Source organism: Azoarcus sp. DN11, from assembly GCF_003628555.1.
GTDB lineage: Bacteria > Pseudomonadota > Gammaproteobacteria > Burkholderiales > Rhodocyclaceae > Aromatoleum.
Window position 1 is genome coordinate 4252826 of the sequence record NZ_CP021731.1, and the last position, 113127, is coordinate 4365952.

101 protein-coding genes and 2 riboswitches (2 of these 103 only partly in view) are annotated in these 113127 nt (G+C 68.0%); of the genes, 63 read left to right on the top strand and 38 right to left on the bottom strand.

The genetic code is table 11. The features are described from left to right. Positions 1-1669 carry the 5' portion of a PAS domain S-box protein gene (locus CDA09_RS19795; protein WP_121430210.1) on the bottom strand. 353 nt of this gene lie to the left of the window's left edge, so 1669 of the gene's 2022 nt are visible here — the first part of the coding sequence; it begins with the start codon at positions 1667-1669; its stop codon lies beyond the left edge, outside the window. Positions 1670-1937: 268 nt separating this feature from the next. Between CDA09_RS19795 and CDA09_RS19800 the strand changes: the two genes are divergently transcribed. Beyond that, complete coding sequence (locus tag CDA09_RS19800; protein ID WP_121430211.1) at positions 1938-2579, top strand: DedA family protein; 642 nt, start codon at positions 1938-1940, stop codon at positions 2577-2579. Positions 2580-2702: 123 nt separating this feature from the next. Next, the gene (locus CDA09_RS19805; protein ID WP_121430212.1) at positions 2703-4592 is read left to right on the top strand and encodes a putative bifunctional diguanylate cyclase/phosphodiesterase; all 1890 of its coding nucleotides are present in this window, start codon (positions 2703-2705) and stop codon (positions 4590-4592) included. 52 nt (positions 4593-4644) lie between these two features. Here CDA09_RS19805 and gdhA read toward each other — a convergent pair whose 3' ends face one another. Together gdhA and icmF are read right to left on the bottom strand one after the other, a co-directional pair. Then, positions 4645-5988, bottom strand: coding sequence for an NADP-specific glutamate dehydrogenase (gdhA, locus tag CDA09_RS19810; RefSeq protein ID WP_121430213.1), 1344 nt, complete (start codon positions 5986-5988; stop codon positions 4645-4647). 207 nt (positions 5989-6195) lie between these two features. Continuing rightward, a complete protein-coding gene (gene icmF / locus CDA09_RS19815; RefSeq protein ID WP_121430952.1) occupies positions 6196-9474 on the bottom strand; it encodes a fused isobutyryl-CoA mutase/GTPase IcmF in 3279 nt (1092 codons plus the stop codon). A 151-nt stretch (positions 9475-9625) separates the two neighbouring features. On the opposite strand from icmF, the gene CDA09_RS19820 reads away from it, so the two are divergent. The 3 genes from CDA09_RS19820 (at position 9626) to CDA09_RS19830 (ending at position 13645) form a co-directional block, all read left to right on the top strand. Next, complete coding sequence (locus tag CDA09_RS19820; protein WP_121430214.1) at positions 9626-10717, top strand: AraC family transcriptional regulator; 1092 nt, start codon at positions 9626-9628, stop codon at positions 10715-10717. An 82-nt stretch (positions 10718-10799) separates the two neighbouring features. Continuing rightward, positions 10800-12911, top strand: a complete 2112-nt coding sequence (locus CDA09_RS19825; RefSeq protein WP_502697077.1) for a PAS-domain containing protein — start codon at positions 10800-10802, stop codon at positions 12909-12911. Next, a complete protein-coding gene (locus tag CDA09_RS19830; RefSeq protein ID WP_121430216.1) occupies positions 12908-13645 on the top strand; it encodes a response regulator transcription factor in 738 nt (245 codons plus the stop codon). Before CDA09_RS19825 ends, CDA09_RS19830 begins: the two co-directional genes overlap by 4 nt. On the opposite strand, the gene CDA09_RS19835 is transcribed toward CDA09_RS19830, so the two are convergent. The 7 genes from CDA09_RS19835 to CDA09_RS19865 form a co-directional block, all read right to left on the bottom strand. Then, positions 13632-14420, bottom strand: coding sequence for a metal ABC transporter permease (locus CDA09_RS19835; protein WP_121430217.1), 789 nt, complete (start codon positions 14418-14420; stop codon positions 13632-13634). The genes CDA09_RS19830 and CDA09_RS19835 overlap by 14 nt on opposite strands. After that, on the bottom strand, positions 14417-15331 hold the full coding sequence (locus CDA09_RS19840) for a metal ABC transporter substrate-binding protein (protein WP_164844444.1): 915 nt from the start codon (positions 15329-15331) through the stop codon (positions 14417-14419). The genes CDA09_RS19835 and CDA09_RS19840 overlap by 4 nt, the downstream gene beginning before the upstream one ends. Before the next feature lie 29 nt (positions 15332-15360). Beyond that, the gene (locus CDA09_RS19845; RefSeq protein WP_121430219.1) at positions 15361-16749 is read right to left on the bottom strand and encodes a putative porin; all 1389 of its coding nucleotides are present in this window, start codon (positions 16747-16749) and stop codon (positions 15361-15363) included. 73 nt (positions 16750-16822) lie between these two features. Then, entirely contained in the window at positions 16823-17182 is a 360-nt protein-coding gene (locus CDA09_RS19850) for a hypothetical protein (RefSeq protein WP_121430220.1), read from the bottom strand. A gap of 121 nt (positions 17183-17303) precedes the next feature. Beyond that, complete coding sequence (locus CDA09_RS19855) at positions 17304-19181, bottom strand: potassium transporter Kup (RefSeq protein ID WP_121430221.1); 1878 nt, start codon at positions 19179-19181, stop codon at positions 17304-17306. Between the two features lie 34 nt (positions 19182-19215). Next, a complete protein-coding gene (locus CDA09_RS19860) occupies positions 19216-19908 on the bottom strand; it encodes a response regulator (protein WP_121430222.1) in 693 nt (230 codons plus the stop codon). Further along, on the bottom strand, positions 19905-21452 hold the full coding sequence (locus tag CDA09_RS19865; RefSeq protein ID WP_121430223.1) for a DUF4118 domain-containing protein: 1548 nt from the start codon (positions 21450-21452) through the stop codon (positions 19905-19907). The genes CDA09_RS19860 and CDA09_RS19865 overlap by 4 nt, the downstream gene beginning before the upstream one ends. A 248-nt stretch (positions 21453-21700) precedes the next feature. On the opposite strand from CDA09_RS19865, the gene CDA09_RS19870 reads away from it, so the two are divergent. Then, positions 21701-22177 (top strand): VOC family protein, encoded by a 477-nt coding sequence (locus CDA09_RS19870; protein ID WP_121430224.1) that lies wholly within the window; start codon positions 21701-21703, stop codon positions 22175-22177. A gap of 25 nt (positions 22178-22202) precedes the next feature. Here the strand turns inward: CDA09_RS19870 and ypfJ are convergent, their stop codons facing one another. Further along, entirely contained in the window at positions 22203-23078 is an 876-nt protein-coding gene (ypfJ, locus tag CDA09_RS19875) for a KPN_02809 family neutral zinc metallopeptidase (protein WP_121430225.1), read from the bottom strand. 144 nt (positions 23079-23222) lie between these two features. Continuing rightward, the gene (locus CDA09_RS19880) at positions 23223-23972 is read right to left on the bottom strand and encodes a heme oxygenase-like domain-containing protein (protein WP_121430226.1); all 750 of its coding nucleotides are present in this window, start codon (positions 23970-23972) and stop codon (positions 23223-23225) included. Positions 23973-24108: 136 nt separating this feature from the next. On the opposite strand from CDA09_RS19880, the gene CDA09_RS19885 reads away from it, so the two are divergent. From CDA09_RS19885 to CDA09_RS19905, 5 genes are all read left to right on the top strand, one after another. After that, complete coding sequence (locus CDA09_RS19885; protein WP_121430227.1) at positions 24109-26205, top strand: PAS domain S-box protein; 2097 nt, start codon at positions 24109-24111, stop codon at positions 26203-26205. Positions 26206-26300: 95 nt separating this feature from the next. Next, positions 26301-26945 (top strand): response regulator, encoded by a 645-nt coding sequence (locus CDA09_RS19890; protein ID WP_121430228.1) that lies wholly within the window; start codon positions 26301-26303, stop codon positions 26943-26945. 320 nt (positions 26946-27265) lie between these two features. Then, complete coding sequence (locus CDA09_RS19895) at positions 27266-29413, top strand: multicopper oxidase family protein (RefSeq protein ID WP_121430229.1); 2148 nt, start codon at positions 27266-27268, stop codon at positions 29411-29413. Positions 29414-29428: 15 nt separating this feature from the next. Next, on the top strand, positions 29429-30508 hold the full coding sequence (locus CDA09_RS19900) for an SCO family protein (protein WP_121430230.1): 1080 nt from the start codon (positions 29429-29431) through the stop codon (positions 30506-30508). Between the two features lie 2 nt (positions 30509-30510). After that, a complete protein-coding gene (locus CDA09_RS19905) occupies positions 30511-31164 on the top strand; it encodes a response regulator transcription factor (protein ID WP_121430231.1) in 654 nt (217 codons plus the stop codon). A gap of 13 nt (positions 31165-31177) precedes the next feature. Here the strand turns inward: CDA09_RS19905 and CDA09_RS19910 are convergent, their stop codons facing one another. Together CDA09_RS19910 and CDA09_RS23415 are read right to left on the bottom strand one after the other, a co-directional pair. Further along, positions 31178-32338: a S1C family serine protease gene (locus tag CDA09_RS19910; protein WP_286164257.1), complete on the bottom strand. Its 1161-nt coding sequence runs from the start codon at positions 32336-32338 to the stop codon at positions 31178-31180. 40 nt (positions 32339-32378) lie between these two features. After that, positions 32379-32537 (bottom strand): hypothetical protein, encoded by a 159-nt coding sequence (locus CDA09_RS23415; RefSeq protein WP_164844445.1) that lies wholly within the window; start codon positions 32535-32537, stop codon positions 32379-32381. Between the two features lie 135 nt (positions 32538-32672). Here CDA09_RS23415 and CDA09_RS19915 point away from each other — a divergent pair, with 135 nt between their 5' ends. Next, the gene (locus tag CDA09_RS19915) at positions 32673-33068 is read left to right on the top strand and encodes a VOC family protein (RefSeq protein ID WP_121430233.1); all 396 of its coding nucleotides are present in this window, start codon (positions 32673-32675) and stop codon (positions 33066-33068) included. On the opposite strand, the gene CDA09_RS19920 is transcribed toward CDA09_RS19915, so the two are convergent. From CDA09_RS19920 to scpA, 5 genes are all read right to left on the bottom strand, one after another. Further along, positions 33062-33538 (bottom strand): glycine zipper 2TM domain-containing protein, encoded by a 477-nt coding sequence (locus CDA09_RS19920; RefSeq protein WP_121430234.1) that lies wholly within the window; start codon positions 33536-33538, stop codon positions 33062-33064. The genes CDA09_RS19915 and CDA09_RS19920 overlap by 7 nt on opposite strands. Before the next feature lie 225 nt (positions 33539-33763). Further along, positions 33764-35758, bottom strand: a complete 1995-nt coding sequence (gene accC / locus CDA09_RS19925) for an acetyl-CoA carboxylase biotin carboxylase subunit (protein ID WP_121430235.1) — start codon at positions 35756-35758, stop codon at positions 33764-33766. 142 nt (positions 35759-35900) lie between these two features. Beyond that, entirely contained in the window at positions 35901-37433 is a 1533-nt protein-coding gene (locus CDA09_RS19930; RefSeq protein WP_121430236.1) for an acyl-CoA carboxylase subunit beta, read from the bottom strand. Positions 37434-37521: 88 nt separating this feature from the next. After that, complete coding sequence (gene meaB, locus CDA09_RS19935) at positions 37522-38538, bottom strand: methylmalonyl Co-A mutase-associated GTPase MeaB (protein ID WP_121430237.1); 1017 nt, start codon at positions 38536-38538, stop codon at positions 37522-37524. A 58-nt stretch (positions 38539-38596) separates the two neighbouring features. Further along, on the bottom strand, positions 38597-40759 hold the full coding sequence (gene scpA / locus CDA09_RS19940) for a methylmalonyl-CoA mutase (RefSeq protein WP_121430238.1): 2163 nt from the start codon (positions 40757-40759) through the stop codon (positions 38597-38599). Positions 40760-41160: 401 nt separating this feature from the next. Between scpA and CDA09_RS19945 the strand changes: the two genes are divergently transcribed. Then, complete coding sequence (locus CDA09_RS19945) at positions 41161-41832, top strand: GntR family transcriptional regulator (protein ID WP_121430239.1); 672 nt, start codon at positions 41161-41163, stop codon at positions 41830-41832. Positions 41833-41954: 122 nt separating this feature from the next. Here CDA09_RS19945 and fumC read toward each other — a convergent pair whose 3' ends face one another. Further along, positions 41955-43355: a class II fumarate hydratase gene (gene fumC / locus CDA09_RS19950; RefSeq protein WP_121430240.1), complete on the bottom strand. Its 1401-nt coding sequence runs from the start codon at positions 43353-43355 to the stop codon at positions 41955-41957. 189 nt (positions 43356-43544) lie between these two features. Between fumC and CDA09_RS19955 the strand changes: the two genes are divergently transcribed. The 21 genes from CDA09_RS19955 (at position 43545) to CDA09_RS20055 (ending at position 62684) form a co-directional block, all read left to right on the top strand. Further along, the gene (locus CDA09_RS19955; protein ID WP_121430241.1) at positions 43545-45248 is read left to right on the top strand and encodes a sensor histidine kinase; all 1704 of its coding nucleotides are present in this window, start codon (positions 43545-43547) and stop codon (positions 45246-45248) included. Between the two features lie 12 nt (positions 45249-45260). After that, complete coding sequence (locus tag CDA09_RS19960) at positions 45261-45941, top strand: response regulator transcription factor (protein ID WP_121430242.1); 681 nt, start codon at positions 45261-45263, stop codon at positions 45939-45941. Positions 45942-46250: 309 nt separating this feature from the next. Beyond that, complete coding sequence (locus CDA09_RS19965; RefSeq protein ID WP_286164260.1) at positions 46251-46679, top strand: response regulator; 429 nt, start codon at positions 46251-46253, stop codon at positions 46677-46679. A 211-nt stretch (positions 46680-46890) separates the two neighbouring features. Beyond that, positions 46891-47826 (top strand): phosphatase PAP2 family protein, encoded by a 936-nt coding sequence (locus tag CDA09_RS19970; protein ID WP_121430243.1) that lies wholly within the window; start codon positions 46891-46893, stop codon positions 47824-47826. Positions 47827-48083: 257 nt separating this feature from the next. Continuing rightward, the gene (locus CDA09_RS19975) at positions 48084-48704 is read left to right on the top strand and encodes a methyltransferase family protein (RefSeq protein WP_121430244.1); all 621 of its coding nucleotides are present in this window, start codon (positions 48084-48086) and stop codon (positions 48702-48704) included. 144 nt (positions 48705-48848) lie between these two features. Next, positions 48849-49028 carry a Flp family type IVb pilin gene (locus tag CDA09_RS19980; RefSeq protein WP_121430245.1) on the top strand — a complete coding sequence of 60 codons (180 nt, stop codon included), beginning with the start codon at positions 48849-48851 and terminating at the stop codon, positions 49026-49028. A gap of 123 nt (positions 49029-49151) precedes the next feature. After that, positions 49152-49325, top strand: a complete 174-nt coding sequence (locus tag CDA09_RS19985; protein WP_121430246.1) for a Flp family type IVb pilin — start codon at positions 49152-49154, stop codon at positions 49323-49325. A gap of 86 nt (positions 49326-49411) precedes the next feature. Continuing rightward, complete coding sequence (locus CDA09_RS23775; RefSeq protein ID WP_353616623.1) at positions 49412-49504, top strand: Flp family type IVb pilin; 93 nt, start codon at positions 49412-49414, stop codon at positions 49502-49504. Between the two features lie 104 nt (positions 49505-49608). Continuing rightward, positions 49609-50178 (top strand): A24 family peptidase, encoded by a 570-nt coding sequence (locus CDA09_RS19995; RefSeq protein ID WP_121430247.1) that lies wholly within the window; start codon positions 49609-49611, stop codon positions 50176-50178. 22 nt (positions 50179-50200) lie between these two features. Beyond that, positions 50201-51508, top strand: coding sequence for a DUF8689 domain-containing protein (locus CDA09_RS20000; RefSeq protein ID WP_121430248.1), 1308 nt, complete (start codon positions 50201-50203; stop codon positions 51506-51508). 126 nt (positions 51509-51634) lie between these two features. After that, positions 51635-52498, top strand: coding sequence for a Flp pilus assembly protein CpaB (cpaB, locus tag CDA09_RS20005; RefSeq protein ID WP_121430249.1), 864 nt, complete (start codon positions 51635-51637; stop codon positions 52496-52498). Positions 52499-52588: 90 nt separating this feature from the next. Beyond that, a complete protein-coding gene (locus tag CDA09_RS20010) occupies positions 52589-54256 on the top strand; it encodes a type II and III secretion system protein family protein (protein WP_121430250.1) in 1668 nt (555 codons plus the stop codon). A 10-nt stretch (positions 54257-54266) separates the two neighbouring features. Beyond that, entirely contained in the window at positions 54267-54548 is a 282-nt protein-coding gene (locus CDA09_RS20015) for a pilus assembly protein (RefSeq protein ID WP_121430251.1), read from the top strand. A 31-nt stretch (positions 54549-54579) separates the two neighbouring features. Next, positions 54580-55896 (top strand): pilus assembly protein TadG-related protein, encoded by a 1317-nt coding sequence (locus CDA09_RS20020; RefSeq protein WP_164844446.1) that lies wholly within the window; start codon positions 54580-54582, stop codon positions 55894-55896. An 11-nt stretch (positions 55897-55907) separates the two neighbouring features. Then, on the top strand, positions 55908-56357 hold the full coding sequence (locus CDA09_RS20025) for a TadE/TadG family type IV pilus assembly protein (protein WP_121430253.1): 450 nt from the start codon (positions 55908-55910) through the stop codon (positions 56355-56357). After that, on the top strand, positions 56354-56803 hold the full coding sequence (locus CDA09_RS20030; RefSeq protein ID WP_121430254.1) for a TadE family protein: 450 nt from the start codon (positions 56354-56356) through the stop codon (positions 56801-56803). The genes CDA09_RS20025 and CDA09_RS20030 overlap by 4 nt, the downstream gene beginning before the upstream one ends. Before the next feature lie 31 nt (positions 56804-56834). Then, positions 56835-57992, top strand: coding sequence for a CpaE/TadZ family protein (locus CDA09_RS20035; protein WP_121430255.1), 1158 nt, complete (start codon positions 56835-56837; stop codon positions 57990-57992). 36 nt (positions 57993-58028) lie between these two features. Next, the gene (locus tag CDA09_RS20040; RefSeq protein WP_121430256.1) at positions 58029-59381 is read left to right on the top strand and encodes a TadA family conjugal transfer-associated ATPase; all 1353 of its coding nucleotides are present in this window, start codon (positions 58029-58031) and stop codon (positions 59379-59381) included. 7 nt (positions 59382-59388) lie between these two features. Beyond that, positions 59389-60363: a type II secretion system F family protein gene (locus CDA09_RS20045; RefSeq protein WP_121430257.1), complete on the top strand. Its 975-nt coding sequence runs from the start codon at positions 59389-59391 to the stop codon at positions 60361-60363. Positions 60364-60390: 27 nt separating this feature from the next. Beyond that, positions 60391-61341, top strand: coding sequence for a type II secretion system F family protein (locus CDA09_RS20050; protein WP_121430258.1), 951 nt, complete (start codon positions 60391-60393; stop codon positions 61339-61341). Positions 61342-61376: 35 nt separating this feature from the next. Next, positions 61377-62684 (top strand): LytR C-terminal domain-containing protein, encoded by a 1308-nt coding sequence (locus CDA09_RS20055; RefSeq protein ID WP_286164261.1) that lies wholly within the window; start codon positions 61377-61379, stop codon positions 62682-62684. A gap of 91 nt (positions 62685-62775) precedes the next feature. Here CDA09_RS20055 and CDA09_RS20060 read toward each other — a convergent pair whose 3' ends face one another. Both CDA09_RS20060 and CDA09_RS20065 read right to left on the bottom strand, forming a co-directional pair. Next, the gene (locus tag CDA09_RS20060) at positions 62776-64452 is read right to left on the bottom strand and encodes a cation acetate symporter (RefSeq protein ID WP_121430260.1); all 1677 of its coding nucleotides are present in this window, start codon (positions 64450-64452) and stop codon (positions 62776-62778) included. Then, positions 64452-64772, bottom strand: coding sequence for a DUF485 domain-containing protein (locus CDA09_RS20065; protein ID WP_353616624.1), 321 nt, complete (start codon positions 64770-64772; stop codon positions 64452-64454). Before CDA09_RS20065 ends, CDA09_RS20060 begins: the two co-directional genes overlap by 1 nt. A 214-nt stretch (positions 64773-64986) precedes the next feature. On the opposite strand from CDA09_RS20065, the gene CDA09_RS20070 reads away from it, so the two are divergent. Next, entirely contained in the window at positions 64987-65769 is a 783-nt protein-coding gene (locus tag CDA09_RS20070; protein ID WP_121430262.1) for an enoyl-CoA hydratase/isomerase family protein, read from the top strand. Positions 65770-65824: 55 nt separating this feature from the next. Here the strand turns inward: CDA09_RS20070 and CDA09_RS20075 are convergent, their stop codons facing one another. Beyond that, complete coding sequence (locus tag CDA09_RS20075; RefSeq protein ID WP_121430263.1) at positions 65825-67291, bottom strand: cobyric acid synthase; 1467 nt, start codon at positions 67289-67291, stop codon at positions 65825-65827. 56 nt (positions 67292-67347) lie between these two features. Between CDA09_RS20075 and cbiB the strand changes: the two genes are divergently transcribed. Genes cbiB through CDA09_RS20095 form a run of 4 tightly spaced genes read left to right on the top strand, consistent with a single transcriptional unit; the run spans position 67348 to position 71147 of the window. Continuing rightward, positions 67348-68265 (top strand): adenosylcobinamide-phosphate synthase CbiB, encoded by a 918-nt coding sequence (gene cbiB / locus CDA09_RS20080; RefSeq protein WP_121430264.1) that lies wholly within the window; start codon positions 67348-67350, stop codon positions 68263-68265. Positions 68266-68283: 18 nt separating this feature from the next. Then, positions 68284-69267 carry a threonine-phosphate decarboxylase CobD gene (gene cobD, locus CDA09_RS20085; protein ID WP_121430265.1) on the top strand — a complete coding sequence of 328 codons (984 nt, stop codon included), beginning with the start codon at positions 68284-68286 and terminating at the stop codon, positions 69265-69267. Between the two features lies 1 nt (position 69268). Continuing rightward, the gene (gene mnmL, locus CDA09_RS20090) at positions 69269-70219 is read left to right on the top strand and encodes a tRNA modification radical SAM protein MnmL/YtqA (protein ID WP_121430266.1); all 951 of its coding nucleotides are present in this window, start codon (positions 69269-69271) and stop codon (positions 70217-70219) included. Between the two features lie 7 nt (positions 70220-70226). After that, on the top strand, positions 70227-71147 hold the full coding sequence (locus CDA09_RS20095; RefSeq protein WP_174718463.1) for a cobalamin-binding protein: 921 nt from the start codon (positions 70227-70229) through the stop codon (positions 71145-71147). 10 nt (positions 71148-71157) lie between these two features. Here CDA09_RS20095 and CDA09_RS20100 read toward each other — a convergent pair whose 3' ends face one another. Next, positions 71158-72291 carry a M48 family metallopeptidase gene (locus tag CDA09_RS20100; RefSeq protein WP_121430268.1) on the bottom strand — a complete coding sequence of 378 codons (1134 nt, stop codon included), beginning with the start codon at positions 72289-72291 and terminating at the stop codon, positions 71158-71160. A gap of 331 nt (positions 72292-72622) precedes the next feature. Between CDA09_RS20100 and CDA09_RS20105 the strand changes: the two genes are divergently transcribed. After that, positions 72623-74146: a DEAD/DEAH box helicase gene (locus CDA09_RS20105; protein ID WP_121430954.1), complete on the top strand. Its 1524-nt coding sequence runs from the start codon at positions 72623-72625 to the stop codon at positions 74144-74146. 23 nt (positions 74147-74169) lie between these two features. Here CDA09_RS20105 and rquA read toward each other — a convergent pair whose 3' ends face one another. Then, entirely contained in the window at positions 74170-74862 is a 693-nt protein-coding gene (rquA, locus tag CDA09_RS20110; RefSeq protein ID WP_286164262.1) for a rhodoquinone biosynthesis methyltransferase RquA, read from the bottom strand. 165 nt (positions 74863-75027) lie between these two features. Then, positions 75028-75248, top strand: a riboswitch (cobalamin riboswitch). A gap of 160 nt (positions 75249-75408) precedes the next feature. Between rquA and cobM the strand changes: the two genes are divergently transcribed. The 15 genes from cobM to dinB all read left to right on the top strand — a co-directional run bounded on the left by cobM (position 75409) and on the right by dinB (position 91205). Continuing rightward, the gene (gene cobM, locus CDA09_RS20115; RefSeq protein ID WP_121430270.1) at positions 75409-76215 is read left to right on the top strand and encodes a precorrin-4 C(11)-methyltransferase; all 807 of its coding nucleotides are present in this window, start codon (positions 75409-75411) and stop codon (positions 76213-76215) included. After that, positions 76215-77189 carry a sirohydrochlorin chelatase gene (locus CDA09_RS20120; protein WP_121430955.1) on the top strand — a complete coding sequence of 325 codons (975 nt, stop codon included), beginning with the start codon at positions 76215-76217 and terminating at the stop codon, positions 77187-77189. Before cobM ends, CDA09_RS20120 begins: the two co-directional genes overlap by 1 nt. 3 nt (positions 77190-77192) lie before the next feature. Then, complete coding sequence (locus tag CDA09_RS20125; RefSeq protein WP_121430271.1) at positions 77193-77879, top strand: precorrin-8X methylmutase; 687 nt, start codon at positions 77193-77195, stop codon at positions 77877-77879. Between the two features lie 21 nt (positions 77880-77900). Further along, positions 77901-79064, top strand: a complete 1164-nt coding sequence (locus CDA09_RS20130) for a cobalt-precorrin-5B (C(1))-methyltransferase (RefSeq protein ID WP_121430272.1) — start codon at positions 77901-77903, stop codon at positions 79062-79064. Then, positions 79043-80350: a precorrin-6y C5,15-methyltransferase (decarboxylating) subunit CbiE gene (cbiE, locus tag CDA09_RS20135; protein WP_121430273.1), complete on the top strand. Its 1308-nt coding sequence runs from the start codon at positions 79043-79045 to the stop codon at positions 80348-80350. The genes CDA09_RS20130 and cbiE overlap by 22 nt, the downstream gene beginning before the upstream one ends. Continuing rightward, complete coding sequence (gene cobI, locus CDA09_RS20140; RefSeq protein ID WP_121430274.1) at positions 80343-81131, top strand: precorrin-2 C(20)-methyltransferase; 789 nt, start codon at positions 80343-80345, stop codon at positions 81129-81131. Before cbiE ends, cobI begins: the two co-directional genes overlap by 8 nt. Beyond that, the gene (locus CDA09_RS20145; protein WP_164844447.1) at positions 81128-81901 is read left to right on the top strand and encodes a cobalamin biosynthesis central domain-containing protein; all 774 of its coding nucleotides are present in this window, start codon (positions 81128-81130) and stop codon (positions 81899-81901) included. The genes cobI and CDA09_RS20145 overlap by 4 nt, the downstream gene beginning before the upstream one ends. Next, complete coding sequence (locus CDA09_RS23420) at positions 81898-82314, top strand: cobalamin biosynthesis protein (protein ID WP_164844448.1); 417 nt, start codon at positions 81898-81900, stop codon at positions 82312-82314. Before CDA09_RS20145 ends, CDA09_RS23420 begins: the two co-directional genes overlap by 4 nt. 43 nt (positions 82315-82357) lie before the next feature. Further along, positions 82358-82543, top strand: a complete 186-nt coding sequence (locus tag CDA09_RS20150; RefSeq protein ID WP_121430275.1) for a CbtB domain-containing protein — start codon at positions 82358-82360, stop codon at positions 82541-82543. A gap of 14 nt (positions 82544-82557) precedes the next feature. Further along, complete coding sequence (locus CDA09_RS20155; protein WP_121430276.1) at positions 82558-83352, top strand: CbtA family protein; 795 nt, start codon at positions 82558-82560, stop codon at positions 83350-83352. 158 nt (positions 83353-83510) lie between these two features. After that, positions 83511-84491, top strand: coding sequence for a precorrin-3B C(17)-methyltransferase (cobJ, locus tag CDA09_RS20160; protein WP_121430277.1), 981 nt, complete (start codon positions 83511-83513; stop codon positions 84489-84491). Between the two features lie 60 nt (positions 84492-84551). Beyond that, positions 84552-84806, top strand: a riboswitch (cobalamin riboswitch). 182 nt (positions 84807-84988) lie between these two features. Further along, positions 84989-87118, top strand: coding sequence for a TonB-dependent receptor (locus CDA09_RS20165; protein WP_121430278.1), 2130 nt, complete (start codon positions 84989-84991; stop codon positions 87116-87118). Between the two features lie 8 nt (positions 87119-87126). Continuing rightward, positions 87127-88692 carry a PepSY domain-containing protein gene (locus CDA09_RS20170; protein WP_121430279.1) on the top strand — a complete coding sequence of 522 codons (1566 nt, stop codon included), beginning with the start codon at positions 87127-87129 and terminating at the stop codon, positions 88690-88692. After that, positions 88689-89984 carry an acetyl-CoA hydrolase/transferase family protein gene (locus tag CDA09_RS20175; protein WP_121430280.1) on the top strand — a complete coding sequence of 432 codons (1296 nt, stop codon included), beginning with the start codon at positions 88689-88691 and terminating at the stop codon, positions 89982-89984. Before CDA09_RS20170 ends, CDA09_RS20175 begins: the two co-directional genes overlap by 4 nt. An 81-nt stretch (positions 89985-90065) precedes the next feature. Then, positions 90066-91205: a DNA polymerase IV gene (gene dinB, locus CDA09_RS20180; protein ID WP_174718464.1), complete on the top strand. Its 1140-nt coding sequence runs from the start codon at positions 90066-90068 to the stop codon at positions 91203-91205. 15 nt (positions 91206-91220) lie between these two features. On the opposite strand, the gene CDA09_RS20185 is transcribed toward dinB, so the two are convergent. The 7 genes from CDA09_RS20185 to scpC form a co-directional block, all read right to left on the bottom strand. Beyond that, positions 91221-92447, bottom strand: a complete 1227-nt coding sequence (locus CDA09_RS20185) for a type III PLP-dependent enzyme (protein ID WP_121430282.1) — start codon at positions 92445-92447, stop codon at positions 91221-91223. Beyond that, on the bottom strand, positions 92438-94264 hold the full coding sequence (locus CDA09_RS20190) for an IucA/IucC family protein (protein WP_121430283.1): 1827 nt from the start codon (positions 94262-94264) through the stop codon (positions 92438-92440). Before CDA09_RS20190 ends, CDA09_RS20185 begins: the two co-directional genes overlap by 10 nt. Positions 94265-94325: 61 nt before the next feature. Further along, on the bottom strand, positions 94326-95495 hold the full coding sequence (locus CDA09_RS20195; RefSeq protein WP_121430284.1) for an MFS transporter: 1170 nt from the start codon (positions 95493-95495) through the stop codon (positions 94326-94328). Next, entirely contained in the window at positions 95492-97273 is a 1782-nt protein-coding gene (locus CDA09_RS20200; RefSeq protein ID WP_121430285.1) for an IucA/IucC family protein, read from the bottom strand. Before CDA09_RS20200 ends, CDA09_RS20195 begins: the two co-directional genes overlap by 4 nt. Next, positions 97270-98475, bottom strand: coding sequence for an ATP-grasp domain-containing protein (locus CDA09_RS20205; RefSeq protein WP_121430286.1), 1206 nt, complete (start codon positions 98473-98475; stop codon positions 97270-97272). The genes CDA09_RS20200 and CDA09_RS20205 overlap by 4 nt, the downstream gene beginning before the upstream one ends. A 270-nt stretch (positions 98476-98745) precedes the next feature. Next, a complete protein-coding gene (locus CDA09_RS20210; protein ID WP_121430287.1) occupies positions 98746-99282 on the bottom strand; it encodes a phage virion morphogenesis family protein in 537 nt (178 codons plus the stop codon). A gap of 369 nt (positions 99283-99651) precedes the next feature. Then, the gene (gene scpC, locus CDA09_RS20215; RefSeq protein WP_121430288.1) at positions 99652-101163 is read right to left on the bottom strand and encodes a succinyl-CoA:acetate CoA-transferase ScpC; all 1512 of its coding nucleotides are present in this window, start codon (positions 101161-101163) and stop codon (positions 99652-99654) included. A 326-nt stretch (positions 101164-101489) separates the two neighbouring features. Here scpC and gcvA point away from each other — a divergent pair, with 326 nt between their 5' ends. Further along, positions 101490-102449, top strand: coding sequence for a transcriptional regulator GcvA (gene gcvA, locus CDA09_RS20220; protein ID WP_121430289.1), 960 nt, complete (start codon positions 101490-101492; stop codon positions 102447-102449). An 18-nt stretch (positions 102450-102467) separates the two neighbouring features. Next, positions 102468-103202 carry an SDR family oxidoreductase gene (locus CDA09_RS20225; protein ID WP_121430290.1) on the top strand — a complete coding sequence of 245 codons (735 nt, stop codon included), beginning with the start codon at positions 102468-102470 and terminating at the stop codon, positions 103200-103202. A gap of 10 nt (positions 103203-103212) precedes the next feature. Here the strand turns inward: CDA09_RS20225 and CDA09_RS20230 are convergent, their stop codons facing one another. From CDA09_RS20230 to CDA09_RS20250, 5 genes are all read right to left on the bottom strand, one after another. Next, the gene (locus CDA09_RS20230) at positions 103213-103839 is read right to left on the bottom strand and encodes a LysE family translocator (protein ID WP_121430291.1); all 627 of its coding nucleotides are present in this window, start codon (positions 103837-103839) and stop codon (positions 103213-103215) included. 45 nt (positions 103840-103884) lie between these two features. After that, positions 103885-104532, bottom strand: coding sequence for a HugZ family pyridoxamine 5'-phosphate oxidase (locus CDA09_RS20235; RefSeq protein WP_121430956.1), 648 nt, complete (start codon positions 104530-104532; stop codon positions 103885-103887). Positions 104533-104611: 79 nt separating this feature from the next. Beyond that, positions 104612-105844, bottom strand: coding sequence for a hypothetical protein (locus CDA09_RS20240; RefSeq protein WP_121430292.1), 1233 nt, complete (start codon positions 105842-105844; stop codon positions 104612-104614). A 111-nt stretch (positions 105845-105955) separates the two neighbouring features. After that, complete coding sequence (locus tag CDA09_RS20245) at positions 105956-106357, bottom strand: FKBP-type peptidyl-prolyl cis-trans isomerase (protein ID WP_121430293.1); 402 nt, start codon at positions 106355-106357, stop codon at positions 105956-105958. Between the two features lie 180 nt (positions 106358-106537). Beyond that, a complete protein-coding gene (locus CDA09_RS20250; RefSeq protein ID WP_121430294.1) occupies positions 106538-106984 on the bottom strand; it encodes an SRPBCC family protein in 447 nt (148 codons plus the stop codon). Between the two features lie 268 nt (positions 106985-107252). Between CDA09_RS20250 and CDA09_RS20255 the strand changes: the two genes are divergently transcribed. Together CDA09_RS20255 and CDA09_RS20260 are read left to right on the top strand one after the other, a co-directional pair. Further along, positions 107253-108164 (top strand): MlaD family protein, encoded by a 912-nt coding sequence (locus CDA09_RS20255; RefSeq protein WP_286164264.1) that lies wholly within the window; start codon positions 107253-107255, stop codon positions 108162-108164. Further along, positions 108161-108769: an ABC-type transport auxiliary lipoprotein family protein gene (locus CDA09_RS20260; RefSeq protein ID WP_121430296.1), complete on the top strand. Its 609-nt coding sequence runs from the start codon at positions 108161-108163 to the stop codon at positions 108767-108769. The genes CDA09_RS20255 and CDA09_RS20260 overlap by 4 nt, the downstream gene beginning before the upstream one ends. On the opposite strand, the gene CDA09_RS20265 is transcribed toward CDA09_RS20260, so the two are convergent. Beyond that, positions 108714-109340, bottom strand: a complete 627-nt coding sequence (locus CDA09_RS20265; RefSeq protein WP_121430957.1) for a cytochrome b — start codon at positions 109338-109340, stop codon at positions 108714-108716. The genes CDA09_RS20260 and CDA09_RS20265 overlap by 56 nt on opposite strands. A gap of 189 nt (positions 109341-109529) precedes the next feature. Between CDA09_RS20265 and CDA09_RS20270 the strand changes: the two genes are divergently transcribed. The 4 genes from CDA09_RS20270 to CDA09_RS20285 all read left to right on the top strand — a co-directional run. Next, positions 109530-109916: a thioredoxin family protein gene (locus CDA09_RS20270; RefSeq protein ID WP_121430297.1), complete on the top strand. Its 387-nt coding sequence runs from the start codon at positions 109530-109532 to the stop codon at positions 109914-109916. Next, complete coding sequence (locus CDA09_RS20275; protein ID WP_121430298.1) at positions 109916-110644, top strand: cytochrome c biogenesis CcdA family protein; 729 nt, start codon at positions 109916-109918, stop codon at positions 110642-110644. The genes CDA09_RS20270 and CDA09_RS20275 overlap by 1 nt, the downstream gene beginning before the upstream one ends. Positions 110645-110725: 81 nt before the next feature. Next, a complete protein-coding gene (locus tag CDA09_RS20280; protein ID WP_121430299.1) occupies positions 110726-111277 on the top strand; it encodes a phosphatase PAP2 family protein in 552 nt (183 codons plus the stop codon). A 32-nt stretch (positions 111278-111309) separates the two neighbouring features. Beyond that, positions 111310-113127, top strand: the 5' portion of a protein-coding gene (locus tag CDA09_RS20285; protein WP_121430300.1) for a bifunctional DedA family/phosphatase PAP2 family protein. 333 nt of this gene lie beyond the right edge of the window; 1818 of the gene's 2151 nt are visible here — the first part of the coding sequence; it begins with the start codon at positions 111310-111312; the stop codon falls past the right edge of the window.

A 113127-nucleotide genomic window follows, 5' to 3' on the forward strand; every position in this document is an offset into this window, starting at 1 on the left:
CGTCCGTGAGCCACGAGATCGCTGCGCGCAGGCCGAGATCGTCGAGGATCAACGGGCGCAGCTCGTAGGTGATGCGCCGCACCGAGGCGATCGTCTGGTTGAGCTGCTCCTTGATGACGCCCACCTTGTCCTGCAGGTCGGCGCGCTCGCCCGGCAGGCGGCCGCCGAGCCAGGAGAGCTCGAGCTTGATCGCGGTGAGCCGCTGCCCGAGCTCGTCGTGCATCTCGCGCGCGATGCCGGCGCGCTCTTCCTCGCGCACCCGCTGCAGCGCCGTGGACAGCTCCTGCAGCTGGCGGTTGGTTTCGCGCAGGTGGGTTTCGATGCGCTTGCGCTCGGTGAGATCGCGCAGCACCACGGTGAGGAAGCGCTGCCCCCGCATCTCGGTGGACGAAAAAGTGGCGTCGGCGGGGAATTCGCGCCCGTTGGCGTGGCGGGCCGTCAGCTCGGCGCGGCCACGACGGACATGGGGCTCGCCGGAATTGCGCCGCCGGCCGACGATGGCGTGGTACGCGCTGCGCGAGTCTCCCGCCAGCAGCCGGTCGAAGGGTTTGCCGAGCGCGTCGCCGGACTGGACGCCGAACATGTGCTCGGCCGCGCGGTTGAACAGCACGACGGACAGGTCCTCGTCGATCGTGACGATCGCGTCCATCACCGATTCGACCATCCCCCGCAGGCGCTCTTCGCTGTCCTCCAGGGCTCTCGCCAGCAACTCGCGCCGGCGCATGCTCCACAGCACCCCGCAGGAAGCGGCCAGCAGCAGCACCGCGACGAAGCCTGCGCCGAACACGATGGGGCGCGCCGTCCCCGGCCAGGACACCAGCGCCGAATCCTGGCCGACCACGACGCCGATCAGGAACGGGTAGCGCGGGACAGGGTGATAGGCGACGAAGCGATTCTCGCCGTCGACGGTTTCGGTGACGACCGTTGTGCCCGTCGCATCGGCGGATCGCTCCGGGAAGGTCGGCACCCCCTTCACCGGCTGGTCGACCCGGTCCGTGTCGCTCGGAAAACTCGCGACGAGATTGCCGCGCGCGTTGATCAGCTGGATCTGCTTGCCGAAGCGCAGGTCGAGCCGGCGGTAGAAGGACTCGAAATAGTTGACGACGATCGCAGCCACGACGACGCCGCGGAAGTTGCCGCTGCCGTCGACGAGCCGCGCGGCGAGGTAGAAGGTCCATTCGCCATCGAACCTGCGGCGGTAGAGCTGGCTCACGATGATGCCCTCGTCCCGGTGCGCGAGCGTCGTGAAGTAGTCGCGGTCGGCTTCGCTGAAGCCGGGCCGCGTGCCGAGCAGGGTCGAGTTCATGACGACGCCGTTGGCGTCGAGGACGAACATCGACGAGAACTGCGGGAGTCCCTCGGCGCGCGCCTTGAGCAGCGCCATGACGGGAAAGCTGTCGAGTTGCAACTGCTGGCCGATCCCGTCGGACAGCCGGTCCTGGGCGCCGCGCAGGGCCATCGTGACGCCGTCCAGCGTGCGGGCCGTCTGCTCGGAGAGGATGCGGCTCAGGGTGGAGATCTCGCTGCGCGCGTATTCGAGTTCGCGCTGGCGCATGTCGTACACCAGGAAGGCGGTGCCGCCGGCAAGCACCGACAGCATCAGGGCGGTCAGCAGCAGCACCGCGCGCACGGGCGGCTCGAACCAGAATTTGCGCAACAGGGCTGTCATTCGGCAATTCCCGCGAGAAGATCGGCGCGGCCCGCCAGGCGCGATGGGTCCGGGTACGCCATTGCGCCGCGCAATATAGAAGGGCACGCCTTGCGCGGCAAGTTGAAAAGATCATTTCATCGTATCGTTTCCTGCGCCAAGCGGCGGCCGCAATGCGCAGTTACCGCAATGCGCGGTTACGCTCTTCGCACGTGCACTCCCCCCTGCAATCCGGGCAGCGGTGCAGGCGTCGGGTAGAATCCGCATTTTCCCGTCCCTGCGCCCGCCCATGGAATTTCTCGCCCCGCTGTTCGACATCGTCCTGCACCTCGACAAGCACCTCGAAGCGCTGGTCGCCGCCTACGGCATCTGGATCTACGCGATCCTGTTTGCAGTGATCTTCAGCGAGACCGGGTTCGTGGTGACCCCCTTCCTGCCGGGCGACTCGCTGCTCTTCATCGCCGGCGCGCTGGCGGCGCTGGGCAACATGGACCTCTCGCTGCTGATCCTCACGCTGACGGCAGCGGCGGCGATCGGCAACACCGTGAATTACTCGATCGGGCGCTATTTCGGCCCCCGGGTCTTCCATTGGGAGAACTCGCGCCTCTTCAACAAGGCGGCGCTGATGAAGACACACCTCTTCTACGAGAAACACGGCGGCAAGACGCTGGTGATCTCGCGCTTCCTGCCGCTGTTCCGCACCTTCGCCCCCTTCGTCGCGGGCATCGGCAGCATGGGTTACGCGCGCTTCACGCTCTTCAACGTCGTCGGGGCGCTCGCCTGGGTGGTATCGCTGACGCTCGCCGGCTACTGGTTCGGCAACATGCCGTGGATCAAGCAGAACCTCACGCTGGTGATCGTCGGCATCATCGTGCTGTCGCTGCTGCCGGTCGTGATCGGCGCACTGAAGGCGCGCTCGACCGCGTCCTGAACGTTGCGCCACCGCGTCATGGGCACTAGGATGAAATGCCGATGGCGCGAAACCGCGTCTCCGGCACGGCCAGCACAAGAACCGACGGAAAGCATCGGGGAATAGAACGCCGAGGAGAGCGGCATGAGCTATGCCGAACGCGCCCTGCGCACCCTGAGCGCAGGCAACCGCACGCTGCTGCGGGCACAGGACGAACAGACGCTGCTGCAGGAGATGTGCCGGGTCATCGTCGAACTCGGCGGTTACCGCATGGCATGGGTGGGCTACGCGCAGAACGACGAGGCGCGGACCATCCGGCCAATGGCTCACCTCGGTTTCGACGAGGGCTTTCTCGAACTCGGCCGCTTCACCTGGGCAGAAGGGGAATCCGAGGGGTCGCGCGGCCCCACGGCGCAGGCGATCCGCGGCGGCAAGCCGGTCGTGGTCCAGGACACGACCAAGCTCCTGGGAACCCAGCTCCCCGTCCCGCTCGCCGAGACGCTCAGGCGCGGCTATGCCTCGATCGCGGCCTTCCCGCTGATCATCGAGCGCGAGGCGATCGGCAACCTGACGATCTTCGCCGCCGAAGCGGACGCATTCGACGAGTGTGAATGCAGTCTGCTCGCCGAGATGGCGGACGACCTCGCCTTTGGCATCGCCACGCTGCGCATGCGCGAACAGCGTCGCGAGGCGGAGGAGACGATCCGCCACATGGCCTATTTCGACGCCCTGACCGACCTGCCCAACCGCGGCTCGCTGAACGCGCGGCTCGCCGAAGAGATCGCCCAGGCGCAGCAGGAAAACCAGTCCATGGCGGTGCTGCTGATGAAGGTGGGGCGCTTCCAGGAGATCAGCGACACGCTCGGCTACCTGGAGGGCGACCACCTGATCGTCGAGATGGCCAAACGCCTGCTGCACATCGCCGGCCCGAACAAGGCGGTCGCGCGCGTCGGAGAGGACGAATTCGCCATCATCATGCCGCGCGCGAGCGCCGAAGCCGCGACGCGCGTCGCGCACAACGCGATGCGCGAGGCGCGCGATCCGGTCAACTTCGCCGGCCTGGCGATGGACCCGCATGCCTACATCGGCATCTCGCTGTTTCCGGGGCACGGCAACACGCCGGAAACCCTGCTGCGGCGCGCCAAGATCGCGGCCGTGCAGGCGCGCAGGACAGCGTGCAAATACACGCTGTACAAGGGCACCGAGGACCGCGAGAGCACCCAACGGCTGGCGCTGATGAGCGAGCTGCGCAGCGCGATCGACCAGAACGAGCTGCTGCTCTACTGCCAGCCCAAGGTGGCGATCCGCAGCGGCGAGATCTGCGGTGCCGAGGCGCTGGTGCGCTGGCAGCATCCGCAGCACGGCATGATCGCGACGGGCGAATTCATCGCGCTCGCCGAGCGGGCGGGCCTCATCATGCCGCTCACACGCTGGGTGCTGGAAGCCGCCTTCCGCCAGTCCTATGCATGGTTTGAGCGCGGCATCCGGCGGCCGCTGTCGGTGAACCTGTCGGCGCAGGACCTGCGTGATCCGCGCCTCATCGACCGCATCAGCGGGCTGTTCGCGACCTGGGCGCTGCCGCCGGAGCTGATGCAGTTCGAGCTCACGGAGAGCGCGCTGATGGAGGACCCGGCCGGCGCGCTGGAGACGCTCGGCCAGCTCAAGGATCTCGGCGTCGAGCTCTACATCGACGACTTCGGCATCGGTTACTCCAGCCTGAGCTACCTGCAGAAGCTGCCGGTCGACTCCCTGAAGATCGACCACTCCTTCGTCGCCAGCATGCTGACGAATGCCGGCTCGGAGGTCATCGTGCATTCGACCGTCGAACTGGGGCACAACCTGGGGCTGGGCGTGGTCGCCGAAGGCGTGGAGAGCGAGGCGCTGTGGGATCACCTGCAGGAGCTCGGCTGCGACACCGCGCAGGGGCACTTCGTCGGCCGTCCGATCCCGACCGCGCAGTTCGACGAATGGGAAGCGCAATCGCCGTGGAGCCATCCGGCACCCGACGGCGCCAGCGCCGGCGTCCTGCACTGAAACCCGTGGACACCGGGCCGGGGCGCGAAACGTCCCCGGCCCGGCAGGTGCGTCAGATCACGCCCTGCGCCAGCATCGCGTCGGCGACCTTGACGAAACCGGCGACGTTCGCCCCATCCACGTAGCTGATCGTGCCGTCCGGGCGGCGGCCGTGCTCCACGCAGGCGTCATGGATGCTGTGCATGATGCCGTACAGGCGCGCATCGACCTCCTCGCGCGGCCACGACAGGCGCATCGCGTTCTGGCTCATCTCGAGGCCCGAGGTCGCGACGCCGCCGGCGTTGCTGGCCTTGCCCGGCGCATACAGCACGCCCGCCTGTTCGAACACGCGCACCGCATCGGCAGTCGAGGGCATGTTCGCGCCTTCGGCGACGCACTTGACGCCCGCGGCGACGAGCTTCTGCGCATCGGCGCCGTCGAGCTCGTTCTGCGTCGCGCAGGGCAGCGCCACGTCCACCGGCACGTGCCACGGCGACACGCCCGCCTGGAAGTTCGCCTTCACGCGCTGCGCGTAGTCGCTGACGCGGCCGTAGAGGTGGTTCTTCACTTCCATCAGCTCGGCGAGCTTCTCGGCGGTGAACCCGTCCTCGTCGATCACCGTGCCGCTCGAGTCGGACACCGTGACGACCTTCGCGCCGAGCGCCATCGCCTTCTCGACCGCGTACTGCGCGACGTTGCCCGAGCCGGACACGCTCACGCGCAGGCCGTCGAAGGACAGGCCTTTCTGCTTGAGCATCTCCTCGGCGAAATACACCGTGCCGTAGCCGGTCGCCTCGGGGCGAATCAGCGAACCGCCGAAGGCGAGACCCTTGCCGGTGAACACGCAGTCGGCGCGGTTCGACAGCTTCTTCATCATGCCGGCCATGAAGCCGACTTCGCGGCCGCCCACGCCGATGTCCCCCGCGGGGACGTCGGTGTCGGAGCCGACGTGGCGGAACAGTTCGCTCACGAAAGCCTGGCAGAAGCGCATGACTTCGGCGGGGCTCTTGCCCTTCGGGTCGAAGTCGGAGCCGCCCTTGCCGCCGCCCATCGGCAGTGTGGTGAGCGCGTTCTTGAAGGTCTGCTCGAAGGCGAGGAACTTGAGGATGGAGAGGTTCACCGACGGGTGGAAGCGGATGCCGCCCTTGTAGGGGCCGATCGCCGAGCTGTGCTGGATGCGGTAGCCGCGGTTGACCTGCACGTCGCCGTGGTCATCGACCCAGGAGACGCGGAACATGATCACCCGCTCGGGCTCGACGAGGCGATCGAGCAGACCCTGTTCCGCGTATCGCGGGTGGCTCGCGATGTAGGGCCACAGGCTTTCGATCACCTCGGTGACGGCCTGCAGGAATTCGGGCTGCCCCGGGTTGCGCGCCGCGACGTGTTCCAGAAAATTCTCGAGCGACTGGTATTTCATCAAACTCCCCAAAATGGTGCGGCGAAATACGCCAACAATGATTCGCCCGCCTTTATGCACCAAATTCAGGCATTCGATCAACGATTTTCTTAAACTTCCTTAACGTTTGCCCAGTTCTGGTGCATTTACTCCCCCTCGACAGGTGTAACAGGCAAAGAAAACGGCGCCGAAGCGCCGTTTTTCGATCGATTTGCGGACGAAAACCGCTTACATGCTGCGCCGGTACTGCCCGCCCACCTCGTACAGCGCGCTGGTGATCTGGCCGAGCGAGCAGTAGCGCACCGCGTCGACCAGCACCTCGAACACGTTGCCGTTCTCGATCACGGTCTGGCGCAGCTTCGCCTGCCACTTCGACGCTTCATTCTTGTTACGGGCGTGGAAGTCGGCGAGGCGCGTGAGCTGGCCCTGCTTCTCTTCCTCGGTCGAGCGGGCAAGCTCGATTTCCTGCTGCGCCTGGCCCTTGGGGTTGAGGAAGGTGTTCACGCCGATGATCGGGTAGGAGCCGTCGTGCTTCTTGTGCTCGTAGTAGAGCGACTCCTCCTGGATCTTGCCGCGCTGGTAGCCGGTTTCCATCGCGCCAAGCACGCCGCCGCGCGACGCGATCGCCTCGAACTCCTTCAGCACCGCTTCCTCGACGAGGTCGGTCAGTTCGTCGATGATGAAGGCGCCCTGGTTGGGGTTCTCGTTCTTCGCCAGGCCCCATTCGCGGTTGATGATCAGCTGGATCGCCATCGCGCGGCGCACGCTTTCTTCCGTCGGCGTCGTGATCGCCTCGTCGTAGGCGTTGGTGTGCAGCGAGTTGCAGTTGTCGTAGATCGCGATCAGCGCCTGCAGCGTCGTGCGGATGTCGTTGAAGTCCATCTCCTGCGCATGCAGCGAGCGGCCCGAGGTCTGCACGTGATATTTCAACTTTTGTGAACGCTCGTTCGCGCCGTACTTGTTCTTCATCGCCACCGCCCAGATGCGGCGGGCGACGCGGCCGATCACCGAGTACTCCGGGTCCATGCCGTTGGAGAAGAAGAAGGACAGGTTGGGCGCGAAGTCGTCGATGTGCATGCCGCGCGCCAGATACGACTCGACGTAGGTGAAGCCGTTCGACAGCGTGAAGGCGAGCTGCGAGATCGGGTTCGCGCCGGCTTCGGCGATGTGGTAGCCGGAGATCGACACCGAGTAGAAGTTCTGCACCTTGTGATGGACGAAGTATTCCTGGATGTCGCCCATCATCTTCAGCGCGAACTCGGTCGAGAAGATGCAGGTGTTCTGGCCCTGGTCTTCCTTCAGGATGTCGGCCTGCACGGTGCCGCGCACCGAGGACAGCGTCCATTCCTTGATCTTCTGGAACTCGGTCTCGGTCGGCTCGCGGCCGTTGTCGGCGCGGAATTTCGCGACCTGCTGGTCCATCGCGGTGTTGAAGAAGCACGCGAGGATGATCGGCGCCGGGCCGTTGATCGTCATCGACACCGAGGTCGAGGGCGCGCACAGGTCGAAGCCGTCGTACAGCACCTTCATGTCGTCGAGGGTCGCGATCGACACGCCCGAGTTGCCGATCTTGCCGTAGATGTCGGGCCTGAGGTCGGGGTCGCAGCCATACAGCGTCACCGAGTCGAAGGCGGTCGACAGGCGGTGCGCGGGCATGCCTTCCGAGACCTTCTTGAAGCGGCGGTTGGTGCGGAAGGCGTCGCCTTCGCCCGCGAACATGCGGGTCGGGTCCTCGCCTTCGCGCTTGAACGCGAACACGCCGGCAGTGTAGGGGAAGGAGCCGGGGACGTTTTCCTTCATCAGGAACTTGAGGGTCTCGCCCTCGTCGTCGAAGTTCGGCAGCGACACCTTGCGGATCCGGGTGCCGGACAGCGAATCGGAGGTCAGCTTGGTGCGGATCTCCTTGTCGCGGATCTTCACGACGTATTCGTCGGCAGCGTAGAGCTCCTTGGTCTTCGGCCACATGTCGAGAAGCTTCTTCGCGGTGGGCGTGAGCTCGCCGTCCTTCCAGTCGATCAGCTCGGCAAACGAACCCGCGTCCTTGCCGCACTGCTCGAACAGCGCCTTCGCGATCTTCAGCGACTGACGCTCGCGCGCGACGCGGGCTTGCTGCTGGATGTGCGTGTGGTAGTCGCGCACGGTGTCGGCGATCTCGGCGAGATAGCGCACGCGCTCGGCCGGCACGATCGCGCGGCCGCGGCTCGACGCCTTGGTCGCGACCTTGGGCAGGCTGCCGGGCTTGGCCTTGAGGCCCTTCTCGACCAGGCGCGGGAAGATCGCCTGGTACAGCGCGGTGATGCCGTCGTCGTTGAAGCGGGCGGCCATCGTGCCGAACACCGGCATGTCGTCGGTGGGCGTGGAGAAGAGCTCGCGGTTGCGCTGGTACTGCTTGCGCACATCGCGTAGCGCGTCCTCGGCGCCCTTGCGGTCGAACTTGTTGATCGCGACGAAGTCGGCGAAGTCGAGCATGTCGATCTTCTCCAGCTGGCTCGCCGCGCCGAACTCGGGGGTCATCACGTAGAGCGACAGGTCGACGAAGGGCACGATCGCGGCGTTGCCCTGGCCGATGCCGGAGGTCTCGACGATGACGAGGTCGAAGCCGGCGAGCTTGGCGGCGGCGATGACTTCGGGCAGCGCGGCGGAGATCTCGGAGCCGGTGTCGCGCGTCGCGAGCGAGCGCATGAAGATGTTCTCGTGCTCGATCGCGTTCATGCGGATGCGGTCGCCCAGCAGCGCGCCGCCGGTGCGCTTCCTCGACGGGTCGATGGAGACGATGCCGATGCGCAGCTTGTCGTTGTGGTCGAGGCGGAAGCGGCGCACCAGCTCGTCGGTGAGCGAGCTCTTGCCCGCGCCGCCCGTGCCGGTGATGCCCAGCGTCGGGGTCTTGATCTTGGCGGCAGCTTCGACGAGCGCCTTCCTGACGTCGTCGCCGTAGGCGCCGTTTTCCAGCGCGGTGATGATGCGCGACAGGTTGCGCAGCTGCGCCTTGCGCTCGCCGCCGGTGAGCTGCCGGAAGACTTCGTCGGCAGACTTCGGCGCCGCGCTGGTCAGATCCTGGTCCGACTTCGCGACGAGGTCGTTGATCATGCCCTGCAGGCCCATAATCGCGCCGTCTTCGGGCGAGTAGATGCGCGTGACGCCGTAGTCGTGCAGTTCCTTGATCTCGGACGGGACGATCACGCCGCCGCCGCCGCCGAAAACCTTGATGTTCTCGCCGCCGTTGGCTTTCAGCAGGTCGATCATGTACTTGAAGAATTCGACGTGGCCGCCCTGGTAGCTGGTGATCGCGATGCCCTGCACGTCTTCCTGCAGCGCCGCGTTGACGATCTCGCCGACCGAGCGGTTGTGGCCCAGGTGGATGACCTCGGAGCCGGTCGATTGCAGAATCCGCCGCATGATGTTGATCGACGCGTCGTGGCCGTCGAAGAGCGCCGCCGCGGTGACGAAACGCACCTTGTGCTGCGGCTTGTAGGCGACGAGCTTCTTGGCTTCGCTGAGATTGGTCATGCCTTCTTCCCTCTGGTTGGCGCCCGGGCGGCGCTCGGTCATGTTGTGGGCTTAATGGTAGAAGGCGGACGGGGCGATTTCCATTGTGCGTGCCGACGACAATCGTGCAAAATCCGCCAATCGCTCATCCACCCGCCCCGGACACGTCCGCATGCCCGTACCTCTGCCGCCCTCCGCTGCCGATGCGGCGCCGCTTCGCCCGAAGCGCGCGACCGTGGCCATGGGTTTCGTGACCGGCATGCTTGCGGGCCTGCCACGCCAGGGCCGCGACGCAGCCCCCTTCCTCGCCGCGGCGGGCATCGAGCTTGCAGACCCCGCCACGCGCGTGCCGATCGACCGCTACGCGCGGCTCTACAACGACATCACGCGCGCGCTCGACGACGAGGGCTTCGCGCTCTTTGGACAGCCGATGCGCCGCGGCAGCTTCGAGTTCCTGTGCCGCGGCATGCTCGGCGCGGCGACGCTGGGCGACGCCCTCGACCGTGCGGCGCGCTTCCTGCGCATCGTCCTGCCCGACATGGCGGTGAGCGTGCGCCGCGCGGAGGCCCCCGACGACGAGCGCGCCGAGCTGCGCATCTCCGAGACGCGCCGCCTCACCGACTGGCGCGGCGACCCCGCGCGCGTGTTCGCGTTCGAATGGCTGCTGCGGCTGATCCACGCGGTGTCGTGCTGGCTGGTCGGCCGCGGCCTCGCGCTGGACTCGGTGCATTTCCCCTACCCGCGTCCGGCGCACGCCGACGACTACGCGCTCGTCTACACCGAGCATTCCTACTTCGACGCCGGCACGCTGGTCGCCCGCCTGCGCGACAACCTGCTCGACTTGCCGGTGCGGCGCGACGAAGCGGCGCTGAGCGCCTTCCTTGACGGCGCACCGGGCAAGATCTCGATGCTTTACCGGCGTGACCGCGACATGGTGCTGCGGGTGCGCGACCTGCTGCGCGACGCGTTGCCGGAAAACCTCGCGCTGGAAGACGTCGCCGCGCGCCTGCATCTTTCGCCGCGCACGCTGCACCGCCGTCTCGACGATGAAGGCGCGACCTTCCGCTCGATCAAGGACGCGCTGCGGCGCGACATCGCGTTGTCACGCCTGACCAAGACGCAGCAGCCGGTCGCCACGATCGCGGCCGAACTGGGCTACGCCGACACCTCCGCCTTCTACCGCGCCTGCGTGTCGTGGACGGGGCTGTCGCCCGAACGCTTCCGCCAGCAGCTCCAGCATCACGTGATCAACCGCCGCCCCTAGGGGATTGTCGCGCGGGCGTGCCCGCTTCCTATCACCATGTCCTGCTCTAGAATGGTACAGACGCCGCCGAGAGACCCGCCCGATGCTCCGTAACCCGCCACCGACCGAGAGCGCCAAACCGCCGCCACGCATGTCCTCGCACGAGCTGCGGCGCTACGACCTGCTGCTCGCCGGCCTCGACCTCCTCGACCAGGCCATCGCGGTGTTCGATGCGACGCCCAAGCTCGTCACCTGGAACAAGGCGATGCTGCGCCTGCTCGATTTTCCCGAGAGCATGGTGCGCGTCGGCACCCCGTTCGAGGAGTTCGCGCGCTTCAACGCCGAGCGCGGCGAATACGGCGAAGGCGACGTCGACCGGCTCGTCGCCGAACGCCTCGCCGCCGCGCGTGCCTTCCTGCCGCACTATGCCGAGCGCGAACGGCCGAACGGCAAGATCCTCGCGATCCGCGGCGTGCCGATTCCCAACCTCGGCTTCGTCTCGCTGTGGACCGACATCACCGAGCAGCGCCGCGCCCAGGAGGTGATCCACCAGCAGAATCTGGAGCTCGAAGCCCGCGTGAGGGCACGCACGCAGGAGCTCGAGGACGCCAACGCGCGGCTCGCGCACGCCAACGCCGAGATCGACCAGATCGCCGGCGCGCTGCGCCATAGCGAGGAGAAGCTCAAGACCATCATCGACTCGATCCCCGCGTTGATCGCCTACGTCGGGCGCAACGAGGTGTACCAGTTCGCGAACCGCGGCTATGCGGAGTGGTTCGGACTGACGAAGGAGGAGATCGTCGGGCGCAGCATCGCGAGCGTGTTCGGCGCCGAGCTCTACCCGGTCGTCGTGAAGCAGCTGGCGATCGTCGACCGCGGCGAACGCGTCAGCTACGAGTACGCGCGCAAGCTCGCCAACGGCCGCATGGCGCATGCGCGCAGCGTGATCGTGCCGGAGATGTCGGCGCGGGGCGAGGTGCTGGGCTATTTCGTGCTGTCGACCGACATCACCGAGCAGAAGGCGAGCCAGGCCGCGCTGATCCAGGCGCAGAAGATGGAGGCGGTGGGCCAGCTCACCGGCGGGCTCGCGCACGACTTCAACAACCTGCTGACGATCATCATCGGCAACCTCGCGGCGCTGCAGTCACGGGTCGCGCCCGGCGCGCTCGCCGAGCACCTCGATCCGGCGCTGCGCGCCGCGCGCCGCGGGGCGGAGCTCATCAAGCGCCTGTTGACCTTCTCGCGCGGCCAGGCGCTGGAACCGCGTGCGGTCGAGGTCGGCGCGCTGGTACATGACATGGCGCAACTGCTCGCCCGCTCGCTCACCGAGAACGTGCGCCTGCACACGCAGGCGCCGCCGGCACCGCTGCACGCCTTCGTCGATGCGCACCAGCTCGAGAACGCGCTGCTGAACCTCGCGCTCAACGCGCGCGACGCGATGCCCGACGGCGGCGACCTGACGATCGCGATCGGCGAACGCCGCATCGACGAGGGCGTCGCCGCGCTCGTGGAACTGCCGGCGGGCGACTACGTGCAGATCGACGTCACCGACACCGGCAGCGGCATCGCACCGGAGCTGCTGCCACGCCTCTTCGAGCCCTTCTTCACCACCAAGCCCTTCGGGCGCGGCAGCGGGCTGGGCCTGGCGATGGTGTACGGCTTCGTGCGCCAGTCCGGCGGCAACATCCGCATCCGCAGCACGCCGGGCCAGGGCACGACCGTCACTTTCGTGCTGCCGCGCGCGCAAGCCCTGGTGACACCCGACGAGCAGAACACGGCCGTGGCGGTGACGGGCGCGGGCCGCCGCGTGGCCGGCCCCGTACTGCTGGTCGAGGACGAGCCTGAGGTGCGGCGCGTCATCCGCCTGCAGCTCACCGCGCTGGGCCACACGGTGATCGAGGCGGCCGACGGCGTCGAAGCCTGGCTGCTGCTCGAGGCGGTGTCCGACATCGCGCTCCTCGTCACCGACACCATCATGCCCGGCGGCATCGGCGGGCGCGAGCTCGCGACGCGCACGCGCGCCTTGCGTCCGGACATGCCCATCCTCATGATTACCGGCTACGCGAGCGACAACGCGCTCGCCGGCACCGCCGAGCTCGACGTGCCCGTGCTGCGCAAGCCCTTCGACCAGGCCGCGCTCGCCGCCGCGATCGAGGCGCTGCTTGAACACACCACAACGACGCCCACCCCGGGAGAGGAAGCCCCCGACCGATGACCGGCCAAGAGACTTCGCCACCGCTGATCCTCGTGCTGGAAGACGAGCCCGACATCGCCCGCATCATCTGCAGCGCGCTGTCCGGCTACGGCTTCCGCAGCGAACACCTGCGCACCGGGCGCGACCTGCTCGTGCGCGCACGCGAAACCTCGCCCGACCTCGTGATCGTCGATCTCGGCCTGCCCGACATGGACGGCATGCAGGTCGTGCGCGAGCTGCAGGACGGCAGCCCCTGCGCGGTGCTCATCCTGACCGGTCGCAACGACCTCACCGACCGCGTGCTGGGCCTTGAGCTGGGCGCCGACGACTACATCGTGAAGCCCTTCGAACCGCGCGAACTGGTCGCGCGCGTGCGCTCCATCCTGCGCCGCTACATGCGCCCCGCCGCGCCCGAGGCGCCCGGCGACACGACGCCGCCGGAGCGCAGCGTCGCTTGCTTCGGCGACTGGCGCTTCGACGCCGGGCGCCACTCGTTGGTGCACGCCGACGGCAGCGAAACCGCCCTGTCGTCGGCCGAAGCCGGCCTGCTGCTGACGCTGGTGCACCGCCCGAACAAGATCCTCAGCCGCGAACAGCTCCTCGGCGAGCGCGACGTCGATCCCTTCGACCGCAGCATCGACGTGCGCATCTCGCGCCTGCGCCGCAAGCTCGGCGACGATCCGCACAGCCCCAGGCTGATCAAGACCGTCTACGGCGCAGGTTACCTGTTCTCCGCGCAGGTCAGCTGGGAGTAGCGCCAGGCGCGCGCTCCATGCCCGGACGCGCGGCCAGCGCGCCCGCAAGCGAGCAGGCGGCGAGCGTCCACACGATCACCGCTCCCGACGGCAGGTCGAAGATCGCCGACAAGGCGAGGCCGAGCGCGTAGCCCGCCGCCCCGAGCGCGTAGGCGATGACGTAGCGCCGCGGGCCGTAATGCGCACGCGTGCCGAGCGCCGGGATGATCAGGCTCGAGAACACGAGGTACACGCCCACGAGCTGCACCGAGGCCGTGACCGCGAGCGCAAAGGCGCCGTAGAAGCCGAAGCGGCCGAGGCGCCGCACCCAGCCCAGGGCCATCGCAACGACGAGCAGCGCCGTCACGGCGGCGAGCCACGCGAGCTGCGACGTGCCAACCCACAGGATCTGCCCGACGAGCAGGTCCTTCAGGTGCTCGCCGCCGTGCGGGTTGCCCGCGAGCAACAGGATGCCGGCGCAGGCGGCGAGGATGAACATCACGCCGATCAGCGCCTCCTGCTGGCGCGGCGCGCGCCGCTCGGTCCACGTGAGGAGCAGCGCGCCGAGGAGCGCCGCCGTCACCGCGGCGACCTGCACCGCGGCGCCGCCTTCCGGCATGCCCAGCGCGTCGGCGGCGATCACGCCCAGTCCGGCGATCTGCGCGATCGCGAGGTCGATGAAGACGATGCCGCGGTCGAGCACCTGGGTGCCGAGCGGCACGTGCGTCGCGAGCACCAGCAACCCGGCGGCGAGCGCCGGCCCGAGGATGCCCCAGTCGAGCGCGCCCCAGTTCATCGCTTGCCTCCGGCGGCGAGCAGGCGGGCGACGGTGTCGTCGAAGAGGCCGAAGAGATCCTTCGCGCCGTCGGTGCCGCCCACGGTAAAGGGCAGCTTCACCGCGGGCACGCCGGCATTGGTCGTGAGCCAGTCGGAAGGGCGCGAATCCTGGTACGCGGCGTAGATCACCATGCGCGCCGGCGTGCCCTTCAGCGTCGCCATCACGCCCTGCAGGTGCGAGGCCGTCGGCTCCACGCCGGGCTTGGGTTCGAGCACCGCGACTTCCTTCAGGCCGAGCCAGTCGTACAGGTAGGTGAAGGCCTTGTGCTGCGACACCACCGGTGCGCCCTTGAGCGGCGCCGCCTGTGCGCTCCAGCGCGTCATCGCCTGCTGCCAGCGCTGCGCGAAGTCGGCCTGGCGCTTGGCGTAGTCTGCCGCGTGGGCCGGATCGACCTGTTGCAGGCGTGTGCCGAGCGCGGTCGCGACCAGGGCGATGTTGCGCGGGTCGGTCTGGATGTGGGGGTTGCCGGCGGCGTGCACGTCGCCCTGCGCGCGGTCGAGCTGGCCGGGCACGTCGAGCTTGCGCACGTAGTCGGCCGCCGCGAAATTGCCCGGCTGGCCAGACTGCACCCTGGCGTTGCCCGACTGCTGCAGCAGCACCGGCAGCCAGCCGATCTCCAGCTCGGCGCCGGTGCACACGACGAGGTCGGCATTGCGCGCACGCGCGATCAGGCTGGGCTTGGCCTGGATCTGGTGCGGGTCCTGCAGCGCGGTCGTGGCGACCGACACCTCGACCAGGTTGCCGCCGAGTTCCTCGGCGAGTGCGCCCCATTCGGGCTCGCAGGCAAAGACGCGCAGCGCCGCGCTGGCGGGATCCGCGAGCAGCGCCAGCGGCGCAACAAGCAGGGCAAAGAGGGTCTTGCGGTTCATGGTGGTTTTCTCCTGCACCGGTGCGGGCATCAGTAGCTGTGGGCGCCGTGCGCGCCGAGGCTCATCTGGTACTGGACGAAGAACTGGTTGTCGGCGACGCCGTCGCGGGAGCGGTCCCGCGCGAACTGCAGGCGCACGCGCGAGAACTCGCTCGGGCTGTAGTCGAACATCAGGCTGTTCTTGTGCGGATGGAAGGCCCGGTCGGCGAAGGCCAGCGTGCTGCCGTCGAAGCCGGGCGCGCCGGAGTCGAGCCGTTCGGTGCGCAGACCGACGCGCCAGCCCGGCATGAACTGCCAGATGCCCTGCAGATACCAGCCCGACTGGGCGACGCGGAAGCCGCCGCTGCGGTCGGCGTTACCGACATCGAACACCAGGTCGCCGTCGCGCGTGCTGTGCAGGTATTCGCCCTGCAGCTTGAAGTTGGTGCGCGTCGCGTTGCCGTTGGGCGCCCATTTCCACACGGCGTCGGCAATCCACACGCGCGTCCTGCCGGTGAAGGCGTTGGTGACCGCATTGCCGGCCGCATCGGTCGCATCGAGCGCCTGACCGTCCGCCTTCGCGTGCAGCAGCGACACGCCGGCGCGCCAGCTGTGGCTCGCACCGATGTCGCCGCCGGTGTGCGCAGTCAGCGCGACCATGCCGGCGCCGTTGCGCGAGGTGTCGGTGCCCGGAAAACTGCGGCCGCGCCCGGCTTCGGCGCCGAGTTCGAGATATTGGTCGATCGGCGCGAGCCAGGTCAGCTGCACGCCGTCGTCACCGAACTGCGTTCCGAGCATCGCCTGATAGGCGAGCGGGTTATCGACGAAATCCCAGGTGTGCGAATGCTGCGAATTGAGATAGCCGACGCCGGAGAAGAAGCGCCCGGCCTTCAGCGACATGCCGTGCCCGAGCGAAGTCGTCTGGACATAGGCCTCCTCGACCGACACCTTGTTGTCCGGATGAAGCGAAATGTTGGCCGCCCCGCGCCACCACGGGTCGATGCTGGCCGACAGGCCCAGTTCGGTTTCCGCGAGGCTGAAACCGCGGGTTCCGGGGCCGGCTTCGGCATCCCCGGGCAGCGGGAAGCCGGCGATGGCGAAGTTCTTCGGGTCCTTCGAGGTCCGCGTGTAGAGGCCCGACAGGATCAGCGAGATCGCGGGGTTGAAGGCGTTGGCGCCGCCGCCCGCACCGGCCGGTGGCGGCACGTTGGCGACCGGGGCGGGAACGGGGGGCGCCGCGGCAGCATGGGCGGCGGCTTCGGCCGCCTGCAGGCGCTGTTCCATCGCCTGCAGGCGCGCCTCGTAGGCGGCGCGCAGCGCGTCGATTTCCTGGCGCAGCGCGGCAAGGTCGGATGCCGTGCCCGGGGACGGCGGGGCGGCCAGCGCGCAGGCCGGCACGCCCAGGGCGAGCGCGAGGCTCGCCGGCAAGAGCTTGTACATGGATTTCCTTCTCCAGCAGAAATGTCGAGGCAGGCCCGTCCGCGGCGCGGCGGAAGAGCCCGAGTGACCACGATCAACACTGAACGGAGAAGGGGGGCGCGCGGCTGAGGTAGGCCCGCGCCGGCGACGGCGGACGTGCGGTATCGAGCGCCGTTTGCGGGATTTCCTGCCGGGCAGTCAGCTCCGGCAGCGGTGGCGACGCGCCACGCAGGCCGCCGGCGCCGATCGCGGCAGAAATCAGGCACAGGTCGCACGCGGCCTCGGGCAAGCCCTTGTCGCGCCCGGCCTGGCGGGTCCATTCCCCGCCCGTGTGCGATACCGCGTGACACATCGCCGCCAGCTGCCCGACGGGCAACAGCAGGGCGAGCCACAGCAGCCACGCGAAATGGCGCGGAGCGTTGCGGCGAAGCGATGCAGGATCGACGGCAAACACCGGTGATTCTCAGCCGAATTGCTTCACGAGGGGGAACCGGAATGGCGAAGCCCGGATTCTAGCGGCCATTCGCGTCGCGCGGCACACCCTCCGGCGTGATCATGCGGAACGGCGGGCACGCTCACAGCATCACCTGAGTCCCCAATTCGACGACCTGGTTCGCCGGCAGGCGGTAGTAGGTCGCAGCCCCTTCCGCCTGCCGGGTCATCCACGAGAACAGCGCACAGCGCCAGCGCGGCAGCGCGCCGGGGCCATCGACGATCACCGAGCGGGCGACGAAGTAGGTCGTCAGCATGGGCTCCAGCTTCAGTCCGAAACGATCTGCGCCCCCCAGTGCACGGGGCAGGTCCGGCTCTTCCCGGAAGCCGAAATGCACGTCGAGCTGGTAGATGTCGGGGGCGAGCCGCGTCAGGCGCAGCCGGTCGGCATCGGTGACGTACGGAATTTCCTCGTTGATCACGTGCAGGAACACCGTCTGCTCGTGCATGACCTTGTAGTGCTTGAGGTTGTGGAACAGCGCGCTCGGCACGACGCTCGTGTCGGAGGTCAGGTACACGGCCGTTCCCGCCACGCGCGGCACTTCGGGGTGCGGGCTGCGGATGAAGCCGTCCATCGGCACGTCGATCGTGCGCCGCTGCCCGGCGACGAGCGCGCTGCCGTCCTTCCAGGTCGTGAGCGCGACAAAGATGAGGGCGCCCAGCAGCATCGGGAACCAGCCGCCGGCGGCGATCTTGGTGAGGTTGGAGCCGAAGAAGGCGCACTCCAGGAGCGCGAAGAGCCCCAGCCCGGCCAGCATGGGCAGGCGGACGCGCCCGGTGATCGACAGGGAGACGAAGACGGCGAGCACGGTCGTGATGATCATCGTGCCCGACACGGCGATGCCGTACGCGGCCGCGAGCGCGTTGGAGGAGCCGAACTGGAGCACCAGCACCACCACCGAGACCAGCATCAGCCAGTTGACGCTGGGGATGTAGATCTGCCCGCGCTCGCGGTCGGAGGTGTGCAGGATGCGCACGCGCGGCAGGTAGCCCAGGCGCGAGGCCTGCAGCGTCATCGAATAGGCGCCGGTGATCGTCGCCTGCGACGCGATGACCGTCGCCACCGTCGCGAGGCCGATGAGCGGGAAGACGAACCAGTCCGGCGCGAGCAGGTAGAACGGATTCTCGACCGCGGACGCATCGCGCAGCACCAGCGCCCCCTGCCCGAAGTAGTTGATCAGCAACGCCGGGCACACCAGCCCGTACCACGCGATGCGCACCGCCTTCGCGCCGAAGTGGCCCATGTCCGCGTACAGCGCCTCGCCCCCGGTCAGCGCCAGGAACACTGCCGACAGCAGCAGGAAGGCCGCGCGCGGATACTCCATGGCAAACGCGAGCGCATGCATGGGATTGATCGCGGCGAGCACCTGCGGCGTCTGCACGATGGAATCCAGCCCCAGTACCGCCAGCGCGGCGAACCAGACCAGCGTGATGGGGCCGAAAAACGCGCCGACACGGCTGGTGCCGTGCTTCTGGATCAGGAACAGGCTCACGAGGATGCCGATCGTGATCGGCTCGACCAGATGCTCGAACTGGGGCGCGGCCACCGTGAGGCCTTCCACCGCCGAGAGCACCGAGATCGCCGGCGTGATGATCGCGTCGCCGTAGAACAGCGCCGCGGCGAAGACGCCCGCCGCGATCACCATCGCCGCGAGCCGCGGCACCTTCGCGGCGCGGCGGTGTGCCAGCGCGGTCAGCGCCAGCACGCCGCCCTCGCCGTCGTTGTCGAACTTCAGCACGATCCAGACGTACTTGAGCGAGATGATCAGCATCATCGCCCAGAAGAAGGCCGACAGCGTCGCCAGCACGCTCGCCTCGTTCACCGCCAGCGCGTGCGTACCGTGGAACGCCTCCTTGAACGCGTACAGCGGGCTGGTGCCGATATCGCCATACACGACGCCGAGCGCGGCCAGCGCGAGGCCGCCGAGACTGCTGTGTGAGTGATCCGCGGTTGCAGACATGTTTTTTTCCCGAGTTTGGCGAGTGGGTGCGCGGCTAGAGCTGGAAGCGATAGCCGACGCCGATTTCGGTGCGCAGATGCGCCGGTTGCGTGGGGTCGGCCTCGAGCTTCTGGCGCAGGTGGCCGACGTAGATGCGCAGGTAATGGGTGCTGTCGACGTAGGCCGCTCCCCACACTTCGCGCAGCAGTTGCCGGTGCGTCATGACCTTGCCGGCATTGGCAAGCAGCACGACGAGCAGGCGGTATTCGAGGGCGGTGAGATGCACCGCCTCGCCACCGCGCGTGACCGTGCGGCGTGCGAGATCGACCTCGACCTCGCCGAAGCGGACCTGCGCCGCGCCCGCACCACTGCCCGCCTCGGCCCGGCGCAGCAGCGCGCGCACGCGCGCGAGCAGCTCCCCCACCGAGAAGGGTTTCGTCAGGTAGTCGTCGGCGCCGGCGTCGAGCGCGGTGATCTTGTTCGCCTCGTCGGAGCGTGCCGACAGGATCAGCACCGGCATGCGCGACCAGTCGCGCACCGCGCGCACGAAATCGGTGCCGTCGCCGTCGGGCAGGCCCAGGTCGAGGACCACGAATTCGGGCCGCCGCGCCACCACGTCGTCGAGCGCCTGCCGCAGCGTGGCCGCCTCGAAGACGCGGTAGCCGGCGCGCTCCAGCGTCTGGCGGATGAAGCGGCGGATCTCCTGCTCGTCCTCGACCACGAGGATGCCGGTTTGATGCTCGCTCATGAGCCTGCTCCCGCCGGGTCCGCGAGTTCCGGTTCGATGCGCGGCGGCTCGCCGCAGGATGGCAGCGTGAAGCGCACACAGGCCCCGCCTTCGGGCGGATTCGACGCGACGATGTGCCCGCCGTGCGCCTCGACGATCGCGCGGCAGATCGCCAGGCCGAGCCCCGCGCCCGCTGCCGGCGACTCCGGCGCACCGCGCTCGAACAGATGGAACACGCGCGCGAGGCTCCCCGGCGGAAAACCCGGACCGGCGTTGCGCACCTCGATGACGAGCCCGCCCTCGCCGCTGGCGACGTCCACCGCGACCGGCGCACCGGCCGGCGAGTATTTCGCGGCGTTCTCGATCAGGTTGCAGAACACCCGCTCCATCAGCACCGCATCGAGGGCGACGAGCGGGAGCTCGGGCGCGACGCCGACCTTCACCGGATGCTCGCGCAAGGCCTCGCCGAGCAGGCGGATGCTGGCGCCGATCACCTCGTCGATGGCGTGCCAGTCCTTGCGCAGGCGGACCTGTCCGGCCTGCAGGCGGGCCATGTCGAGGAGGTTCTCGACCATCTGGTGCAGGCGGCCCGCCTGGTCGCGGATCGCGCCGGCCGCCTCGCGCTCCTCGTCGCCGAGACGGCTGCCGGCGAGCGCCAGCGCATCGGCGCGGCCGAACAGCACCGTCAGCGGCGTGCGGAGATCGTGCGAGATCGACGACAGGATCGATGCGCGCAGGCGCTCGGCCGCCATCTCGAGCTGGCTCGCCTGCGCGACCTCGACGAAGTGCAGGCGCTCGAGGGCGATCGCGGTGAGCGACGCGACCCCCTCGAGCATCGGCCGCAGGACCGGAAGCCGGGCGTCCTCGTCCTCCTCGGCGCGCACGACCAGGACCCCGCGACGGCGGGTGGCGCCATTCAGCGGCAGGTACAGGTCCACGCCGCCCGGGCCGGCCACGCAGCTCGACGGCTCGCCCGCCTCGGCACGGAACACTGCCTCGAGCACGAGCGATTCGTCGAGCCCGAGCGGATGTCCCGCCGCGGGAAATTCACCCAGACGTTCCCCTTCGTCGGGCAGGAAAAAGCGTGCTTCGCCACCGGCCTGTTCGCGCACGAAGACGCCGACCTGGCGGACCACCTGCGCGGCGCTCATCGCCCCGGCGAGCGCCTTCGCGAGCGCGTAGAGGGCGCGCGCAAGCTGCTCCCGCGCCAGGGCCTCGCGCGTGCTCGCCTGCAGGCGCGTCGTGAGGTGGCTGATCACCAGTGACACGACGAGCATCACGGCGAAGGTCACCAGGTATTGCACGTCGCTCACGACGAAGGACAGCCGCGGCGGGACGAAGAAGAAGTCGAAGGCCGCGACGCAGAGGAAGCTCGCGAGGATCGCCGGCGAGCGCCCCAGGAGCGCGGCGGCGAAGACGACCGTAAGCAGCATCAGCATCGCGATGTTCGCGAGATCGAGCACACCGCGCAGCGGCAGGCCGATCCCGACGATCAGGCCGCAGGCGAAGAGCGCGAGCAGATGGCTCGCGGCGCGCGGAAGATGTTCCAGGTTGTCGATGCGCATGATTGCCCCCGATGCACCGCGGCGGCGGACGCGGCAAGCACCGCCGCCGGTTGCGGGAACCCATTCTGGTACCAGCGGGGTAAAAACGGTGCAAACGGGTTCGTGCGCGGCGCGGCCGCCGACCGCTGCCTGTGGCGCCGAATCGACACAAGCCGCCAGCGCCCGCGCATCACAGCGCTCGACGCGCACGCGCCGAGTCGCCATAATTATGAATTCTTAATCCAAACCAACCCGTGGAGAGCACTTCCATGACGCAGCGCCCGTTCAAGATCCTCGGCATCCAGCAGATCGCCATCGGCGGCCCGAGCAAGGACAAGCTCAAGACCCTGTGGGTGGATATGCTCGGCCTGGAAGTGACCGGCAACTTCGTGAGCGAGCGCGAGAACGTCGACGAGGACATCTGCGCGATGGGCAAGGGCCCGTTCAAGGTCGAGGTCGACCTGATGCAGCCGCTCGATGCGGGGAAGAAGCCGGCCGTGCATGCGACGCCGCTGAACCACGTCGGCCTGTGGGTGGATGACCTGCCGAAGGCGGTCGAATGGCTGTCCGCCAACGGCGTGCGCTTCGCCCCCGGAGGCATCCGCCGCGGCGCCGCCGGCTACGACATCACCTTCCTGCACCCGAAGGGCAGCGAGGAGTTCCCGATCGGCGGCGAAGGCGTGCTGGTCGAGCTGGTGCAGGCCCCGGCGGAAGTCGTGGAGGCCTTCGCGAAGCTCGCGGGCTGATTTTCCGCCCCGCCGCCGCGAAACCTCAGAGCTTCGCGGTGTTGAAGGTATCGCAGGACTTCAACGAGCCCTCGTCCAGCCCGATGCGGAACCAGCGCACGCGCTGCGCGGAGCTGCCGTGCGTGAAGCTGTCGGGCACCACGCGCCCCTGCGACTGCTGCTGCAGACGGTCGTCGCCGATCGCGGTGGCGGCGCGGAGCGCATCCTCGACATCGCCCGCTTCCAGCACGTGCCGGGCGCGGTCGGCGTGGTGCGCCCACACCCCGGCGAGGCAGTCGGCCTGCAGCTCGAGCCGCACCGACAACTGGTTGCCCTGGCGCTCCGACACGCGCTCGCGCGCCCGCTGCACTTTTTCCGAGATGCCGAGCAGTTTCTGCACGTGGTGTCCGACCTCGTGCGCGATCACATAGGCCTGCGCAAAATCGCCCGGCGCGCGGAAACGCTCCTTCAGCTCGTTGAAGAAGGACAGGTCGAGGTAGACCTTCTGGTCCACGGGGCAGTAGAACGGCCCCATCGCCGCCTGCCCGACGCCGCAGCCGCTGCGTGTCGAGCCGGTGTAGAGCACCATGCGCGGCTGTTCGTAGCGCCCGCCCGCCTCCTTGAAGAGCGCCCCCCAGGTGTCCTCGGTGTCCGCCAGCACCATCGACGAGAAGCGCGCGAGCTCGTTTTCCGCGGCCGAGCGCGGCGCCGCACGATGCACCGCTTCGGCCGGCGGCCGCTGGTGCGCGACGCCCGCGGTGTCGAGCACGACGCGCGGGTCGATGCCGAAGTACATCGCCACCAGCGCAATGACGATCGTGCCGACGCCGATGCTGCGTCCTCCGCCGAACCCGCCTCCCTCTCCGCCTTCTTCGCGGCGGTCTTCGATGTTGTCGCTCTCGCGCCCGTTGCGGAACAGCATGTGACTCCCTCGTCGTTTCGATGGCCTGTGACGGTTGCCATTATGACCCGACGTTTGCGTTGCACCCGTAGCGGCGCGTAACGACCCCGGCTGCGCGGGCCGCAGGGTTGCGTGCGAAGCTGCGCGATGACTCGCCGGACTGGCTCAGCGACCGCCCCCGGCCTCGCTGAAGGCGCGCGCGCAAGCCACGCTGCCGGCGAAGAACCAATCCACACAGCGCTGGATGTCGGCGTGGACGGAGGCTTCGTCGAGCGGCCCTGCCGTGACCCGTTTGAACGACAGCGCCAGCCCATACGCGATGGCCTCGTGCGTCGCCGGGTTCTGGCGGTCCACCGGGTGGGCGGCAAACCAGAGCATGCCGTTGGCACCCATCGACTCGACGAAACGGGGGGCGCGGGAGAGGAATTGCGACACCTCCGCGGCGACGATCTCGACGGCGACGAAGTAGAGGAGCCGGCGGCCAAGATCCCGCTCGGCGGCCATCTGGTCCGCCAGGTGCCGGATCTCGGGAAGGACCGGCCACGCATGGAGCTGCCGTTCCGAGAGGCCGACCTGCCGCGCCGAGGCGATCCACAGCTCGCGGTGGCTCCGCTCATCCGTTTCCATGCCCTGGAGTTTCCCCGCGACGCGGCGAGCGGCCCGCATCAGGAAGCGCCGCAGGCGCTCGTCCGCCTCCAGCGCCGGCACGGCGGTATAGGTTTCCCGGATGATCCCGGGAAAGACATCCACAAAGTGCCAGAAACCGCCGAGCAGTGCGCGCGCGTAGCGGCGCTCGTCCGAGTTCTCGGCGGCGCATCCCTGCATGAGCGGCGAGTCCGCGATCTTGCCGCGGGCTTCGGCCGCGCTTCGCTCCAGCCAGTCCGGCGCTTGGGGCGGCAGTTTGAATTTGCTCACTGGAACCATTTTTCCCCCGAGACGTCCGTGCTCGAAGAATGCGGTCAGCGCACGTTTATCGAATTCCTGTCCTGTCGCCGCCGCCCGTTGCCCCCTATAGTGCATCATACGTCTCTTGTGGATCGGTTCCCAGCGTATGCGGTTCGGCCGCTCCATTCTCTCCTACCTCCATTTCCTCGTTGCCGTCACGGCCTTGCCGTTTCTGGGCGTGGTGGGCTACGGGTACTACGTCGAACTGCAGGGGGAGTCCGCCCACGCCAAGGCAGCGGCGCACGGCCTGGCGGAGATGGCGGCAGCCAACGTAGGGGAGTTCATCGTCCGGGGGCGGAATTACCTCGCGACCCTGGCGGGCAGTTCCCCGTTTGCGCTCCTTGATGAAGAGGCCTGCCGCCGCGGGCCGGGCGCCGACTTCCACGCCCTCCACCCGGAATTCGCCAGCCTCATGCTGGTCGATGCCCAGGGCAGCATTGTCTGCACCACCGCCGGCGAACATCCGCCCGCCCTGTCGATGGCCGAGCAACCCTGGTTCCGCCAGCTTCTGGACGGCGAGTCGTTTGCCGTCGGCGGGCCGATGGTCAGCCGGCTTACCGGCCGCTGGGTGGCCATGCTCGCCGCCCCCATCCGCAGCGAAGACGGTCGATTGCGGGGAAGCGTCGCCGTGGCCATGGATCTGGTGCGTTACCAGCTCATCTCGCCCCGCGTGGGCGTGCCGCAGGGCACCGCGATGACCATCCTGGCGACCGACGGAACGGTCCTGGCGAGGTCCCCGCAGGGCGACAAATGGGTGGGCAGGAACATCAGCGGGAGCGCGATGGCGGAACACGCGTTGGCGCGCAAGGAGGGCGAGCAGGAGTACGCCGACGTGGACGGCATTACCCGCCTCTGCGGGTTCAGCCCGGTAACCGGCGTGAGCTGGGTCGCGGCGGCCGGCATTCCCACCGAAGTGGCCTTTGCCACGGTCCGCAAGCACGCCATTCATGGCGGGATCGTTCTCGTGCTGGTGATCACCGTGGCCACCAGCGTGTCCCTGTTCATCGCCCGCATCGTCGCCCTCCCGGTGCGCCGGGTCGCCGACGCCGCCCGCGCCTTGCCGGACGACCAACTGGAGTCGCGCCTGACCCCGGAGGGGCCACTGGAGATGAGCGAGGTCGCCGAGAAATTCAACCGCGTACTGGCGGTCCGGGCCCGCGACGCACTGGCGCTCGACGAGAGTCAGCAGCGGCTGCAGGCCCTGTTCGACAACATCCGGGACGGCATCCTCCTGGTGGACGGCAACGCCGCCCACGTGGACGCGAACCCCGCCCTGTGCGCGATGCTGGGCTACTCGCGCGAGGAGATGCTGCACATGGCCCTGTGGGACGACGTGCCGCCGCAACTGCACGGCGAACTGGGCGAGATGTGGCGCCGCTTCCTCGTCACGGGAGCGCTGGAAGGCGAGTTCAAGTGCCAGCGCAAGGACGGAACGCTGGTGGATGTGGAGTACCGGGCCGTGGCCAACTTCATGCCGGACCTGCACCTGTGCTCCGTGCGCGAGATCACCGCGCGCCGGCAGACCGAGGAAAAGCTCACCCGCTACACGGAGCACCTGAAGCTCCTCTCCCGGCGCCTGGTGGAGGTCCAGGAGGACGAGCGCCGGCACCTCGCCGCGGAGCTGCACGACCGCACCGGACAGAACCTGACGGCGATCAACCTGCATCTGAGCATGATCCGGGAAAAGGTGCCGCCCGGCGACACCGCCGTTCGCGCCCGGGTGGACGACGCGATGGCCCTGGTCGGCGCAACCGTGGAGGCGGTGCGCGACGTGATGGCCGACCTGCGCCCGCCGGTGCTGGAAGACTACGGGCTCTCCGCCGCGCTGCGCTGGTACGCCGACGTGTTCTCGCGGCGGACCGGCATCGCCGTCACGGTGATCGGCAGCGAGCCGTCGCCCCGCCTGCCCCGGGCGGCGGAAACGGCCCTGTTCCGGGTCGCCCAGGAGTCCCTGAACAACGTCGCCAAGCACGCCCAGGCGTCGCGGGTGAATGTCGCGCTGGAGGATGGCCCCGCCGTGGCGCGACTCACCATCAGCGACGACGGAGTCGGCTTCGACTTCGACGGCGAACGCCCCCTGGGAGCCGGCTGGGGCATCGTGTCCATGGAAGAGCGGATCGAGGCGGTGGGGGGCGTGCTGCGCATCGAATCGGTCGCCGGGCAAGGCACGCGGATCGTCGTCGAGGCCCCCCATCCGGCGTGATGGCGGGGCTGGGCGGCAGGCCGCGCGTTCATATGGACAATCCCCGCGCGCCGCCCTATAGCTATGGATAGGGGAGTACTCGCTCACGCCCAACAATGACAATCAAGGTTCTGCTCGCCGATGATCACGCCGTCGTACGCGACGGGCTGGGCTTGGTGCTGCAGTCCCAGACCGACATGCAGGTGATCGGCGTGGCCGCCGACGGCCGCGAGGCGCTCCATCAGGCGGTGCAGCACGAACCCGACGTGGTGGTGATGGACATCGCCATGCCGGTGCTCAATGGCATCGAAGCGACGCAGCAGATCCGCGACCGCTGCCCCGACACCGAAGTGGTGATCCTCTCCGTGCATTCCAGCGCCGAGCACGTCTTTCGCGCCTTGCGCGCCGGGGCGCTGGGCTATGTGCTGAAGGAATCGGCGGGGGCGGAAGTGATCGACGCCGTGCGCGCCGTGCACACCGGCAAGCGCTACCTGGGCACCAAGATATCCGACACGGTCATCGAGGACTACATCCGCCAGCGCCACACGGTGAGCCCGCTGGAGGACCTCAGTCCCCGCGAACGCCAGATCCTCCAGCTGGTGGTGGAGGGGCGGACCAGCGCCGAAGTGGCGGAGATCCTCGCGATCTCGCCCAAGAGCGTGGATACCTACCGCAGCCGGATGATGCAGAAACTCGGGATCGGCGACCTGCCGTCCCTCGTCAAGTTTGCCATCCAGCACGGGCTCACTTCCCTCGATTGACCCTTCCCGCAGCATGGCGACGGCAGCCGTGGGCCGGCCACGCATGGGCGTCCCCAATCATGGGTGCATTTTGCCCAACAATGGGTGCATTTCCCCCGGTCATGGGCGAAACCCCCCAGCATGTGTCAGGAATTCCCCGCGCAAATCATCCAGTTTTCCCCACATACGCGTTGCCCCCCTCCGGCTAGGGTGAACTTACCCAATCGTGACGGAGGCGTACCGTGTACCTGCCATCCAATATCTCCGGACCGAGGCTGAGAGAGGCTGAAAACGCGCGTCGCAATCGGCTGGATCTGGCCACGGCCATTTCCCGCGGCCAAGTGACGCGACGGGATTTCCTCAAATGGGGCCTCATCACCGCCGGCGGCGTACTGGTACCCATCCAGGGCTTGAGTCCCTTCGCCGGGAGCGCGCTTGCGTCCAGCAGCAACATTCCGACCGGCCTGCCGCCGAGTCCGCTCTTCGGCGTGCGGCCCTTTACGCAACCGATGCCGCGCTTCGACGTACTGCCGCGCAAGCCGTACACGTTCGGCGCCGGCGTCATGAACCCCCTGCCGGCGTTTCCCGGCGCCCCCGGTCCCGATCCGACCCGGGAAGCCAACACCACCTTGCAGCCCGTGGCGCCCGAACTGGGGGGCGGCCTCGGCCCGATCGAGGGCCGGCCGCCGGGGCCGATCTGGGCGCACCAGCGCTGGGACGAGTTCGAGCCCGGCGTGGTCGTGGAGGTGACTCAGGAGGGCGCCAAGCCGAACACGGCTTACCACCCCGGCGTCTCTTCGCAGCACAATTCCGGGATCGATCCCGCGGTCGCGTTTCATCCGCGCTTCCATCCCGACCTGCCCGACCAGGGCCCCTTGGCCCTGTGGACCTTCAACGGCAGCCTGCCGCCCAAGCTGCTGATGGGGCGTTACCACGAGTCGATCATTCTGCGCCACCACAACCGGCTGCCCGCAGATCCCGCCCAGAATGGCGGCTTCGGCCGTCACACCCTCAGCACCCACGAGCACAACGGCCACCACGGGGCGGAAAACGACGGCTTCACCGGCGCCTTCTTCTTCCCCGGGCAGTTCTACGACTACCACTACCCGATCTGCCACGGCGGCTACTACAGCATGAACCTGGAAGGCTCGGACCCGCGCTGCGGCAGCCCGCGGGACGACGGCGGCATCCACACGCTCGCCGGCGACTACCGCGAGACCATGAGCACGCACTGGTTCCACGACCACATGTTCAGTTTCACCTCCCAGAACGTGTACAAGGGCAATGCCGGGATGTTCAACATCTACAGCAGCCTCGACCGCGGAGCGGAGGACATCGCCGACGGGGTCAACCTGCGCCTGCCCAGCGGGCGGGCCAGCGACAGCGGCAAGACCTGGGGCAATCTCGACTACGACGTGAATCTCATGTTGGCGGACAAGGCCTGGGACGCCGACGGGCAGCTGGCGATGGACATCTTCGACTTCGACGGCTTCCTCGGCGACATGATGACGGTCAATCTGGTGTACCGGCCTTACTTCGAGGTGGAACGGCGCAAGTACCGCTTCCGCATCCTCAATGCCGCGGTCTCCCGTTTCTTCAAGATCGCCCTCAGCGACGGATCGCCGATGATCCAGATCGCCAACGACGGCAACCTGCTGCCGAACCCGGTGGTACTGAGCGAACTCGACGAGCAGGGGATCGCCGAGCGTTACGACATTGTCATCGACTTCTCCCGCTATCACGTGGGCGACCGGGTCTGGATGGTCAATCTCACGGAGCACGAAAACGGCAAGAAACCGAGCCGCGACCTGTCCATCAGCGATGCCGTGGCCGGCAACTCCGCCGATCCTTGTGTCGGCAAGTTCCTGGAGTTCCGGATCGTGCGCAACCCGCCCAAGCCCGACGTCAGCCAGGTCCCGTCCACGCTGATTCCGAACCCGGATCTGTCGCAAAAACCCGTGGCCGCCTACCGGACCTTCGAGTTCGGACGGGGCGCGACGCAGACCACCAACGATCCGGTTTCGAGCTTCTTCGGCCCCTGGGGCATCAAGAGCGACGACGGGCAGACGCTTGCCGCCGACTTCGGCCGCGTCTCGGCGGCCCCGAAATTCGGCACCTGCGAGATCTGGACGCTGGTCAACGGCGGCGGCGGCTGGGACCACCCCATCCACATCCACTTCGAGGAGGGACAGATACTCGCCCGCAACGGCAGCGCGAGCAATGTGCCGCCCTGGGAGCGCGGGCGCAAGGACGTGTACCGGCTGCGGCCGGGAGGCAGCGTGACCCTCAAGATGCAGTTCCGCGACTTCGGGGGCATGTTCATGGAGCACTGTCACAACACCGTCCACGAGGACAACGCGATGCTGTTGCGCTGGGAAATCGATAACTCCGGCGGGGCCTTCCTGCGACCGCTGCCCACCCCGGTCCCGACCCCCCAGGGGGTGACCTTCGTGGATCCCACCGACGTGCTGCCGACGGCGTTCAAGTAAGGAGGATCACAGACGATGCGGAGGCATTGCCACGGTTCACGAAGCGGCACGTTCGGCCTCTGGCTGACGAAGACCACCCTCGCGGCGTTGCTCGCGGCAGCGTCGCCCGCGTGGGGCCACGATGGTGCGGAGCACGGGGCAACGGCCCCGGCCAGCGAAACCCGCCAGGCCGGCGAGGGCGCGGAGGGTCGCGCGCCGGGTGCCGCCCCCGCGCTCTCGCCGCCGCGCGGCAATCGCTGGGGAGCCGGCTATTTTCCCAACGTGCCGCTGGTCACCCAGGACGGCCGCAACGTCCGCTTCTACGACGACTTGCTCAAGGGCAAGGCGGTGGCCATCAACCTGATCTACACCCACTGCGAAGACACCTGCCCGCTGGAGACCGCACGCCTGGCGCAGGTGCAGCAACTTCTCGGCGACCGCGTGGGCCGGGACATCCATTTCTATTCCATCAGCATCGATCCGGAACGCGACACGCCGGCGGTGCTCAAGGCTTACGCCGAGAAGTTCCAGGCCGGCCGCGGCTGGCTGTTCCTCACCGGCCGGGTGGACGACATCGCGCGCATCGCCCGCAAGATGGGCCTCTCCTCCCTCACCGACAGCGCCGACCGGGACGGGCATCTGCCCAGCCTGATGATCGGCACCGCCGACGGCCAGTGGATGCGCCTCTCCGCGACGGACAACCCGCGCTTCCTCGCCACCAAGATCGACACCTTCGTCGGCGGCTGGAAGAACCGCCCCGCAGAGCCCGGCAAGAGCTACGCGGCGGTGCCGCCGATCCCGGCCTTCGATGCCGGCGGCTACCTCTTCCGCACGCGTTGCGCCGCCTGCCACACCATCGGCCGCGGCGACGCCGTGGGGCCGGACCTGCGGGGCGTTATCGGCCGCCGGGAGCGGGCGTGGCTGCACCGCTTCATCAAGACCCCCGACGCCGTGATGGCGGACAAGGATCCCGTCGCCCTGGAGCTGTTCCGCAAGTACAAGGAGGTCCGCATGCCCAACCTGCGCCTCGGGGACGGCGACGTGGACGCCCTGATCCGCTACCTCGAGGCGCAAACCGTTTCCGAGCAGGACAAGCGAGCGCGGACGGGGAGCTAGGCATGGCGATCCAGGTGCTGCTCACCGACGACCACCCTGCCGTACGCGAGGGGCTGGCGCTCCTCCTCCAGTCCCATCCCGACATCGCGGTGGTCGGCATGGCCGCCGACGGCGGCGAGGCAGTGCAACAGGCGCTGCAGCAGGGGCCGGACGTGGTGGTCATGGACATCACCATGGCGGTCCTCAACGGGATCGAGGCGACCGAGCAGATTCGCGAGCGCTGCCCGGGCACGCGGGTCGTCATCCTGTCCGTGCACGGGGATGCCGAACACGTCTTCCGCGCCTTTCGGGCCGGGGCGCTGGGCTACGTGCGCAAGGAGGCGGCGGGCAGGGAAATAACCGATGCGGTGCGCACCGTGCATGCCGGAAAGTGTTATCTCGGGGCGACGATCGTCGACACGGTGATCGAAGATTATGTGCGGCAGCGGCACGCCCCGAATCCCCTGGAAAGCCTGAGTGCCCGGGAGCAGCAGGTGCTCAGGCTGCTGCTGGAGGGGCATACGAGCGCCGAAGTGGCCGAAATGCTTGCCCTCCCGCCCGCCAGCGTGGCCGCCTGCCGCAGCCGCACGATGCAGAAGCTGGGGCTGGGGGATGCCGCCCTCCCGGTCACGCTCGCCCTCGGCAGCGAGCGAAGGTCCGGCGATCGCCCTCGCTGAGGGCGGCGGCGCCTCAGGCGCCCGGCTGCAGCGTCACAGACAGTGCCTGCTCCTTGCCGTCCCGCAGCACGCCGAGTTTCACGATGTCCCCCACGCGGTGGTCGTCCAGCCGGGCGGCCAGCTTCGCGACGGAATCGACGGGCTTGCCGTCGACCGACACGATGATGTCGCCGGGATAGACACTGCCGTTGCGGTCCCGGCGGATACCCCGCAGGCCGGCCCGTTCCGCCGCCGAACCGGGCGCCACGCGCAGCACGAAGACGCCCTCGACCTGGAGTTCCTCGCGCAGGCGCTCGTTCACGGCCTCGTCGATGTCGATGCCCAGCACCGGGCGCACATACTTGCCATCCCTGATCAACTGCGGCACGACGCGCATCACCGTATCGACGGGGACGGCGAACCCGATGCCCGCGGAGGCCCCCGACGGGCTGTAGATCGCGGTGTTGATGCCGATCAGGCGGCCGTTCGAATCGAGCAAGGGCCCCCCCGAGTTGCCGGGATTGATCGCCGCGTCGGTCTGGATCAGGTGATCGATGGTCGTGTCGTCGCCCTCGCCCGGCAGCGAACGGTCGAGCGCGGAGACGATGCCGGTCGTGAGCGTCCAGTCGAGGCCGAAGGGGTTGCCGATCGCGAACACCTTCTGCCCCACCTTGAGATCGCCGCTCGTGCCGATCGGCACCGGCGGCGGCCGCTTGAAGCCCACGCCGATACGCAGCACCGCGATGTCGTGCGCCGGGCTCGCGCCCACCAGCGTGGCCTGGTAGTCGCGCCCGTCGGCGAGCTTCACGGTCGCCTGCGAGGCGCCCTGGATCACGTGGAAGTTCGTCACCACGTGGCCCGCGTCGTCCCAGATGAAGCCCGACCCCGTGCCGCGCGGGACCTGCATCACGTTGCGCGTCCACGCGTCGCGGACGAGCTGCGCGGTGCTGATGTACACGACCGAATTGCGCGTATGCTCGAACAGCTCGATCGTGGACTTCTCGTCCGCGGCGAGATCGCCGCGCGGGGTGACCGTGCGCTCGGCCGCCTGCCTGGGGCTGAACCAGTCCTCGAACGCCGGCAGCATCCGCCACAGCGCCATCAGCGCGGCAAGGGACAGCGTCAGGACGAACACGCGCCACAGGAAACGGTCGCGCGGCGGCATGGAGGGCGGGTAGCGGCGGTCGGGCATCATGATCCGGTGGCAGCGGCAGGAAATGGCATCGACGCCCCCGTCAGCAATTGCCCTTCTTCGCCTGTCCCGGCGGGCAGAAACCGCCGCCGCGCTGGCCTCCCTGACCGGCCGGATCGACCACCACCGAGCCCGCCGGCGTATACACGGCACATGCGCCGACGAGCGACGCCACTGCGATCAGCGCAATGAACAGTTTCATGAGATCTCCATGGGATATGAGGTTACACCGCAATCATAGCCTAGTGCCGGCGTGGTTCGAACGCCGCGACGCACGCGCCGGATCGATCCCGCCGCGGCAGTGTCAAAGGAGATGTACCGGACAGGAGCCATTCACGTGCACGCGCAACTCAACCACACCATCGTCTGGTGCCGCGACAAGCAGAAATCGTCCGGCTTCCTCGTCGATCTCCTGGACTTGCCGGTCCCCATCGCGTTCGGGCCGATGCTCATCGTCGAACTCGACAACGGCGTGTCGCTCGACTTCTGTGAGCAGCCCGGCGACATTTCCCCGCAGCATTACGCCTTCCTGATCGGCGAGGATGGCTTCGACGCCGCCTTCGCCCGCATCGGTGAGTGGGGACTGCCGTATTGGGCCGATCCGGGCAGGACCCGCCCGGGGGAAAGCTACCGCTTCAACGGCGGCCGCGGAGTCTATTTCGACAACCCCGACGGCCACCTGCTGGAGCTCATGACGCGCCCGTACTTCGACGGGGCGCCGGTCGATCAGTAGGGATACTCCGCCACGCGGCCGCCCAGCACGCCGCCCAGCACCGCCCCGACCGCAGTCGCGGCAACGCGCCCGCTGCCCCGTCCCATCCGGCTGCCGAGCACGCCCCCGGCGACGGCACCGACCACCTGACCCAGCGCACGGTTGCCGTCGTTGCGACGGTAATCCGTCGGCCGCTCGTCATAGCGTTCGTCATCGCCGCGATAGCTGCGCGGCTGCTCGTAGTAACGCGTCTCCGGCTCCTGGTAATACACGGGGCGGTCGCGGTACACGATGCGCTCGCGATACTCGACCCGGCGCGGCTCCCGATAGACCACGACCGGTTCCTCATAGACGATCTGGCGCCTGACGATGGGACGGTACTCGCGCTCGTAGCGAACGCCGCCATCCTCATCACAGTCGTCGTGATCGGCGAACGCATTCGCACTGAACACTGCCGAGACCACCAGCACCGGAATCCAGAACCTTTTCATTTTTTTGCTCCTGACGGAAATCTCATGGAACGGTGTGCCCCATGAGCCCTTAACGTCGGGCCCGGAATAACGGCACACCGCAGAGTGTTCCGATTTGTAAGCGTGACGGCCGCTGGCATATACGACGCGGCCGGAGTCGCCCGCCCTGAAAGCGAAAAGCCTGCTTGCGCAGGCTTTCGGGGCTTCCGGCGGGCGCCGCCGCCATCGCAGCGGCGCGGACGGCGATCATTCGAACTCGATGATCACCTCATCCACCGACAGGCTCGCGCCCGGCTTCGCGGCGAGCTTCTTCACCTTGCCGTCCTGCTCGGCCTTGAGCACGTTCTCCATCTTCATCGCCTCGATGATCGCGAGCTTCTCGCCCGCCTTCACTTCCTGGCCTTCGGCGACGCAGATGTCACGCAGCAGGCCCGGCATCGGCGACAGCAGGAACTTCGACATGTCCGGCGGCAGCTTCTCCGGCATCATCGCGAGGAGTTCCGCGGCGCGTTCGGTCATCACGATCGGCTCGACCTGCAGGCCGAAGTGCGAGATGCGATAGCGCAGGCCGCGCCGCTCGATCTGCAGGCAGATCGGCGCGCCGTTCACGGTGCCCTGGAACAGCAGTTCGCCGAACTTCCAGTCGGAGACGATGCGGTAGGTCTTGTCGGCGTGGGTGATCTCCAGGCCGCCGCCTTCCAGGCGATGGACCGTAACCGGATACTGCTTGCCCCCCATCACCACCACCCATGCGCCGCCGACCTTGCGGCCGTGGCCGGCGAGCTGGCCGTCGATCTGCACGGCGCGGTCGATGTAGCGCAGGCGCGCGAAGGTCGCGACCGCCGCAAGTAGCGCCGGATCGTCGTGCGGCACCATCGACGCGTCGAAGCCCTGCGGATATTCCTCGGCGATGAAGCCGGTGTTGAAGTTGCCCGAGCAAAAGCGCGGATGCTGCAGCAGCGCCGCCTGGAAGGGGATGTTCGAGTTGATGCCGCGGATCACGAAGGCGTTGAGCGCGTCGCGCATGCGCTCGATCGCCTGCTCGCGGTTCGCGCCATGCACGATCAGCTTGGCGATCATCGAGTCGTAGTACATCGAGATCTCGCCGCCCTCATACACGCCGGTATCGACGCGCACCTGGCCCTCGACCTCCTGCGGCGCCTCGAACTTCACGAGGCGGCCGGTCGAGGGCAGGAAACCGCGGAACGGGTCTTCGGCGTTGATGCGGCATTCCATCGCCCAGCCGTTGATCTTCACGTCGGCCTGCGCGAGCGGCAGCTTCTCGCCGTCGGCGACGCGGATCATCTGCTCGACGAGGTCCAGCCCGGTGATGAGCTCGGTCACCGGGTGCTCGACCTGCAGGCGGGTGTTCATCTCCAGGAAGTAGAACTCCTTGGTCGCGCCGCTAACGACGAACTCGACCGTGCCGGCCGACTCGTAGTTCACCGCGCGTGCCAGCGCCACCGCCTGCTCGCCCATCGCCTTGCGCATGTCGGCGTCGAGGAAGGGACTCGGCGCCTCCTCGATGACCTTCTGGTGACGGCGCTGGATCGAGCAGTCGCGTTCGTTCAGATACACGTAGTTGCCGTGCGCATCGCCCAGCACCTGGATTTCGATGTGGCGCGGTTCGAGCACGTATTTCTCGATGAAGACGCGGTCGTCGCCGAAGGAGTTGCGCGCCTCATTCACGCACGACGAGAAGCCTTCGAAGGCTTCCTGGTCGTTGTACGCGACGCGCAGGCCCTTGCCTCCGCCGCCGGCGGAGGCCTTGATCATCACCGGGTAGCCGATCTTCTTCGCGATCTCGACCGCCTCGGCCGGACCGGCAATCGCGTCGTTGTAACCGGGGATGGTGTTCACGCCGGCTTCGATCGCGAGCTTCTTCGACTCGATCTTGTCGCCCATCTTGGCGACCGAGTAGTGCTTCGGTCCGATGAACTTGATGCCTTCCTCTTCCAGGCGGCGCGAGAACTCGGCGTTTTCCGACAGGAAGCCGTAGCCCGGGTGAACCGCCTCGGCGCCGGTCTGCTTGCACGCGGCGATGATCTTGTCCATCACGAGGTAGGACTCTTTCGACGGCGCCGGCCCGATGCACACGGCCTCGTCGGCCATCTCGACGAAGAGCGCGTCCTTGTCGGCCTCGGAATGCACGGCGACGGTGGCGATGCCCATCTTGCGGGCGGTCTTGATCACGCGGCAGGCGATTTCGCCGCGGTTTGCGATCAGGATTTTCTTGAACATTTCTTTCCTCAATTCGAAGCGACAACTGAGCGATATGGCGCACGCAGGGCAAGGCGGCGACGCAGGCTGCGACGAGACAGTACGCCAGTACGGCGAGGAGCTGACGAGGAAGCCAACGCCGCCGTGCGTGATGCCAGATCGCTCAGAGCGGGATGTTGCCGTGCTTGCGCCAGGGATTTTCGAGTTCCTTGTTCTTCAGCATCGACAGCGAGCGGCACACGCGCTTGCGCGTCTCGTGCGGCATGATCACGTCGTCGATGAAGCCGCGCGCGCCGGCGACGAACGGGTTCGCGAAGCGGGCCTTGTACTCGGCCTCGCGCTGGGCGATCTTCGCCGGATCGTCCTTCTCGCCGCGGAAGATGATCTCCACTGCGCCCTTCGGCCCCATCACCGCGATCTCGGCCGACGGCCACGCGAAGTTCACGTCGCCGCGCAGGTGCTTCGAGCTCATCACGTCATAGGCGCCGCCGTAGGCCTTGCGCGTGATGATCGTGACCTTCGGCACCGTGCATTCGGCGTAGGCGTAGAGCAGCTTGGCGCCATGCTTGATGATGCCGCCGTATTCCTGCGCGGTGCCGGGCATGAAGCCCGGGACGTCGACGAGGGTCACCACGGGAATGTTGAAGGCGTCGCAGAAGCGCACGAAGCGCGCCGCCTTGATCGAGCTCTTGATGTCGAGGCAGCCCGCGAGCACCAGCGGCTGGTTCGCGACGATGCCGACCGGTGCGCCTTCCATGCGCGCGAAGCCGATGATGATGTTCTTGGCATAGTCGGGCTGCAGTTCGAAGAAGTCGCCGTCGTCGACCATCTTGAAGATGACTTCCTTCATGTCGTACGGCTGGTTCGGGTTGCTCGGCACGAGCGTGTCGAGCGACATGTCGAGGCGCTCGGCCGGATCGACCGCCGGCACGGTCGGGGCCTTGTCGCGGTTGCTCGAGGGGATGAAGCCGATCAGGCGGCGGGTCATCATCAGCGCCTCGACGTCATTCTCGAACGCGAGGTCGGCCACGCCCGACTTGGTGTTGTGCGTGATCGCGCCGCCCAGTTCCTCGGCGGTCACTTCCTCGTGGGTCACGGTCTTCACGACTTCGGGACCGGTCACGAACATGTAGGAGGAATCCTTCACCATGAAGATGAAGTCGGTCATTGCCGGGCTATACACCGCGCCGCCGGCGCAGGGGCCCATGATCAGCGAGATCTGCGGCACGACGCCCGAGGCGATCACGTTGCGCTGGAACACGTCGGCGTAGCCGCCGAGCGAATCGACGCCTTCCTGGATGCGCGCGCCGCCCGAGTCGTTCAGCCCGATCACCGGCGCGCCGACTTTGAGCGCGTGGTCCATGACCTTGCAGATCTTCTCGGCATGCGTCTCCGACAGCGAACCGCCGAACACCGTGAAGTCCTGCGAGAACACGAACACCAGGCGGCCGTTGACGGTGCCGTAGCCGGTCACCACGCCGTCACCGGGAGTATGGTCCGCTTCCATGCCGAACTCGGTGCAGCGGTGCTCCTTGAACATGTCCCACTCTTCGAAGCTGCCTTCGTCGAGCAGCAGCTCGATACGCTCGCGCGCCGTGAGCTTGCCCTTGGAGTGCTGCGCGTCGATGCGCCGCTGACCGCCGCCGAGGCGCGCCTTCGCACGCTTGTCGTCGAGCTGGCGAATGATGTCTTGCATTGATGACCTCTCCTTGACTTGTTCTGCTGTCCCCGGCCTTGTGCCGGCCGGGCGTTCAACTTCAATTCTGTTGCCGACGGCTCACGCCCTACGAAGCGTCCTTCTCCACATATCCAAGCAATCGCAGCGCGGCGGCCGATGGCGTCGTCGTCCCCTCCTCCACCGCACGCGCCAGCCCCGGCAATTCGTGCTTCACCTGCGCGTGCCCACGGAAATGACTGCGCAGCCCGGCGTCGATCAGGTCCCACATCCACGCCAGTGCCTGGTGGCGCCGCTTGGCCGCGAACTCCCCCGACGCCGTCATCGCACGGCGATAGTCCGTCACCGTCGTCCAGAAGTCCGCGACGCCCTGCTTTCGTAGCGCCGAGAGCGTCAGCACCGGCACCGTCCAGTTCGGGCTCGCCGGGCGCAGCATGTGCAGCGCGGTCTTCATCTGCGACTTCGCGCGCATCGCCGCACCGGCATCGATGTCGGCCTTGTTGATGACGATGAGATCGGCGATCTCCATGATGCCCTTCTTGATCGCCTGCAGGTCGTCGCCGGCGTTCGGGAGCTGCAGCAGGCAGAAGATGTCGCTCATGCCGGCAACGGCCGTCTCGGACTGCCCGACGCCCACCGTCTCGATGATGATCACGTCGAAACCGGCGGCCTCGCACACCAGCATCGTCTCGCGCGTCTTCTCGGCGACGCCGCCGAGGCTTCCCGCGGACGGGCTCGGGCGGATGAAGGCGGCGGGGTTCTGCGACAGCAGCTCCATGCGCGTCTTGTCGCCGAGGATCGAGCCGCCCGTCAGCGACGACGACGGATCGACGGCGAGCACCGCGACACGCAGGCCCTGCTCGATGAGATACAGGCCCAGCGCCTCGATGAAGGTCGACTTGCCCACGCCCGGCACGCCCGAGATGCCGACCCGCATCGCACCGCCCGTGTGCGGCAGCAACGCCTCGAGCACATGACGCGCGCGCGCCTTGTGGTCCTCGCGCTGCGACTCGATCAGCGTGATCGTCTTCGCGAGCGGGCGCAGCTCGCGCGCGAGCACGCCGTCGACCAGCACGCGGTCGGCAGCATCGAGGACGGGCAGGTGTTCGGGCGTATTCATCGACATGGGTTAGATCGACAAAAAGGGCGACACGGCCGTCGACCGGTCGCCCCGTTCGATGGGATCAGGCCTTGCGCGTCGCGCGGATCTGCTTCAGCACCTCGCGCGCGGCCGCCGGAATCGGCGTGCCCGGCCCGAAGATGCCTTTTGCCCCGGCAGCATACAGCGTGTCGTAGTCCTGTGCCGGGATCACGCCGCCGACGAAGACGACGATGTCGTCCGCGCCGAGCTTCTTCAGCTCGCCGACGATCTGCGGCACCAGCGTCTTGTGGCCCGCGGCAAGGCTGGAGCAGCCGACCGCGTGCACGTCGTTCTCGACCGCGTGGCGCGCAGCCTCTTCCGGCGTCTGGAAGAGCGGGCCGATGTCGATGTCGAAGCCGAGGTCGGCGAACGCGGACGCGACCACCTTCGCGCCGCGGTCGTGGCCGTCCTGGCCGAGCTTGGCGATCATGATGCGCGGGCGGCGGCCCTCTTCGGCGACGAAGGCTTCGATCTCGGCCTTCAGGTCCTTCCAGTCGGCATCGTTTTCCACGACGGCTCCATACACGCCGGACACGGCTTGCGGGTTGGCACGGTAGCGGCCGAAGACCTTCTCCAGCGCGTCCGAGATCTCGCCGACGGTCGCACGCAGGCGCACCGCCTTCACCGCGAGGTCGAGCAGGTTGCCGTCGTTGGTCTCGGCGCACTTGGTGAGCGCTTCGAGCGCGGCCTGCACCGCGGCGGCGTCACGCGTCGCGCGGATCTTGTTCAGACGGGCGACCTGCGCCTCGCGCACCGCATGGTTGTCGATGTCGAGGATCTCGATCGGATCTTCCTTCGCCAGCTTGTACTTGTTCACGCCGACGATGACGTCCTTGCCCGAGTCGATGCGCGCCTGCTTGTCCGCCGCGCATTCCTCGACCTTCATCTTGGCCCAGCCGGACTCGACCGCCTTGGTCATGCCGCCCATCGCCTCGATTTCCTCGATCAGCGCCCAGGCTTTGTCGGCCATGTCCTGCGTGAGCTTCTCCATCATGTAGGAGCCGGCCCACGGATCGACGACGTTACAGATGTGCGTCTCTTCCTGGATGATGATCTGGGTGTTGCGCGCGATGCGGGCCGAGAACTCGGTCGGCAGCGCGATCGCTTCGTCGAGCGCGTTGGTGTGCAGCGACTGCGTGCCGCCGAAGACCGCGGCCATCGCCTCGATCGTCGTGCGCACGACGTTGTTGTACGGATCCTGCTCGGTGAGCGACCAGCCGGACGTCTGCGAGTGCGTGCGCAGCATCATCGACTTCGCGCTCTTCGGGTTGAACTGCTTCATGATCCGCCACCACAGCAGACGCGCCGCGCGCATCTTGGCGATCTCGAGGTAGAAGTTCATGCCGACTGCCCAGAAGAACGACAGGCGACCCGCGAAGGTGTCCACGTCCATCCCGCTCTTGATGCCGGTGCGCACGTACTCGAGGCCGTCGGCGAGCGTGAAGGCGAGCTCGATCGCCTGGTTCGCGCCCGCTTCCTGGATGTGGTAGCCGGAGATCGAGATGCTGTTGAACTTCGGCATGTGCGACGACGTGTACTGGAAGATGTCGGCGATGATCTTCATCGACGGCGTCGGCGGGTAGATATAGGTGTTGCGGACCATGAACTCCTTGAGAATGTCGTTCTGGATGGTCCCCGAGAGCTTGTCCTGGCTGACGCCCTGCTCCTCGGCGGCGATGATGTAGCCGGCGAGGATCGGCAGCACGGCGCCGTTCATCGTCATCGACACGGAAACCTTGTCGAGCGGGATGCCGTCGAAGAGGATCTTCATGTCTTCCACGGAATCGATCGCCACCCCCGCCTTGCCGACGTCGCCGGTCACGCGCGGATGGTCGGAGTCGTAGCCGCGGTGGGTCGCGAGGTCGAACGCGACCGACACGCCCTGGCCGCCGGCGGCGAGCGCCTTGCGGTAGAAGGCGTTGGACTCCTCGGCGGTCGAGAAGCCGGCGTACTGGCGGATGGTCCACGGCTTCACCGCGTACATCGTCGGCTGCGGGCCGCGCAGGAAGGGCTCGAAGCCGGGCAGCGTGTCGGCGTGCGCGAGGCCGGCAGTGTCGGCCTTCGTGTACAGCGGCTTCACCGCGATGCCTTCGGGCGTCACCCAGTTGAGCTTCTCCATGTCGCCACCCGGCGCCTGCTTCGCGGCGGCCTTGTTCCAGGCTTCCAGATCCGACTGCGGATAAGCCGGCATCTTGTCGTTCGGCATGACAAACCCTCTCTGATTCCAAAGTCCGCGGAAAGCGGCGTTACGGTGTCCCGTACTGATGAATAAAAACTGCCCTGGCGACGACGAGACCGCCCGCAGTCCATGGACCACGGGCGGTCGCCGGCGCTCCCGCGCGATCGACGCAGCTCCCTCTCCCTCTCGCCCCCGCAACGCATGGCGTGGCCGGCGCGATTTCCCTTTCTGCGTTCGTGCCCGGGAAGTTGACTTGTGCGAGCGGAGAAATAATACTTTATCCATAATTATGAATGCAACAGCGAAATCGACCGCGTGTCGCTGAGGTGTTTTTCGGGAAACCGCGCATGCGCCGAGCCGGCCCGCGAGAAGGTTTTCCGCAGACCCGCTAGACTCGCGGCCGCCACACCCTGACCGCCAAATTACTCATGACTGCATCCCGCATCGCCCCCCTCGCCCTGTACCAGGAGGTGGCCGAAAGACTGCGCCAGCGCATCTTCTCGCACGAACTGCCGCCCGGCACCTGGGTGGACGAACAGGCGCTGGCCGACGATTACGGGATCTCGCGCACACCGTTGCGCGAAGCGCTGAAGGTGCTTGCGTCCGAAGGCCTGGTCACGCTCAAGCCGCGCCGCGGCTGCTACGTCACCGAGATCTCCGAGCGTGACCTCGACGAGATCTTCGCCGTGATGGCACTGCTCGAAGGCCAGTGCGCGCAGACGACCGCGCAGAAGGCCACCGACGCCGATCTCGATCGCCTGCGCGGCATCCACGCCGACCTCGAAAAGGCGGCGGCGGCCGAAGACATCAACGGTTTCTTCGAGGCCAACCAGTCCTTCCACCTCGCCCTGCAGGAGATCACCGACAACCGCTGGCTGCAGCACGCGATCGAGGACCTGCGCCGCGTCATCAAGCTGTCGCGCCACCACTCGCTGTTCAGCGAGGGACGCCTCGAACAGTCGCTCTCAGAACATCGGGACCTCCTCGCCGCGCTCACCGGGCGGCGCGCCGAGGAGGCCGAACTGCTGATGCGTGCCCACATCCGCAGCGGCCGTGCCGCCCTCGGGCGCATCGCCAAGGCGCGCAACAAGGTGGCGTGAGCAACGTCGTCGAAGAATCGTAGGGCGGAAAAGCGAAGCGCCTTCCGCCGTATACGTGGGTCGATCCGGACACCTCACCCGGCGGATAACGCCTTCGGCTCATCCGCCCTACGGAGCGTCCCTCACCCGCCCGGCCGCGTCATCGCCTCCGCATCGACCCACAGGTCGAACTCTTCCGCCCGGACGTAACCGCTCGCCAGCGCCGCCTCGCGCAGCGACAAGCCTTCCCGGTGCGCCTTCTTCGCGATCTCGGCGGCACGGTCGTAGCCGATGTGGCGGTTGAGCGCCGTCACCAGCATCAGGTTCTTCTCCAGATTCGCGCGGATACGCGGCAGGTTCGGCGTGAGGCCGCGCGCGCAATGCTGCTCGAAGGCGGCGCACGCATCGGCGAGCAGAGCGATGCTCTCCAGCACGTTGTGCGCCATCACCGGCTTGTAGACGTTGAGCTGGAAATTGCCCTGCGTGCCGGCGAAGGCGACCGCAGCGTCGTTGCCGAACACCTGCACGCACACCATCGTCAGCGCCTCGCACTGCGTCGGGTTCACCTTGCCCGGCATGATCGACGAGCCCGGCTCGTTCTCCGGGATCAGCAATTCGCCGATGCCGCAGCGCGGCCCGCTCGCGAGCCAGCGCACGTCGTTCGCCATCTTCATCAGCCCCCCCGCGAGCGTGCGCAGCGCGGCCGAGCACTGCACCAGCGCATCGTGTGCCGCCAGCGCGAAGAAGCGGTCCGGCGCGCTGCGGAAAGGGTGGCCCGTCAGCTCCGCGATCGCCGCCGCCGCGCAGTCGCCGAAGCGCGGATGCGCATTCAGCCCGGTCCCGACCGCCGTGCCGCCGATCGCCAGCTCATACAGCCCGGGCAAGCTCGCCCGCACCGCGGCGAGCCCGAAATCGACCTGCGTCACCCACGCGCCGATCTCCTGCCCGAGCGTGACCGGCGTCGCATCCTGCAGGTGCGTGCGCCCGGTCTTGACGACTTCCTCGTAGGCCCTCGACTTTTCCGCCAGCGTGTTGCGCAGGCGCTGCACGGCAGGCAGGAGGCGCTCGTGCAGTTCGCCGACGATCGCGATATGCATCGCCGTCGGGAAGGTATCGTTCGACGACTGCCCGCGATTGACGTGGTCGTTCGGATGCACCGGCCGCTTCGAGCCGATCGTGCCGCCCGCGAGCTCGATGGCTCGGTTGGCGATCACCTCGTTGGCGTTCATGTTGGACTGGGTCCCGGAGCCGGTCTGGAACACGACCAGCGGAAAATGCGCGTCGAGCTCGCCGGCGATCACTTCGTCGGCCGCCCGCACGATCAGCGCCGCGACCTCCGCCGGCAGTTCGCCCAGCTCGGCATTCATCTGCGCCGCGGCCTTCTTCAGGATCCCCAGCGCACGGATCATCGGCCGCCCCCAGCGGAAGCGGTCCGTGCCGATCGGGAAATGGGCGAGCGAGCGCTCGGTCTGCGCGCCCCAGTAACGGTCCGCCGCGACCTCGACGGGACCCATCGAATCGGTTTCGCTGCGTGTCGCCACCATGCCTGTCTCCCAGCCGTTTTCCGGCGTACCCGTCTTTGACGCCCGCGGCCGGCGGGGATTCCTCCTCGCACGGACTCCGTGATTTTGTCACTTAGCGCAAGCATTCCGCGCGGCTACCATTCACACCGGGCGAGGAAGCGGCGACTTGCGGCCGCGAGCGACGCGCAGCCCACAGAGAGACTCCACGCGATGCCTGGAACCAACGGCAACTCCAATACGCAAGCCCGCCTGTACACACCGAGCGCCGGCGCCGGCAGCAGCCCCGAGCTGCGGCGGGTGCTGGCGAACATCCGCGTCCTCGTCGCGATCGTCGCCGCCACCGAAGCGATGACGCTGTCGGCAACGACGCGCCCGACCATGATGCTCGCCGTGCTCGGCTACGCCGCCTGGGCCGGCTGGCTGTGCTGGGTCGAACTCAACGGCCTGCGCTCGCTGCGCTCGCCGCTTGCCTCGTGGATCGACGCCGTCTGGATCCTCCTCTTCGCCTGGCTCGCCGGCACGCAGGGCATCACCTACACGCTGCTGCTGCTCTTTCCCGTGCTCTTCGCCGCGCTCAGCTTCGGCTTCCTGACCGGCCTGGCCGTGTCGCTGTTCGCCGCGGCGGGCGTCACTGCCGAACTCATGCTCCGCGACCCGTACGCCGGCACGCTTGCGCTCGAGGTGATCCTGCAGCCCCTCTCGATCCTGATGCTCGGCCCGCTGGTGGCGGGACTCGCGCGCGCGGGCGTGCGGATGAACGAACAGGTCACGGTGGCCGACCGGCTTCTCGGCGAGGCCGACCCGCGCCTGGGCGTGAAGCGCGTCGCCAAGACGCTGCTGCAGGGACTCGCCCGCCACTTTGCCGCCGACCTCGGCCTTCTCATGATCTGGCTCCCCGGGGGCGAAGCACGCCTGTTCCGCGCCGACGGTGACGGCAACTTCAGCGAAGTCGGCGGCGAACTGCACGACGCCCTCGTCGCCGCCCTCGCGGCAGTGCCTGCGAACATCGCCTGCATGCATCACCATGCCCACCTGCTCGGGCGGATTCCGCTGCGCTACACGAGCGGCTTCGATCTCGTCAGCCGCACCCCGACCGCCGCGGCACGCGCGGCCGTGCAGGACCTCGCCGACGCGCTCGACGCTCGCTCCATGCTCGTGATTCCCCTGTGCCGCCGCGGCCCCCATCCCTGCCGCCTCGTGCTCGCATCCGGCCAGCGCCGCTACCGCTCGCACGACGCCGAACTGCTCGCGGGCGTACTCGACCAGCTCACCCCGGTGATCGAGAACGCCGGCCTGCTCGAACGCCTCGCCGACGAAGCGATGGCCACCGAACGCGCACGCATCGGCCGCGATCTGCACGACACCGCGATCCAGCCCTACCTCGGGCTCAAATACGGCATCGAGGCCCTCGCCCGCAAGGCCAGGCCGGACAATCCGCTGCGCGACGACGTGCAAGCCCTGCAGCAGATCGCGCTGGAGGAGCTGCACACGCTGCGCGAACTCGTCAGCGGCATGCGCGACGGCAGCAACAACGGCGACGACGCCCTGCTGCCGGCACTGCAGCGCCAGGCCAAACGCTTCCGCGAGCTGTTCGGGATCGACGTGGCGGTGCAATGCGAAAGCGCCATCCCGATGCGGCGCAAGCTCGCCGCGACGATCTTCCCGATGGTCAGCGAGGCCCTCACGAACATCCGCCGCCACACCTCGGCGCCCCGCGCCGAGATCCTCGTGCGCAGCGACGACGATGCCTACGTCGTGAATATCCGCAATCCACATGACATCCACTCGCCCCCGCAATCCTTCGTGCCGCGGTCGATCGTCGAACGCGCGGAGTCTGTAAGTGGATGTGTCGTAGTCGACATCCGGCAAGACGGCATTACTGATCTAATGATCTCGATCCCGAAGACAGCATGAGCGGCAAAGATCATGATCGATGTCACCGAACGCACCATTCAAGTATTCCTGGTCGATGACCATCGCGCCACCCTGTGGGGGCTGGAACGCCTCATCGGCGCGGCCGAACGCATGCACCTTGCGGGCAGCGCGACCAGCATCGCCGAACTGCTCGCCTCCCCCGCCAGCTGCAACGCCGACGTCATCGTCATCGATCTCGATCTCGGCGGGACGGATTCGAGCGAATCCTTCGCCGAACTCCTGCACGTCTACGGCGCGAAAGTCCTCGTGCTGACGGGGTCTCGCGACCTCGACACCCACCGCCGCGCCGTGCTCGCCGGCGCCCGCGGCGTCGTGCGCAAGGAAGAGCCGGTCGACGTGCTGCTGCGCGCGATCGAGAAGGTCCACGAGGGCGACGTGTGGGTGAACCGCGCACTCATCGGCGACATCATGAACATGCTCACGGGCAGCAAGAAAGCCGCCGCGCCCGACGACGCCCGCATCGCCACGCTCACGTCCAAGGAACTCGAGGTCATCGCCGCCGTCGTCCGCCGCAAGGGCGCCAAGAGCCTCGTCATCGCCGACGACCTCGGCATCAGCGAACACACCCTGCGCAACCACCTCACCACGATTTACCACAAGCTCGAAGTGCATGGCCGGCTCGAGCTGTACGTGTACGCGAAGGAACGAGGCATCGGCGCGGTTGCGCAGTAAGCAACCCGCTGCTCGGCTGCGGGATCGGCATCCGCTTTCCGGTCGTCAATCTCACCGACCGCGCCGACCGACTCGACACCCTGCTCCTTGACGCCCACCCGTTCGCGCTCGTCACCGCCGCCCCCCGTTCGCCCTGAGCCTGTCGAAGGGCACTGGCAGAGCTTCGACAGGCCCAGCCCGAACGGCATCGAGTTGCCGGGTCAATAACCCGACCTCGCGCGCTCCCGCATCCGGGTAGTTTGTCATGGGCGCCCCGCGCGCATCCTCCCATGGGCGAAACTACCCGATTCACGATATGTTGGACGCACCGTGGCCAATGCCGCACGCGTGGAGCACGCCGCCGTGCCCTGCCTCACCCTCGCCCCTCCGATCGAAGTCCTGCTGGTCGATGACCAACGCGCGATTCTCGCGGGTGTCGCGGCACTGATTGAGAGCGAGGAGCCTGCGATGCAAGTCGCCGCACGCGCTACCTGTGTGCGCCAGGCACTCGACCTGGCATGCAGCATACAGCCGGACGTGATCGTGCTCGACGTCAATCTCGGCGGAGACGATGGGCTCGCGCTGATCCCTCCGCTTCTGAGCTTCTGCACTGCGCGAATTATTGTATTCACCTGCCTCACTGACCCGGAAGTCCGGACCCGCGCCCTGAGTCTCGGCGCCTGCGAATTTGTCTCGAAAGCCGTAGCAGGCAGTGCACTTATCGCGGCAATTCGCAAGGCAATGCCGCCTGCAGGGTAAATCGCGCCGGCACGAGGTAGTGGGGCAAATGTCATAGACGGTCAGGATGCATCGAACTACCACGACCGGGCGGATCTGGCGATGCCCTTCCCCCGAAACTGCTGCATCCTGACGGCGAACAGTCATTTCGGCGTCCGCGCATTCGAAATCGACACGCGTAACGCCAATCCAGCCGGCCCGCGGCGCGCGGCATGACGCAAAGGCAACGATAATGAGTAAAAAACAGTCGTTTCTACGAAGATTCCCAGAACCACTCGCGATCCTGGCGCTTCTGGCAGTCGACGCGACATGGATCGCATTGACAGGAATCGAATTTCGCAATTACTCCAACACCGTCATTGCAGCATCCGCGCTACTGATCGTCTCCATTTTCTATGGCGTCACTGCGCGGAGTCGACGTCTTTCGGAAATGAGCTATTACGGAGCCCTGTGGGTCAGCTTCAGCGCAACCGGCGCCGTCTTGACGTACTTGGCCGCATACATGCGCGTACCGCTGCACGATGCGCAGTTCGTCAGCCTTGACGCTGAAATGGGGTTTCATTGGCTTGCCTGGCTCGACTTGATCCACCGACACCCGGTCATCGAGACGCTGCTGACCGCGGCCTACTACAGCCTGTTCCTGCAAATATTCGGATCGATCGTGATTTTTTCCCACCATGAACGAAAGAATCGCAACTTTGAATTGTTCTGCACTTCTTCTACTGCGCTTGTGATTACCTCTGCGGCCGCTTATTACTTTCCTGCCGCGGGCGCATTTCATTATTTCAATATCGATCTGGAGCGCGCGGTTCACTTGCCCCATCTCCTTGCACTAATTGAAGGCACGAGAACAAGCTTCTCGTTTACCGAGATGCAGGGAATCGTCACATTTCCCTCTTTCCATGCCGCAATGGCCATCATCTTTATTTATGTTCATCGCGGCCATCGCATATTATTCCCTTTGCTCGCCACGCTGAATGTTCTCATGCTGATTGCCACGCCCATCAACGGCGGCCACTATCTGGTAGATATTATTGCGGGCAGTCTCGTTGCAGCGGCGTCAATTGCGATACTGCGGTATTCGTTGTCCGATCTCCGTGGCGCACCGAAAACCGCACTGCAACCCCAGGAAGTCGGCGTGGCAGAAGCATCGCCAACAGCCCTTTAGAGCAGGCCGTTGAAAAACGCATATCGAAGGCGAAATACCCTTTTCCGGCTGAGTCCACAGGTGAAGCCGAAAGCCCCGAAGACCTTTCCGGGCGGCAAGACAGCTCGCAGCATCCACGCGCCATGACGTCCCGCACGAGTGACAACTGTCACGTTTCGATCGGGTGAAGGTGACCAGTCCGGCCAGTCGCATTGAAGGATGTGGCGATCGGACTTTCGCACCATGATGGTGATGTAACGCCTCCGGAGGTCAGCAAAATGACGCGCATTTCACAAATCATCGCATCGCCACGGATGCAACTCGTCAGCGGGATCAGTCTCGCCGCGTTGTGGCTGGTTTTCGCAGTGGCGCACCTGACGACTTTCAAGCTCACCGGCAAGGTCAGCCTGCTGACGTTCGCCTTGGCCGAAACACTTATCGCGGGGTTCTTCCTGCTTCGCCCGCCGCCGAGGACCGTCACCACCAATCCCCCTGAGTTAGCCGCTGCCGCGCTTGGAACGTTTCTCCCCCTGCTTCTGCGCCCGACCACTGACACGCCGTTGCCATTTTCAGAATTGGGTTTAATGGCCGGATCCGGTTTTCTGATTGCCGGCGTCCTGTCGCTGAACCGAAGTTTTGCACTGATCCCCGCCTTGCGCGAACTCAAGACCGAAGGGATGTATCGCCTCGTACGCCATCCGATCTATCTCAGTTACCTGATCACGTACTCCTGTTATCTGACGGCCAACTTCTCGGTCGAGAACTTGGCCATCGTTTGCGGAAGCGCGCTCCTGCTCCTCACGCGCGTGCATTTCGAGGAGAGGCATCTCGCCAAGACCCCGGAGTATCGGGCCTATCAGGCGCGTGTCCGCTGGCGGCTGATCCCGTTAGTTTTCTGATCGCCTGCAGCGCAATACTGCCCATGACAACTGTCCCCCTCCCCCCCGTTCCATATGACTAGCTGCGCAGGGCGTAATCGCGGATGTCATCGCGCGCAAGCGCCCTTAATCTGGAATCACGAATTCGCCGGTCAGGAGATGCAGATGAAGGCCACGCAATGCGGAAGGGCGATCAAGGTATTCCTGACGGAACAGGACGGCGTCACGGCGATTGAGTATGCGCTGTTGGGAGCCCTTATTTTTTTTGTAATCGTCGCGGCGGTGACGCTGGCCGGAACCGACCTTTCGACCTTGTTTGCGACGGTGGCCGGCCTGATCCCCTGACGACACGCGTTGCGCCAGGCTGGGCGTCAGTTCGCACAAGAAACTTCCGGAACGGGTTCCCCGCTTCGGAGTGGTAGCCGGGGACCCGGCGGAGTTGTTCTCTCGTACAGACGGAGGTTTGAAATGAAAGCACTCGCACAATTCGTTCGTGATGAAGAAGGCGTGACGGCGATTGAGTATGGCCTGATTGCTGCGCTGATCGCAGTGGTGATCATCGCGAGCGTGACAACCGTCGGCACCAAACTCGTCGCGGTATTCACCTCCATCTCGACCGCCCTTGTTCCGGCGGCAACCTAAAAAACTGAGCGCACGCGGAACGGGAACGGTGTTCCCGTCTCCGCTGGCCACCAGCAAATCCGAGATTTCTTGCGAGGGACAAAACCATGCGCAAGCAATTCGTCCAGGATCAGGAAGGCGTGACCGCAATCGAGTATGGGCTCATTGCTGCCTTGATCGCAGTGGTGATCATCGGGTAACAACCGTCGGCACCAAGCTCGACGGCGTCTTCAGCACGATCGCCGCCTCACTTCAACACGTCCGCCTCTGCGCCCCAGGGGCATGATCCAGAGGGAGAAGGGAAATGAACGTGGGGCTTGCACTGCTCCTCGGCACACTTGCAGTCGCCGTGTTGGCGGACCTGCATGCGCGCAGGATCCCGAATCTTCTCGTGCTGAGCGGCTTGGTGAGCGGCGTGATCTTCCACGGCCTCACAACATCAACCGAAGGGATCCTGGGTCCGTCGTCTCAGGCAATCACCGTATCGTTCGCCCTCGCCGGCATCGCCGTCGGCTTCGCGGCGCTGCTTCCCCTCTACGCCCTGCGCGCGATGGGAGCCGGCGACGTCAAGCTGATGATGATGGTCGGCGCATTCCTCGGGCCGCTGCAGACGCTCGGCGTCGTGGTGCTCACCTTCGCTGCGGGGGGCGTGCTGGCGATCGGCATGGCCTTGTGGCAGCGCTCATTCGCGCAGCTCGTGCTGAACCTGCGCTTCATCCTGACCACCAGCGCTGTGCGTGCCGCCGGCGGTGAAAGCCCCCGATTCGAACCGCTGCAGCAGACCGCCGGCCGCATGCCCTACGCGGTCGCGATTGCTGCGGGCACCCTCCTCCAACTCTACCTGGTCCGCTCCGGCGGCTGGGCCTTGAGTTGATTCGACCATTCGGAGCCCCGTCATGAATGCCCCCAACCGCGCCCAGGTGATCCCCCTTGACGAATCCGCGCCCTTCCCGCGCGCACCGCGCACGCTGGCGGAAACGGGACTGCCGCTGTTGTTCCTCGTCGAGCTCGCGGCGAAGCTGCTGTTCGTGCGCGGCCAGATGCGGCTTACGGAACTGGCGCAGCGCCTGCATCTTGCCACCACCGTGCTCGATGGCCTGCTCGCCTTCATGCGCGCCGAACGGATTTGCGAGGTGATGCGGCGCGGCGAAACCGATGGCGACGTTCTGTATGAACTCACCGACGCGGGCCGCGCCCGTGCCACGGAGTACCTGGGGCGCTGCAAGTACGCCGGCGCCGCACCGGTAAGCCTCGCCGCCTACGTCGCCCAGGTCGGGCGCCAGTCGGTGACGAAGATGCACGTGACGAAGGAAGGCGTGAACGAGGCCTTCCGCGGCCTGATCATCAACCCGGAAGTGCGCGACCAGCTCGGCGCGGCAATGGGCTCGGGGCGCGCGATGTTCCTGTACGGACCCGCGGGCGCGGGCAAGACCTACCTCGCCGAGCGCCTGTCACTGCTGCTGGAAGGCGACATCGCCGTGCCGCACGCGATCTTCGTCGATGGCGAGATCATCCAGGTGTTCGATCCGCTGATCCATGTGCCGGTCGACGACGCGCGCCGCCCTGCCAGCCTCGACAACCTGCAGCGCCCCGATCCGCGCTGGGTGCGCTGCAAGCGCCCCGTCGCAATCACGGGCGGCGAGCTGACGCTGCACATGCTCGACCTCGACTACGACGCAACGACCGGCTTCTATCAGGCGCCGCCGCACGTGAAGGCCAACAACGGGCTGTTCGTCGTGGACGACCTCGGCCGCCAGCTGATCAAGCCGGAGCAGCTGATGAACCGCTGGATCGTGCCGATGGACCGGCACCACGACTACCTCGCGTTGCACAGCGGCACCAAGTTCACGCTGCCCTTCGACGTGGTGCTGGTGTTCTCCACCAACCTGATGCCGTCCGAAGTCGCCGACCCCGCTTTTTTACGTCGGCTTGGTTACAAAATTCACATCGGACCGATGAATGAGGAGCAGTACCGAGAAATATTCACTTACGTTTGCGCGGAGCGTGACGTACCTTACGACGAAACAGCCTTCCGGACGCTGCTGACGGATTACCACAAGACATATGACCAGCCGCTGCTGGCGTGCTACCCGCGGGACATCATCAACCAGATCGCGGATCTGGCGCGCTATCGCGGCGAGCCCGCGAGATTGACTCCGGAAGTATTGCACTGGGCCTGGCACAACTACTTCGCATCCCGCTAAGGCTCGGTTTGAAGGGAGGCGCCGGCGATTGCTCTGGCGATCGCGGCACCGACTGAAGCGCCCGGCGAGCGGGCATTTTACGGGGCGGGCGGCAACGGCTGACGACCCGGAAACAAGGGGACTCACATGAAGACCAAAGGTCTCGTCTTTCTCTTCGTCGCGATGGTCGCCGGGCTTGCTGCCGTTGTCCTGGGAACAAGGTGGTTGCAGTCGAAGGCCGCCAGCGATGGCAACCGCATTGCCGTCGCGGCGATCGAGCTGCAACTCGGTGGCCGCGTCACGCGTGAGGCGGTCCGTTTGGTCGACTGGCCGTCGGGGAGCGTGCCGAACGGCGCCTTCAATGACCTCGCGAAACTCGACGGACGCGTCGCAATCACCGGCATCCAGCCGGGCGAACCGATCCTCGAATCGCGTCTCGCGCCGGTTGGAACCAAGGGTGGCCTCTCGGCCGTGGTGCCGGAAGGAAAGCGTGCGATCACGGTGCGCGTGAACGACGTCGTGGGCGTCGCGGGCTTCGCGCTGCCCGGCAACTACGTCGATATCCTGGTGAACACCGAAAAGGTCGGCGACCGCGCCAACGACAAGGATCAGATGATCTCGAAGATCGTGCTCGAACGCATCCTGGTGCTCGCCGTCGCACAAGAGGCCAATCGCGACGAGACCAAGCCGAAGGTCGTCAATGCGGTAACGCTCGAAGTCACCCCCGAGCAGGCCGAGCGGCTGGACCTTGCGCGCAGCGTCGGAAACCTGTCGCTGGTACTGCGCAACCAGGTTGACGCCAATCCCACCGACACCGCCGGTATCACCAAGGCGATGCTGCTGCGCACTGCGGCGCCCGTTCCTCCGGCACCGGCGCGGACGCCGGTCAAGGTCGCCGTTGCCCCGCGTCGCCCGACGGCCGCGAAGCCGCAACCCGCTCCCTCGGCCCCGCGCTCGGACGCCTGTGTCGAAGTGATCCGCGGCGTGAACAAGGTTACCGAATGCTTCTGACAACCGGCAGCACAACCCAGTTCAGGAACGGATCTGTGCGATTGCCGGAGGAAAAGCTTATTCAAACCTGCATCGACGCATGAGGACATCATGACCACCAACAAGAACAAGTCGAGTCTCCAGAACGCGGCGTATGGCTTGTCAATGGCAGTCGCACTGATGGCGGCGGGAGCGCCTCAAGCGGCGACCAACACCGCGCCGGCGAAGAGGCCCGTCGCCACGACGTCTGCCGGCGGCTCGCCCTGCGGGCGTGTCGAAATCGCGCCGATGGTGACGGTGCCGGTCGGCAAGTCGACGGTGATCCGCCCGCAGATGCCGGTCACGCGCATCCTGCTGGGCAACCCTGGCGGTACGGCGGGCATTCCAGGCGGCGGAACAGAGCCTCCTGAAACCATAAGCATGTCCAAGCCGGCGAATCAAAGCGCCGATTACGCTCAAGGCGCAGGAAAACACACAAAGCGCACCATCATCGTCGAAGAAACCAATAATCAGAAAGACGAAGGCCGCCCCGGCGTTGCGCAGGTCGACGTGCTGCTGCTGAGCCCGAACGAGATCTACCTGCTCGGCAAGACGGTCGGCTCGACCAACGTCGTGCTGGTGGATCGCTCCGGTGGCTGCACCGCGCTGGACGTGACGGTCGCGATGGACGTGACCTCGGTGCTGGGGGCGCTCACGGCACTGCTGCCCGAAGAAAAAGACATCAAGGTCAGCTCCGCCTATGACTCGCTCGTGCTCAGCGGCACTGTCAGCGACGCGACCAAGGTCGACCGGGCCATCGACATCGCGACTGCCTATGTTCGCGACGGTGGCGGCGGTCAGGGCGGCGGCGGTCAGGTTAAACGATCCCCCCGCGTAATCAACATGCTTCAGGTCGGCGCGCCGCAACAGGTGATGCTCGAAGTCAAGGTCGCGGAAGTGTCCAAGACCGTGGCCGAGAAGATGGGCGTGCGCGTGTCCGGCAGCTCCACGACCAGCGGGGTCGTGTACAACGTCGTGTCGGATTTCCTTTCCGGCGGAAACGGCCTGATCAACATCATCCGGCGCGGAAGGGATACCCGCGTCACCCTGGACGCACAGAAGGACGACGGGCTCGTGAAAATCCTCGCCGAGCCAAATGTCATTGCCATAAGCGGACAGGAAGGAAGTTTCCTTTCCGGCGGCAAAATCTTCATCCCGGTCGCTCAAAGCAATACCAACGGTGCACAGACGATCACCCTCGAGGAAAAGGAATTCGGCATCGCGCTGAAATTCACTCCCACGGTGCTCGCAGGAGGCCGCATCAATCTGAAGGTCGCGCCCGAGGTATCGGAACTCAACCGCGATGGCATCGGTATTAGTGCACCGGGAGTCAATGGACAGGCGATCCTCCCCTCGTTCACGACCCGGCGCGCCACCACCACGGTGCAACTCCACGACGGCCAGAGTTTCGCCATCGGCGGGCTGATCAAGAACAATGTGACCACCAACATCAAAGCCTTCCCCTTCCTCGGGGAAATCCCGATCCTGGGCGCCCTGTTCCGCAGCACCGATTTCCAGACGGATCGTTCGGAGCTCGTCTTCGTCATCACCCCACGCCTGATCCGGCCGCTGCCTGCGGATTACCAGCTTCCCACCGACAACTTCATCGACCCCGGACGTGCCGATGTGCATTTGCTCGGCCGCATGGAAGGAACGTCACGGCAGCAGGAACCGAGTGCGGCAGCCGAGGCGGTCCCGCCCCAACCCGCCCCTGCAGCGGGTGGTTTTGAAACCCGATGAGGATGCGAACATGACCAGCCAGACCACAATCGTTTTCGCGGCAGCTGTCGCGGCAATCCTCGCGGGCTGCTCCACCACGCCGAATTGGGACGCGCATTTCGGCGAGCCGGTAAGCATCATCACGGCGCAGCAGGTGATCGACCCCGGCGCATCCCGCAACACGGCGCCAGTAAACGGCGTCGATGGCAAGGCCGCGCAGGGTGCGATGGGGGAATACGAGCGGAGCTTCGCAAAGCCGCAAACGGAACCCACGACATTCACGATCGGCGTTGGCGGGAAATCAGCGAAGTGATGTCATCGGAAGACTGACAGGGGCGACGATCATGGCTTACCAACCGGTTCCGGTTCGCACACAGCGCGGCTCAGTGGCGATCATCACGGCACTCGCCCTCGTCGTCCTGGTCGGATTCGCCGGACTTGCGCTCGATGGCGGCCATCTCTACCAGACCAAGACCGAATTGCAGAACGCTGCGGATGCCTGTGCGCTGGCCGCTTCCTACGAATTGAGCGGGACCCCGATCCCCGCCGACAACTTCACGCGGGGCGAAAACGCAGGCAAGACGGTCGGCACCGAAAACCGGGTCGACTTTCAAGGTGGCCGCATCAAGGCGGCTGACATCACCGTTTCCTTCGGCCCCTCGCTCACGGGCCCTTGGGTATCGGCCTTGTCGGCAACGGGAACATCGAAGTACGTGCAATGCACGGTCACCCAAAGCGGTATCGCTCCTTGGTTCATGCAGGTGCTGGGCTTCGGCAATCAGACTGTCAACGCACTCGCCACGGCGACCCTCTCACCTTCACAGAACAACTGCGCGATTCCGATGGGCCTGTGCACGCCCCCCGGTTCGTCTGCGCCGAACTACGGCTACGTGAAAGGCAATTGGTACTCCATGAACTTCAAGGAGAGCAACGGAGGCACGACGGCGAATCTGACGGGCAACTTCCGTTGGGTCGACTTCGATCCGAGTGCATCCACCCCGGGCTGTTCCGGCGGGGGGGCGCAAGAACTCGCATGCTTGTTCAAGGGAGCCGGACAATGCAGTCTTCCGCCGAACGGCCCGGCAACCTGCCCGACCTCGGGTAACTCAACGCCGATCCCCGGTTGCGTAGGCCAGGCCGGTAACGTGGACTCCCTCGCGAAGGCATTCAACAGCCGATTCGGGATCTGCCAGGGAGGCGGATGCACCGATGACGATCTCAGGAACGCACCGCCCGACTTCAGCGGCTATGGATACACGTCAGCGAACTGGGCGCTCGGGCGCAACGCATACGCGGGTTCCTCTGGAGGGACCCCGAACTTCAGGAGTGCGCGCGCATCGCACCTCCCCGTGGAAAGTTCGATGAAGCCTTCAGGTACAGGCTCGGCCACAACTACACAATTGACCAGCTTCGGCGCCGATCGGCGACTGGTAACGATTCCGTTCCTGGATTGCAGCGGATTCGCCAGCGGTCAGCATGCACCGATTCGTGGCTATGCGTGCGTTCTCCTGCTGCATCCGTACGACAAAGTATCCGGCAACGTGGTGGTCGATGCGGAATACCTCGGCGCCTCGAACGAGCCTGGAAGTCCCTGTGCAACATCCGGAGCGGTCGGAAGCGCAGCATCGGTCGGGCCGCTCGTACCGGCCTTGGTCCAGTGAGGGAGCGAGCCATGCGCCGTTACATGCGAGGTGTCGCTGCAGTCGAATTCGGGTTTTTGCTGATCCCTCTGGTGATGCTGGCATTCGGAATCACCGAATTCGGGCGTGCGATTTACACGTACAACACACTGACAAAGGCCGTGCGCGACGCAGCCCGCTACATGACGTCGAAGGCGCCCGGCGACGCCACGGAACACGCTATCGCGAAGTGCATGGCGGTGTTCGGCAGCCCCGTCTGCAGTGGCCAGGCGCTGGCCCCGGGGTTGGCCACCACGATGGTTCGGACTTGCGATGCGATTCTGACCTGCCCGGGTGTAGAGAACACGGTGCTTACGGGATCCGGGACGATCAACACGGTCACCGTAATGATAACGGGCTATCCGTACGACTCGTTCGTCGAGTATGTCATGCCCGACATCACCTTCGGCAACATTGCCGTCACCATGAGGTCGCAACTATGACGGCACGCACATCGAATGGCGGGAACCGGCAGCGTGGCACCACCGCAGTGGAGTTTTCGATCGTCGCCCTGGTGTTCTTCACCCTCCTCATCGGAATCATGGAGATGGGTCGCCTTCTCTGGACCTGGAATGCTGCCGTCGAGGCCACACGGCTCGGGGCTCGGCTCGCTGTCGTATGCAGCATGAACGATGGGGCGATTGCGTCACGCATGCGGGGCATGCTGCCCGCGCTCGCTGTCGCGAACATCGACATCGACTACCTCAATCCGCCCTTCGCGGACAATACCTGCACGGTCGACAACTGCAAGGCTGTCAGGGTCCGCCTGACCGGTTACACGCACGCCACAGTGATTCCGCTCGTGCCCCTCTCGCTGCCGATTCCGCCTTTCCAGACGACCCTGCCGCGAGAGGGAATGAACAGCATCGGCAACCCCTTGTGCAGTTGATCAGACGCCGCCCGAGTATTGGAGCACCACCATGAAAATCAGGATCCTCTCCGATAGCCACGACAATGCCGAGCGTCTGCGCGTGAAATTGGCCGAGACAGCCCCCCCGATGGATATCGCCATCGGTCATGCGACATCCAGCGATCCGATCGGCGCAGTCAATGGGACCGTACCCGATGTGGTCGTTCTCGATGCCTTCAGGTCTGGCGCGATCACACAACTCGAAGTTCTGACGCAACGCTACCCGCAGATCGACCCCATCGTGATCACCGCGGATACGTCGTCCGAATTCCTGCTCCAGGCGTTCCGCGCAGGCGTGCGCGAGGTGCTACCGATGTCACCATCGCCTGAAGCGTTGCGGGCCGCATTGACCCGTATCACTCGCAAGCGTGGCGGCACCGCGGCCGCAGATGGCAAGATCCTCGCGCTGACCTCCTGCAAGGGCGGCAGCGGTGCGACCTTCCTCGCGACGAACCTCGCCTGGATCCTCGCCTCGTTGCACGGCAAGCGCGTCGCGCTGATCGACCTCAACCTGCAGTTCGGCGATGCGGCGATGTACATCACCGACCAGAAGCCGGCGAGCAACCTCGCGCAGGTATGCCAGCAGATCCACCGGCTGGATGCGGCCTTCCTGGCGTCGGCAATGATCGAGGTCGCACCCGGTTTTCACCTGCTCGCTGCGCCCGACGACCCGGCTCACGCGACGGACGTGCGCGCCGAGCACGTCGACGCGATTCTCAAGCTGGCGCGCGCCAATTACGACTTCGTCATCGTCGATGTCGGCCGCTCGCTCGACGCGGTGAGCCTGCAGCCCTTCGACATGGCCGACATGATCTTCCCGGTGGTGCAGCTCACGCTGCCGTTCATCCGCGAGGCGAAGCGGCTCGTGCAGGTGTTCCTGTCGCTCGGTTACCCGATGGCCAAGGTCGGGCTGATCGTCAATCGCCATCTCAAGAACAGCGACATCAGCCTGGATGACCTCGAACGGACGGTCAATGCCAAGCTGTTCAAGGCAGTGCCGAACGCTTACGAGGCCGTCGCGGCGTCGGTGAACCAGGGGCAGCCGATTGCGCGGCTGGCGAAGGGCAGTCCGGTGACGAAGGCCCTGCGCGAGATCGCCGAAGCGCTCGATACCGAAACCGAAAAGACGAGCAAGAACTGGTTGTCGCGCCTGTTCGCCGCCCATTGAGGCCGGCGTCGGACACCGTGAGCAAGGGGATACGACATGAATTTGCGCGAACGCCTGGAATCGGCCGCACCGGAAGCGGGGCTGCGCCCGCAGACCCCCGCCGACAGCGGGGCCGCCAGGGCCTATCAGGACCTGAAGATGCGCATCCACCAGCTGTTGCTGTCGCGCATCGACCTCGAGGCGATGGAAAACCTCGCCCCGGACCGTTTACGCGAAGAGCTGCGGCTGATGGTCGAGCGCCTGCTCGCCGAGGAAAACGTCGTCGTCAATACGAATGAACGGCGCGACCTGGTACGCGACATCCAGTACGAAATGCTCGGCCTGGGCCCGATCGAGCCGCTGCTCGCGGACCCGACCGTGTCCGACATCCTGATCAACGGTTCGCAGCAGATCTATGTTGAACGTCACGGCAAGATCGAGCTGACGAACGTCACCTTCAGCGACGACGCGCACCTGATGAAGATCATCGACAAGATCGTGTCGCGCGTCGGGCGCCGCGTCGACGAGTCGAGCCCGATGGTCGACGCGCGCCTGCCGGACGGCTCGCGCGTGAATGCGATCATCCCGCCGCTCGCGCTCGACGGGCCGGTGGTGTCGATCCGGCGCTTCGCCGCCGTGCCGCTGACGATGGTGAAGCTGATCGACTTCAAGACGCTGACGGCGCCGATGGCCGAACTGCTGGCGGGACTGGTGCGGGCCAAGGTCAACATCCTGATCTCAGGCGGCACGGGCAGCGGCAAGACGACGCTGCTGAACATTCTCTCGGGCTACATCCCCACCGACGAGCGCATCGTGACCATCGAGGACGCGGCGGAACTGCAACTGCAGCAGCCCCACGTCGTGCGCCTGGAGACGCGGCCGCCGAACATCGAGGGCAAGGGCGAGGTGACGCAGCGTTCGCTCGTGCGCAACGCACTGCGCATGCGGCCTGACCGCATCATCCTCGGTGAGACGCGCGGCGCCGAAGCCTTCGACGTGCTGCAGGCGATGAACACCGGCCACGAGGGCTCGATGACGACGGTGCACGCGAACACGGCGCGCGACGCGCTCGGACGCATGGAGAACATGGTCGGCATGTCCGGCGCCAACCTGCCGCCCAAGGTCGCGCGCAACCAGATCGCCAGCGCAATCGGCGTGATCATCCAGACCAACCGGCTCACCGACGGCAAGCGCAAGCTGACGAGCATCCAGGAGATCACCGGCATGGAAGGGGACGTGATCACGATGCAGGAAATTTTCGCCTTCCGCCAGACCGGCATTTCCGACAAGGGCGCGGTCGAAGGCTACTTCACCGCAACCGGGGTACGCCCCCATTTCGCGGACCGCCTGCGCTCCTTCGGCATCCGCCTGCCCGAAGAGATGTTCAATCCGGGCCGCCGCTTCGAGTGAGATCGTCATGGACACGCTGACCCTGCTCTTCGCGCTCGCAACCTTCATCGCCGTGGTGCTGTTCCTCGAAGGCGGTTACCTGTGGTGGGCTTCGACGCACAGCGCCGAGGTGAAGCGCCTGAACCGCCGGCTCGACGAGGTCGCAACGGGCGCGAACAGCACGACGCGCTCGTCGCTGTTCAAGGACGAGACGGTCTCCGGCTCGGCGGCAGGCGACCGCCTGCTCGCGGCGATGCCCCGCCTGCAGGGCATCAACCGGCTGATCGTCCAGTCGCGCCTGAACCTGACGCTCGCGCAGTTCATCGGCTGGACGGCGGCGCTCGCCGCGGTCGGCTTCGCCGTGCCGGTGCTGCTGAACCGGCCCGTGATCCTGGGCCTGATCGGTGCCGGCGTGCTCGCGGCACTACCAACGCTCTACGTCACGCGGGCCCGCACCAAGCACATGCAGCGCTTCGAACAGCAACTGCCGGAAGCCCTGGATCTGATGGGTCGCGCACTGCGCGCGGGCCACGCTTTCCCGACCGCGATCAAGATGGTCGCCGAGGAAATGAAGGACCCGATCGGCGGCGAATTCCGCATCCTCTTCGACGAGATGAACCACGGCGTGCCGCAGCAAACGGCCATGCTCAACCTCGCCTCGCGCACCGACAGCACCGACCTGAGCTACTTCGTCATTGCGGTGCTGATCCAGCGCGACTCGGGCGGCAATCTCGCCGAGTTGCTCGATGGCATCGCGGCGATCGTCCGCGCACGCCTGAAGCTGTACGGCGAAATCCGCACGCTGTCGGCCGAAGGCCGTCTGTCGGCATGGATTCTCGGCTGCCTGCCGTTCGCGGCGGCAGCATTGATCAACGTCGTCAACCCGGACTTCATGAAAGTGCTGTGGCAGGACCCCGCAGGCCTCAATTTCATCTACGGCGCACTGACGATGATGGCTCTGGGCGTGCTGTGGATGCGCAAGATCATTCGCATCCGGGTCTAGGCGCCCGCCACGGAGGAGAACGCAGACATGGACTATACGCAGATCGCGTTTCTCGGACTGTTGTTCGTGGCAGTCACGGCCGGCGCGTACTACATGCTGAATCTGTTTACGCGCTCGGCCACCGCCCGGCGCCTGAAAGCGCTCGTCGACGACCGCAAGACCGCGGCGACGCCAGCGGCGGACGCCTGGATCGAGCGCACGGTGAAGCTCACGGGCCCGCTCGCGAAACTGTCGGCCCCCAAGGACAGCGCGGACACCTCGTCGCTGCGTGCGCGCTTCCTGCACGCCGGCGTGCGCAATCCTGCCGCGCCGCTCGCTTTCTTCGGCGTCAAGACGGCGCTCGCGCTCGGGCTGCCGCTGCTTGTGTATTTCGCGGTGCTGATCTCGAAACCCGAACTGGAATTCCAGGGCACGCTCCTCGTCGTGCTGCTCGCGGCGGCATTCGGTTACTACCTGCCGAACCTGGTGCTGAACCGGATGATTTTCGTGCGCCAGCGCGAAATCTTCGAGACCTTCCCCGACGCGCTCGATCTGATGACGGTGTGCGTCGAGGCCGGGCTCGGCATCGAAGCCGCGCTCGTGCGCGTCGCCGACGAAATGCAGCACAAGAGCGTGGCGCTCGCCGAGGAGCTGCACCTCGTCACGCTCGAACTGCGCGCCGGCCTCGAACGCGCGCGCGCGCTGCGCAACCTCGCGATGCGCACCGGGGTCGAGGAAGTGGAAGGATTCGTCGCAATGATCATCCAGGCCGAGCGCTTCGGCACCAGCATCGCCGCATCACTGCGCGTGCATTCGGACATGCTGCGCACCCGCCGTCGGCAACGCGCGGAGGAAGCCGCCGCGAAGATCGCACTCAAACTGCTGTTCCCACTGATCTTCTGCATCTTCCCGTCCCTGATGCTGGTATTGCTCGGGCCGGCGATGATCCAGATCTACCGCATTCTGCTCCCGACCTTTTCCGGCACCACGGGCGGCTGAAACCAGGAGACACGGCGATGAGAAAGCCTGCATTCATGCTTGAACCCGTGCTCGCCGCGCTGGTGCTCGGCGCCTGCAGCACCGGGCCGACGATGCCCGAGCGTGCGTGGAAGATCGCGCCGGTGCAGACCGTCAATCACGGCGGCGCCAACGCGACGGGATATTTCGCGCTCGGCCGCGTCAAGGAAGGCCAGGGAGCGAATCGCCAGGCGATCGCCGCCTACCGCAAGGCGCTCGACGCCGACCCCGCGTATGCGGCGGCCTGGAACGCGCTTGGTGCGCTACTGGTCCAGGAGGGCCAGATCGCCGAAGGGCTGGCGGCGCTCGAACGCGCCGTGAACCTGTCACCGGCGACGAGCCACCTGCACAACGACCTCGGCTATGCGCAATTGCTCGCCGGACGCGACGAGGCCGCAGCATCCACGCTGCGCCGCGCGGTCGAACTCGACGCAGACAACCGCCGCGCATGGGCCAACCTGGCAACGGCTTATCGCCGCACGGGAGCAAACGAGCAAGCCGAAGTCGCCAGCGCCCGCGCGCGCAACGCGTGGGCGGGCGCGGCCATTTTGGCAAAGCCTGCCGAGGCGGCTTCTGCCCGCCCCGCTCCGCAGGCGGCGCTACCGCACGGAGCCACTGAGCCTGCGCCAGCCCCCGCGGGGACTGGCACGCCAGGCGTGCCTACCTCGATGCAGCAGGCCACACCCGCAGTGATCGCCGGAAATGTCATGTCCACCCCGCAGGCGACGCTGGTCAAGGTGGCCGAAAACGTCTTCGAGTTGCGCAATGGGCCGCCGCACCGCGCGGGCACCGTGGCCGAAGCGGCGGCAATCATTGCCGCCTCGACCAGGCCTGTGCCCGCCAACGCCCCGGAATCCGGACGTGCCGCAGCCCCGGCCGCTCCCTTCGTCATCCCGGCGGCCTCGATGGCTCCAGCCATGCCGACACCGCCATCGCGCCCCGTCCGCCTGGAAATCACGAACGGCCACGGCGGTGAAGGCCTGGCGCGCCGGCTGGCTTCACTGCTCGGCCAGCGGGGCGTGGCACGCCCTCGGCTGACCAACCTGCCCCCCTTCACCCAGCCTGGGTCCTACATCGAATATCGCGAAGGGTTTCGCGATGCGGCCGAAGCGTTCGCCGCGAAACTGCCGTTCCGGCCCGCGATTCATCCGGGCGCAGCAGGCAGGTTGCTCGCCGACGTCCGGCTGGTGCTCGGCCATGACCTGACGACGAGCGATGCGTGCGCAGTATTGCGCGTGTGCACGCATGTGGCGCGATCCGCACCGGTGCGGATCGAACCGGCTCGCGTCGTGGCCGCATCGATCCAGCGTCCGTCCGGCGACTGACTCCGTCCCGAGGAATGACCGCCGCCTGGCATGCGCCGGGCGGCGGTCGCCTTGCCGCACGGTCCGGTGCGGCATTCGGTTGCCTGCGCGCTCAGTGCGACGCACCGCTCGCTGCGCCAACCCCCGTCTGCGCGCGCACGTACTGGTCGTCGAAAGCCTCGATCTCCTTCCGTGCCGCTACGCTCGTGTCCATCTTCGACACGAGGATCGCGAGGATGAACGCGATCGGCATCGAGAACAGCGCCGGCTGCGTGTAGGGGAAGATCGGGGCGGCGTTGTGCAGCACGTCGACCCACACGGACTTCGACAGCACGACGAAGGTCACCGCACTGGCAAGGCCGGAGTAGCCCGCCCACAGCGCACCGCGGGTCGTCAGGCCCTTCCAGTACATCGACAGGATCAGCACCGGGAAGTTGGCCGACGCGGCGACGCCGAAGGCCAGTGCGACCATGAACGCGATGTTCATCTTCTCGAAGGCCATGCCGAGCAGCACCGCGACGATGCCCAGACCGATGGTGGCGACCTTCGACACCTTCAGCTCGGTCGTCTCCGACGCCTTGCCCTTCATGATGACGCGGGCGTAGATGTCGTGCGAGATGGCCGACGCGCCGGCCAGCGCCAGACCAGCGACGACCGCGAGGATGGTCGCGAAGGCCACCGCCGACAGGAAGCCCAGCAGCAGGTTGCCGCCGACCGCCTTGGCGAGGTGCATGGCGATCATGTTGCCGCCGCCGATCACCTTGCCGCCCAGCGCGCCGCCCTCGAAGAACTCGGGGTTGGTGCCGACGATCAGGATCGCGCACAGGCCCATGATGGCGATGACGTTGAAGAAGTACGCGACGATGCCCGAGGCGTAGAGCACGGACTTGCGCGCTTCCTTGGCGTCGGTGACGGTGAAGAAGCGCATCAGGATGTGCGGCAGGCCGGCGGTGCCGAACATCAGGCCGAGTCCGAGCGAGATCGCGGTGACCGGATCGGCGAGCAGGCTGCCCGGGGCGAGGAGCTTGCCGCCGAGCTTGTGCACGTCCATCGCGCGGGTGGTGAGCTCGTCGAAGCTGAAGCCGAACTGGCTGAACGCGAGCAGCATCACGGCGGTGCCGCCGAGCAGCAGCATGCAGGCCTTGATGATCTGCACCCACGTCGTCGCGACCATGCCGCCGAAGGTGACGTACACCATCATCAGCGCGCCGACCACGAACAGCGCGATGTTGTAGTCGAGGCCGAAGAGCAGCTTGATGAGCTGGCCGGCGCCGACCATCTGCGCGACGAGGTAGAAGCACACCACGGTCAGCGAGCTCACCGCCGCCATCGTGCGCACCTTGCCCTGGTCGAGGCGATAGGCAGTGATGTCGGCGAAAGTGAACTTGCCCAGGTTGCGCAGGCGCTCGGCCATCAGGAACAGGATGATGGGCCAGCCGACGAAGAACGCGATCATGTAGATGTAGGCGTCCACGCCCTGCGTGTACATCATCGCGGTGAGGCCGAGCAGGGTCGCCGCCGACATGTAATCGCCGGCGATCGCCAGCCCGTTCTGCCAGCCGGTGATGCCACCGCCCGCGGTGTAGAAGTCGGCGGTCGATTTCGTGCGCGAAGCGGCCCAGTAAGTGATGCCGAGCGTCATCAGCACGAACACGAAGAACATGCCGATCGCGTGCAGGTTGAGTCCCTGCTTTTCGGTCTGCGCGATCGCGTCGCCGGCGATGGCCGATGCGGCCACGGACAGCGGCAACAGGCCGGCAGCCAGGCGCGAGATGGTGGAGGCTTTCATTATTTTTCCTCCTTCCACGCCGCGCGCACGATCTCGTTGTTGATGTCGTCGAACTCGCCGTTGGCGCGACGCACGTAGATCAGGGTCAGCGCCCAGAAGAACACGAACTGGAACAGGCCGACCGCGACGCCGAAAGTCAGGTTGCTGCCTTCGGTCAAACGCTTCGCGATGAGCTCCGGCGCGAACGCGACGAGCAGCACGAAGCCATAGAAGATCGTCAGGACGACGACCGACAGGATCGTGGCCAAGCGCGTGCGCTTCGCCACGAGTTCCGCAAACCGCGGATTGCGCCGGATATGCGCATACATTGATACAGACATTCCCTCTCCCTCCAAGAAAAGCAACGATGTCACGCTGCCCCTCCACACTCCGTCCATTTGCCCACCCGATGTCTGTCGCATCGGTGTCGGCGGGCGGATGATATATCATTTAAAAGACTCCATACCACGGCGTATGGAACTTTTTTAATTGCTTGATAAATTGAATTTTTCTACCATTCCTTCCACTTTGCGAAGCGACGGACAAACCCCGGCCATGAGCGGCGAAATACTTTTTTCCACCGACGGCGACATCGCCACGCTGACCCTTTCCAACCCCGACAAGCTGAACGCGATCGACTCCGCGATGTGGGTCGCGCTGCGCGAAGCCTTCGCGCACATCGCCGCGAATCCGGCGCTGCGCTGCGTGATCCTGCGCGGCGCCGGCGACAAGGCTTTCGCCGCGGGCGGCGACATCGAGGAATTCTTGACCGTGCGCGCGACCGTCGACGACGCCCTGCACTACCACGACACGCTGGTCGCGGCCGCGCTGGACGCGATCCGCGCCTGCGCGATTCCCACCGTGGCGGCGATCCAGGGCGCCTGCGTCGGCGGCGGACTGGAGATCGCGGGCTGTTGCGACCTGCGCATCGCCGGCGAGTCGGCGCGCTTCGGTGCCCCGATCAACCGTCTGGGCTTCTCGATGTATCCGGGCGAGATGGCGGGCCTGCTGGAGCTCGTCGGCCCGGCGGTGCTGCTGGAGATTCTGCTCGAGGGGCGCATCCTCGACGCGCGCGAGGCGCTGCAGAAGGGCCTGCTGACGCGCGTGACCGACGACGAGCAGGTGCTGGACGAAGCCCGCGCGAGCGCCGCGCGCATCGTCGCCGGCGCGCCGCTGGTCGCACGCTGGCACAAGCAGTGGGTGCATCGGCTGATGCGCGGCGGCGCCCTGAGCGACGAGGAAAAGCGCGCCGCTTTCGCCTTTCTCGCGACCGACGACTACAGGGAAGGGCTGGACGCGTTCCTTGCCAAGCGCAAACCGCAGTTCACCGGCCGCTGATCCGTGAGGTCACCGAATATCCGGCAACCAAGCACCGTTCGGACTGATGAAATCTTCACGCAACCCACGCCGCCGGAAACACCGTAGAGAGGTCGAGGTTCTGATCGACGCTGTCCGCCAGCCGATCGAGATCGGCTTCGCGCCGCGCCGCGAGGTCGACCACCTCGACTTCCCCCGCGCCGGCCCACGCGAGCAGCGCAGACAGCGCGGCGGGGCTGTCGAACAGGCCGTGCAGGTAGGTGCCGAGAATCTGTCCGTCGGCCGATAGCGCGCCGTCGGGCCGGCCATCGGCGAAGTGCAGCGCGGGGCGCTCGAGCGCCGCGCCGCGGCTCACGCCCATGTGGATCTCGTAGCCCGTGACCGCGGCCACGCCGGGCAGGCATAGCTCGCCACGACGGTTCTCGAGCTGCTTTTCGGCCTCGAGGACGGTTTCCATGTCGAGCAGCCCCAACCCCGCGACGGTGCTCGGCGCCCCTTCCAGCCCCTGCGGGTCCGCGAGCGCGGTGCCGAGCATCTGGAAGCCGCCACAGACCCCCACCACCTTGCCGCCGTAGCGCAGATGACGCTTGATCGCGGCCTCCCAGCCCTGCGCGCGCAGCCAGGCGAGGTCGGCCTGCACGCTCTTGGAGCCGGGGAGCACGATCAGGTCGGCGGGCGGGATCGCCTGCCCCGGGCCGACCCAGCGGAAATCGACCTGCGGGTGCAGGCGCAGCGCGTCGAGGTCGGTGTGATTGGAGATGCGCGGATAGACCGGCGCGACCGCGCGCAGGCGCGCCTCTCCCTTGTCGACACGGGCCTCGCCGAGCGCGTCCTCGGCGTCGAGGAAGAGGCCGTGCAGGTAGGGCAGCACGCCTAGCACCGGCCGGCCGGTGCGTTCCTCCAGCCAGTCGAGGCCGGACTGCAGCAGGCCGATGTCGCCGCGGAAGCGGTTGATGACGAAACCTTTCACGCGCGCCTGCTCGGACGGCGACAGCAGTTCCAGCGTGCCGACGAGATGCGCGAACACGCCGCCGCGGTCGATGTCGGCGACGAGGATCACCGGCACGTCGGCCGCTTCGGCGAAGCCCATGTTGGCGATGTCGCGATCGCGCAGGTTGATCTCCGCGGGACTGCCGGCGCCCTCGACGAGCACGCAGTCATAGGCGCTGGTGAGGCGATCCCAGGACTGCATCACCGCCTTCATCGCGGTCGGCTTGTAGGCGTGGTAGTCACGAGCGGAGAGGTTGGCGGCGACCTTGCCGTGGATGACGACCTGCGCGCCAACGTCCGTGGACGGCTTGAGCAGCACGGGATTGAAGTCGGTGTGCGGCTGCAGCCCGGCGGCCAGCGCCTGCAGCGCCTGCGCACGGCCGATCTCGCCGCCATCGGTCGTCACCGCGGAATTGAGCGCCATGTTCTGCGGCTTGAACGGCGCCACGCGCACGCCACGCCGCGCCAGCATGCGCGCGAGTCCCGCGACCAGCGTGCTCTTGCCCGCGTCGGAGGTCGTTCCCTGCACCATCAGGGTGATTGCTTGCGGCATGGCGTAGAATTCCGGCTCGTTCAAAGTGGCGGATTATCGCCGATAAGCTCGCGCCGATGATTTCCCTGTTCATCAAGCTCCTCGCCGGCATCGCCCTCGACCGTCTGCTCGGCGAACCACGCCGCTGGCATCCGCTGGTCGGCTTCGGCCGTTGGGCCGGCTGGCTCGAAGCGCGCCTGCGCCCGCTGTCGCCGACCCGCGCGGGCGGGCTGCTGGCGTGGCTGCTGGCGCTCGGGCCGTGGCTCGCGCTGGCGCTGTGGCTGCGCGCCCGCCATCCCGCCGCACACTGGGTCGTCGACATCGGCCTGCTCTACTTCGCGCTCGGCGCGCGCAGCCTTGCGCAGCACGCCGAAGCGATCGCGGCGCCACTCGCGGCCGGCGACCTCGACGCGGCACGCGAGCGCGTCGGCTGGATCGTCAGCCGCGACACGCGCGCGCTCGACGCGGCCGGCGTCGCGAAGGCCGGCACCGAGTCGGTGCTCGAGAACGGCAACGATGCGGTCTTCGGCGCGCTGTTCTGGTTCTGCATCGCGGGCGGTGCCGGCGCGCTGGTGTTCCGCCTCGCCAACACGCTCGACGCGATGTGGGGCTACCGCACCGAACGCTTCATCCGCTTCGGCTGGGCGGCGGCACGCCTCGACGACGTCCTCAACTGGCTGCCGGCGCGGCTCACCGCGCTCACCTACGCGCTGCTCGGCCGCAGCCGCGACGCGCTGGCGTGCTGGCGTGCGCAGGCCCCGGCCTGGGACAGCCCCAACGCCGGGCCGGTGATGGCGGCGGGCGCGGGTGCGCTCGGCGTCCGCCTCGGCGGTGCAGCGATCTATCACGGGCGCGAGGAACAGCGCCCGCCGCTCGGCTGCGGCAACGCGCCCGATGCCGCGAGCGTGCGCGCGGCGGTGCGCTTGCTGGAACGCGGCATGTTGCTGTGGCTGGGCGTCGTGGCCGCCGGCGCGCTGCTCGCAGGCATCGCATGACGTTCATCGGGGGCGCACATGCTTGAGCACGGCGGACGCCTGCGCCGCGCGGCGCAGCAATACGGTATCCCGCTCGCCGACTGGCTGGACCTGTCGACGGGGATCAACCCGCACGCATGGCCCGTCCCGCCCGTTCCGGCCGCCGCGTGGCACCGCCTGCCCGAGGACGATGACGGACTGGAGAACGCCGCCGCGGCCTACTACGGCACCGACCAGCTGCTGCCGGTCGCCGGCTCACAACCGGCGATCCAGGCCCTGCCGGCGCTGGTCCCGGGCGAGCGCGTGACCGTGCTCGCGCCGACCTACGCCGAGCATCCGCACGCCTGGCGCGGCCGCACGCTGCGCGCGCTCGCGGCCGACGCCGTCGATGCGGCGATCGACGACACCGATGTGCTGCTCCTCGTGCATCCCAACAACCCGTCCGGGGCACACTTTGCGCGCGAGAAACTGCTCGAATGGCACGCACGCCTCGCGGCCCGCGGCGGCTGGCTGGTGGTCGACGAAGCCTTCATCGACGCGGCACCGGCCGAGAGTCTCGCAACCGCTGCCGGGCGGCCGAACCTCGTCGTGCTGCGCTCGCTCGGCAAGTTCTTCGGCCTCGCAGGCGCGCGCGTCGGTTTCGTGCTCGCCCCGGCGGCGCTGCGCGCACGCCTCGCCGACCTCCTCGGTCCATGGACACTCAGCGGCCCGGCCCGCCACGTCGCGCGTGCGGCGCTCACCGACCGCACGTGGCAGGACGCGATGCGCGCCCGCCTGGAAGGCGAAGCGGCACGCCTCGCCGCCCTGCTGCGCCACGGCGGCCTCGGCGAACCCGCCGGGCCGGCGCTGTTCCAGTGGCTGCGGCATGCGGACGCACCGGCCGTGCAGGACCATCTCGCGCGCGCCGGCATCCTCGTGCGCCGTTTCGACGCACCGGCCAGCCTGCGCTTCGGCCTGCCGCCCGACGAAGCCGGCTGGGAGCGCCTCGCCGCCGCACTCGACGCCTTGCGCCCGCGCGCCTGACATGCAGCTCGACCACCACGTCAACACGATCGGGCGCCACCTGCGCGCACGCTTCGGCGAGCGCGTGCACAAGCTGCCGCTGCACGCGAATTTCACCTGCCCCAACCGCGACGGCACGCTCGGACGCGGGGGCTGCACCTTCTGCAACGTGCGCGCGTTCAGCGACGAAGCCGAAGCGCCGATCGCGCAGCAGCTCGACGCCGGGCGCCTGCGCACCGACCGCGCGCGCCGCTACCTCGCCTACTTTCAGGCCTACACCAGCACTTACGCGGAAGTGGAGACGCTGCGGCGGCTGTACGAAGAGGCGCTCGCGGGCGCCGACATCGTCGGACTGTGCGTCGGCACGCGCCCCGACTGCGTGCCCGACGCCGCGCTGGACCTCCTGGCCGGCTACCGCGAGCGCGGCTACGAAGTGTGGCTGGAACTGGGCCTGCAGAGCGCTTTCGACGACACGCTCGCGCGTGTCAATCGCGGTCACGGCTTCGCCGCCTACGCCGACGCGGTGGCGCGCGCCCGCACCCGCGGGATTCCCGTGTGCACGCATCTCATCGTCGGCCTGCCCGGCGAAGCGCCCGAGCGCAGCCTCGACACGCTCAAGCGCGTGCTCGAATCCGGCGTCGCGGGGCTGAAGCTGCATCCGCTGATGATCGTCAAGGGCAGCCGGCTCGCCGCCGCATGGCGCCGCGGCGAGATCGCGCCGCCGGACGCCGCCCGCTACGCCGACGTCGCCGCCGAGATGATCCGCCGCACGCCGGCAACCGTCGTGTACCACCGCGTCTCGGCCACCGCCAACGCACCGACCCTGCTCGCGCCGGCGTGGTGCGCATCACGCTTCGAAGGCATCCACGCGATCGCCCGCCGGCTTGCCGCGACCGGCCCGCAGGGCAGCCTCACGGCACAGCCGCTAGGGCCCCCGCCCCTTTCTTCCCGCGAACACCGCGCCCCTGCCTGACATGCCCATGCCCCTCCGCCTGCGTCCCCGGCTCGGCGTCCTCTGCTGCGCGCTAGCGATCGCCGCAAGCTTGTTCACCGCGGTCCCCGCACGGGCCGAGCTGCTGATCCGCGACGACACCGGCCACGAGCTGCGGCTCGCGCGCCCGGCCGAGCGCATCGTCAGCCTTGCGCCGCACGTCACCGAACTGCTGTACGCCGCCGGTGCCGGCGCGCACGTCGTCGGCGCTGTCGCCTACAGCGATTTTCCCGAAGCCGCGCGCAAGCTGCCGCGCGTCGGCGGCTACAGCAACGTGGATATGGAGGCCATCGCGGCGCTCAAGCCCGATCTGGTGATCGCCTGGAAAAGCGGCAACCGCGATTCGCACCTCGACAAGCTCGCGGCGCTCGGCATCCCGGTGTACATGAGCGAGCCGCGCCGCCTCGAGGACGTCGCGCACAGCCTGGAAAACATCGGCCGGCTGGCCGGAACGGACAAGGCGGCCCGCGCCGCCGCCGATGCGTTCCGCGCCCGCAAGGCGGCGCTCGCCGAACGCTACAGCCAGCGCCCGCGCGTGCGCATGTTCTACCAGATCTGGAACAAGCCGCTGATGACGATCAACGACGAGCACCTCATCTCGGACGTGATCCGGCTGTGCGGCGGGGAAAACGTGTTCGGCGGGCTGAGCGAACTCGCGCCGACGATCGGCGTGGAAAGCGTGCTCGCGGCCGACCCGGAAGTGATCGTCGCCAGCGGCATGGGCGAAGCGCGGCCGGACTGGCTGGATTACTGGAAGCGCTGGCCGAAGCTTGCGGCGATCGCGCGTGACAACCTGTACTTCATCCCTCCCGAGCTGATCCAGCGCCACACGCCGCGCATCCTCGACGGCGCCACGATGCTGTGCGAGCAGCTGGAAGATGCGCGCCGCAAGCGCCGCGGCGCGAAGTGACGCGGGAACCTCAGGCGCGACGCGCGCGCTCGTAGCGCCGGCGCCAGTCGCGCCGCGAGTCCTGCCACCACGCGCGGTCGAAGACCCACGACAAGGTCGGCAGGAGGGGGCCGAGGTGGGTGTTCGCCAGCGACTCGCCGCCGCACACCGGCACGGCCGGGTCGACGCGCAGCACACGCAACCGATCCGCCAGGGTCGGATGGAAGTCCGCGGTCGAGGCCGTGCCGCCGAACATGTCGCGGATGTCCACCGGGCCGGGTTCCGGGCGGCGGAAGCCGGCCATCACCCCGAGGCCCATCTCGCGGAAGGGGCGCACCAGCGGCTGCGGTGCCGTGCGGCTTTGCTCCATGATCTTGCGCCAGTAGTCCTCGTTGAGGAAGCGCTCCTTCAGCGCGACCTCGACGAGCGCCTCGCCGACCCGGCGCGCCCCGACGACGCGCGCCGCGCCCGCGTCCGCTTCGAATTCCTCCAGCCGCGACAGGCGCATCGCCGCGCGCAGGTCGCCCGCGGACCAGCGTTCAAGCACGCCGCCCATGCGCGGCATGTCTTCGATGCAGCGGTCGAGCGCACGGAACCACCACGCGCGCAGGTGCCCCCACCATGCGTGCACGCCCCGGCGCTGCGCCGCGAGGTGGGCAAATTCGTGCGCGAGGATGGCGCCGAACTGGCGCCGCGAGACGCTATGGGCGAGCGGCAGTCCGATCATCAGGTGGGTTTCGAGCGGCCCGACCCAGCCCCAGCGTGGGCGCTGCAGGATCGCGGCGTTCATGTCGCCGACCACCCACACGGCGTCGATGCGGATGCTGCCGAAACGCTTGCCCATGCTGTCCACGAGTGCGAACAGTTCTTGCGCGAGCTCGCGCGGCAACCGGACGCCATCCGGCTTCGCCGTCGGCGCGAAAAGCCAGCCCAGGATCAGCGCGCACGCGGCGAGCGCGACCAGGAAGCTGACCACTGCGGCCAGGGCGTGGGCAACGTCGCCGTCGACCAGCGCCGCCCACGTCCAGCCCACCAGCAGCACCGCTGTCGCGCCAAGAACGGCCGCGAGCAGCGTCATCGCCGAAAGGCCCACGGTGGCGCGCAGGCCGAGTGTGCGGGCGAGGCGGGCGCGGGTGAGCGAGAGGCGGGTTCGGACGGCTGCCATGAGCGGTACTCCGCTATAAAACCTTGCTGGAAACACGGAATATACTGAACCAGCGATAAACGCAACAGTGCACCTTAGTAATACGCGCACCCACAAATTGCATATAAATCAAGGCTAAAGCCGCGAAAACCGGAACTGCGCGAGGCACCTACCGCTTGCTGCGGCGCAAGAAGGATGTGTACAATTACAACACCTGCGCGCCTTGCCAATCGGCCGCAGCCTTCCCCTAACGACCGCTGACGACCCGTTTTCCCGGTCGCACGTCCCCCGCCCGCCTCGATTGGTGCCGCTCGCAACGCAGCGGCAGGCCGTCGCTGGAGCATCCCACTTGATCAATTCCGAAGCATCCTTCGCCAGTCTCGGACTGGCCGAACCTCTTTTGCGCGCCATTTCCGAGTCCGGCTACACGCGGCCGACGCCGATCCAGGCACAGGCGATTCCGCTGGTGCTGGCCGGCGGCGACCTGCTCGCCGCGGCCCAGACCGGCACCGGCAAGACCGCCGGCTTCACGCTGCCGCTGCTGCACCGCCTGTCGACGACGCCCGCGGCGGCGAAACCCGGCCGCCCGCGCTGCCTGATCCTCACCCCGACGCGCGAGCTCGCGGCGCAGGTCGAGGAATCGGTGCAGACCTACGGCAAGCACCTGCCGCTGACCTCGATGGTCATGTTCGGCGGCGTGAACATCAATCCGCAGATCGCAGCACTGAAGAAGCGCGTCGACATCCTCGTCGCGACGCCGGGGCGCCTGCTCGACCACGCCGGGCAGAAAACGATCGACCTGTCGGGCGTCGAGATCCTCGTCCTCGACGAAGCCGACCGCATGCTCGACATGGGTTTCATCCGCGACATCCGCAAGGTGCTCGCGCTGCTGCCGAAACAGCGCCAGAACCTGTTGTTCTCGGCGACCTTCTCGGACGAGATCCGTTCGCTCGCCAACGGCCTGCTCAACAATCCGGGCTGCGTCGAAGTCGCGCGCCGCAACACGACCACCGAGCTCGTCGAGCAGTCGGTGTATCTGGTGCCGCAGAAGCAGAAGCGCGACCTGCTGGTGCATCTGGTGAAGGAGCACGACTGGCACCAGGTGCTGGTGTTCACGCGCACCAAGCACGGGGCGAACCGGCTCGCCGAATACCTCGGCAAGCACGGCATCCCGGCCGCCGCGATCCATGGCAACAAGAGCCAATCGGCGCGCACCAAGGCGCTGTCGCAGTTCAAGGACAACTCGCTGCCGGTGCTCGTCGCGACCGACATCGCGGCGCGCGGCCTGGATATCGACCAGTTGCCGCAGGTCGTGAACTTCGAGCTGCCGAACGTGCCGGAAGACTACGTGCACCGCATCGGCCGCACCGGCCGCGCGGGCGCGACCGGCAAGGCGATCTCCCTGGTCGACAGCGAGGAGAAGCCCTACCTGGCGTCGATCGAGCGCCTCATCAAGCGCACCATTGATCGCACCCCCGTGCCGGCCTTCGTGACGCACGCCCCCGACCCGGGCGACAACGACCGCCCGCCACGCGACCCGCGCCAGTCCGGCCGCCGTAACGACGGCCGCGCACCGCGCCAGCCGCAGTCGGAACGCCCGGCGCCCCGTGCGCAAAGCCATGCGCCGAACCGCCAACCGGTACGGCAGGGCGAAGCGGCCGGAGCGGGGAACCGTCCAGCGCGCCCCGAAGGGCAGAACGGCCGCAATCCGCGCGCCGGCGAGCCGAACGCGAAGCGCCCGCAGGACGCCGGCGCAAACCGCGCCCCGCGATCGGCGGAAGCACCGCGTCAGCCCGCGCAGCGTCCGGAGGCGGGCCGTCGTCCCGCGCCGCGCGCGGCGCTCTTCAACGCCAAACCGGGCAGCCGCGGCGACTGAGCATCACCCGCGGCCGGCGCGGCTCAGCCGCGCCGCACCCCGACGAGCTTCTGGTAAAGACCACCGAAACAGGTGGTCTTTTTCCATGTAAAGGCCTCGCCCAGCGGCGATAGCGTGGTGATGTCGGTGTCGAGCAGCGAGGGCGCGAACGGCTCGAGCCAGCGGAACACCTGCGCCATGATGGGCCGCAAGGGGTGCCACGGGCGGGTGCGGTGGTAATCGACGAACACGATCTTGCCGCCCGGACGCACCGCCCCCAACAGGTTGTGCACGATGCACGCACGCTCGATCGGCGGCACTTCATGCAGCAGGAAGAAGCAGCACACGGCGTCGCTGGCTTCGGCGACGACGCAGCCGGGCCGCGCCAGATCGCCCTGGCGTACCTGCGCGTGCGCGAGGCCGTCGAGCTTGCGGCGGGCGTTGGCGACCTGGATCGGCGCGACATCGACGACGTCCAGTGCCCCTCCGGGGCCGACGCGCTCGGCGAGCATGCGCGAGAAGCGGCCATACACGCAGGCCGCCTGCAGCAGCCGCTCCCCCGGCGAGAACTCCTCCACCGCCGCGCGCATCAGGCGCTCGGCGTTACCCCAGAGGATCGCGGAGACCACCAGCGAGCGGTCGAGCCAGGGCAGCGTGCGACGGCTCAGGTAGGCCCAGTGATAGGTGCGCGACAGATACGACGGGACGGCACCGGCGCTGGTGACGGGTGGCGTCATGGCGGAATCGGCGGAAATCTGTGTCATATCCGCCAGCATAACCGTATCCGCATCGCGGCGGAACGCGGCCTGCATACGCCGGGATATTTCGCGGGGCCGGCCGGCAAAACGACCGGCAAATTGACGCAACAGGCTCTTGCATTGCACCTCGAGCTTCGCCTATTCTTCGCGTGTTTCGATCCGGGTTCCCTGCCGTGCAACCGCACGACGGGGTGAAACGGGAAGTCCGGTGACGTCCGGGAGCGCATGCTTCCGACCAGTCCGGCGCAGCCCCCGCTGCTGTAAGCCTGACGGATCCGCCACACGCCACTGAGCCCTGCGCTCGGGAAGGCGGCGGAGTCCGGGAGAAGGCAAGCCAGAAGACCGGCCCGATCGAGTAAGCAGTTTCGTTTGCCCCGGGGTGTGGGCGTGTCACTGGATTCCGATCGCGGCTGTCGCGGGCTTTTCCCCCTCTGCCGCAAGCATCGATCAGATTCAGCTTCCTTCCGCTTCCCGGTGCGTTGTTTCCATCACACGCGCGTCGTGAATGCGCGTCGGGGAGTCGTCATGCAATCCGATCACAAGCCCGGCACCGTGTGGTTCGTCGGCGCCGGCCCGGGCGATCCGGACCTGATCACCGTGAAAGGTCGTCGCCTGCTCGAACAGGCGGGCGGGATCCTGTTCGCGGGCTCGCTCGTCGACCAGGCTGCGACACTCCATGCGCCCGAAGGCTGCGCGATCCGCGACTCGAAGGACATGACGCTCGAGCAGATGGGCGCGTGGCTGATCGACGCCGCGTCGCGCTGCGAGACGGTCGTACGTCTGCAGACCGGCGACCCCGGACTCTACGGCGCGCTGGTCGAGATGACGCGGCTCCTTGATGCGGCCGGCGTGCCGTGGAAGGTCGTGCCGGGGGTGTCCTCCGCGCTCGCCTCGGCCGCCGCGGCGGGCGAGACGCTGACGCTGCCGGAAGTCACGCAGACCGTGATCCTCACGCGCGTCGCCGGCCGCACGCCGATGCCCGCCGGCGAGGAACTCGATGCGCTCGCGGCGCACCGCACGACGCTGTGCATCTTCCTGTCGATCACGCTGCTGCACGAGGTGCAGGACGCGCTGCGCCGCGCCGGCTGGCCGGAGGACGCGCCGATCCTGGTCGTGCAGAAGGCGAGCTGGCCGGGCGAGGAGAAGATCGTCCGCGGCACGCTCGCCGACATCAAGAAGAAGTGCCAGGCCGAGAAGATCGCCTCGCAGGCGATGATCATCGCGAGCCCGGCGCTGGGCGCGCGTGACTGGCCCGAGATTGCCCGTTCCAAACTCTACGACCCGAGCTTCAGCCACCGCTTCCGCCGGGCCTCCGTCACGGAGAACGCATGATGCACGACACCACCATCCTGCTGGTCGGCCACGGCTCGCGCAACCGCGCGGGCAACGACGAGATCGAGCACTTTGCCGCCGAGTGGCGCGCGCGCCGCCCGGAGTGGCGCATCGAGGCCTGCTTCATCGAGTACGCCGACGTGCTGCTCGACACCGGGCTGGATCGCGCCGCGGCGGGAGCGAAGCGCGTGATCGTGATCCCCTTCATCCTGAATGCCGCGGGCCACGTGAAGATGGAGATCCCGGCCGCGATCGGGCATGCGCGCGAGCGCCATCCGGGGGTTGCCTTCGGGTGCACGCGCCACCTCGGCATGGGGCGCGAGATTTTCGACGTGCTGATGGGCCGGCTCGACGGGCTGATGCACGCGCTGCACGTGCCCGATCCCTGCACGACCGGCGTGATCCTGCTCGGCCGCGGATCGTCTGATGCCGGTGCGAACGGCGAGCTCGCGAAGATGGCGCGCTGGGTGTTCGAGGCCACCGACCACGAGCTCGTCGACCTCGCCTTCACCGGCGTGACCTGGCCGCGGCTGGAGACCGCCGTGCAGCGCCAGGTGCGCCTGGGCATGACGCAGATCGCGGTCGTGCCGGTGTATCTCTTCACGGGCGTGCTGATCGAGCGCATCGACGCGCAGCTCGCGCGCCTGCGTGCGCAGTATCCGCAGATCGCGTTCGCGCTGGGCACGCATTTCGGTTTGGATAAAGGGATCTTCGAGCTGGTCGAAGCGCGCGTCGCCGGCGCCGCAAGCGACGAAGAATCGCTGCTCGAATGCGACGGCTGCAAGTATCGCCTCGCTGCCGAGGCCGAGCACCTGCACGACCATAGCCATACCGCCGGTCATCACGACCATGCCGGGCACGACCACCCTCATCACCACGATGGCGGCCATGACCACCACGGTCATGACCACGGCCACGCCTGCTCCCACAATCACGCGCCGCACGCCGGCTGCGCTCACCACGCTCACGCCTAAACCATGAACAGCAACGTCGTCACCGAACAGCTCACCGCCGCCGGACGCGCGATCGAGCACGATTCCTTTGCGATCATCGACGCCGAGGTCGGCAGCCACGAGTACCGGCCGGAGCAATGGCCGGTCGTGCGCCGCATGATCCACGCGAACGCGGACTTCGAATTCAACGGCCTCACGGACTTCCACGCGGATGCGGTCGCGGCGGGTCTGGAAGCGATCCTCGCGGGCGGCACGCGCGTCGTCGCGGACGTCGAGATGATCTGCGTCGGGCTGTCGGCCTCGCGCCTCGCGCACTTCGGCATCACGACCCATCAGTTCATTTCGGACGAGGACGTGATCGAGCAGGCGAAGGTCGAGGAGACCACGCGTGCCGTGCAGGCGATGCGCAAGGCCCATCGCCAGGGACTGCTCGACGGCGCGATCGTCGGCATCGGCAACGCGCCGACGGCGCTGATCGAGGTCGTGCGTCTGATCCGCGAGGAAGGGGCGCGGCCGGCGCTCGTGATCGGCATGCCGGTCGGCTTCGTGTCGGCGGCGGAGTCGAAGGACCTGATGGCGGAAGTCGCCGATGTGCCGTGGATCGTGATCCGCGGGCGCAAGGGCGGCTCGACGCTGGTCGTCGCGGCGATCCATGCGCTGCTGGGCCTGGCGGAAGCGCGCCAGCGCGAGCAGCAGGCGTCGGCGGCGTAAACGAACATACGGAGTCGAACGATGGCAGCGGGTCACGCCGTGCCGGAGAAAGTGCGCAAGGGCGACGCGAAGCGCGAGCGCGGCAACCGCTCGGGCTTCACGACCGGCGCGAACTCGGCCGCCGCGGCGACCGCGGCGACCCTCGGCCTTGTGCACGGCGCAGTGCCGGCCGAGATCGAGTGCGTGCTGCCGAACACGACACACGTGACGTTCCGCATCACCGACGGGCGCGTCGAAGGCGATTGCGCCCACGCGGTGAGCATCAAGGACGCGGGCGACGACCCGGACGCGACCGACAAGGCGCACCTGACCGTCGACGTGCGCCGCATCCGCGCCGGCGGCGGTGAGGTGATCCTGAAGGGCGGGCCGGGCGTGGGCGTCGTCACGAAACCGGGGCTCGGGCTCGAAGTCGGCGGTCCGGCGATCAACCCGGTACCGCGCAAGAACATCTGCGAGAACGTCGCGCGCGCCGGCGCCGCGATCCTCGCCGCGGGCGACAGCCTGGAAGTGACGATCTCCGTGCCGGGCGGCGAGGAGATGGCGAAGAAGACGCTCAATGCGCGCCTCGGCATCCTCGGCGGCATCAGCATCCTCGGCACGACCGGCATCGTGCGCCCGTTCTCCACGGCCGCGTGGCGGGCGAGTGTGGTGCAGGCGATCGAAGTCGCCGCCGCCCAGGGGCAGACCACGGTGGTGCTGACCACTGGCGGGCGTACCGAGAAAGGCGCGATGCGCGTGTTCCCCGAACTCGACGAAGCCTGTTTCGTCGAGTTCGGGGACTTCGTCAAGGCCTCCTTCACCACCGCGGTCAAACTGGGCATGCGCCACATCGTGCTCGGCGCGATGGTCGGCAAGCTGACCAAGATCGCGCAGGGCCTGTCGGTGACGCACGCGTGGCGCGCGGAAATCGACCGCGCGCTGATCGCTGATGCTGCAATCGAAGCCGGCGCGCCACCCGATGTCGTCGAGCAGATCCGCTCCGCCGAGACCGCGCGCTTCGCTGCCGAAAGCCTCGCCGAACTGGGGCTCACCGTGCCCTTCCACCGCGCCCTCGCGCTGCGTGCGATCCGTTCCTTGCGCGAACGCTATCCCGGCCCGTACCGCCTGACTGTGCTCGCGTTCAACTTCGAAGGCACACCCATCGTCACCGTGGAGGAATCCGAATGTCCGCCCCCCGCTGCCTGATCCTGGGCATTCTCGACGACGGCTGGGAGGGGCTTTCGGCCGCCGGCCGCGCCCGCCTCGCCGCGAGCCGCATCGTGATCGGCGCGCGCCGCACGCTGGATCTCGTTGCGCCGCATCTCGGTGCCGACGTCGAACTGCGCGACATGGACGGCGCGCTCGGCAAGACGCCCGAATGGGTGCGCGCCGCGCTCGCCGACCGTCTGCCGGTGACCCTGCTCGCGACCGGCGACCCGCTGTGCCACGGCATCGCACGCTTCCTCGTCGACAAGCTCGGGGCGGAGAAGATCGAGGTGCAGCCGGCGCCGTCGACTGTCGCGCTCGCCTGTGCGCGGCTGAACAAGACCTGGCAGGACGCGGCGATCCGCTCCTGCCACGGTGCCGACGCCGGCGAATGGTTCGACGGTGCGACGCCCGGACACGGCCTCTACGGCATCGTCCGGGCGGTCGCCGAACACGCGCGTGTCGCGTCCTTCACGAGCCCGGCAAACAGCCCGGACCGCGTCGCGCGGGCGCTCCTCGCGGCGGGCTACGGCACCGACGTGCGCATTTCGGTCGCGGCACGCCTGTGCCTGCCGGATGAAGCGATCTTCGCCGACCTCACGCTCGAAGACGCTGCCGCGCGTGAGTTTCCCGATCCCAACATCGTCGTCATCGACCGCGCAGCCGTGCCATCCCCGCGCGCGGTGTTCGGTTTCGAAGATTCCGACTTCGTCCAGCGCCAGCCCGAAAAGGGTCTGATCACCAAGCTCGAAGCGCGCGCGGTGTCGCTCGCGAAGCTCGGCCTGCGCGCCGACAGCCTGGTCTGGGACATCGGCGCCGGATCGGGTTCGGTCGGGCTGGAAGCCTCGCGCATCGCCCGCCTCGGCCACGTCTGGGCGATCGAGAAGAACATCGGCGACGCCGCGAACGCGCGCGAGAACGCGAAGCGCCTGCAGGCGACGAACTACACCCTCGTCGAAGGCAAGGCGCCCGACGGTCTCGACGCCTGGCCCGATCCGGACGCGGTCTTCATCGGCGGCTCGGGCGGCGAACTCGCCGGCCTGATCGAGCTGATTCTCGCGCGCCTCAAGCCCGCCGGCCGCCTCGTGATGAATTTCGTGACGATCGAAAACCTCGCGACCGCAACCGCCGCGCTCGCCGCCGCGGGCGCCCAGTGGGACGTGACGATGCTGTCGGCCGCGCGCAGCCAGCCGATCCTCGACATGCACCGCCTCGCGGCGCAAAACCCGGTGTGGATCGTCACCGCGTACAAGAACACTCCCCAAGCAGAGAACAACAATGAATGACGCCCTCCCCACGCCCCGCTACGGCCGCCTGATCGGCGTGTCGCTCGGTCCCGGCGATCCCGACCTGATCACGCGCCGCGGCTGGACCGCGCTGCAGTCGGACGCGCGCTGGACCTATCCGGTGAAGAAGGCCGAGGAACGCTCCTACGCGCTCGACATCGTCGTGCGCGCCGGCCTCGACGTGCCGGCCGACGCCGTCGAACTGGTGTTCCCGATGACGCGTGACGCGGTGGCGCTCGCGAAAGCCTGGACGCGCGCCGCAGTCCGCACCGCCGAACTGCTCGCCGAAGGGCGCGACGTCGCCTTCCTCGTCGAGGGCGACGCCTCGACCTACTCGACTTTCCGCCACCTCGCCCGTGCCGTGCGCGAGCTCGCGCCCGAAGTCGAAGTCGAGACCATCGCCGGCGTGAGCTCCTTCGCCGCCGCAGCCGCCTGCGCCGACATCGCGCTCGCAGAGGAGGACGAAACGGTCGCGGTGATCCCGGCGGCCTACGGCGTGTCGGTGATCGACCACCTGCTCGACGAGTTCGACACGCTGGTGCTGATGAAGGTGAAACCGTTGCTGGACGAGGTGCTCGATCTCCTCGAAGCGCGCGACTTGCTCGCGACGAGCTGCTTCATCGAGAAAGTCGGCTCGCCCGAGGAGCGCGTCGTCAAGGACGTCGCGAGCCTGCGCGGCGAGAAGGTCAATTACCTGTCGCTGCTGCTCGTGCAGAACCCCAAGCGCGCGCGCGGCGAGCTGCGTCGCGGCTGCCGCAAGCGTGCCGAGGCCACGGCATGAGCGCGCAACTGCCCTTCCCGAACGAACGCGTCGCGATCGTCTCGATCACGAAGCACGGCATCGCGCTCGCCGGCCGCGTCGTCGCGGCGATTCCCGGCGCCCGCCTGTTCGCCCCCGAGAAATTCCGCGCCGAAGCCGAAGCCGCCGCGCCCGGCGCCGCCGCCTGCTACACCGGCAAGACCGGCGACCAGATCCCGGCGCTGTTCGCAGGCTTCGACGGCATCGTCGCGATCGTCTCGCTCGGCGCCGTCGTGCGCCTGATCGCGCCGCACCTGAAGGCCAAGGAGCAGGACCCCGGCATCGTCGTGCTCGACGAAGGCGCCCGCTACGCGATCCCGATGCTGTCCGGTCACCTCGGCGGCGCCAACGCGCTCGCCGGCGTGCTCGCCGCAGCGCTCGGCGCCCAGCCGGTGCTGACGACCGCATCCGACGCGCGCGAGACGCTCGCCGTGGATCTCCTCGGCCGCGAGCTCGGCTGGACCTTCGACGCGAGCCACGACGAGATCGTGCGCGCGAGCGCCGCGGTCGTGAACGACGAGCCCGTCGCGCTCGTGCAGGAAGCCGGCAGCGTCGACTGGTGGACGCGGCACGCGAATGGCCGCAGCGGCCCGCTCCCCGCGAACCTCAAGCGCTTCGCGCGCCTCGAGGACGTCGATCCCGAGAAATTCGGCGCCGTGCTGTGGATCAGCCGGCGCGATCTGCCTGCCGGCTGGGCCGAACGCCTCAAAGGGCGCCGCGTGATCTACCGCCCGCCGCAGGAGGCGGCGTGAGCGCGTCACGCAATCCTGTCGCTCTCGGGCTCGGCTGCGACCGCGGCACGCCCGCGCAGACGATCGCGCGCGCGATCGACGAGGCGCTCGCCCAGGCCGGCGCGAGCCTCGCCGACGTACGCGCGGTCGCGAGCATCGACCTCAAGGCCGACGAGCTTGGGTTGCTCGAAATCGCGACGAACCTCGGCTGGACCATCGCCTTCCATCCGGCGGCGGCACTCGCCGCCGTGCCGGTGCCGAATCCGTCGGAGACGGTGCGCCGCTACACCGGCACGCCGTCCGTGTCGGAAGCCGCAGCCCTGATCGCCGCCGGCACGGATCTCACGCAACTCGTCGTCGAAAAACACAAGCTGCGCGGACCTGACGGCCGCAACGCCACGGTGTCGGTCGCGCGCATGCCGGCATCGAACTGAGTTTCAAACGCTGTCCCACACCCATCGAAGAAGGAGAACCACCATGCAACAGCAAGCCACCCTCGAAATCGCCCGTCCGAAGAGCGCCCTGATGGCGATCGCGATGCCCGTCGTCACCGCCGCGCTGCTCGGCGCCGTGATCGTCTACGGTGTGGGCTTCAGTCACATCGCCGCGGCCCACAACGCCGCGCACGATACGCGTCACTCCAACGTCTTCCCCTGCCACTGAGCCCGGAGCCGGACATGCTGTTCCGCCGTATCGTCCTGTGCGCCCTGCTGGTCGGGGCGCTCGCCGGCCTGCTCGTGAGTGCCGTGCAGCACTGGCAGGTCATCCCGATCATCGCCGCCGCGGAAGTGTTCGAAGGCTCGGCCGAAGCGCCTGAAGCCGCCGAACCCGCTGCCGCGATGGCTCATGACCACGACGACGCCCATGGCGCCGTCCACGTCCATGAGGAAGCAGCCTGGGAGCCCGCAGACGGCACCGAACGGCATGTCTGGACCTTGATCGCCAACGTGCTGACCGCGATCGGCTTCAGCCTCGTGCTGATCGCCGCGATCACGACGTGGGAACACCTGCGCGGCCGCCGCGTCGCCTCGGCACGCAGCGGCCTCGTGTGGGGCGCCGCCGCCTGGCTGTGCGTCTTCGCTGCGCCCTCTCTGGGCCTGCCGCCCGAGATCCCCGGCACCGCCGCTGCAGCGCTGGAAGCACGCCAGACCTGGTGGCTCATCACTGTCCTCTGCTCCGCGACCGGCCTCAGCGTCCTCGCCTTCGTCCCCGGCCGCCTGCGCTGGCTCGGGATCGCCCTGCTGGCCCTGCCCTACGCGCTCGGCGCACCGCATATCGACGGTGCCTTCGCCGCCTACAGCGATGAAGTGGCACGCCAGATGGAAGTTCTGACCGGCCAGTTCGCCATCGCCACCGCAATCTCCAGCGCGATCGAATGGCTTGCCCTTGGCAGCCTCGCCGGCTGGGCGGTCGCCCGCTGGGTGCGCCCGGCGCTCGCGACGCAGGGAACCCCGGCCACCGCCCGCGCGTAGGGCGGAAGCGCGAAGCGTCTTCCGCCGCATGGATAGTCATCGACGACACACGCGGCGGATAAGGCTCCTGCACCACATTTGACACGCGACCGTCGGCCACCCGGCGGAAAACGGCGGGATTTCATCCCGCCCTACGCCCTCAACAAAGAGAGAACACCATGAGCACAGGCAAGATCATGCTGGTCGGCCTCGGGCCCGGCAGCGTCGAGCACATGAGCGGCCGCGCCCGCGCCGCGATCGCCGAGGCCGATACCATCATCGGCTACGTCACCTACATCCGCCTCGTCGCCGACCTCGTCGAAGGCAAGGAGGTCGTCAAGAAGTCGATGACCGAGGAGCTCGACCGCGCGATCGAAGCGCTCGACCGTGCCAAGCAGGGCAAGAAGGTCGCGCTGATCTCCTCGGGCGACGCCGGCGTCTACGGCATGGCCGGCCCGACTTTCGAAGTGCTGTTCCAGGCCGGCTGGACGCCCCCCACGGGCCAACCCGGCGACATCGAAGTCGAGATCGTCCCGGGCGCCTCCGCGCTGAACACCTGCGCGGCGCTCGTCGGCGCGCCGCTGACGCACGACTTCTGCGCGATCTCGCTGTCCGACCTGCTGACGCCTTGGCCGGTGATCGCGCGCCGTCTCAACGCGGCCGCCGCGGCCGATTTCGTCGTCGCGCTGTACAACCCGAAGAGCGGGCGCCGCGCACGCCAGATCGTCGAGGCCCAGCGCCTCTTCCTCGCGCACCGCCGCCCGGACACGCCCGTCGCGATCGTCAAATCCGCCTATCGCCCCAAGCAGCGCATCGAATTCACGACGCTCGACAAGATGACCGAGTGCGACATCGGCATGTTGAGCACCGTGCTGATCGGCAACTCGAACACCTTCATCCGCGACGGCCTGATGGTCACGCCGCGCGGCTACGCGAACAAGTACGACGTCGAGGCGGGCACGACGCACAACGGCGAAAAGGCCGGCCGCTCGCTGTCGACCGGCCTCGACGGCTGGCTCGAAAGCCTGCGTGCGAGCGGCGAGAGCGCCGACGAACTCGCCCGCCGCCATGCGCTACCGGTCGACTACATCCTCGCTGCGCTCGCCGATGAGGCCGTCGACGAGGACGACACCGCCGCCGAAGGGGAAGTGCTCGCATGAGCCGCCCGGGCCAGGCCGCGAACTGCCGGGAGGGCGCACCGACCACCGTTTGACGCGCTTTTCCCCCATTTTCCAGCAGGTGCCCGCCAGAACGGCGGGTGAAACGGGAACAGGGTGCGCCGGCAGAATTCCCCGCCGGCCAAGCCCTGGCTGCCCCCGCAACGGTAGGCGAGTGCGGGCGGATCACGGGCCATCTCCCCGATGGCCCGGCCACTGTGCCGGACGCGTGCAGCCCACGAGGCTTCGCGCACGGCATGGGAAGGCGATCCGTCAAGACTCGTGAGTCCGGAGACCGGCCTGCTGGTGTTCCGATCCCGCCGCGCAATTCTGCGCCCGGGATCAACCATGCGACCGGCCGCGGGGATGCGGGCGGAGCAAGGCTAGCGTGCCCCGGCCGCCGACCGCCTGACCGCGGGAGGTTGTCGCCCGCGCTCCGCGAGGACGCCGCGCCCCTGCTTCGCCTGCCCGTCCGGTCGCTTCACGACTGGAGTCATTGCATGCAGAAGCACCGTAGTTCCCCCGTTCGCCGCATCCCGTTCGCGCTTCGCCCGCTCGCCGCGAGCCTCGTGCTCGCCCTGTCCGGCGGCCTTGCGCACGCCGACGACAAGGTCTTGACGGCAGTTCAGGTTTCGGCGCGCGCCGAGCCCGACGCCGGCCTCGATCTCGACCGCCCGGGCGCCACGGGATCGCGCCTCGGACTGAGCCTGCGCGAGACGCCCGCGAGCGTCGACGCGCTCGACGTCGAGACGCTGCGCGAACGCGGCGACCGCAGCGTCGCCGACGCCGCGACGCGGGCCGTCGGCCTGAGCTTCATCGGCACGCCCGGCAGCGGCCAGGCCTATTCCAGCCGCGGCTTCACCGGCAACAACTCGGTCGCGCAGGCGGAGGACGGGCTGCGCCTCGCCACCGGCGCGGGCACCCTCACCTATCCGTCCGACACCTGGGGCTACGAGCGCATCGAGATCCTGCGCGGCCCGGCCTCGGTGCTGTTCGGCGACGGTGCGGTCGGCGGCATCCTCAACCTCGTGCGCAAGGCGCCGACGCGCGGGCGCCACCTGGACGCAAGCCTCACCGCCGGCAGCCGCGGCGAATACCACATCGGCGTCGGCGGCTCGACTGCCGTGGGCGACGCCGCGGCGCTGCGCCTCGACGCCGCCGTCGCGGGCGGCGACGGTTTCATCCACCGCGGCGAGCACGACAACCGCAATCTGATGAGCACGCTGCACCTCGCGCCGCGGGCGGACCTGCAGATCGACCTGAGCGCAGACCTGTCGCGCGAGAATCCCACCGCCTACTTCGGCACCCCGCTGCGCAACGGGCGCATCGCCCGCGACCTGCGCCACGAGAACTACAACATCGACGACCCGCGCTACGCGCTCGACGACGACCGGCTGCGCGCCCGCATCGAATGGCAGGCGGGCGGGGGCTGGACGCTGCGCAACGAGACCTATCGCTTCGCCGCCGACCGCCACTGGCGCAACGTCGAGCAATACGCACTCGACAGCGCCACCAACGCGGTCACGCGCACCGGCTATCTCGAAATCCTGCATCGCCTCGAACAAGCCGGCAACCGGCTCGAACTCGCGCACGAGGGCACGCTCGGCGGCATGCGCAACCGCTTCGACGTCGGCTGGGAATTCATGCGGGTCGACTTCCGCCACACCAACAACTCGCCTTACCGCGGCAAATCCGTCGTGCCGGCCCGGGACTTCGAACCGGGCCGCTTCGACAGCCCCGATCCGACCCGTCCGAAGTTCGATACCGAGACGCGGCAGCAGGCCGTGTTCGTCGAGGACGCGCTGCGCGTCGGCGAGACGCTGACCCTGGTGGCCGGCCTGCGCCACGACCGCATCGCCGTCGCGCGCGACGAACTCGTGTCCGGCCAGGATTTCGACAAACGCTTCAATGCCAACGCCGTCCGCCTCGGCGCGGTCCATGCACTAACGCCGGCGACGAGCCTGTACGCGCAGGCGAGTACCGGCTCGGATCCCGTCACCAGCCTCGTGTCACTGAACCTCGCCAACCGCAACTTCGACCTGACCCATGCGCGCCAGACGGAAGCCGGCGTCAAGCAATCGCTCGACGCGCTGCACGGCGAATGGACGGCCGCGGCCTTCCACATCCGCAAGGACGACATCGTGACGCGCGATCCGGCGAACCCGGGCATCAGCGTCCAGGGCGGCACCCAGTCCTCGCGCGGCATCGAAATCACCGCGAGCATCGAGCCCGTGCGCACCTGGCGGATCGACGCGAACGCGACGGTCCTCGATGCCCGCTTCGACGAGCTGGTCGAGGCCGGCGGCGCCTCGCGTGCCGGCAACACCCCGGCAAACGTCCCCGAACGCCTCGCAAACCTGTGGGTGAGCCACGTGGGCGCGGGCTGGGACGCCGGCATCGGCGCCCGCTACGTCGGCAAGCGCTACGGCGACAACGCCAACACCCTCCGGCTCGACGCCTATACCGTGCTCGACGCCACGCTGGGCTGGCACCTCGACCCGCGCACGGCACTGCGCCTGAACCTGCGCAACCTCACCGACCGGCTCTACGCGACCGCGGCCTACGGCAGCACCCAGGTGCTGCTCGGCGCCCCGCGCAGCGTGGAACTGACCGCCGACCTGCGCTTCTGAGGTCCGCCATGCGCCTGCCCCGCCTGCTTCATCTCGCACACCGCTGGCTGGGCATTGCGCTCGGTCTGCAGATCCTCCTGTGGTTCGCGTCCGGCGTCGTGATGCTCTACCTGCCCTTTCCCGAGCTCACCGCAGCCGAACGCCTGCAGCACCTGCGACCGATCCCGGCCGCGTCGGTCAGCGTGTCTCCGTGGCAGGCGTGGTCGGCGCTCGGCTTGCACGGCAACCCGGACGAGCTGCGCCTCACCGCGGCGCCGCAGCGCCCGGCCTACCATTTCCTCGCCGAAGACGGCTGGCGCAGCGTCTGGGCCGACACCGGCGAACCGCGCGCGCCGGTGTCGGCCACCGACGCCGAAGCGGCCGCCCGCAGCTTCGCCGCAATGCCGGTCGGCGCCGCAACCGAGCTGACGCAGGACCAGTGGACCCTCGGGCGCAGCCTCGACCCCTACCGCCCGCTTTATCGCGTACCGGTCGGGGACGCGGCCGCCACCGAGCTCTACGTGTCCGCCCGCACCGGCGAAGTGGTGCGCGACACGACGGCCGTCGAGCGATTCTGGAACTGGCCGGGCAGCATCGTGCATTGGGTCTATTTCAGCCCCCTCCGCACGCACGCGGAACTGTGGCGCCAGCTGGTGCTGTGGCTGAGCGCCGCCGCAGGCCTGCTCGTGCTCACCGGCACCTGGCTCGGCGTGCAGCGCCTGCGCCTGCGTCGGCGCTATCCCGGGGGGCGCGCGACGCCCTACCTGGGGTGGAAGCGCTGGCACCACCTCGGCGGACTCGCAGCCGCACTGTGCACGCTCACCTGGCTGCTGAGCGGCTGGCTCTCGCTCGCCCCCTTCGGCTGGGCGAAAGGCAGCGCACCGAGCCGCGAGGATCGGCTCGCGCTCGCCGACGGCCCGCTGCAACGCGAGGAACTCGCGACACTGCCGGGCCCGCTGATCGCACGGCACACGGACGTGCGCGAAGCGCGCTGGCAGCGCTTCGACGGCCGCGCGCTGCTTCTGCTGCACCGGCCCGATCATCTCCTGCGGCAGCCGCTCGACGGCGGCGCGGCCGAAACCGGCCCGATTCCCGTCGCGACAATGCTCGCCGCCGCCCCGCGCCTGCGCCGTGACGATCGCATCCGCGACGCCGCGCGCCTCGACGCGGGCGACAACTACTACTACAGGCAGCATCCCGGCCTGCCCTTCCCGGTGCTGCGCGTGCGCTTCGACGACGCGGCGAACAACGCCTTCTACCTCGACCTCGCCACAGGGCGTATCGCCGCGCGCCTCGACGACGACGGCCGGCGCCACCGCTGGCTCTTCAACGCCCTCCATCGCCTCGATTTCCCCCCGCTCGACTCGTCCCGCCCCTTGCGCTACGCTCTTGTCATCGCCCTGTCCGCGCTCGGCGCCGCACTCGGCGCCAGCGGCTGCGTACTGTCATGGCGTCGAATACGGCGCCACCGCCGAAGTGCGGCCGGCAATAGCAATACGTATGCATATTCAAGCAATACGCATGCGTACGGATATGCATATCGTCGCAGCGGAATCGATGCACCGGCAATCGACACCAGGGAGAGGGAATCATGAACGTACACGTCCAGTATCAGCAGAAAAGGATGAGCGCCGCGGACGCTGCCGGACTCGTGCAATCCGGCGACACGATCGTCGTACCCACCGGCGTCGGGGAGCCGCCCACGCTGCTCGAAGCCCTCTCATCGCGCCGCCAGAGCCTCGAAGGCGTCGTCGTCAGCCAGATCCTGCCGCTGCGCAAGTTCGGCTACTACGATCCCGAGACCGTCGCCAACGTGCGCCACAGCGCCTACTTCTTCGGCGGCGCCTCGCGCCCGGGCGGCCAGGCGGGCTGGGTGGACTTCCTGCCCAACTACTTCTCCGAGATCCCGCAGCTCATCGAGCGCGGCCTGACGCCGGCCGACGTCGTGTTCTCGATGGCCTCGCCGATGGACGAGCACGGCTGGCTCGCGCTCTCGCTTGCGCCCGACTACACGATGGCCGCGGTGAAGAAGGCGCGCGCGGTGATCCTCGAAGTGAATCCGAACGTCCCCTTCGCCTACGGCGACTGCCACATCCACATCTCGCAGGTCGCGGCACTGGTCGAAAGCGACGCCCCCATCCTCGAAGTCGGCCTGCCGACGATCGGGCCGGTGCAGGAAGCGATCGGCAAGTACATCGCCGACCTCATCGACGACGGCGCGACGCTGCAGATCGGCTACGGCGGCATCCCCGACGCGGTCGTGATGCAGCTCAAGCACAAGCACGACCTCGGCATCCACACCGAGATGATCGGCGACGGCATCCTGTCGCTGATCGAATCCGGCGCCGTGACGAACCGCCGCAAGACGCTCAAGCCCGGCAAGATCCTCGCGACCTTCGCGCTCGGCTCGAACAAGCTCTACCAGTACATGCACCGCAACCCGACGCTGGAGATGCACCCCGTCGACGTCACCAACGACCCGTACTACGCCGCGCAGAACGACAACCTCGTCGCGATCAACGCGACGATGCAGGTCGACTTCCTCGGCCAGTGCGGTTCGGAAAGCCTCGGCCCCTCGCCCTACTCCGGCACCGGCGGCCAGGTCGATTTCGTGCGCGCAGCCAACCGCTCCAACGGCGGCAAGGCCTTCATCGTGCTGCCCTCCACCGCCAAGGACGACACGATCTCGCGCATCGTGCCGACGCTGACGCCGGGCACGCACGTCACGACGAGCAAGAACGACATCAACTACGTCGTCACCGAGTACGGCGTCGCGCAACTGCGCGGCAAGACGGCGAAGCAGCGTTGCGAAGCGCTGATCGCCATCGCGCATCCGGACTTCCGCGGGGAACTGCGGGAAGCCGCGAAGCGGATGAACCTGCTGTAAATTGACCTCCGCCCGTTCCGACGAGCAGGCGAATCCGCCCGCTCGTCCCCCGCGCACGTCCCGTTGCCGCAAAATATCGCCATGCAACGCCGCATCGCCCACCTCGACATGGACGCCTTCTTCGCGTCCGTCGAACTCCTGCGCTACCCGCAACTCGCGGGGCTCCCCGTCGTCGTGGGGGGCCGGCGCGGCACGCTTGCGGGCGACCGGATCGAGGACTTCCCGCGCCTGCGCGACTACGTCGGGCGCGGCGTCGCCACCACCGCCACCTACCCCGCCCGTGCGCTCGGCGTGCATTCCGGCATGGGGCTGATGAAAGCGGCCGCGCTCGCCCCCGACGCCATCCTGCTGCCGGCCAACTTCGACGACTACCTCCGCTACTCCCGCCTCTTCAAGGCGGCCGTCGCCGGGATCGCCCCGTTGATCGAGGATCGCGGCATCGACGAGATCTACATCGACCTCACCGACGTGCCGGGCGAGACGGTCGAGCTCGCCCAGCGCATCAAGGACGCCGTGCGTGCCGCGACCGGACTCGTCTGCTCGATCGGCATCACCCCCAACAAGCTGCTGTCCAAGATCGCCTCCGACCTCGAAAAACCCGACGGCCTCACCGTGCTCGACGATGCCGACATTCCGACGCGCATCTGGCCGCTCGCCGCACGCAAGATCAACGGCATCGGCCCGCGCGCCGGCGAGAAACTCGAAACGATGGGCATCCGCACCATCGGCGAACTCGCCGCCGCGGCGCCGGAAAGTCTGATAGCGGAATTCGGCCAGCACTACGGGCACTGGCTCACGGAAGTCGCGCACGGGCGCGACGAGCGCCCCGTCGTGACGGAACGCGAAACCAAGTCGATCAGCCGCGAAACCACTTTCGAGCGCGACCTCGACGCGCGCGCCGACCGCGACACGCTGACCGAAATCCTCGTGAAGCTGTGCGAGCGTGTCGCCGGCGACCTCAAGCGCAAGGGCTACGTCGGCCGCACGATCGGCCTCAAGCTGCGCTACGACGACTTCCGCACCGTGACGCGCGACGTGACGAACGAGGAGGCGACCGACGACGCGTCAACCATCCTCGCCGCGGTGCGCAGCTGTCTCAAGCGCGTGCCGCTCGACCGTCGCCTGCGCCTGCTGGGTGTGCGGGTCGGCACGCTCGCGCCGCCCGGCGAGGCCGGCCCCCGCCCGCCGCAACGGGGCGAGAACCTGCGGCTCTTCGATTGATGCCGGAAGACCCGCTCAGGGCACCCCGGCCGGCAGGTAGAGCTGCGGCGGATGCGGATGGCGCAGGAAGTCGTGGTGCGAGATGTGCCACGCGTAGGCGCCCGCGTACGGAAACACCAGCAGATCGCCGACGCGCACGTGCTCGACTGCCGCGTCGCTCGCGAGCACGTCCTTGGGCGTGCACAGCTGGCCGACGACATTGACGCGCGCCTCGCGCAGTTCCGGCCGTGGCCACGGGTGCGGCCAGTCCTCCACCGCCAGCACGCGGAACGGATGGCTGTGGCCTTGCGCGTAGGGCGTGCGGAACTGGTGCGTGCCGCCGCGCGCAACGACGAAGTTGCCGCCGAAAGCCGCCTTCACGTCGAGCACCTGCATCGCGTAGTAACCGCAGAAGGCACTCACATAGCGCCCGCACTCGAAGCGCACGGCGAGTCCGTCGCGCTGCGCCGACAGCGCCGCGAGCCCCGCGGCGAAGGCCGGCCAGTCGAACTGGCGCTCCGGCTCGCGGTAATTCACGCCGATGCCGCCGCCGACGTTCACGTGGTCGAGCGCCTCCAGGCGGTACTCGACACGCCAGCGCCGCACCTGCGCGAGGTAGGCTGCGAGCAGGCGCAGGTGCGCGGCGGCGTCGAGCTGGTGCGACATCAGGTGGAAATGGAAGCCGCGCAGCCGGATCTCGGGGTGCGCAGCCAGCCAGTCTAGGCAGGCCGGCAGCTGGTCGGCCGCGATGCCGAAGGGCGTCGGGCGCCCACCCATCATCAGCGTCGTCGCGGCCAGGTCGTCGAGCGCGAGATTCACGCGCAACAGCACCGGCGCCACGACGCTACGCTCCCGCGCCAGCCACGCGAGACGTTCGAGCTCGTGGCGGCTCTCGACGTGCAGCGCGTCCACGCCCAGTTCCAGTGCCTGCGCGAGCTCGGCGTCGGTCTTGCCCGGCCCGCTGAAGATCACCGGCACGTCGGCGAAGCGGGCGCGCACCCAGGCGAGCTCGCCGCCGGACGAGACCTCGAAGCCGTGCGTGAGCGGCGCGAGCGTCTCGAGCACGGGCAGCTCGGAGTTGGCCTTGATCGCGTAGAAGAGCTCGAAGCCCGCGGGCAGCGCCGCGCGCATGCCGGCGGCGTGGCGACGCAACGCCTCGAGATCGTACACGTAGGCGCTCAACGGTCCGTGCGCCTCGCCGAGCGCCGCGCGCAGCCGCTCGAAGACCGGCGTCCAGTGCAGTCCGTCGGGCGTCAGCGCCATGCCGCCTCCCCGCCCGTCAGCGCGATCGGGTTCGTCACCGGCACGTAGGTCGAGGCGCGGTCGGCGCGCGCGAAGAAGCGGTTGCTGAAGTTGGTCTTCGCCGGGAAAGGCGCGCCGGCGAGCAGCGCATTGATGCGCCGCGCGGAAGCGGCATTGCCGTGGCACGCTTGGTAGCGCTGCAGATGGTGGCGCACGACGGCCCACAGCCGCTCGCCCAAGCCCGCGCGCGCCGCACCCAGCTGGGCGACGACTTCGCACAGGTTGTTCACGAACACGCAGTAGGCGATGCGCTTCCAGCCGAGCTCCTCGTCGTACCACAGCGAGGCGCGCGCGCGTTCGCTGATGCCGGGCATCGTCGCCGCGGGATGGCGCCCGGGCGTGAGCTTCACGCCTTCGAAGTCGCGCAGGAAGAGCTGTGCCGGCCAGCCGTCCTGCAGCCCCAGCACGACGTTCTGCAGATGCGGCTCGAAGACCACGCCGTGCGCGAAGAACAGGTGGAAGACCGGATCGATGAGCTGCTCGACGTAGGCCGAGAACCAGCGCTCGGTGACCGCCTCGACGCTGCCGCCCTCGCGCGCGGCGAGCCCGGCCAGCAGGCGGCGCATGCGCGCCTCGCCGTAATAGTGGTTGCCGAACAGCGAGCCCGCGAGCAGCGGCACGCTCGCCGGCGCACGCAGGCTATCGACGCTCGCGCGCAGGATCAGGCCGAAGCCCTCGATCACTTCGCGGTTGCGCTCGGCGTCGGCGTTCTTGAGGTCGACCGACAGGAAAGCCGGCTCCTCCATCAGCGCGAGGCCCGGAAACAGGCGCGCGAGCTCCGGCTGTAGCGGCCGCAGCACGCGGTTCACGTGCAGCGCGCTTTCGAGCTCGTACCACGCGTTCTTGCGCACGCAGTTGGTGATGCGGATGTTCAGCGACAGCTTGTAGAAGTATGGATTGCCGGGCTGGTAAAGAGTGCGGATCGACGAGGTCGGGTAGAACTCGGCCCCCTGCACGCCGAGCTCGCGCAGCCGGCCGCGCGCGAGCGCCTCGCGCACGAGCGGATGGGCGCGCAGGAATCCGGCCTGCCACGGATGCGCCGGGACGGCGACCCAGCCCTCGGGCACTTCGGGGGCGGCGGGCGCGATCAGCCGGTCGCAGTCTTGTGCGAGCAGCGATTGCTGCACGACATCCTCGCGCCGCACGGCGAACCACGCCAACGCGAAGCGCGTGCGCAGCTCCGGCGAGTAGCGGCGCAGGTCGTCCGCGGAAAACCCCTGGCGGCTCTTGGGCGTGGGGTGGAAGGGATGGCCGAATGTGAGCGACTGCTCCGAGTCGAGGTAGGCCTCGACCGGATCCGCCGGAATCGCGTCGGGCACGGGCAGCGCGAGCGCCGCGGTGCCGACCGCGACGCTGTTGCGGATCTGCGCCATCAGCTCGGCGTTTGGCGCGGCGTCGTGGCGCAAGCCCGTCTCGCGCAGCAGCAGCGCGGCGAGCCCCTCCCAGTCGAGCAGTCCCCACGGACGGTTCTCCGCCTTGTGGAACACCGGCGACGTATAGCGGTAGTTGCCGGTCACCGAGGCGCTCTCGACCACCGTCAGCAGGCGGTCGCAGGTGTGCGGCAGCTGCACCTGCAGCACCTGCCCGCCCTCGCGCTGCAGCGTCAGGCGGATCGCCGCCGGCCAGTCGTTCTGGCCGAAAGGCGGGCCGACGCGCAGCTCGCCTTCGGGCGCGGCGATCTCGCGGCAGTAGCAGTTCAGCAGCGTTTCCTGGCAGCGGCGCTGCGCCGCGAGGGCCGCCGGGTCGATGTGTTCGGCGGTATTGAGTCCGGATTGCATGGCGATGTCTCCCAGGGCCGCGCGCGGCGGCCACAACAATGGTCGGATTGCGCGGAGCCTTTCAGGCCGCCCGCGGGCGTGGCGCGCGCCGCATGAGCACGGCGAGGTAGAGCAGCGCCGGCAGCAGCGCCGTCGCGCCGAGCAGGAAGGGCGCGGCAGTCCCCGCCGCCACCGCGATCGCGCCGGCAGCGAGCCCCCCGGCGGCGCCGCCCCACTTCGAACTGCTCTCGAACCCGCCGAAACTGCGCCCCGCGCTGCCCGCCTCGACGACGCTCGCGACCAGCGCGTGCAGGCCGACGAAGCCGACACTCATCGCGACGCCCATCACCAGGCGCCAGCCGACCAGCGCCGGCAGATCGTGACTGAAGGACTGGGCGGCGAGCGCCAGCGCCAGCGCGGCGAAGCCCAACGCCAGCCCCCCCAGCGAGGGCGCGCCGAGCCACCGGGCGAGCGGCGGCGCAGCCAGCAGATAGACGAGGTGCGGCAGGCCGAACAGCAGGCCGGCAGTGCCGGCGGTGAGCGCCGGCAGGCGCTGCTGCAGGTCGGCGACGAAATACGGGAAGGTCGCCACCGTCGCGAAGACGAAGACGAACTGCAGCACGTAGATCTGGCGCGGGCTGGCCGGAGCGCGCGCGGCCGGCGCGGCGGCCGGAGCGCCCGCCCGCGCCGCCGCGCCGCCCGCGGGCAGCAGCGCGACGAGCAGCGCCGCCGCGAGCGGCAGCAGCGCGAGCCAGCGATAGAGCTCGATCGGCGAGCGCTCGCCGATCCACAGGCCGAGGCAGGCCGGCGCGGCGACCAGCGCGGCGCGCGCCGACCACTGCATCGCGGTGAGGCTGCGCACGAGCGCCGCGCCGCTGGCGATGGTCGCCAGATACGCGTTGGACGCCGCGAACGTGCCGCCGAGCACCCCCTGCAGGACGAGCGCGGCGAAGAAGCCGCTGGTGCTCGTCGCGAAGCCCGCCAGCAGGAAGCTCAGCGCGAGCCCGAGTTGCGCGCGCACGAGCAGCGGCTTCTTGCCGTAGCGGTCGGCGAGCCGCCCCCACCACGGCGCCGACAGCGCCGCCAGCAGCGTCGGCACGACGTAGAAGGCGCCGGCGAGCCACGGCCGGTCGTTGTCGAGCGAGCGCTCGAGGATCAGCGCGAAGAAGGGCGGCATGCCCAGCGCCGCGAAGGATGCGACGAAATGGCACAGCATCACCACGGCGACGACGGGACGCACCTGCCCGCTCACCGCGCCCCCTTCAGCACGTTCGGCGCGCGCTTGCCGTAGAACTTGTTGACGTCGGCCGCACCGGTCTGCGCCTTGTCCTCGAGCGAGGCCGCGCGCAGCAGGTATTTCAGGTACAGCGTGTCGTCGTCGAGCAGCACGCGGCGCGCCAAACCGACCTCCTCGCCTTCCGCAGCGAGCCGCACGAGCACTGCCTCGAGCTGGCGGCGCACCCGCACGTAGGCGTCCGCCGGGTCGCCCCCGCGACGGCCGGCGAAACCCTCGATCAGCGCCGCGATGTTCAGCTGCAGCGTGATGGTCGTAAACATCTGCGCGAGCGGCAGCGCCTCGTCGACGCCGATGCGCGCGTCCTCCAGCCCGTCGAGCCGCGTGGCGAGATCCGGCCAGCGCGCACGCAGCCGCCCGACGTGGATGCGCGCCGCATCGTTGTCCTTCAGCAGCAGGCGCAGGCCATCGTCGCCGAACACCAGTACCGAATTCTGCTGGTTCGATTCGAGCGCGATGCCGTAGCGCAGCCACAGCGTCAGGTGCAGATCCAGCGTCAGCGCGAGGTAGGCATCGAACCAGGCGTCGAGCGCCCCGCCGAAGTAGCGCCCCGCGAGCGCTTCCAGCACGGTGCCGCCGCCCGGTGCGTCGGCGAGCAAGCCGGCGATCGGCACCGGCGTCGCGTCGGCGAGCGCCGCCTCCGGGTAGCGACGCAGGATGAAGCCCAGGAAAGGCAGACCGCCGACGTGCGCGCCGTTCTCCTCGTCGGTGAGCAGCACCCGGCCGGCCAGCGCCGGCTCGCGCGCGACGATGTCGCCGAGCAGCGTCTGGATGCGGTGGCCGTCGCCGATCGTGCTGGGTTTGATCGTGCGGATGTTCTTCGTCCCCAGCGTGCGGATCGTCAGCGGCAGCTTGACGTGCCAGGCGGGTGCGTCGCACAGCGCGAGCGAGCGCACGGAGAGCGTCGGCGTGACGGCGAGCCATGTGCCGGGCGCGCGGATCGCCTGCGCGACGAGGCCGGCTTCCGCGAGGAAGGCGTCGAGCCGGTGCTCCCACACGAAGGGATGCACCGGCACCAGCGCGTGCGTCGCGGCAAGCGCCGCCGGCAGCCCGACGTCCGCGAAATCCGGCCAGGCAGGCGGCCGTGCCGCGCCGCTCGCGTGGTGCAGCGCCTGCGGCACCGCCAGCCAGTTGAGTTCGAACTCGGGGCAGAACTCGGGCGCGTAGCGCGCCAGGTCGGCGACCGCGAAACCGAGCTTGGCCCGCGCCGTCGGATAATAGGGATGATCGAGGAAGGCGGCGAGGCGGTCATGGTGCAACAGGCGCTCGTGCCAGCAAGGCAGCGCGTGGCCGGACGGCAACCCCGGCTGCGCAAACCAGCGCGCCTGCTCGGCCAGTGCGGCGCGGCGATGCTCGAGCGCGGCACCGCACTCGTCGGCGTAGTCGGCAAAGCGCAGTGCAGCGGCCTCGGGCAGCCCCTCGGCGAACGCGGCGAGGACCGCCGCAACGTCGCGCAAGGGCGTGAAGCCGGTGGCGTCCTCGCGCAGCAGCGGCAAGTCCGCGAGGCGCCAGTCCTGCATGTGGCGCGCGGGCTCGACCGGAAGCCACAGCGGCGCGGCGCCGAGGTGGCCGACGCGCAGCCAGCGCCGGCCGCCCTCGCCCTCCAAAAACTCGCCACGGCTCGCGCATTCGCGCACATCCTCGCGCAGCAACGCGTCGACCACCCGGCGGCACACGTAGTCGGCATCCGCATCGACCGGCGCCCCGGTCGACATGCCCGGCAGGCGGGCCGTCATCGCGTGATCTCCCAGACGAGATCGCGGCTTGCGCGCTCGACCGCGGCCTGCAGGCCCGCGGCGTCGGGGCCGCTGCCGCGCAGCACCCCGAGGTAGTCCTTGTTCGAATGCGTCAGCTCGATTGCTTCGCCGGGCGTGCGCAACGGCTGGTAGGCGAGACGAATGGCGTCTTCCGCCTGCGCGAAGGCGGCGGGCGCACGCTCAAGGCGGCCTTCGCGGGTCGCTGTGAAATAGCGGATCCACGCGGCGCGGTCGGGAATCGACAAGGCCGGCAGCGACTCGCCCAAGTGCAGGCGCAGCACTTGCTCGAAGAGCGGGAACTGCAGCGCGTCGGCGAGCAGAAACTCGCGGTAGTCACCGATGCTGCGGTAGTTGATCTCTATCAAGCGCGGGCCGCGTGCGGTCAGCACGTACTCGGTATGGCAGGCGCCGAAACCGACGCCGAAACGCCGGATCGTTTCGCGCACCTCGGCCTCGACGGCGGCCGGCAAGCCGGTCCCCCACACCGCCTCGAGTTCGACGAAATGCGGCGGCGGCGACAGCGTCACGCGGAAGCCGCCGAGCACGGCGAGCCCGCTCCCGTCACCGAGCGTCTCCAGCGTGTAGAGCGGCCCTTCGAGGTATTCCTCGAGCAGCAGCGGCTGGCCCGGCTGCACGCGCCACACTGCCGCACACTGCGCGGCGAGCTCGCCGCGGTCGCGGGCGAGGCTCACCTGCTGGCTCGCGACGCCCTCGCGCGGTTTGACGATGCACGGCAGCGGCACCTCCGTCAGCGCCGCGAGCGCCGCGGGCTCGCACACCACCGCGTGCCACAGCGTGTCGATACCCAGCTCGGCCAGGCGCGCGCGCATCTGGGCCTTGTTCTTGGCCGCGTAGGCGATGCGCCAATCCTTGCCGGGCAGACCGAAGTACGCCGCCGCGATCGCGGTTGCGGCCTGAAGATGGTCGCTGTTCGAGAAAACGGCCGCCGGCCGGGCGCCGCGCCCCGTGATCGCATCGATCACCGACAACGGGTTGAACACGTCGCAGGCGACGATCTCGTCCGGGCGCGACGCTGACGCGCTGTGCGCGAAATGGGCGCGATGAGCGTCGGCGCAGTCGGTCAGCAGCACGACCGACAAATCGAGCGCCTTCGCGGCGGGCAGGAAACCATCATTGACTGCTGCGGTGGGCACATGGGCCAGCAGGATCAGTTCGCGCATTTGCTCCTCGGGATGCGTGGGGATTCGGGCAGGGCGGGATGCCCGAGCCTGATTGATGCGCGAATAATAATCATTCCTATTTCGATTCGCAATTATTCGAGAAAATTGCGTGGACCGGAATGTATCGGGCGCGACGCGCTAAGAACGAGTGAGATATTCCCCAGGGACCCGGCGAGATAATTCCGGGATGTAGCGGACGATTCCGGGATTTATCGGGAGGCCGCGGGAAAATATGTTTTCTGTGGGGAAAACGCGGGCGGCGGCGGGGAATCAGGTCAGCGTGTCGCCCAGCATGCGGGTCATTACGTCGAGGACGGACTGGGCGGCTTCGGGTTGGAGCGTCGCGCCGGCCGAGGTCCCGGTGAAGGGCAGGTACGGGCGCGCGGAGATGGTGATCTGGTAGGCGTCGACAGCGTGCCAGCTCTCGCGGGCGCGCTTGTGGCTGTCCTTCGCGAAGACGGCCAGGCTCTTGGAGCGGCCTTCGGTACCCTGTCGCACCAGGTCGCCCTTCGCGTCGGTGCGCAAGCGGACCTTGGTCGAGTGCGGGGCGCGGTCGATGGTGCCGCCGAACTGGTGGATGGCTGCGTAGACGCGTGCGGCGCCGCCGGCTCGCTTCGTTCGAGCGGCGATCGTCGCCTGGGACAGTGGCGCCCAGCCCGGGCGGCCCTGGGCGGCGAAGTTCGCCTCGGTTTCCGCCTCGAGTGCGGCCGCGATGCGCTGGAAGAGCGGGCGGCCGTCCTGCAGCTTGGCGATCGCATCGGCGATCCTCGGTGCGGCGTTGCCTGCGTTGATGTCGATGCGGATCATGGCCTATCCTTCGTGTGTGAGCGCGGCGCGAAACCGGTAGGGACGCGCCCCTGTGACCGACGGTAGCTACGCCGAGGCAGCCGATACAAGCCAGAGTGTTGAAAAGCCGCGCTCATTCCCCTTCCGCCTCCCAGTCGTCTCCATATAGCAGCGTGCCCTCGCGCAGCTTGTTCAGGCGCTTGGCGTCCCGCTGCATCAGGTTGTAACGCGCCGGTGCCCGCATCGCTGCAAGGTGGGTATGCGGCGTGGCTGGTATTAGGGCGGCAATCGAATACCGCCGTTCGCCCTGCGCCCGTCGAAGGCATCGGCAGGGCTGCGGGGCGAACTCAGCCCGAACGGGCGTCGGGCTGCCGGGAGAACCGGTGAGTTTTACATCCGCTCGCCGCGCAGCGCGCGCAGGTGCCAGCTGAACACCTCTTCGAGCAGGTGGGGCGTCTGCTTGCCGGGCGAGAACTGCAGCGCGCGCTTGTAATAGTCGCTCAGCGCGGGCTTGAAGTTCGGATGCGCGCAGTTCTCGATGATCACCTTCGCGCGCTGCTTGGGCGAGAGCCCGCGCAGGTCGGCGAGGCCCTGCTCGGTCACCAGCACCTGCACGTCGTGCTCGGTGTGATCGACGTGCGAGGCCATCGGCACGATGCACGAGATCGCCCCGCCCTTCGCCTGCGACGGGGTCATGAAGATCGACAGGTAGGCATTGCGCGCAAAGTCGCCCGAGCCGCCGATGCCGTTCATGATCTTCGAGCCCATCACGTGCGTCGAATTGACGTTGCCGTAGATGTCGGCCTCGATCAGGCCGTTCATCGCGATGATGCCCAGGCGGCGGATCACTTCCGGATGGTTGCTGATCTCCTGCGGGCGCAGGATGATGCGCTCGCGGTACTTCGCCAGATCCGCGTTGAGTTCCGCCAGCGCCTCGTTACTGAGCGAGAAGGCGGTGGCCGACGCGCTCGCGAGCTTGCCGGACTTGAGCATCTCCAGCATGCCGTCCTGCAGCACTTCCGTGTAGGCGGTGAGGTTGTCGAACGGGCCTTCGTTGAGGCCCGCCATCACGGCGTTGGCGATGTTGCCCACGCCCGACTGCAGCGGCAGCAGCTCCTTGGGCAAGCGCCCTTTCTTCACCTCGTGCTGCAGGAATTCGAGGATGTGGCCGGCGATCTTCTTCGAGTTCTCGTCGGGCGGCGCGAAGGCCGAGTTGCGGTCCGGCGCGTGCGTCTCGACGACCGCGATCACCTTGTTCGGGTCGCAGCGCAGGTAGGGCTCGCCGATGCGGTCGGAACTGCGCACGAGCGGGATCGGCTGGCGGTGCGGCGGCAACTGCGTGCCGTACCAGATGTCGTGCATGCCCTCGAGCTGGGCGCTCTGCCACGAGTTGACCTCGAGAATGACCTTGTCGGCCTGGTCCAGCCAGGTCTTGTTGTTGCCGATCGACGACGACGGGATGAGCCGCCCGTCTTCCAGGATGCCCGCGACTTCCACAACCGCAACGTCGAGCTTGCCGAGGAAACCGAACCACACGAACTGCGCAACGTGCGACAGGTGGATGTCGATGTACTCCATCTCACCGGCGTTGATGCGCTTGCGGCAGGTCGGATCCGACTGGTAGGGCAGGCGCATCTCGATGCCATCGACCATCGCCAACGCGCCGTCGAGCTCCGGCGCCGTCGAGGCGCCCGTCCACACGCCGATCTTGAAACGCTTGCCGTTCAGGTTCGCGTCCATGATGTGTTTCGCCAGCGCGGACGGCACCGCCTTCGGGTAGCCCGAACCGGTAAAGCCGCTCATGCCCACGTTCATGCCCGACTGGATCAGGCTCGCCGCCTCGTTGGCGGACATCACCTTGTTGCGCAGCGTCGCGCAATGGATGCGATTTTCTTTGTTCATGCGATTCACGTCTCCAGGAAACCGGGATGCCTGCATCCCGGTGCAAACGGCCGCCCGGCGGAGGAGTCCGCAAACCTGCCCTGCATGGAGTCCCGTGCCGTGACGGCGTGACCACGATCGCGGCGCAGGAAGCGGCCGCGCAAACAATGCGCGCCACCGGTGACCCGATGGCGCGCATTCGATCGATCGAAGATTCCCGGCGGAGGAGGAGGGAGGGAGGACCGCCGGACACCACGATGGATGTGGGGCACAGTCTAGGCAGCCGCTGGCCCGGCGACAAGCGACGATTTATGATGCAACGGCTAAGAACCGCTTAACCATCGACGATGAGCTACCGCCTGCCCGGCCTCGCCCTGCTGCGCACTTTCGAATCCGCCGCACGCCACCTGAGCTTCAAGCAGGCCGCGGCGGAGCTGAGCGTGACCCCGGCCGCCGTGAGCCAGCAGATCAAGGCGCTGGAGGGCTGGCTGGGCGTGCCGCTGTTCCGCCGCATGACGCGCGCGCTGGCCCTCACCGAGCACGGCCGCGCGATGCTGCCCAAGGTACGCGAAGGCTTCGACTGCTTCGCCGCGGCCATCGAGAGCACGCGCCAGGCGATCGCCGGGCCGCTCACGGTGATCGCACCGCCCTCCTTCGCGAGCCACTGGCTGGTGCCGCACCTCGCGGGCTTCACCAACGCGCACCCGGAAGTCGAGCTGCAGCTCTCGAGCACCGCCGACACCGTCGATCGCAGCGGCCAGGCGGCCATCGTCGCCGCGCTCGCCGTCGACCCGCGCGACGCCGAGAGCCGGGTTGCCATCCTGTACGGCACCGGCCGCTACCCCGGCCGCGTCGTCGACAAGCTCTTCTCGCCCGACTACGTGCCGGTGTGCGTGCCGGCCTTGCTGCGCGGCGACCACGCGCTGCGCGAGCCGGCCGACCTCGCCCGCCACGTGCTGATCCACGACGACACGCTGCGCGACGCCGGCCCCGGCATCGCGCGCTCGGGCTGGGGGCTGTGGCTCGAACGGGCGGGCGTCGCCGGCGTCGATGCGAAGCGCGGCCCGCGCTTCGCCAACGCCGCGCTGGCCCTCTCGGCGGTACTCGCCGGCCAGGGGGTCACGCTCGCGTCGCGCTCGCTGATCGAATCGCGCGTCGCCGAAGGCAGCCTCGCGATCCCCTTCGACATACCGCTGCCCTCGCCCTTCGCCTATTATCTGGTCATGCACGAGGCGATCGCGCAGCGCCCCGCGGTCGCTGCCTTCCGCGCCTGGCTGACGGCCGAGGCCGCCGCCCAGGCCGTCTGACCCGGGAACACCACCGCAATGAAAGCCATCCTGACCGGACACACCCAGGGCCTCGGCGCCGCGATCGCCCGGGAACTCCTCGCCCGCACGATCCCCGTGCTGGGCCTGGCGCGGCGCGCGAACGACGCCCTCGCCGAACGCTACCCCGACGATCTCTCGCAGGTGCAGATCGACCTCGCCGACACCGACGTCCTCGCCGACTGGCTCGCCAGCGCGACCCTGCGCAGCTTCCTCGCCGACTGTTCGCAGGCCTTCCTGATCAACAACGCCGGGGGGCTGCAGCCGGTCGGCCAGCCCGACATCCTGCCGCCCGAAGCGATCGCCCGCGCCATCGCGCTCAACACCACCGCGCCGCTGATGCTCGCGAGCGCCTTCGCCGCCGCCAGCAGCAACGTCGCGGACCGGCGCATCCTGCACGTGTCGAGCGGCGCCGCGCGCAGCGCCTACGCCGGCTGGAGCGTGTATTGCGCGTCGAAGGCGGCACTCGACCAGCACGCACGCGCCGTCGCGATGGACGGCACGCCCGGCCTGCGCATCTGCAGCCTCGCCCCGGGCGTCATCGATACCGCGATGCAGGCGGAGATCCGCGCGACGCCCGAAGACCGCTTCCCGGTGCGCGCCCGCTTCGAGGCGCTCAAGCGCGACAACGCCCTCGCCCGCCCCGACGAATGCGCGTTCCGGCTCGTGAACTACCTGCTCGGCGACGAATTCGGCACGGCGGCAACCGCCGACCTGCGCCAGCTCGCGCCCTGATCCCTGCCGCTCAGCGCTCGGCCAGCACCAGCCGCGCCGCGAGCCCGAGGAACACCAGCCCCGCCGACTTGTTCAGCACGCGCCGCGCAGTCGCCGAACGGCGCAGGCGCTGCCCGATCGACGCCGCGAACAGCGCGATCGCGCCGAAGGTCAGCAGCGTCGCGACGATGAACACGAAGCCCAGCCACATCACCTGCAGCGCCACCGGCCCCGCCCCGGCCTCGACGAACTGCGGCAGGAAGGCGAGGAAGAACAGGATCACCTTGGGATTGGTGAGGTTCATCACGATCCCGCGCACGTACATGCGCCAGCCGTCCGGTGCCGCCTCACCGACGGTCGGATCGCCTCCGTCGGGCGCCGTCAGCACCTGCCACGCGAGCCACGCGAGATAGGCCGCACCGGCGAACTTCAGCACCGTGAAAGCCGTCGCCGACGCGGCGAACACCGCTGCCAGCCCCACCGCGACCGCCGCGGTGTGCCCGAGCAGGCCCGTGCACAGGCCGAGGACGACCAGCATCCCCGCGCGGCGCCCGCGCATGGCCGACTGCATCAGCACGAACAGGTTGTCCGGGCCCGGCGCCGCGCCCAGCAGCACCGACACGGCGAAGAAGGCGAGGGTCGTTTCGATGGAAGTCATGTCAGCTCAGGGGGAAGTGCGCATGGCGGACCGCGCTTGTCCGGCTCAACGCAGCCCCGACGCGATGCGCGGCGCCGCCGCAGCGAGGTTCCCGGCGCTGCGCGCCTCGGTGAAGCGCTGCCGCATCCGCCGGCCGTCCGCCAGATAGTCGATGCCGAAGCAATCCAGGCCGAGCAGGTGCGTGCGCGCCGGCACGTTCCCGGCAATCTGCTGCAGCAGCCCGGCCTCCTCCTCGACCGCCAGCACGGGCAGCGCCGTCCAGCGCGCCTCCTCGATCCATCCCATGCGCCCCACGCCGCCGATGAAGCGGATGCGCTTCGGGTGCAGGCGGAAGAACGCGAAGTCGAGCTCCAGGTACTGCTTCGCGTCCGGCTGGTAGCGCAGGTAACGGGCGCGGAGTTCCGGCGGCGGTTCGAAGCGTTCGACATCGCCGATCAGCGTCATGCGCGCCCCGGCCTGGATGTTGCCGTTCTCGGCGCCGACGACCGACACGCTCGCGCGCGGGTCGGCGAGCAGGTTCTTGGTGTGCTCGGCGAGCAGGCTGATGCAGAACAGCGGGCGGTGCGCCTCGTCGACGACGCAGGGCAGCGCGGTCGCATACGGATAGCCGGCGAGCTGCGTCGAAAGCGTCGCCAGCGTGGCGTGCCCCGCTTCGTGCAGCAGGTGGATGGCGGGGTCGACGGAGAGGTTCATGTCCGTCACTCTGTCGCCCCCGCCCGCGCACGTCAATGAACTATTTCTGCTCCCGCGCCAGAATTCGCCCGCACGCCGCTCACAGGGATTTCAGGAATTCGACCAGGTCGGCCTTCTGCTCCGGCGTCAGACTCAGTATGAACTGCCTGTCGTAATGGTTCACGACATCCAGCAGCGTCCTGGCGCTGCCGTCGTGGAAGTACGGCGGATGCTGCCACAGCGCACGCAGCGGCGTGGTGCGATACATCTTGGTCGCCGAGCGCTGCGCATAGGCGGGGTCCATCCCCGTCTCGGCGGCGGCGTGCAGCAGCGGCGTGTTCGCGTCCGGGCCGTTCTGCACGTCGGTATAGGTCGGCGCCATATGGCACGTCCCGCAGCGCCCCACGCCGTTGAAGATCACCTCCCCGCGCTGCGCCGCCGCGTCATTCACCGTTCCCTCCGGCGGCCGGGGCGCCGGCAGGCTCAGCTGGTAGGCTAGCAGTTCAGGCAGCTTCGGCGTGACGAGATCCGGCGGCGTCTGTACGACGGATATGCCCAGCCGCGGATCGGAGAAATTGCCGTGCCCGCCCATCTGCGTCACCGCGACGTAGGCATTCCAGTAGGAGACCGGACCGTCGCCCGTATAGATCTCGAAGGGAACGCCCGCAAGGCCGTAGGCCGGCGGGATCACGACCGGCCCGTTGATGCCGTCGATGTTGAAGCGCGGATCGTAGCGGCCGGGTCCCCAGGAGTTGTAGACCGCCTTGCGGTCCGGGGGCAGCGCCGGCGACAGCGCGATGATCGCGCCCGGATTCAGGTCGTGATTCGGCCAGCCGTCGAGCCGCTTGCCGATGCCCGGCGCCACCGAATTGTCGACGGTCGAATGGCACAGCGCGCAGGTGATGCCGACCCGCTTCAGCACCTGGCCCTCGACCTTGCCGACGACACCGACGACGGCATCGCGCCGCAACAGCTCCACCGTCGTCGCGGGATCGTTGAGGTCGACCCTGGCGAGGAAACCCGTCGGCAGCTTGGTCGCATCCACCTTCAGTCCGACGGAAAGCGCAACCAGCGGACTCACTATCGCGGGGATCACCTCGTGCATCCGCAGCGTGTCAGTCCATAGCTGCTCGTCGCCGAACGTGTCGAAACGGAAAATGTACTGCCCCAGGTGCCGGTTTCCGCCCGGCATCGCGTCGGACAAGGCCGGCGTCGATGACAGGCCAAGCGCCACGGCCGCCGCAACAGCCGACAGCGTAAGGGCCGACGCCGCCACGATGCGGCGCCGTGCCGGCTTCCGCACTGCGGAAGCGGAATCGATGCGTTTGTTCATGATGCACTCCTCCTCGGCCCGGAAGAGGCATCGTCACGCAGGAATGCGGCGCACCCCCTCCACTTGCTGCCGATTAGATGGAGTGCGCGATCGAAAGGTTACAGTGGCCGTTCAGCGCTTGACCTCGAGCAGTTCGACGACGAAGGTCAGCGTGCTGTTGGGCGGAATCGTCCCGGGGATACCGCGCGCGCCATACGCGGTCTGCGGCGGGCAGGTGATGCGCACCGATCCGCCCGGCTTCATCAGCTGCAGCACCTCGGTCCAGCACGGGATCACGCCGCCGACCGGGAACTCGGCCGGCTGCCCGCGGCTGTAGGAGCTGTCGAACTCGCGCCCGTTCGAGAGCGTGCCCTGGTAATGCACGCGCACGACGTCCGTCTTCGTCGGTGCGGTACCGTTCCCTTCCTTGTAGCGCTCGATCGTCACGCCGGACGGCAGGGTCTCCGCCGCCGGTCCGGCCGCCCCGGCCGAGAGTGTGAAACCTGCAAGCAGAACCGCAACGTATGCGCGCATCGGGACTTCCCTCCTGTGATCGGTGACGAAAATGCCATTCCGCGTAATTTAAGTCGAAAACCCACCCGCGTGCATCCCATCGCCGTCTGCCGCGCCAGGCGGGGCGCTCGTATGCGGCATATCCCGGCAGGATGCGCGCCGCAATCCTGCGCAGCGACAGGGGCGAAAGCCAAGGCGGCGTCAGTCCGGAATCTCCGGCTCGACGAGGCGCGCCAGATGGTCGAGCGACTCCTGCCAGCCGAGGTAGCAGAACTCCGTCGGGATCGCCTCGGGGATGCCTTCCTGCACGACGTTCATTTCCGCCCCGCAGGCCACCGCGCGCAGGGTGACGGTCGTCACCATCTCGCCGGGCAGATCGGCGGAATCGAACTTGTCGGTGTAGCGGATGCGCTCGTTCGGCATCAGCTCCAGATAGCGGCCGCCGAAGGAATGGCCGTTGCCCGTGCTGAAGTTCCTGAATGCCATCCTGAACGTACCGCCGACCCGGGCTTCCAGATGGTCGACCTGGCAGGTGAAACCGTTGGGCGGCAGCCATCGGGCGAGGGCCTCCGCATCGAGGAAGGCACGGTAGATTTTCTCGGGTTTTGCACGCAGCACGCGGTGCAGGCGGACGGTACCGGTCGGCATGATCTCTCCTTTCGTCGGGGTCGGCGTCGCGGCTGTCGTCGCCGCTTTCCATACCTTAGTCGACCGCCGGCGCAGCAGATCGGCCGTTACGGAAATTTTCCACTGAGCATCGCGCCTCCCGCACAGGAACCATCTCTTTTTCGCCGGTGTCTCCATGCGATACGGGACACCATCGCAAGGGCTGTCGCCCCCTCGCGGCGGTCGAACGCTCCACCGGCGAAAACTTCACTGCGTTCGCCGCCCCACCGTATCGCCGAAGCAGAACAAGATGAAGCTTGATGCGGAAAACAAGGCCAGACTCGCGTTCGCCGCGTTCCTGCTGCTCCTGGCGGCAGGCGGACTCGGCTGGTACCTGCTGGCGGCCGGCCACTACACGCTCTACCAGATCCGGACAAACGACCCGGTCTCGGGACTGATTCCCGACGCGCCGGTCGAGTACCACGGCGTGGACGTCGGCAAGGTCGAGCGCGTCGAACTGATCGACTCGCGCTCGATCCGCGTCGTGCTCGCCGTCCGCGAGGACGCCCCGGTGAGCGCGGCGACCGTCGCGACGATCACGAGCCGCGGGGTCGCGACGCGCGGCTTCACCGGCTACGTCTACATTGCCCTCGAGGACGCCGGCACCGGCTCCGGCCCGCTCGTCGCGCGCCCCGGCGAGCCGTATCCGACGATTCCGACGGCCGCGTCGAAATCGATGAGCCTCGATCTGCTGATCAGCCAGCTGAACGACAACGTCCAGTCGCTGACCGGGCTCGTGCACGACCTCCTCGACCACGACACGATCGCCGCGCTGAAGGAATCGGCGGGCAATCTGCAGCAACTCACGAAGACGCTCGCAGACAACAACGCCCGCCTGAACACGCTGATCGCCAACGGCGAGGCCGCGAGCCGCCGGCTGCAGCCGCTGTTGCAATCGAGCCAGCACACCATCGACTCGTTGCAGCCGCTGGTGCGCTCGAGCCAGGATGTCGTCGCTGCGATGCAGCCGCTGGTGCGATCGAGCCGCGACACGGTCGACGCGCTGCAGCTCCAGCTGGTGCCGCAAGCCTACCGGGTGCTCACCGAGCTCGACGAACTGGCGGTGTCGCTCGACGGCATCGCCGACAAGGTCTCCAAGGATCCCCTGTCGGTCGTCCGTGCCGCCCCGGCGCGGCGCCCCGGACCGGGGGAGCGGCCATGACGCGCGCGCGCCACGCCGCGCTGTGCATGATGCTGGCGGCCGCGCTGTCGGGTGGCTGCACGCTGCTCGCGCCGCCCGGCGCCGAGCCCGACAAGGAGATGCTGACCGCGATCCCATCCGAGCTTCCGGCCCGCCCGCGCCGCGACGCGACCCTGCTGGTGTTTCCGCCCGAGGCGAACGCGATCTACGACACGGCCCTGATGGCCTACGTCGACCAGCCCGGCCGCATCGCCTATTTCAGCCGCACCGAATGGGCCGCGCGGCCCTCGCAGATGCTCAGGGGGCTGCTGCTGCGGACCCTGGACCGGTCGGGCTATGTCGGCGCCGTCGTCACGCCGCCCTACGCGGGGCGCATCGGCTGCGCGCTGCGCACCGAGATCACGGCGTTCGAACAGGACTTCACGACCGAACCGCCGGCCTTCCACCTTGCGCTGCGCGTCAGCCTGATCCCGGCCGGGGACGGCGCCGGCGTCACCACCCGGGAAGTCGAACTGCGCGAACCGCTGGCCGAACGGACAGCACACGGCGGCGCCGCCGCCGCGAACGCGGCTATCGCGAAGGCGCTGAAGGAAGTGGCGGAGTTCGTGCACGCCCATGCGAGCTGAGACCGCCGGCGCCGGCCCGTGCGGGCAGCATCTTCCGCAGCGTCTCGTCGCGCAGCACGAAATGATGCTCCAGCGCCGCGCCGACGTGCAGGGCGACCAGCAGCGTCAGCGTGTAACCCAGCCACTGGTGGAGCGCCAGCAGGAAGCGGAACAGGTATTCGTCGTAACGGACCATATCCGGCAGGTAGAACAGGCCGAAGAACGACACCGGGATGCCTGCCGCGGACGACATCACCCAGCCCGTGACGGGCTGCGCGAGCATCAGCGCGTACAGGCACAGGTGCACGAAGCGCGCCGTGACCTGCTGCCATTCCGGCAGGCCCGCGACGAGCCGCGGCAGCGCACTGCCGAGCCGCCACGCGAGCCGCAGCACCACGAGCATCAGCGCGAGGATGCCGAGTTCCTTGTGCAGCAACACGAGGCGGATCTTCGTCTGGTCGAAACCGACGTCGGGCAGCTGCGCCATGTAGAGGCCGAGCACGACCAGCCCCGCCAGCAGGCCCGCCATCGCCCAGTGAAGGGTCATGGCCACGATGCCGTAACATTGCTTCGTGTTGCCGAGAGGCGTCATCGCCGCGATTTCCTCCGGAAAACCGCCACTGCGCTTCGACATGCACGACCGCGCAAAGCTCCCGCCCGCTCGCTTCGCATCGCCCGTCCGGGCAGGGAAAATGAAAGTTTCGTCATACGCGAACCCTTCCACCCCTCTGTCACGTCTTAGTGATATCCCCACCACCCGCAAAGCCCTGAAGGAGGCACCATGAAAATCCTGTACGTTCCCGTGGCGATCGCGCTGGCGACGCTCACGTCGCTCGCCGCCGCGGGCGAGATCAAGCCCTATACCGCGCAAGCGTTCGACCAGCTCACCGGCGCGGGCAAACCCGTGGTGGTCGATGTCAGCGCCACGTGGTGCCCCACCTGCAAGGCGCAGAAGCCCATCCTCGACGGGCTGATGAAACAGCCCGCCTATCGCGACGTCACCCTGCTCACCGTCGACTTCGACGCCAACCAGGCGGCGCTCAAGCGCTTCAAGGTCAGGATGCAGAGCACGCTCGTCGCCTTCAAGGGCGCCACCGAAGTGGCGCGCTCGGTCGGCGACACCACCCCCGAGGGGCTCGAACGCCTCATCAGGAAGACGGTCGACTGATGCAATTCGGATTCGGCGCCTACGGACTGGGCCTCCTTGCCGGGTTGCTGTCGACGCTTTCGCCTTGCGTGCTGCCGCTCATCCCCATCCTGCTCGGTTCGGCGGCGAATGCGCATCCGCGCGCGCCGCTGGCGCTCGCCGGCGGGTTGGCCATTTCCTACGCGGTGCTCGGCAGCCTGCTGGCCTGGGCCGGATCGGCGCTGGATATCGATGCGGGCCTCTTTCGCAACGGCGCCGCGCTGCTGCTCGCCCTGCTCGGCCTCGTCCTGCTGTCGGACAGCCTGCAACGGCGCTTCGCCACCGCTGCTGCCGGCCTGGGCGATACCGGCAGCAGCCTCCTGACGCGGATACAGCCGGACGGCCTGCGCGGTCAGTTCGCCATCGGCCTCGTCCTCGGTGTCGTGTGGAGCCCCTGCGTCGGCCCCACGCTGGGCGCGGCGGTCGTGCTCGCCAGCCAGGGGGCGCAATTGCCGCAGGTGGCGCTGCTCATGGGCCTCTTCGGACTCGGCGCCGCACTGCCGGTCGTCGCCCTCGCCTACGTGTCGCGTGCGGCGGTGACGCGGATGCGAAGCACGCTCATGCAGGCCGGCAAAAATGGCAAAATCGGATTGGGTATCGTCATGGTGGTCATCGCCGGACTCATCCTGAGCGGGACCGACAAGACCGCGGAAGCGTGGCTGCTGGACCATTCGCCCGCCTGGCTCACGACGCTGACCACGCGTTTCTGACGCCTGCGCGGGACCCCGGCGCGCGACGCCCCGCCGACATCGCGCCGACGCGCGTTTTGAAGTTCCAATCGAGACTGAATAATGTACGAGCTTGACGCCGCCGCCACACACGCCATCAACAGCCTTGCCGGCGCGAGCACGGCCATCGACGCCCTGATGATCTGGACCTCGGCGATCGGCGTGCCGATCCTCGTGCTCGCGGTCGCCGGACAATGGTGGGTCCGGAACGAGCGGGCGCACACCCGCCACGTCCTCATCGCGACGGGGTTCTCCTTTCTCGCCGGCCTCGCCCTCAACCAGTTCATCCTGCTGTTCGCGCACCGCATGCGCCCCTACGATGCGGGCGTCACGCACCTGTTGATCGCAGCCAGCCCGGACTACTCCTTTCCCTCCGATCACGCGACGGCGAGCTTCGCCATCCCCGCCGCCCTGCTGCTGCACGGGTTCCGCCGGCGCAGCCTTGCCTTCCTGGCCGCGGCGCTGTTGATCGCCTTCTCCCGTGTGTACGTCGGCACCCATTACCTCGGCGACGTGCTGGGCGGTGCGGCCACCGCCCTCGTCGCCGCCGCGCTGGTGTGCCGCTTCCACCGTGAAGGCTCGCGGCTCGACGGCCTGCTGACCCGCATCTGGTAATCGCCGGCACCCGATCGAAGCCGGGGATTCCAGTGGTCGAGAGATTCTTCGCCGCCCTCCTGCCGTCCATCGAGCACTTCCACCTGCTCGGCTACTGGCTGGCCTTTCTCTGCGCGCTGGCCGAGACCGCGCTCGGGGTCGGACTGCTGCTGCCCGGGTCCACCCTGCTGCTGTTGCTCGGCGCCTTGTCGGCCGGCGGTTATCTCGATTTCGGCGACCTGCTGTGGTTCTCCATCGCCGGCGCCGTCCTCGGCGACAACCTCAATTACTGGCTGGGACAGCGCTACGGCAACCAATGGGCGCGCGACGGCGTCTGGTTCCTCGCCCCGGATCATTTCGAACTGGCCCGGCGCTTCTTCGACCGGCACGGCGCAAAAAGCGTCTTTCTCGGGCGCTTCATCCCGAGCGTGAAGGAGATCGTCCCCTTCATCGCCGGCACGGTCGGCATGCGCCGTCGCATCTTCCTGCTGTGGAATTTTCTCGGCGCAATCGGATGGGGCCTGCAGTGGGTCGGCGGCGGCTACCTCTTCGGACAATCGCTCGGCCTCGCGCAGACCTGGATGTCACGCGCCGGCATGGCGGTGGTGGCTGTCCTGGTCGCCTGGGCGCTGCTGTGGTTCCTGCAGCGCTTCGTCGTGCGCCAGGGCCGCGAAGTGGCGCGGGCAGCGATGTCGATCGGCCGCTCGATCGGCCGGGCGCTGGGCCGCAACCCCTACGTGCGCCGATGGGCGCGCCGGCATCCACGCACCGTCCGCTTCCTCGCCGCGCGTGCCGATCGCTCGCATTTCGGCGGACTGCCGCTGACCGTTCTCGCCCTGGCGTTCGCCTATGTGCTGGCGCTGTTTGCCGGCATCGTCGAGGACGTCGTCACGTCCGACGCCATCGTCGCGATCGACCACGCCACCGCGCAACTGATCGCCGCCTTTCGCGCCCCTTCAGTCATTCCGCCCTTCGTGTGGATCTCCGGCCTGGGCGCACCCCCGCTCGTCGGCGCGCTGCTCGTCGTGGCGTCCCTGGCGCTCTGGCTCGTCCAGCGCTGGTTCGCGGCGGCCGGTCTGCTGGTCTCGACGCTGGGGGCGTCACTCGTCCTTACCCTGGGCAAACTGGCGTTCCAGCGGCCCAGGCCGGTCGAGGCCGTCATCCTCGAATCGTCCTACTCCTTCCCGAGCGGCCACGCCACCACGGCCGTCGCCTTCTACGGCTTCCTCGGTTATCTGCTGATCCGGTCCGCCGCCCGCTGGAAGGTCCGCGTCCATCTCTTCTTCGCCACCGCCGGACTCGTGATCCTGATCGGCCTGAGCCGCATCGTGCTCGGCGTGCATTACCTCAGCGACGTCTGGGCGGGCTATCTGGTCGGCGCGCTGTGGCTGATCGCCGGCATCAGCCTGACCGAATGGCTCGGCGCGCGCGGGCAGATCGCGTGGGATGCGCCGAGCGAACCGCGCCGCAGGGCGATGGCATACGCGCTGGCCGCCGTGAGCGCCCTCGGGGCCATCGGCTATGCCGCCACCCGCACGCCGCCGGCCCGCGTTCCCCCGCCCGAACCGGCCGTCCAGATCGACCGGCCGCTCGCGGACATCCTCGCGGCGGGCAGGCTCTCCCGGACGCTGACCTTCCTCGGCGCCCCCGAGCAACCGCTGGGGTTCGCCATCGTTGCCCCGGACGAGCGCGCGCTGATCGCCCGCCCGCAGCGCGCAGGGTGGGTGGCGGCCGACCGCCCCGATCCCCGCAACATGCTGCGCCTCGCCCGGGAAGGCCTCGACTACACCACGACGCCGCTGGCGCCGGCGTTCTGGAACGATCGCTTGAACGATCTCGCCTTCGCGCGACTGACCGCGGGCACGCAGGGC

What these genes read in the sequence shown, in the direction of transcription:
- CDA09_RS19800 (WP_121430211.1), top strand. Translation starts at nt 1,938, where the DNA reads ATGGAATTTCTCGCCCCGCTGTTCGACATCGTCCTGCACCTCGACAAG.
- CDA09_RS19805 (WP_121430212.1), top strand. Translation starts at nt 2,703, where the DNA reads ATGAGCTATGCCGAACGCGCCCTGCGCACCCTGAGCGCAGGCAACCGC.
- gdhA (WP_121430213.1), bottom strand. Translation starts at nt 5,988, where the DNA reads ATGAAATACCAGTCGCTCGAGAATTTTCTGGAACACGTCGCGGCGCGC.
- icmF (WP_121430952.1), bottom strand. Translation starts at nt 9,474, where the DNA reads ATGACCAATCTCAGCGAAGCCAAGAAGCTCGTCGCCTACAAGCCGCAG.
- CDA09_RS19820 (WP_121430214.1), top strand. Translation starts at nt 9,626, where the DNA reads ATGCCCGTACCTCTGCCGCCCTCCGCTGCCGATGCGGCGCCGCTTCGC.
- CDA09_RS19825 (WP_502697077.1), top strand. Translation starts at nt 10,800, where the DNA reads ATGCTCCGTAACCCGCCACCGACCGAGAGCGCCAAACCGCCGCCACGC.
- CDA09_RS19830 (WP_121430216.1), top strand. Translation starts at nt 12,908, where the DNA reads ATGACCGGCCAAGAGACTTCGCCACCGCTGATCCTCGTGCTGGAAGAC.
- CDA09_RS19835 (WP_121430217.1), bottom strand. Translation starts at nt 14,420, where the DNA reads ATGAACTGGGGCGCGCTCGACTGGGGCATCCTCGGGCCGGCGCTCGCC.
- CDA09_RS19840 (WP_164844444.1), bottom strand. Translation starts at nt 15,331, where the DNA reads ATGAACCGCAAGACCCTCTTTGCCCTGCTTGTTGCGCCGCTGGCGCTG.
- CDA09_RS19845 (WP_121430219.1), bottom strand. Translation starts at nt 16,749, where the DNA reads ATGTACAAGCTCTTGCCGGCGAGCCTCGCGCTCGCCCTGGGCGTGCCG.
- CDA09_RS19855 (WP_121430221.1), bottom strand. Translation starts at nt 19,181, where the DNA reads ATGTCTGCAACCGCGGATCACTCACACAGCAGTCTCGGCGGCCTCGCG.
- CDA09_RS19860 (WP_121430222.1), bottom strand. Translation starts at nt 19,908, where the DNA reads ATGAGCGAGCATCAAACCGGCATCCTCGTGGTCGAGGACGAGCAGGAG.
- CDA09_RS19865 (WP_121430223.1), bottom strand. Translation starts at nt 21,452, where the DNA reads ATGCGCATCGACAACCTGGAACATCTTCCGCGCGCCGCGAGCCATCTG.
- CDA09_RS19870 (WP_121430224.1), top strand. Translation starts at nt 21,701, where the DNA reads ATGACGCAGCGCCCGTTCAAGATCCTCGGCATCCAGCAGATCGCCATC.
- ypfJ (WP_121430225.1), bottom strand. Translation starts at nt 23,078, where the DNA reads ATGCTGTTCCGCAACGGGCGCGAGAGCGACAACATCGAAGACCGCCGC.
- CDA09_RS19885 (WP_121430227.1), top strand. Translation starts at nt 24,109, where the DNA reads ATGCGGTTCGGCCGCTCCATTCTCTCCTACCTCCATTTCCTCGTTGCC.
- CDA09_RS19890 (WP_121430228.1), top strand. Translation starts at nt 26,301, where the DNA reads ATGACAATCAAGGTTCTGCTCGCCGATGATCACGCCGTCGTACGCGAC.
- CDA09_RS19900 (WP_121430230.1), top strand. Translation starts at nt 29,429, where the DNA reads ATGCGGAGGCATTGCCACGGTTCACGAAGCGGCACGTTCGGCCTCTGG.
- CDA09_RS19905 (WP_121430231.1), top strand. Translation starts at nt 30,511, where the DNA reads ATGGCGATCCAGGTGCTGCTCACCGACGACCACCCTGCCGTACGCGAG.
- CDA09_RS19910 (WP_286164257.1), bottom strand. Translation starts at nt 32,338, where the DNA reads ATGATGCCCGACCGCCGCTACCCGCCCTCCATGCCGCCGCGCGACCGT.
- CDA09_RS23415 (WP_164844445.1), bottom strand. Translation starts at nt 32,537, where the DNA reads ATGAAACTGTTCATTGCGCTGATCGCAGTGGCGTCGCTCGTCGGCGCA.
- CDA09_RS19920 (WP_121430234.1), bottom strand. Translation starts at nt 33,538, where the DNA reads ATGAAAAGGTTCTGGATTCCGGTGCTGGTGGTCTCGGCAGTGTTCAGT.
- accC (WP_121430235.1), bottom strand. Translation starts at nt 35,758, where the DNA reads ATGTTCAAGAAAATCCTGATCGCAAACCGCGGCGAAATCGCCTGCCGC.
- CDA09_RS19930 (WP_121430236.1), bottom strand. Translation starts at nt 37,433, where the DNA reads ATGCAAGACATCATTCGCCAGCTCGACGACAAGCGTGCGAAGGCGCGC.
- meaB (WP_121430237.1), bottom strand. Translation starts at nt 38,538, where the DNA reads ATGTCGATGAATACGCCCGAACACCTGCCCGTCCTCGATGCTGCCGAC.
- scpA (WP_121430238.1), bottom strand. Translation starts at nt 40,759, where the DNA reads ATGCCGAACGACAAGATGCCGGCTTATCCGCAGTCGGATCTGGAAGCC.
- CDA09_RS19945 (WP_121430239.1), top strand. Translation starts at nt 41,161, where the DNA reads ATGACTGCATCCCGCATCGCCCCCCTCGCCCTGTACCAGGAGGTGGCC.
- fumC (WP_121430240.1), bottom strand. Translation starts at nt 43,355, where the DNA reads ATGGTGGCGACACGCAGCGAAACCGATTCGATGGGTCCCGTCGAGGTC.
- CDA09_RS19955 (WP_121430241.1), top strand. Translation starts at nt 43,545, where the DNA reads ATGCCTGGAACCAACGGCAACTCCAATACGCAAGCCCGCCTGTACACA.
- CDA09_RS19960 (WP_121430242.1), top strand. Translation starts at nt 45,261, where the DNA reads ATGATCGATGTCACCGAACGCACCATTCAAGTATTCCTGGTCGATGAC.
- CDA09_RS19970 (WP_121430243.1), top strand. Translation starts at nt 46,891, where the DNA reads ATGAGTAAAAAACAGTCGTTTCTACGAAGATTCCCAGAACCACTCGCG.
- CDA09_RS19975 (WP_121430244.1), top strand. Translation starts at nt 48,084, where the DNA reads ATGACGCGCATTTCACAAATCATCGCATCGCCACGGATGCAACTCGTC.
- CDA09_RS19980 (WP_121430245.1), top strand. Translation starts at nt 48,849, where the DNA reads ATGAAGGCCACGCAATGCGGAAGGGCGATCAAGGTATTCCTGACGGAA.
- CDA09_RS19985 (WP_121430246.1), top strand. Translation starts at nt 49,152, where the DNA reads ATGAAAGCACTCGCACAATTCGTTCGTGATGAAGAAGGCGTGACGGCG.
- CDA09_RS23775 (WP_353616623.1), top strand. Translation starts at nt 49,412, where the DNA reads ATGCGCAAGCAATTCGTCCAGGATCAGGAAGGCGTGACCGCAATCGAG.
- CDA09_RS19995 (WP_121430247.1), top strand. Translation starts at nt 49,609, where the DNA reads ATGAACGTGGGGCTTGCACTGCTCCTCGGCACACTTGCAGTCGCCGTG.
- CDA09_RS20000 (WP_121430248.1), top strand. Translation starts at nt 50,201, where the DNA reads ATGAATGCCCCCAACCGCGCCCAGGTGATCCCCCTTGACGAATCCGCG.
- cpaB (WP_121430249.1), top strand. Translation starts at nt 51,635, where the DNA reads ATGAAGACCAAAGGTCTCGTCTTTCTCTTCGTCGCGATGGTCGCCGGG.
- CDA09_RS20010 (WP_121430250.1), top strand. Translation starts at nt 52,589, where the DNA reads ATGACCACCAACAAGAACAAGTCGAGTCTCCAGAACGCGGCGTATGGC.
- CDA09_RS20015 (WP_121430251.1), top strand. Translation starts at nt 54,267, where the DNA reads ATGACCAGCCAGACCACAATCGTTTTCGCGGCAGCTGTCGCGGCAATC.
- CDA09_RS20020 (WP_164844446.1), top strand. Translation starts at nt 54,580, where the DNA reads ATGGCTTACCAACCGGTTCCGGTTCGCACACAGCGCGGCTCAGTGGCG.
- CDA09_RS20025 (WP_121430253.1), top strand. Translation starts at nt 55,908, where the DNA reads ATGCGCCGTTACATGCGAGGTGTCGCTGCAGTCGAATTCGGGTTTTTG.
- CDA09_RS20030 (WP_121430254.1), top strand. Translation starts at nt 56,354, where the DNA reads ATGACGGCACGCACATCGAATGGCGGGAACCGGCAGCGTGGCACCACC.
- CDA09_RS20035 (WP_121430255.1), top strand. Translation starts at nt 56,835, where the DNA reads ATGAAAATCAGGATCCTCTCCGATAGCCACGACAATGCCGAGCGTCTG.
- CDA09_RS20040 (WP_121430256.1), top strand. Translation starts at nt 58,029, where the DNA reads ATGAATTTGCGCGAACGCCTGGAATCGGCCGCACCGGAAGCGGGGCTG.
- CDA09_RS20045 (WP_121430257.1), top strand. Translation starts at nt 59,389, where the DNA reads ATGGACACGCTGACCCTGCTCTTCGCGCTCGCAACCTTCATCGCCGTG.
- CDA09_RS20050 (WP_121430258.1), top strand. Translation starts at nt 60,391, where the DNA reads ATGGACTATACGCAGATCGCGTTTCTCGGACTGTTGTTCGTGGCAGTC.
- CDA09_RS20055 (WP_286164261.1), top strand. Translation starts at nt 61,377, where the DNA reads ATGCTTGAACCCGTGCTCGCCGCGCTGGTGCTCGGCGCCTGCAGCACC.
- CDA09_RS20060 (WP_121430260.1), bottom strand. Translation starts at nt 64,452, where the DNA reads ATGAAAGCCTCCACCATCTCGCGCCTGGCTGCCGGCCTGTTGCCGCTG.
- CDA09_RS20065 (WP_353616624.1), bottom strand. Translation starts at nt 64,772, where the DNA reads ATGTCTGTATCAATGTATGCGCATATCCGGCGCAATCCGCGGTTTGCG.
- CDA09_RS20070 (WP_121430262.1), top strand. Translation starts at nt 64,987, where the DNA reads ATGAGCGGCGAAATACTTTTTTCCACCGACGGCGACATCGCCACGCTG.
- CDA09_RS20075 (WP_121430263.1), bottom strand. Translation starts at nt 67,291, where the DNA reads ATGCCGCAAGCAATCACCCTGATGGTGCAGGGAACGACCTCCGACGCG.
- cbiB (WP_121430264.1), top strand. Translation starts at nt 67,348, where the DNA reads ATGATTTCCCTGTTCATCAAGCTCCTCGCCGGCATCGCCCTCGACCGT.
- cobD (WP_121430265.1), top strand. Translation starts at nt 68,284, where the DNA reads ATGCTTGAGCACGGCGGACGCCTGCGCCGCGCGGCGCAGCAATACGGT.
- mnmL (WP_121430266.1), top strand. Translation starts at nt 69,269, where the DNA reads ATGCAGCTCGACCACCACGTCAACACGATCGGGCGCCACCTGCGCGCA.
- CDA09_RS20095 (WP_174718463.1), top strand. Translation starts at nt 70,227, where the DNA reads ATGCCCCTCCGCCTGCGTCCCCGGCTCGGCGTCCTCTGCTGCGCGCTA.
- CDA09_RS20100 (WP_121430268.1), bottom strand. Translation starts at nt 72,291, where the DNA reads ATGGCAGCCGTCCGAACCCGCCTCTCGCTCACCCGCGCCCGCCTCGCC.
- rquA (WP_286164262.1), bottom strand. Translation starts at nt 74,862, where the DNA reads ATGACGCCACCCGTCACCAGCGCCGGTGCCGTCCCGTCGTATCTGTCG.
- cobM (WP_121430270.1), top strand. Translation starts at nt 75,409, where the DNA reads ATGCAATCCGATCACAAGCCCGGCACCGTGTGGTTCGTCGGCGCCGGC.
- CDA09_RS20120 (WP_121430955.1), top strand. Translation starts at nt 76,215, where the DNA reads ATGCACGACACCACCATCCTGCTGGTCGGCCACGGCTCGCGCAACCGC.
- CDA09_RS20125 (WP_121430271.1), top strand. Translation starts at nt 77,193, where the DNA reads ATGAACAGCAACGTCGTCACCGAACAGCTCACCGCCGCCGGACGCGCG.
- CDA09_RS20130 (WP_121430272.1), top strand. Translation starts at nt 77,901, where the DNA reads ATGGCAGCGGGTCACGCCGTGCCGGAGAAAGTGCGCAAGGGCGACGCG.
- cbiE (WP_121430273.1), top strand. Translation starts at nt 79,043, where the DNA reads ATGTCCGCCCCCCGCTGCCTGATCCTGGGCATTCTCGACGACGGCTGG.
- cobI (WP_121430274.1), top strand. Translation starts at nt 80,343, where the DNA reads ATGAATGACGCCCTCCCCACGCCCCGCTACGGCCGCCTGATCGGCGTG.
- CDA09_RS20145 (WP_164844447.1), top strand. Translation starts at nt 81,128, where the DNA reads ATGAGCGCGCAACTGCCCTTCCCGAACGAACGCGTCGCGATCGTCTCG.
- CDA09_RS20150 (WP_121430275.1), top strand. Translation starts at nt 82,358, where the DNA reads ATGCAACAGCAAGCCACCCTCGAAATCGCCCGTCCGAAGAGCGCCCTG.
- CDA09_RS20155 (WP_121430276.1), top strand. Translation starts at nt 82,558, where the DNA reads ATGCTGTTCCGCCGTATCGTCCTGTGCGCCCTGCTGGTCGGGGCGCTC.
- cobJ (WP_121430277.1), top strand. Translation starts at nt 83,511, where the DNA reads ATGAGCACAGGCAAGATCATGCTGGTCGGCCTCGGGCCCGGCAGCGTC.
- CDA09_RS20165 (WP_121430278.1), top strand. Translation starts at nt 84,989, where the DNA reads ATGCAGAAGCACCGTAGTTCCCCCGTTCGCCGCATCCCGTTCGCGCTT.
- CDA09_RS20170 (WP_121430279.1), top strand. Translation starts at nt 87,127, where the DNA reads ATGCGCCTGCCCCGCCTGCTTCATCTCGCACACCGCTGGCTGGGCATT.
- CDA09_RS20175 (WP_121430280.1), top strand. Translation starts at nt 88,689, where the DNA reads ATGAACGTACACGTCCAGTATCAGCAGAAAAGGATGAGCGCCGCGGAC.
- dinB (WP_174718464.1), top strand. Translation starts at nt 90,066, where the DNA reads ATGCAACGCCGCATCGCCCACCTCGACATGGACGCCTTCTTCGCGTCC.
- CDA09_RS20185 (WP_121430282.1), bottom strand. Translation starts at nt 92,447, where the DNA reads ATGGCGCTGACGCCCGACGGACTGCACTGGACGCCGGTCTTCGAGCGG.
- CDA09_RS20190 (WP_121430283.1), bottom strand. Translation starts at nt 94,264, where the DNA reads ATGCAATCCGGACTCAATACCGCCGAACACATCGACCCGGCGGCCCTC.
- CDA09_RS20200 (WP_121430285.1), bottom strand. Translation starts at nt 97,273, where the DNA reads ATGACGGCCCGCCTGCCGGGCATGTCGACCGGGGCGCCGGTCGATGCG.
- CDA09_RS20205 (WP_121430286.1), bottom strand. Translation starts at nt 98,475, where the DNA reads ATGCGCGAACTGATCCTGCTGGCCCATGTGCCCACCGCAGCAGTCAAT.
- CDA09_RS20210 (WP_121430287.1), bottom strand. Translation starts at nt 99,282, where the DNA reads ATGATCCGCATCGACATCAACGCAGGCAACGCCGCACCGAGGATCGCC.
- scpC (WP_121430288.1), bottom strand. Translation starts at nt 101,163, where the DNA reads ATGAACAAAGAAAATCGCATCCATTGCGCGACGCTGCGCAACAAGGTG.
- gcvA (WP_121430289.1), top strand. Translation starts at nt 101,490, where the DNA reads ATGAGCTACCGCCTGCCCGGCCTCGCCCTGCTGCGCACTTTCGAATCC.
- CDA09_RS20225 (WP_121430290.1), top strand. Translation starts at nt 102,468, where the DNA reads ATGAAAGCCATCCTGACCGGACACACCCAGGGCCTCGGCGCCGCGATC.
- CDA09_RS20230 (WP_121430291.1), bottom strand. Translation starts at nt 103,839, where the DNA reads ATGACTTCCATCGAAACGACCCTCGCCTTCTTCGCCGTGTCGGTGCTG.
- CDA09_RS20235 (WP_121430956.1), bottom strand. Translation starts at nt 104,532, where the DNA reads ATGAACCTCTCCGTCGACCCCGCCATCCACCTGCTGCACGAAGCGGGG.
- CDA09_RS20240 (WP_121430292.1), bottom strand. Translation starts at nt 105,844, where the DNA reads ATGAACAAACGCATCGATTCCGCTTCCGCAGTGCGGAAGCCGGCACGG.
- CDA09_RS20245 (WP_121430293.1), bottom strand. Translation starts at nt 106,357, where the DNA reads ATGCGCGCATACGTTGCGGTTCTGCTTGCAGGTTTCACACTCTCGGCC.
- CDA09_RS20250 (WP_121430294.1), bottom strand. Translation starts at nt 106,984, where the DNA reads ATGCCGACCGGTACCGTCCGCCTGCACCGCGTGCTGCGTGCAAAACCC.
- CDA09_RS20255 (WP_286164264.1), top strand. Translation starts at nt 107,253, where the DNA reads ATGAAGCTTGATGCGGAAAACAAGGCCAGACTCGCGTTCGCCGCGTTC.
- CDA09_RS20260 (WP_121430296.1), top strand. Translation starts at nt 108,161, where the DNA reads ATGACGCGCGCGCGCCACGCCGCGCTGTGCATGATGCTGGCGGCCGCG.
- CDA09_RS20265 (WP_121430957.1), bottom strand. Translation starts at nt 109,340, where the DNA reads ATGACGCCTCTCGGCAACACGAAGCAATGTTACGGCATCGTGGCCATG.
- CDA09_RS20270 (WP_121430297.1), top strand. Translation starts at nt 109,530, where the DNA reads ATGAAAATCCTGTACGTTCCCGTGGCGATCGCGCTGGCGACGCTCACG.
- CDA09_RS20275 (WP_121430298.1), top strand. Translation starts at nt 109,916, where the DNA reads ATGCAATTCGGATTCGGCGCCTACGGACTGGGCCTCCTTGCCGGGTTG.
- CDA09_RS20280 (WP_121430299.1), top strand. Translation starts at nt 110,726, where the DNA reads ATGTACGAGCTTGACGCCGCCGCCACACACGCCATCAACAGCCTTGCC.